Source organism: Pseudomonas sp. B21-041 (assembly GCF_024748675.1).
Taxonomy (GTDB): domain Bacteria; phylum Pseudomonadota; class Gammaproteobacteria; order Pseudomonadales; family Pseudomonadaceae; genus Aquipseudomonas; species Aquipseudomonas neuropathica.
Genome location: NZ_CP087175.1, coordinates 584,752 through 700,094 on the forward strand (window position 1 = coordinate 584,752; position 115,343 = coordinate 700,094).

General features: G+C 59.3%; 95 protein-coding genes and 2 tRNA genes (2 of these 97 only partly in view). 54 read left to right on the plus strand and 43 right to left on the minus strand.

The features are described 5' to 3' along the window. Nucleotides 1–414: the beginning of a molecular chaperone gene (locus LOY43_RS02505; RefSeq protein ID WP_258709151.1), read on the minus strand. 1,341 nt of this gene lie to the left of the window's left edge; 414 of the gene's 1,755 nt are visible here — the first part of the coding sequence; it begins with the start codon at nt 412–414; its stop codon lies beyond the left edge, outside the window. Between the two features lie 220 nt (nt 415–634). Between LOY43_RS02505 and LOY43_RS02510 the strand changes: the two genes are divergently transcribed. Beyond that, nucleotides 635–1,036, plus strand: a complete 402-nt coding sequence (locus LOY43_RS02510; protein ID WP_095126144.1) for a lectin OAA — start codon at nt 635–637, stop codon at nt 1,034–1,036. A 69-nt stretch (nt 1,037–1,105) separates the two neighbouring features. Here LOY43_RS02510 and asd read toward each other — a convergent pair whose 3' ends face one another. Genes asd through LOY43_RS02525 form a run of 3 tightly spaced genes read right to left on the minus strand, consistent with a single transcriptional unit; the run spans nt 1,106 to nt 4,381 of the window. Next, complete coding sequence (gene asd, locus LOY43_RS02515) at nt 1,106–1,966, minus strand: archaetidylserine decarboxylase (protein WP_095047284.1); 861 nt, start codon at nt 1,964–1,966, stop codon at nt 1,106–1,108. An 18-nt stretch (nt 1,967–1,984) separates the two neighbouring features. Next, entirely contained in the window at nt 1,985–2,800 is an 816-nt protein-coding gene (gene rhdA / locus LOY43_RS02520) for a thiosulfate sulfurtransferase (RefSeq protein ID WP_258709152.1), read from the minus strand. 42 nt (nt 2,801–2,842) lie between these two features. Continuing rightward, nucleotides 2,843–4,381, minus strand: a complete 1,539-nt coding sequence (locus LOY43_RS02525; protein WP_095047286.1) for an HDOD domain-containing protein — start codon at nt 4,379–4,381, stop codon at nt 2,843–2,845. A gap of 166 nt (nt 4,382–4,547) precedes the next feature. On the opposite strand from LOY43_RS02525, the gene motA reads away from it, so the two are divergent. The 3 genes from motA to LOY43_RS02540 all read left to right on the plus strand — a co-directional run bounded on the left by motA (nt 4,548) and on the right by LOY43_RS02540 (nt 7,733). Continuing rightward, nucleotides 4,548–5,399: a flagellar motor stator protein MotA gene (gene motA / locus LOY43_RS02530; RefSeq protein ID WP_007915795.1), complete on the plus strand. Its 852-nt coding sequence runs from the start codon at nt 4,548–4,550 to the stop codon at nt 5,397–5,399. Between the two features lie 3 nt (nt 5,400–5,402). After that, nucleotides 5,403–6,479 (plus strand): flagellar motor protein MotB, encoded by a 1,077-nt coding sequence (gene motB, locus LOY43_RS02535; protein WP_095047287.1) that lies wholly within the window; start codon nt 5,403–5,405, stop codon nt 6,477–6,479. A gap of 90 nt (nt 6,480–6,569) precedes the next feature. Next, the gene (locus LOY43_RS02540; protein ID WP_095047288.1) at nt 6,570–7,733 is read left to right on the plus strand and encodes a sterol desaturase family protein; all 1,164 of its coding nucleotides are present in this window, start codon (nt 6,570–6,572) and stop codon (nt 7,731–7,733) included. Nucleotides 7,734–7,776: 43 nt separating this feature from the next. Here LOY43_RS02540 and LOY43_RS02545 read toward each other — a convergent pair whose 3' ends face one another. The 4 genes from LOY43_RS02545 to rsgA form a co-directional block, all read right to left on the minus strand. Beyond that, nucleotides 7,777–8,262 carry a toll/interleukin-1 receptor domain-containing protein gene (locus LOY43_RS02545; RefSeq protein WP_093430168.1) on the minus strand — a complete coding sequence of 162 codons (486 nt, stop codon included), beginning with the start codon at nt 8,260–8,262 and terminating at the stop codon, nt 7,777–7,779. Continuing rightward, the gene (locus LOY43_RS02550) at nt 8,262–9,221 is read right to left on the minus strand and encodes a caspase family protein (protein WP_095047289.1); all 960 of its coding nucleotides are present in this window, start codon (nt 9,219–9,221) and stop codon (nt 8,262–8,264) included. The genes LOY43_RS02545 and LOY43_RS02550 overlap by 1 nt, the downstream gene beginning before the upstream one ends. Before the next feature lie 2 nt (nt 9,222–9,223). Further along, on the minus strand, nt 9,224–9,631 hold the full coding sequence (locus tag LOY43_RS02555) for a TIR domain-containing protein (protein WP_095047290.1): 408 nt from the start codon (nt 9,629–9,631) through the stop codon (nt 9,224–9,226). Nucleotides 9,632–9,843: 212 nt separating this feature from the next. Beyond that, nucleotides 9,844–10,875, minus strand: coding sequence for a small ribosomal subunit biogenesis GTPase RsgA (gene rsgA / locus LOY43_RS02560; protein ID WP_016985702.1), 1,032 nt, complete (start codon nt 10,873–10,875; stop codon nt 9,844–9,846). A 107-nt stretch (nt 10,876–10,982) separates the two neighbouring features. Here rsgA and orn point away from each other — a divergent pair, with 107 nt between their 5' ends. From orn to LOY43_RS02590, 6 genes are all read left to right on the plus strand, one after another. After that, nucleotides 10,983–11,525, plus strand: coding sequence for an oligoribonuclease (orn, locus tag LOY43_RS02565; RefSeq protein WP_064593092.1), 543 nt, complete (start codon nt 10,983–10,985; stop codon nt 11,523–11,525). A gap of 92 nt (nt 11,526–11,617) precedes the next feature. Continuing rightward, nucleotides 11,618–12,229: a trimeric intracellular cation channel family protein gene (locus tag LOY43_RS02570; protein WP_093430171.1), complete on the plus strand. Its 612-nt coding sequence runs from the start codon at nt 11,618–11,620 to the stop codon at nt 12,227–12,229. 175 nt (nt 12,230–12,404) lie between these two features. Then, nucleotides 12,405–13,436, plus strand: coding sequence for a hypothetical protein (locus LOY43_RS02575; RefSeq protein ID WP_220557465.1), 1,032 nt, complete (start codon nt 12,405–12,407; stop codon nt 13,434–13,436). 185 nt (nt 13,437–13,621) lie between these two features. Beyond that, a complete protein-coding gene (locus LOY43_RS02580; RefSeq protein WP_258709153.1) occupies nt 13,622–16,051 on the plus strand; it encodes a DUF6543 domain-containing protein in 2,430 nt (809 codons plus the stop codon). Nucleotides 16,052–16,390: 339 nt separating this feature from the next. Further along, the gene (locus tag LOY43_RS02585) at nt 16,391–17,377 is read left to right on the plus strand and encodes a hypothetical protein (protein ID WP_095047294.1); all 987 of its coding nucleotides are present in this window, start codon (nt 16,391–16,393) and stop codon (nt 17,375–17,377) included. A 23-nt stretch (nt 17,378–17,400) separates the two neighbouring features. Further along, complete coding sequence (locus LOY43_RS02590) at nt 17,401–22,224, plus strand: RHS repeat domain-containing protein (protein ID WP_258709154.1); 4,824 nt, start codon at nt 17,401–17,403, stop codon at nt 22,222–22,224. Between the two features lie 25 nt (nt 22,225–22,249). On the opposite strand, the gene queG is transcribed toward LOY43_RS02590, so the two are convergent. Beyond that, the gene (queG, locus tag LOY43_RS02595; protein ID WP_095047296.1) at nt 22,250–23,323 is read right to left on the minus strand and encodes a tRNA epoxyqueuosine(34) reductase QueG; all 1,074 of its coding nucleotides are present in this window, start codon (nt 23,321–23,323) and stop codon (nt 22,250–22,252) included. A gap of 63 nt (nt 23,324–23,386) precedes the next feature. Between queG and LOY43_RS02600 the strand changes: the two genes are divergently transcribed. From LOY43_RS02600 to LOY43_RS02655, 12 genes are all read left to right on the plus strand, one after another. Next, nucleotides 23,387–24,886: an NAD(P)H-hydrate dehydratase gene (locus LOY43_RS02600; protein ID WP_258709155.1), complete on the plus strand. Its 1,500-nt coding sequence runs from the start codon at nt 23,387–23,389 to the stop codon at nt 24,884–24,886. Next, entirely contained in the window at nt 24,874–25,344 is a 471-nt protein-coding gene (gene tsaE / locus LOY43_RS02605) for a tRNA (adenosine(37)-N6)-threonylcarbamoyltransferase complex ATPase subunit type 1 TsaE (RefSeq protein ID WP_016985707.1), read from the plus strand. Before LOY43_RS02600 ends, tsaE begins: the two co-directional genes overlap by 13 nt. 57 nt (nt 25,345–25,401) lie before the next feature. Beyond that, complete coding sequence (locus LOY43_RS02610) at nt 25,402–26,775, plus strand: N-acetylmuramoyl-L-alanine amidase (RefSeq protein ID WP_371748301.1); 1,374 nt, start codon at nt 25,402–25,404, stop codon at nt 26,773–26,775. A gap of 8 nt (nt 26,776–26,783) precedes the next feature. Further along, nucleotides 26,784–28,685: a DNA mismatch repair endonuclease MutL gene (gene mutL / locus LOY43_RS02615; RefSeq protein ID WP_175559558.1), complete on the plus strand. Its 1,902-nt coding sequence runs from the start codon at nt 26,784–26,786 to the stop codon at nt 28,683–28,685. Then, nucleotides 28,685–29,656, plus strand: coding sequence for a tRNA (adenosine(37)-N6)-dimethylallyltransferase MiaA (miaA, locus tag LOY43_RS02620; RefSeq protein ID WP_095047299.1), 972 nt, complete (start codon nt 28,685–28,687; stop codon nt 29,654–29,656). The genes mutL and miaA overlap by 1 nt, the downstream gene beginning before the upstream one ends. 95 nt (nt 29,657–29,751) lie before the next feature. After that, complete coding sequence (gene hfq, locus LOY43_RS02625; protein WP_007902656.1) at nt 29,752–30,012, plus strand: RNA chaperone Hfq; 261 nt, start codon at nt 29,752–29,754, stop codon at nt 30,010–30,012. A gap of 12 nt (nt 30,013–30,024) precedes the next feature. Continuing rightward, nucleotides 30,025–31,326, plus strand: a complete 1,302-nt coding sequence (gene hflX / locus LOY43_RS02630) for a ribosome rescue GTPase HflX (protein WP_093430181.1) — start codon at nt 30,025–30,027, stop codon at nt 31,324–31,326. A 96-nt stretch (nt 31,327–31,422) separates the two neighbouring features. Continuing rightward, a complete protein-coding gene (hflK, locus tag LOY43_RS02635; RefSeq protein WP_016984785.1) occupies nt 31,423–32,598 on the plus strand; it encodes an FtsH protease activity modulator HflK in 1,176 nt (391 codons plus the stop codon). After that, nucleotides 32,598–33,467, plus strand: a complete 870-nt coding sequence (gene hflC / locus LOY43_RS02640) for a protease modulator HflC (RefSeq protein WP_007915830.1) — start codon at nt 32,598–32,600, stop codon at nt 33,465–33,467. The genes hflK and hflC overlap by 1 nt, the downstream gene beginning before the upstream one ends. Nucleotides 33,468–33,780: 313 nt before the next feature. Then, a complete protein-coding gene (locus LOY43_RS02645; RefSeq protein ID WP_038360371.1) occupies nt 33,781–34,968 on the plus strand; it encodes an ATP phosphoribosyltransferase regulatory subunit in 1,188 nt (395 codons plus the stop codon). A 54-nt stretch (nt 34,969–35,022) separates the two neighbouring features. Then, entirely contained in the window at nt 35,023–36,312 is a 1,290-nt protein-coding gene (locus LOY43_RS02650; protein WP_007915835.1) for an adenylosuccinate synthase, read from the plus strand. Nucleotides 36,313–36,452: 140 nt separating this feature from the next. Continuing rightward, the gene (locus LOY43_RS02655; protein WP_095047412.1) at nt 36,453–38,387 is read left to right on the plus strand and encodes a methyl-accepting chemotaxis protein; all 1,935 of its coding nucleotides are present in this window, start codon (nt 36,453–36,455) and stop codon (nt 38,385–38,387) included. 109 nt (nt 38,388–38,496) lie between these two features. On the opposite strand, the gene LOY43_RS02660 is transcribed toward LOY43_RS02655, so the two are convergent. The 4 genes from LOY43_RS02660 to LOY43_RS02675 all read right to left on the minus strand — a co-directional run bounded on the left by LOY43_RS02660 (nt 38,497) and on the right by LOY43_RS02675 (nt 41,618). Beyond that, nucleotides 38,497–40,062: an iron ABC transporter permease gene (locus LOY43_RS02660; RefSeq protein ID WP_258709156.1), complete on the minus strand. Its 1,566-nt coding sequence runs from the start codon at nt 40,060–40,062 to the stop codon at nt 38,497–38,499. After that, nucleotides 40,062–41,072, minus strand: coding sequence for an extracellular solute-binding protein (locus LOY43_RS02665; protein ID WP_258709157.1), 1,011 nt, complete (start codon nt 41,070–41,072; stop codon nt 40,062–40,064). Before LOY43_RS02665 ends, LOY43_RS02660 begins: the two co-directional genes overlap by 1 nt. Nucleotides 41,073–41,264: 192 nt before the next feature. Beyond that, nucleotides 41,265–41,351, minus strand: a tRNA-Leu gene (locus tag LOY43_RS02670). Nucleotides 41,352–41,531: 180 nt separating this feature from the next. Further along, a tRNA-Leu gene (locus LOY43_RS02675) sits at nt 41,532–41,618 on the minus strand. A gap of 226 nt (nt 41,619–41,844) precedes the next feature. Between LOY43_RS02675 and rnr the strand changes: the two genes are divergently transcribed. From rnr to dnaB, 7 genes are all read left to right on the plus strand, one after another. Next, nucleotides 41,845–44,475, plus strand: a complete 2,631-nt coding sequence (rnr, locus tag LOY43_RS02680; protein ID WP_095047303.1) for a ribonuclease R — start codon at nt 41,845–41,847, stop codon at nt 44,473–44,475. Continuing rightward, nucleotides 44,472–45,239, plus strand: a complete 768-nt coding sequence (gene rlmB / locus LOY43_RS02685; protein WP_095126136.1) for a 23S rRNA (guanosine(2251)-2'-O)-methyltransferase RlmB — start codon at nt 44,472–44,474, stop codon at nt 45,237–45,239. The genes rnr and rlmB overlap by 4 nt, the downstream gene beginning before the upstream one ends. 306 nt (nt 45,240–45,545) lie before the next feature. After that, nucleotides 45,546–45,968, plus strand: a complete 423-nt coding sequence (gene rpsF / locus LOY43_RS02690) for a 30S ribosomal protein S6 (RefSeq protein ID WP_016771938.1) — start codon at nt 45,546–45,548, stop codon at nt 45,966–45,968. A gap of 29 nt (nt 45,969–45,997) precedes the next feature. Further along, a complete protein-coding gene (gene rpsR / locus LOY43_RS02695) occupies nt 45,998–46,228 on the plus strand; it encodes a 30S ribosomal protein S18 (RefSeq protein ID WP_002551829.1) in 231 nt (76 codons plus the stop codon). 36 nt (nt 46,229–46,264) lie between these two features. Beyond that, complete coding sequence (locus LOY43_RS02700) at nt 46,265–47,158, plus strand: hypothetical protein (RefSeq protein ID WP_016983782.1); 894 nt, start codon at nt 46,265–46,267, stop codon at nt 47,156–47,158. A gap of 19 nt (nt 47,159–47,177) precedes the next feature. Beyond that, nucleotides 47,178–47,624 carry a 50S ribosomal protein L9 gene (rplI, locus tag LOY43_RS02705; RefSeq protein ID WP_003186385.1) on the plus strand — a complete coding sequence of 149 codons (447 nt, stop codon included), beginning with the start codon at nt 47,178–47,180 and terminating at the stop codon, nt 47,622–47,624. Between the two features lie 120 nt (nt 47,625–47,744). Then, entirely contained in the window at nt 47,745–49,142 is a 1,398-nt protein-coding gene (dnaB, locus tag LOY43_RS02710) for a replicative DNA helicase (RefSeq protein ID WP_007915846.1), read from the plus strand. A 42-nt stretch (nt 49,143–49,184) separates the two neighbouring features. On the opposite strand, the gene LOY43_RS02715 is transcribed toward dnaB, so the two are convergent. Together LOY43_RS02715 and LOY43_RS02720 are read right to left on the minus strand one after the other, a co-directional pair. Continuing rightward, a complete protein-coding gene (locus tag LOY43_RS02715) occupies nt 49,185–53,852 on the minus strand; it encodes an NEL-type E3 ubiquitin ligase domain-containing protein (protein ID WP_258709158.1) in 4,668 nt (1,555 codons plus the stop codon). Between the two features lie 99 nt (nt 53,853–53,951). Continuing rightward, a complete protein-coding gene (locus tag LOY43_RS02720; RefSeq protein ID WP_258709159.1) occupies nt 53,952–56,558 on the minus strand; it encodes a hypothetical protein in 2,607 nt (868 codons plus the stop codon). Between the two features lie 209 nt (nt 56,559–56,767). On the opposite strand from LOY43_RS02720, the gene LOY43_RS02725 reads away from it, so the two are divergent. From LOY43_RS02725 to LOY43_RS02745, 5 genes are all read left to right on the plus strand, one after another. Further along, nucleotides 56,768–59,080 (plus strand): YgiQ family radical SAM protein, encoded by a 2,313-nt coding sequence (locus LOY43_RS02725; protein WP_095047306.1) that lies wholly within the window; start codon nt 56,768–56,770, stop codon nt 59,078–59,080. A 514-nt stretch (nt 59,081–59,594) separates the two neighbouring features. After that, entirely contained in the window at nt 59,595–62,870 is a 3,276-nt protein-coding gene (locus LOY43_RS02730) for a DUF2126 domain-containing protein (RefSeq protein ID WP_220557492.1), read from the plus strand. Nucleotides 62,871–62,958: 88 nt separating this feature from the next. Then, complete coding sequence (locus tag LOY43_RS02735; RefSeq protein WP_220557494.1) at nt 62,959–65,445, plus strand: circularly permuted type 2 ATP-grasp protein; 2,487 nt, start codon at nt 62,959–62,961, stop codon at nt 65,443–65,445. After that, nucleotides 65,445–66,335 carry a transglutaminase family protein gene (locus LOY43_RS02740; RefSeq protein WP_258709160.1) on the plus strand — a complete coding sequence of 297 codons (891 nt, stop codon included), beginning with the start codon at nt 65,445–65,447 and terminating at the stop codon, nt 66,333–66,335. The genes LOY43_RS02735 and LOY43_RS02740 overlap by 1 nt, the downstream gene beginning before the upstream one ends. A 303-nt stretch (nt 66,336–66,638) precedes the next feature. Next, complete coding sequence (locus LOY43_RS02745) at nt 66,639–67,580, plus strand: transposase (protein ID WP_220558825.1); 942 nt, start codon at nt 66,639–66,641, stop codon at nt 67,578–67,580. A gap of 140 nt (nt 67,581–67,720) precedes the next feature. On the opposite strand, the gene LOY43_RS02750 is transcribed toward LOY43_RS02745, so the two are convergent. Together LOY43_RS02750 and LOY43_RS02755 are read right to left on the minus strand one after the other, a co-directional pair. Then, nucleotides 67,721–67,918, minus strand: a complete 198-nt coding sequence (locus LOY43_RS02750) for a hypothetical protein (protein ID WP_095047310.1) — start codon at nt 67,916–67,918, stop codon at nt 67,721–67,723. A 68-nt stretch (nt 67,919–67,986) separates the two neighbouring features. Continuing rightward, on the minus strand, nt 67,987–68,574 hold the full coding sequence (locus tag LOY43_RS02755; protein ID WP_093430190.1) for a TIGR00730 family Rossman fold protein: 588 nt from the start codon (nt 68,572–68,574) through the stop codon (nt 67,987–67,989). Nucleotides 68,575–68,914: 340 nt separating this feature from the next. On the opposite strand from LOY43_RS02755, the gene azu reads away from it, so the two are divergent. Then, the gene (gene azu / locus LOY43_RS02760; protein WP_095047311.1) at nt 68,915–69,358 is read left to right on the plus strand and encodes an azurin; all 444 of its coding nucleotides are present in this window, start codon (nt 68,915–68,917) and stop codon (nt 69,356–69,358) included. 172 nt (nt 69,359–69,530) lie between these two features. Here the strand turns inward: azu and nadE are convergent, their stop codons facing one another. From nadE to LOY43_RS02775, 3 genes are all read right to left on the minus strand, one after another. Beyond that, nucleotides 69,531–70,358, minus strand: a complete 828-nt coding sequence (gene nadE, locus LOY43_RS02765) for an ammonia-dependent NAD(+) synthetase (RefSeq protein ID WP_093430191.1) — start codon at nt 70,356–70,358, stop codon at nt 69,531–69,533. A gap of 4 nt (nt 70,359–70,362) precedes the next feature. Then, nucleotides 70,363–71,586, minus strand: coding sequence for a nicotinate phosphoribosyltransferase (pncB, locus tag LOY43_RS02770; RefSeq protein WP_093430192.1), 1,224 nt, complete (start codon nt 71,584–71,586; stop codon nt 70,363–70,365). Between the two features lie 213 nt (nt 71,587–71,799). Continuing rightward, on the minus strand, nt 71,800–72,702 hold the full coding sequence (locus tag LOY43_RS02775) for a LysR family transcriptional regulator (protein ID WP_095047312.1): 903 nt from the start codon (nt 72,700–72,702) through the stop codon (nt 71,800–71,802). Between the two features lie 163 nt (nt 72,703–72,865). Between LOY43_RS02775 and LOY43_RS02780 the strand changes: the two genes are divergently transcribed. The 9 genes from LOY43_RS02780 (at nt 72,866) to LOY43_RS02820 (ending at nt 84,045) form a co-directional block, all read left to right on the plus strand. Further along, nucleotides 72,866–74,356: an aldehyde dehydrogenase family protein gene (locus tag LOY43_RS02780; RefSeq protein ID WP_007915887.1), complete on the plus strand. Its 1,491-nt coding sequence runs from the start codon at nt 72,866–72,868 to the stop codon at nt 74,354–74,356. 150 nt (nt 74,357–74,506) lie between these two features. After that, a complete protein-coding gene (locus tag LOY43_RS02785) occupies nt 74,507–75,790 on the plus strand; it encodes an FAD-binding oxidoreductase (RefSeq protein WP_095047313.1) in 1,284 nt (427 codons plus the stop codon). A gap of 368 nt (nt 75,791–76,158) precedes the next feature. After that, nucleotides 76,159–77,292 (plus strand): ABC transporter substrate-binding protein, encoded by a 1,134-nt coding sequence (locus tag LOY43_RS02790; protein WP_038360427.1) that lies wholly within the window; start codon nt 76,159–76,161, stop codon nt 77,290–77,292. A 241-nt stretch (nt 77,293–77,533) separates the two neighbouring features. Then, a complete protein-coding gene (locus tag LOY43_RS02795; protein WP_095047314.1) occupies nt 77,534–78,448 on the plus strand; it encodes an ABC transporter permease subunit in 915 nt (304 codons plus the stop codon). A 3-nt stretch (nt 78,449–78,451) separates the two neighbouring features. Further along, nucleotides 78,452–79,753 carry a high-affinity branched-chain amino acid ABC transporter permease LivM gene (livM, locus tag LOY43_RS02800; RefSeq protein ID WP_095047315.1) on the plus strand — a complete coding sequence of 434 codons (1,302 nt, stop codon included), beginning with the start codon at nt 78,452–78,454 and terminating at the stop codon, nt 79,751–79,753. Continuing rightward, the gene (locus LOY43_RS02805; protein ID WP_016985385.1) at nt 79,750–80,622 is read left to right on the plus strand and encodes an ABC transporter ATP-binding protein; all 873 of its coding nucleotides are present in this window, start codon (nt 79,750–79,752) and stop codon (nt 80,620–80,622) included. The genes livM and LOY43_RS02805 overlap by 4 nt, the downstream gene beginning before the upstream one ends. Further along, nucleotides 80,619–81,335: an ABC transporter ATP-binding protein gene (locus LOY43_RS02810; RefSeq protein WP_007915900.1), complete on the plus strand. Its 717-nt coding sequence runs from the start codon at nt 80,619–80,621 to the stop codon at nt 81,333–81,335. The genes LOY43_RS02805 and LOY43_RS02810 overlap by 4 nt, the downstream gene beginning before the upstream one ends. Nucleotides 81,336–82,174: 839 nt before the next feature. Next, a complete protein-coding gene (locus tag LOY43_RS02815; RefSeq protein WP_007915905.1) occupies nt 82,175–82,939 on the plus strand; it encodes an SDR family oxidoreductase in 765 nt (254 codons plus the stop codon). A gap of 200 nt (nt 82,940–83,139) precedes the next feature. Then, nucleotides 83,140–84,045, plus strand: coding sequence for a cation diffusion facilitator family transporter (locus tag LOY43_RS02820; protein WP_258709161.1), 906 nt, complete (start codon nt 83,140–83,142; stop codon nt 84,043–84,045). A 95-nt stretch (nt 84,046–84,140) separates the two neighbouring features. On the opposite strand, the gene LOY43_RS02825 is transcribed toward LOY43_RS02820, so the two are convergent. From LOY43_RS02825 to LOY43_RS02855, 7 genes are all read right to left on the minus strand, one after another. After that, nucleotides 84,141–85,274, minus strand: a complete 1,134-nt coding sequence (locus LOY43_RS02825; protein WP_095126132.1) for an AGE family epimerase/isomerase — start codon at nt 85,272–85,274, stop codon at nt 84,141–84,143. 199 nt (nt 85,275–85,473) lie between these two features. Further along, nucleotides 85,474–86,046 (minus strand): HupE/UreJ family protein, encoded by a 573-nt coding sequence (locus LOY43_RS02830; protein ID WP_258709162.1) that lies wholly within the window; start codon nt 86,044–86,046, stop codon nt 85,474–85,476. A gap of 27 nt (nt 86,047–86,073) precedes the next feature. After that, entirely contained in the window at nt 86,074–86,688 is a 615-nt protein-coding gene (ureG, locus tag LOY43_RS02835) for an urease accessory protein UreG (RefSeq protein ID WP_007915910.1), read from the minus strand. 11 nt (nt 86,689–86,699) lie between these two features. Beyond that, nucleotides 86,700–87,374, minus strand: coding sequence for an urease accessory protein UreF (locus LOY43_RS02840; protein ID WP_095047319.1), 675 nt, complete (start codon nt 87,372–87,374; stop codon nt 86,700–86,702). Continuing rightward, nucleotides 87,371–87,871, minus strand: coding sequence for an urease accessory protein UreE (gene ureE, locus LOY43_RS02845; protein WP_008087160.1), 501 nt, complete (start codon nt 87,869–87,871; stop codon nt 87,371–87,373). The genes LOY43_RS02840 and ureE overlap by 4 nt, the downstream gene beginning before the upstream one ends. 299 nt (nt 87,872–88,170) lie before the next feature. Continuing rightward, complete coding sequence (locus LOY43_RS02850; RefSeq protein ID WP_007915913.1) at nt 88,171–88,803, minus strand: TetR family transcriptional regulator; 633 nt, start codon at nt 88,801–88,803, stop codon at nt 88,171–88,173. A 154-nt stretch (nt 88,804–88,957) separates the two neighbouring features. Continuing rightward, on the minus strand, nt 88,958–89,467 hold the full coding sequence (locus tag LOY43_RS02855) for a hypothetical protein (RefSeq protein WP_095047320.1): 510 nt from the start codon (nt 89,465–89,467) through the stop codon (nt 88,958–88,960). A gap of 385 nt (nt 89,468–89,852) precedes the next feature. On the opposite strand from LOY43_RS02855, the gene LOY43_RS02860 reads away from it, so the two are divergent. After that, entirely contained in the window at nt 89,853–91,928 is a 2,076-nt protein-coding gene (locus LOY43_RS02860) for an AsmA family protein (RefSeq protein ID WP_095126130.1), read from the plus strand. Nucleotides 91,929–92,027: 99 nt separating this feature from the next. Here LOY43_RS02860 and LOY43_RS02865 read toward each other — a convergent pair whose 3' ends face one another. Continuing rightward, a complete protein-coding gene (locus tag LOY43_RS02865) occupies nt 92,028–92,561 on the minus strand; it encodes a bacterioferritin (RefSeq protein WP_093430205.1) in 534 nt (177 codons plus the stop codon). Between the two features lie 98 nt (nt 92,562–92,659). Continuing rightward, entirely contained in the window at nt 92,660–93,607 is a 948-nt protein-coding gene (locus LOY43_RS02870; RefSeq protein WP_258709163.1) for a LysR substrate-binding domain-containing protein, read from the minus strand. Between the two features lie 109 nt (nt 93,608–93,716). Between LOY43_RS02870 and LOY43_RS02875 the strand changes: the two genes are divergently transcribed. From LOY43_RS02875 to LOY43_RS02885, 3 genes are all read left to right on the plus strand, one after another. Next, nucleotides 93,717–94,355 carry an FMN-dependent NADH-azoreductase gene (locus tag LOY43_RS02875; RefSeq protein ID WP_258709164.1) on the plus strand — a complete coding sequence of 213 codons (639 nt, stop codon included), beginning with the start codon at nt 93,717–93,719 and terminating at the stop codon, nt 94,353–94,355. Further along, a complete protein-coding gene (locus tag LOY43_RS02880) occupies nt 94,356–94,661 on the plus strand; it encodes a multidrug efflux SMR transporter (protein ID WP_016985399.1) in 306 nt (101 codons plus the stop codon). Between the two features lie 91 nt (nt 94,662–94,752). Next, nucleotides 94,753–95,631 (plus strand): triacylglycerol lipase, encoded by an 879-nt coding sequence (locus tag LOY43_RS02885; protein ID WP_258709165.1) that lies wholly within the window; start codon nt 94,753–94,755, stop codon nt 95,629–95,631. Between the two features lie 109 nt (nt 95,632–95,740). Here the strand turns inward: LOY43_RS02885 and LOY43_RS02890 are convergent, their stop codons facing one another. Next, nucleotides 95,741–96,628: a DMT family transporter gene (locus tag LOY43_RS02890; protein ID WP_095047325.1), complete on the minus strand. Its 888-nt coding sequence runs from the start codon at nt 96,626–96,628 to the stop codon at nt 95,741–95,743. A 96-nt stretch (nt 96,629–96,724) separates the two neighbouring features. Here LOY43_RS02890 and LOY43_RS02895 point away from each other — a divergent pair, with 96 nt between their 5' ends. The 3 genes from LOY43_RS02895 (at nt 96,725) to LOY43_RS02905 (ending at nt 99,337) form a co-directional block, all read left to right on the plus strand. Beyond that, entirely contained in the window at nt 96,725–97,519 is a 795-nt protein-coding gene (locus tag LOY43_RS02895; RefSeq protein ID WP_095047326.1) for a helix-turn-helix transcriptional regulator, read from the plus strand. 63 nt (nt 97,520–97,582) lie between these two features. Then, nucleotides 97,583–97,888, plus strand: coding sequence for a PsiF family protein (locus LOY43_RS02900; protein ID WP_258709166.1), 306 nt, complete (start codon nt 97,583–97,585; stop codon nt 97,886–97,888). A 435-nt stretch (nt 97,889–98,323) separates the two neighbouring features. Then, nucleotides 98,324–99,337: an AI-2E family transporter gene (locus tag LOY43_RS02905; RefSeq protein WP_093430211.1), complete on the plus strand. Its 1,014-nt coding sequence runs from the start codon at nt 98,324–98,326 to the stop codon at nt 99,335–99,337. A gap of 123 nt (nt 99,338–99,460) precedes the next feature. Here LOY43_RS02905 and LOY43_RS02910 read toward each other — a convergent pair whose 3' ends face one another. Beyond that, nucleotides 99,461–100,735: an Hsp70 family protein gene (locus LOY43_RS02910; RefSeq protein ID WP_258709167.1), complete on the minus strand. Its 1,275-nt coding sequence runs from the start codon at nt 100,733–100,735 to the stop codon at nt 99,461–99,463. 291 nt (nt 100,736–101,026) lie between these two features. Here LOY43_RS02910 and LOY43_RS02915 point away from each other — a divergent pair, with 291 nt between their 5' ends. Both LOY43_RS02915 and LOY43_RS02920 read left to right on the plus strand, forming a co-directional pair. Further along, a complete protein-coding gene (locus LOY43_RS02915) occupies nt 101,027–101,977 on the plus strand; it encodes a DnaJ C-terminal domain-containing protein (RefSeq protein ID WP_095126127.1) in 951 nt (316 codons plus the stop codon). 23 nt (nt 101,978–102,000) lie between these two features. Beyond that, complete coding sequence (locus LOY43_RS02920; RefSeq protein WP_258709168.1) at nt 102,001–102,306, plus strand: chaperone modulator CbpM; 306 nt, start codon at nt 102,001–102,003, stop codon at nt 102,304–102,306. A gap of 148 nt (nt 102,307–102,454) precedes the next feature. Here LOY43_RS02920 and LOY43_RS02925 read toward each other — a convergent pair whose 3' ends face one another. The 12 genes from LOY43_RS02925 to urtA all read right to left on the minus strand — a co-directional run bounded on the left by LOY43_RS02925 (nt 102,455) and on the right by urtA (nt 114,061). Further along, nucleotides 102,455–103,582, minus strand: coding sequence for a sensor histidine kinase KdpD (locus LOY43_RS02925; RefSeq protein ID WP_220557523.1), 1,128 nt, complete (start codon nt 103,580–103,582; stop codon nt 102,455–102,457). A 157-nt stretch (nt 103,583–103,739) separates the two neighbouring features. After that, on the minus strand, nt 103,740–105,440 hold the full coding sequence (gene ureC / locus LOY43_RS02930; protein WP_258709169.1) for an urease subunit alpha: 1,701 nt from the start codon (nt 105,438–105,440) through the stop codon (nt 103,740–103,742). A gap of 126 nt (nt 105,441–105,566) precedes the next feature. Continuing rightward, nucleotides 105,567–105,875: an urease subunit beta gene (locus LOY43_RS02935; RefSeq protein WP_095047332.1), complete on the minus strand. Its 309-nt coding sequence runs from the start codon at nt 105,873–105,875 to the stop codon at nt 105,567–105,569. Further along, nucleotides 105,875–106,408 (minus strand): GNAT family N-acetyltransferase, encoded by a 534-nt coding sequence (locus LOY43_RS02940; protein ID WP_093430218.1) that lies wholly within the window; start codon nt 106,406–106,408, stop codon nt 105,875–105,877. Before LOY43_RS02940 ends, LOY43_RS02935 begins: the two co-directional genes overlap by 1 nt. A gap of 5 nt (nt 106,409–106,413) precedes the next feature. Then, nucleotides 106,414–106,947, minus strand: a complete 534-nt coding sequence (locus LOY43_RS02945; protein WP_095047333.1) for a GNAT family N-acetyltransferase — start codon at nt 106,945–106,947, stop codon at nt 106,414–106,416. A gap of 9 nt (nt 106,948–106,956) precedes the next feature. Then, a complete protein-coding gene (gene ureA / locus LOY43_RS02950; RefSeq protein WP_007915951.1) occupies nt 106,957–107,259 on the minus strand; it encodes an urease subunit gamma in 303 nt (100 codons plus the stop codon). Nucleotides 107,260–107,482: 223 nt separating this feature from the next. Continuing rightward, complete coding sequence (locus LOY43_RS02955; RefSeq protein ID WP_258709170.1) at nt 107,483–108,322, minus strand: urease accessory protein UreD; 840 nt, start codon at nt 108,320–108,322, stop codon at nt 107,483–107,485. 43 nt (nt 108,323–108,365) lie between these two features. Continuing rightward, nucleotides 108,366–109,064: an urea ABC transporter ATP-binding subunit UrtE gene (urtE, locus tag LOY43_RS02960; protein WP_095047335.1), complete on the minus strand. Its 699-nt coding sequence runs from the start codon at nt 109,062–109,064 to the stop codon at nt 108,366–108,368. A gap of 140 nt (nt 109,065–109,204) precedes the next feature. Further along, entirely contained in the window at nt 109,205–110,074 is an 870-nt protein-coding gene (gene urtD, locus LOY43_RS02965; RefSeq protein ID WP_408980823.1) for an urea ABC transporter ATP-binding protein UrtD, read from the minus strand. Next, nucleotides 110,071–111,150: an urea ABC transporter permease subunit UrtC gene (gene urtC, locus LOY43_RS02970; protein WP_095126125.1), complete on the minus strand. Its 1,080-nt coding sequence runs from the start codon at nt 111,148–111,150 to the stop codon at nt 110,071–110,073. The genes urtD and urtC overlap by 4 nt, the downstream gene beginning before the upstream one ends. Then, on the minus strand, nt 111,150–112,652 hold the full coding sequence (gene urtB / locus LOY43_RS02975; protein ID WP_220557527.1) for an urea ABC transporter permease subunit UrtB: 1,503 nt from the start codon (nt 112,650–112,652) through the stop codon (nt 111,150–111,152). Before urtB ends, urtC begins: the two co-directional genes overlap by 1 nt. Before the next feature lie 143 nt (nt 112,653–112,795). Next, complete coding sequence (urtA, locus tag LOY43_RS02980; RefSeq protein ID WP_095047339.1) at nt 112,796–114,061, minus strand: urea ABC transporter substrate-binding protein; 1,266 nt, start codon at nt 114,059–114,061, stop codon at nt 112,796–112,798. A 447-nt stretch (nt 114,062–114,508) separates the two neighbouring features. Here urtA and LOY43_RS02985 point away from each other — a divergent pair, with 447 nt between their 5' ends. Next, a protein-coding gene (locus tag LOY43_RS02985; protein ID WP_408980824.1) for a DUF4329 domain-containing protein crosses the window boundary here: on the plus strand, nt 114,509–115,343 show its 5' end (the start). Its footprint extends 3,839 nt past the window's final position; 835 of the gene's 4,674 nt are visible here — the first part of the coding sequence; its start codon is at nt 114,509–114,511; the stop codon falls past the right edge of the window.

The window sequence follows — 115,343 nt, forward strand, 5'->3', positions numbered from 1 at the left end:
CGTGCTGACCAATATCGCGCGATCCTTGCTGTACTTCGGCGCAATCCGCAACACGATCTGTTTGTAGCCGACGGCCAGATGGCTTTGCAGCGCCTGGCACAAATTGCTGATCTTGCGTGAACGCTCGTCGAGCATGATCGCCTGATGCAGGAAGTGCCGCTCCAGATGCTGGCAGACGAAATACACCTCGGGGCGCAGCAGCTCCAGCAGGTTGAGGCGATTGTCACTGGGGGTGAGCAATTGATTGAGTTCGCCCAGGCCTTGATACAGCAGGCGGGCGGTTTCACCGATGTTAGCCTTGGGCAGGTCGGCGATCCAGCGCTTGAGGTCGCGTGGCGTTGCTTCGCAAAACGACAGACGCGTTTGCGTCGGGGTCGGGGCGCTCAGGGAGGGGTGGGGACGAGACTCACTCATGCCTTGACGGGCTCCGGCGGCGGAAGGGGCAATGCCCAAAACTCTAGCAGCTGTGGTCTGTTTCGCTGGGTAGCGTCAGACTTTTTGACCGCTGGTCTGCTGGCCGGATGCCATTCCCCAAGCCCTACTAGTCTCTCAGGCGTGCGATCGGAAACGCACGGTTGCACGGCCTGCCGTCAACCTCGGGCAGGTCTCCCGAAACTTCAAGGAGATGAGGTTCATGTCTAAATATGCAGTGGCAAATCAATGGGGTGGCAGTTCGGCGCCGTGGCATCCGGGTGGAACCTGGTTACTCGGCGGGCGGGACAACCAGAATGTCGTCGCTATCGAGATCAAGTCGCGCGATGACGGTAAAACGTTCACCGGCACCATGACCTATGCCGGGGAAGGTCCCATTGGCTTCAAAGCGCAACGCACCGGTCAGAACCAGTACAACGTCGAGAATCAGTGGGGTGGCAATGATGCCCCATGGCATCCGGGCGGCAAGTGGGAGATTGGCGGCCGGGACAATCAGAACGTTATCGCGTTGAGCGTCACGTCCAGTGACGGAGGGAAAAACCTCAATGGCACCAATACCTATGCCAACGAAGGCCCGATCGGCTTTCGTGGGCAAATAGAGTAACGGCACCACTGAGTCGTATCCGCCTTTTCGCAGACGTGTGAAAAGGCGGATCAGTGGCTCACATCATGTTCAGGCTTTTGGCAGCGCCAGGCCTTGACCCATCTGCACTGGCGAACCCGCCGCCAGCTCTTGCGCCCATGTCACCTGATCCGGCCCGAACAGCACGATTGCGGTCGAACCCAGCTTGAAGCGCCCAAGTTCAGCACCTTTTTCCAGATGGATCGGCGCACGGGCGGCTTCGTCGTAGCGGAAGGTTTTCAGCTCGCGCTTCGGTGGGGTGACCAGGCCGGCCCACACGGTTTCGATCGAAGCGACGATCATCGCACCCACCAGCACCACGGCCATCGGCCCACGCTCGGTGTCGAAAATGCACGCCACGCGTTCGTTGCGGGCGAACAGTTCCGGAACGTTTTCTGCGGTGGTCTGGTTGACCGAGAAGATCCGGCCTGGGATGTAGACCATTTCGCGCAGGGTGCCGGCCAGCGGCATGTGCACGCGGTGGTAGTCCTTCGGCGACAGGTAAATGGTGGCAAAGTCGCCGCCCATGAACGGTGCAGCGTTAGCCGCATCACCGCCGAGCAGTTCCAGCACGCTGAAGCTGTGGCCCTTGGCCTGGAACACGCGACCGTGTTCGATCGGGCCAAGCTGGCTGACCGCACCGTCGGCCGGGCTGAGGATCGCGCCCGGGGTTTCGTCCAGTGGACGCGCGCCGTCTTTCAGAGCGCGGGTGAAGAAGGCGTTGAAGTGCTCGTAGGCAGTGAGGTCTTCGACCAGCGCTTGCGACATGTCCACCTGGTAGCGCTTGGCGAACCATTGGGTGAAGGCATTCTTGAACCAGCGCACGCGGCATTCGGCAATGCAGCCGGCCAGACGCGATAGCAGGTGATGAGGCAGCAGGTACTGGCTGAGGATAAACAGACGCTCTTTCATTAGTTGTCCTTAAAAACCTTAAATCTCGACTGGCGTGTCAGGGTGGTTGCCCCATTCGCCCCAGGAACCGGCGTAGCCCTTGACCCGCGGATAACCGAGGGATTTGGCCACCAGATAAGTGAAGCCCGACCGGTGATGGGTCTGGCAGTGGGTAATGATTTCTTTGTCCTTGGTGATCCCGAGGTCTTCGAGGATCTGCGGCATGTCTGTGCGAATGCGCAACTGGCGGGCCTTGTCCATGCCGGCAGTCCATTCGAAATTGACCGCGCCGGGGATGTGCCCAGCCTTGGCGGCCAGCACTTTCTCACCGGAATACTCCAGCGGCCCGCGCGCATCCCAGATCGCCAGATCGGCAGCACCGAGGCGGCTTTGCAGGTATTCACGGGTCGCGGTCGGTTCTTCATGCAGGGTCAATGGCACAGGGCCGCCCACTGCAGGCGGAACCTGGATCGACATCGGCATGCCGGCCGCCAGCCACGCCGGCAGACCGCCGTCGACGTAGTGATATTTGTCGTGACCGATCACGTCGAGCAGCCAGATGAAACGCCCGGCCCAACCGCCGCCTTCGTCGTCATAGACCACGTAGACCGCATCTTTGCGATGGCCCAGCTCACCGAATAACGCTTCGAGATCGGCTTTCGCCGGCAGCAGTCCCGGCGCCGGCGGCTGGCCGAGCTGGGTGCGCTTGGGATCGACAAAGCGTGCGCCGGGAAAGTGACCTTCGGCATAACGGGCAGGGCTGGTCAGGTCCACCAGAATCAGTTCAGGGGAATCGAGACGCGGGAGCAGGTCGCTCGCCTCGATGACGAGCGGCAAGCCAGAGAAGTCAGACATGTGAGGTCTCCAGAGCACAAAGGGGAGGATTGTAGCGCAGCCTCATCGGCCGCGGCTGCTAAAGCTGTGCAGGGCTTTTTCGATGCACTGTGCGGTTTTGCCAAAGGCTTGCACGGTGATATCGGCGAACGGCCCGCCGCCCTGATCGGCGACAACAATCATGATCACCCGGCCGTTATTGACCAGGGAACGCAGGAACAGATACTCGCCACGAAACAGGGTGCGCAGGCTCGCTGGCAGCAGAGCGGAGAACTGAGCGTTGTTCTCGGGATTGATCCGCACCTGCGCCTGTTGCGCGAGCAGCCGTTGCAAGACCTTGCTCTGGCTGACGACGAAATTCAGCGCCGCCGCTTCTTTCGGCAGCCCGGCGGTTTGATTCACGCGCAGATTGGACTGTGTGCGATCGGCCATCAGGATCATCACCCGGCGCATGCCGCTGGCGACCAGCGCATCGCGAGCGGCGACGGTCAGGCTCATGGCATTGGTGAAGCGGCTTGGCTCGGCCAATAGCTCGGCGCATTGCTGGCGCCATTGCGTCAGATCTTCCGAGGTTGGCGCAGCGGCGGGCAGCATGCCGGCTGGCAAACGATGAGTGCCCCACGGCCACAGCAACGAAACCGCCGGATGCCACAGGTCGGGCATCGCATGATGGCGCGCACTGTTGGCGGCTTGCTGGTGCAACTGTTGTTGCACTTCATCCATGGAAATCTGCAGATAAAGGCTGGTCAGGTACTGCCAGCGCTCACTGTGCGGACTGTCCCACGCCTGTTGCGCCGACAGTGCCAGGCCGTTGGCCAGCAGCACTGTATTGGCCGGCTGATTGAGCCAGCGGCGCAGGGTCGGGTCGTCATCAAGCCGGTTTTGCTGGCGCAACGGATGTTCGCTGTCGCGGGCGATGCGCAGCACTTTGACCAGTTCGCGCTGTTCACTCAGCAGCAGCTTATAACCCTGCTGCACCCAGATCGGCAGGTGCCAGACTTGCACCAGCGCCTCGGCGATTTTCAGCAGGCGTGCGCCGAACAATTGCTTTTCAACCACGCGCGCCGATTCGCCCTTGTGGATAACCCGCAGTTCCCATTCTTCGAGCAATTGCGGATAAGTCAGCGCCAATGGCCACAGCGGCGACAAAAACAACAGGCTGCCCCAATGAATGTCCTGCCACAGTCGCGCCAGGCGACTGGCGAAAAAACCGTTGGCCTGTTGCGTCGCGTGCTGGCTGATCATCTGTAACTGGCGCAAGGCTTTGGGAATCTGCATCTGCGGTTCGGCGGGCAGGCGCGCGAGCAATTCTTCGGTCCGCGCCAGGCCCAGACGATTGATCGCCACCTCAAGGTTTTCCGCTGGCGTGGCCATGGTGCCATGGGTGTGACGATTCGCCTCACGGATGATGCTCAAGGCCAGTGCCGGGCTGTCTTGCATCAGGTCGGCGATGTCGCGCAACGAGCTGCGGTTGTCGCGGATCGCCCGACAGACTTTGTCGTGAGCCTCTTGCGGCACGGGCAGCCGGACGCTGTCGAGCAGCTTGACCCAGCCGTCGAGTGTGGTCGGTTTTGCGTGTGGGACGTTCGTTTCATTAGCCATGTCTGGACGGAATCTTCACTGACTGTAGACGCGCCCGGCATGGGCTAAATTGGCTTTTCGCCTGAACTGGCTATAGTCTGGCGCAGTTTTGCCGATAAGTAGAAGAAGAGATTTTTTAACTTCCGAATATGACCTTGAACCCGACTTAAATAAGTACTTTCTACCTATGGCTAAAATTATCGGCATCATCGTCGTATTCGCGAGCGTGCTCGGCGGATACGTGCTTTCCCACGGCAAGATTGCCGCCCTGATCCAGCCCTTCGAGGTGTTGATCATCGGTGGTGCGGCACTCGGTGCATTCCTGCAGGCCAACCCCGGCTACATGACGATGCACGTGCTCAAGAAATCCCTGAGCATGTTCAGTTCGCGCTTCAGCCACACGTTCTATCTGGAAGTGCTCGGGCTGATCTACGAGATCCTCAACAAGAGCCGCCGCGAAGGCATGATGGCCATCGAAGGCGACATCGAAGATGCCGCTGCGAGCCCGATCTTCGCCAAGTACCCGGCAGTGCTCAAAGACGAACGCATGACCGCGTTCATCTGCGATTACCTGCGCATCATGTCGTCCGGCAACATGGCGCCGCACGAGCTGGAAGGCTTGTTCGACATGGAGCTGTACAGTCTGAAAGAAGACCTCGAGCATCCATCTCATGCGGTGAACGGCATCGCCGATGCCATGCCCGGTTTCGGTATCGTCGCGGCGGTACTCGGTATCGTGGTGACCATGGCCTCGCTGGGTGAAGGCGATCAGAAGTCCATCGGCCTGCACGTCGGTGCGGCACTGGTCGGTACCTTCTTCGGTATTCTCGCGGCGTACGGTTTCTTCGGCCCATTGGCGCATTCCCTGGCCCACGATGCCAAGGAAGAGCTGAACGTCTACGAAGCCATCAAGGCCTCGCTGGTGGCTTCGGCTTCCGGCATGCCGCCTTCGCTGGCGGTCGAGTTCGGTCGCAAGGTTTTGTATCCGGCGCACCGTCCAAGCTTCGCCGAGCTGGAACAAGCGGTTCGCGGTCGCTAAGTCATGGAAAATAATCAGCCGATTATCATCAAGCGCGTCAAGCGCATAGCCGGCGGGCATCACGGCGGGGCGTGGAAAATCGCCTTCGCCGACTTCGCCACGGCGATGATGGCGTTCTTCCTGGTGTTGTGGCTGCTGTCCACCGCGACGCCCGAGCAGAAGATCGCTATCGCCGGTTACTTCAAAGACCCGGTCGGCTTCTCCGAAAGCGGCACGCCGTACATCATCGACCTGGGCGGCACGCCGACCCTGGCCCCGGAAAACACCCTTAACCCGGAAGTGAAATCGCAGCCGCAGCCTGACAAGGTTACGGTCGATACTGAACAGGTTGAAGGCATGGCCGAGCAGGTCGAGAAGGAACGTCTGGAACTGCTGCTGCAAGAACTGCAGAACAAGGTCGACGAGAACCCGCAGTTGCAGAAGTTCAAGGATCAGATCCTGTTCGAGATCACTCCGAACGGTTTGCGCATCCAGATCATGGACGCCGAGAACCGGCCGATGTTCGACTCCGGTTCTGCACGCCTGAAACCGTACTTCGAAGACATCCTGCTGGCCATGGCCGACACCATCAAAGCGGTGCCGAACAAGATCAGTATCAGCGGCCACACCGATGCCAAGCCTTATATCGGTACCGGTGATTACGGTAACTGGGAGCTGTCGGCCAACCGTGCCAACGCTGCCCGGCGTGCCTTGGTTGCCGGTAGTTATCCGGATGCGCAAGTGGCGCGGGTAGTGGGTTACGCCTCGTCGGCATTGTTCGACAAGGAAAACCCATTCAATCCGGTCAACCGCCGCATCGATATTGTCGTGCTGACCAAGAAGGCCCAGGCGGCCATCGAAGGTGCGCAAGGTGCCGACGCGGCTAAACCGGCGGATCAGAGTCAGAACGGCAACGCGCCGGCGACACCGGTTGATCCGAACGCGCTGCCGGCGGATCAGCAACCGGTGCCGGCGCACGAGCTTCGCGAGCGGTTGAATCTGTTCGACGACGCCGCACCGAAACCGGCCGAGCCGGGGAGTGCGGCGCCTGCTCCCGCTACTCCGCCAGCCACTGCACCGGCTCCCACGCCCAAGCAGTGATTCACAAAAAGCCACGGTCACCGTGGCTTTTTTGTTACTGCCTGCGTCGCAATGAGCAGTCGCAGTATTCGCAATCACGGAAGATCAGTTATGGAAAGACTCAAAGCCTATTTTCAGCGGCACGGCAACGCACCCTTCAAGTTTGGTGAGGGGCGGGTCAGTGGCTATATATCAGCCACCCTCGGGCTGTTGAGCCTGTTGGCGGTACTCTGCTTTCTCTTCCCGGAATGGCTGACCACGGCTGAACTGCGCAAGGTCTATGACGAGCAATTTGCGCGCACCACGCTGTTGCTCGGTCTGGTGCTGTCGTTCAGCCTCGGCACCCTGAATATCCTGCTCAACAAGCGCAAACGTCTGGGGATTACCGGATTGGTGGCGTCGGGGCTTGCAGTGTTTCTGGGCGGTACCAATGTCCAGGTCAGCGCGATCGGGCAGACGCCGTACTCGCTCGGTCTGGACTGGTTTGTGCTGGCGCTGCTGGTGTCGGCCATCGTGTTCATTCCTCTGGAAAAGCTCTATTCCAAGGACCCCGAGCAAAACATCCTGCGCCCGCACTGGCGCACCGACCTGACCTACTTTTTCGTCAGCCACATGCTGGTGCAGTTCATCCTGATTTTCATCACCGCCTCTTCGAGCTACATCGCCGGTTGGGCGATGTCGCCGGGCTTGCAAGCGAGCGTGCAAAGCCTGCCGCTCGTTGTGCAGTTTCTGCTGGCGATACTGGTCGCCGATCTCGGTCAGTACTGGCTGCACCGGCTCTACCATGTAGTGCCATGGCTGTGGCGCATTCACGCGGTGCATCACTCCAGTACGCACATGGACTGGCTCGCCGGCTCCCGCGTGCACTTCATTGAAATCCTGCTGACCCGCACTGGCGTGCTGGTGCCATTGATGCTGCTGGGCTTCGCGCCGCAAGCGTTGAATGCCTATGTGATCCTGGTCGGTGTTCAAGCGGTACTGGCCCACGCCAACGTGCGAATCAACGGCGGCTGGCTGAACTACCTGATCGTGCTGCCGCGCTATCACCATTGGCACCACGCTCGGCACAAAGACTACATCTACAAAAACTACGCGATCCACACGCCGCTGGTGGACATGCTCTTCGGGACGTTCAAGCTGCCGCCAAAGGAATGGCCGGTGCGTTATGGCGTGTTTGGCAAGGAACTGCCGGGCGGGATTGTGCGTCAGCATCTGTATGCGTTTCGCAAGCCTGAGCCAAAGGTGGTTGTGCCAAAACCGCCGGCCAGCGTGTGAGGCAAAAAAAAGCCGCGAGATGATCGCGGCTTTTTTACGTCTGTCAGAACCCACGCCGAATCCGGTTCTTCAGTTGTTCGTGGAAAATCTCGGCGTTGCGCTTATAGGTGCCGCTAAAGGATTCATTGCTCGAATCCAGCGTCATCGAGCGTTTGTTGGACACTTCCTCGCGATACGCGTCGATAAAGAAATTCAGATCACTGTCCGTGCTCAGCTTCGGCCACTTATCCAGATACAACGGCAGCTCCGTCGGCCCGGTCTTGAACGAGCAGATCCGCCGGTTGCTGATGGTCGCTTCGCCAATTTCGAACGGCACCCACCACGATAACGCAGTCTTTTCCGAGACCACTGCCAGCAGGTGCGTGCATTCGGTGATGTTGCGGGTGATGACCCCAGTGATGTCGTCGGTGGTCTGCGACTCGGGGTCGAGCACGTCGAGGTAGGTTTTGATGTTGGCCTGGATCAGGCGGCTATTGATGGCGATGGCGTGGGCGCGATCCATGTGGCGGTAGCTGATGAATACGGGCATCAGAAGTGTCCTTTTATGGCGAGTTCGCGGTAGTAGGCGCCGAGGGCGGTGAGGCGGCAGCCGGTGGAGTTGATGGCGGCGTAATACATGTGTTCGGCGTCCACGGGCTCGATCAGGCTGTGGCGATTGCACATTTGCAGTTGCTTGAAGATGTCGCCGTGCTCGGGGTTGAACTGCGCTTCGGTGGGCTCGTAGCTGGGGTCGAGTCTGAAAACGAAGCTCGGTTCCGGGAACCAGTCCTTGAGTTTGCGCAGGGTTTCTTCGGCGATCAGCGGCGCGACCTCGCGTAGCGGCACAAACTGCGAAACATTGGTCTTGAATACCGGACGCTGTTCCCAGGCTCCCAGCGCATTGTCGACAAACGAATAGACGCTACCGGGGGTGACCTTGCCGAGTACGTTGGCGGCGCCACCATGCAGCGCTTGCAGCAACAGATCCGTAAATACCCCGTGACCGCGGCTTTCCAGGGCGTACTGTTCTTTTTTGCAGGCGGTGAGAATGGTCACGCCTTCGCCGATCACACTGCTGCCGCCGCGCAGGTTGCGCAGGGCGCCTGCTGCACCGGCCTGGCAGCAATCGAGAATGATGATTTTATTCTTGATGTGCGGGGCTTTGTCCGCCCATTCCAGAATGTCGCTGATGCGAATACCGTCTCCGCCAGGCTGATAGTCCTGGGGAATGAGTAGTCCTTCGTCGATGCTGGTGTCGAACTGCCCATGACCGGCGAAGTACAGCAGTGCCACGTCACAGTCGCCTGAGAACAGGCTCTGGATCTGCTGTTTCATGTGTTTGAGCGTTAGTTGTTCTTCGGCCGACGTCAGCACTTTGCTGCTGAAGTTCGGGCGCCCGTTGGCGTGACGCTCCAGTACCGAAGCCATGGCCATTGCGTCGTTGTTGCAACCGCTCAACGGCGAGACGTAGTCGTAGTGGTTGATGCCGATAAACAGTCCCTTGCGCATAATCACACCGCCGTATGCAGGCGAATCGCGCTGACGATGCTATTGGTGTTCCACGCGCATTCGGCGTGTGCCGCGTCACGTACCACGGCGGAAATGCGCTCGGCGCCGAATGGCTTGATCGCGATGATCACCTTGCCCATGCGTTTGGCGATCTCGATTTCCTTGTTGATCCACTTGCTGTAGGTCGAATACATCCCGGCCATGATTAGTACCGCCGAGCAGGGGCGAATCTTGTTTTCGATGGCTTCTTCGAGCTGCTTGTCGGTCTGCGCGCCCAGGATCGGGTTATGTGGCGGCACGGAAAAATTCTTGAAACTGAAATCCGGCTTGGCGCCGAGCAGGCGTACCAGATTGTCGTGAGTGTGGGCGTAGTTCCACGAATGGCTGATGAACAGGTGATAGGTCTGCATGGGGTTCCTCGAAGGTCGCGAAGGTGCGAAGGAGGACCCCAATCTAGGCATCTGGAGCTTGCCTACAAGGGTTGGGCGGTGAAAGAGAAATGTCCTGCAAGCAGGCGTGTGCGGGCCTGTAAGAAAAGTCTGGCGTTTAACGGAATCGGGGGGTTGTCAGGCTTAGTCCGACATCCGGCAGCCCTCGGGCGAGGTACTGCCGGTGCAGATGTTTAGTAGCCGTTTTCCGGCAGGCTGGCGATGATCGAGCGGTAGCTGTTCATCCGCTGCTGCTGCACGCGGCCATCTTCCAGCGCCTTGAGCAGTGCACAACCCGGTTCACGGTCGTGCTTGCAGTCGCGGAAGCGGCAGGTGCCGAGCAGGTCATTGAACTCGATGAAACCGGCTTCAACATCGGCGCGGCTGACGTGACCCAAGCCGAATTCGCGGATACCCGGGGAGTCGATCAACTCACCGCCGCCAGGGAAGTGGAACAGGCGCGCAGTGGTCGTCGTGTGCGTACCCTGACCGGACAACTCGGACAACGGCCCGACACGGGTTTCCACTTCAGGCAGCAAGCTGTTGACCAGCGACGACTTGCCGACACCGGACTGGCCGACGAACACGCTGATGCGCCCGTCGAGCTGCTGTTGCAGTTGTTCCATGCCGTTGCCGTGGTGTGCCGAGACTTCAAGCACCGGATAACCGAGTGTGCGGTACACCGCCAGCAGCGCATTCAGTGCTGGGGCGTTCTGCTCGTCGATCAAGTCGAATTTGTTCAACAGCAGCAGCGGCCGGATGCCAGCGTGTTCGGCGGCAACCAGATAGCGGTCGATCAGGTTGGCATGCGGCTCGGGCAGCGGCGCGAAGACGATGACGATCATGTCGACGTTGGCGGCTACCGGTTTGAGCTGGCCACGGCTGTCCGGGCGGCACAGTTCGGTGGTGCGCGGCAGTTGCGCGACAATCACCCCGATGCCCTGATTGCCGGCACGCCAGACGACTGTGTCGCCGGTTACCAGCGCAGGCAGGTTGGCGCGCAAGTGGCAGCGGAACACTTGGCCGGCCTGATCACCGTCAACGGCCTCGACCTCGACCTGTACACCGAAGTGGGCAATCACCAGGCCGGTCTGTTCCGGGCCCAGGTCGCCGCCCTCAAGGGCTTCGACAGCCGAGGACTCGCGTTTGGCGGCGCGTGCAGCGCGCTCGCCCTGAATCTTTTCGATGCGCCAGTTTTGACGACGATTGAGTTGGCGTTTGGCCATGGGTGTTCCGTCTGAAGAATGCAGCGATTAGGTAAAACGGCCGCGAGTTTAGCACGCCCGGCCACCGGCCTAGGCTAAACTGCGCAGCATTGCCTAGGAGCCGACATATGCAAAACCCGCAGAACCTGATCTGGATCGACCTGGAAATGACCGGTCTGGATCCGGAAAACGACGTCATCATCGAGATGGCCACCATCGTCACCGACAGTGATCTGAACACCTTGGCCGAAGGCCCGGTGATCGCTATCCACCACAGTGACGAAGTGCTCGCGCGTATGGACGAGTGGAACACCCGCACCCACGGCAACTCCGGCCTGACCCAGCGCGTGCGTGACAGCCGAATCAGCATGGCCGAAGCCGAAGCTGAAACCATCGCCTTCCTGGAAAAATGGGTACCGAAGGGCAAGTCGCCGATCTGTGGCAACAGCATCTGTCAGGATCGCCGCTTCCTTTATACCCACATGAAATCACTGGAAAGCTATTTCCACTATCGCAACCTCGACGTCTCCACGCTCAAGGAACTGGCCGCGCGCTGGGCACCGGACGTGCGTGATAGCTTCAAGAAGGGCAGCACACACCTGGCGCTGGACGACATCCGTGAGTCGATCGCCGAGTTGCAGCACTACCGCAAGCATTTCATCAAGTTCTGATGCCTGGCGATGGGGGCGGGCATTGCGATTGCCCCCTTTTGGTGCCGCACTGAAATGGCTAGACTGCGCGCCTTCCTGCCTGGATCGCCACCATGTTGCTGATGCTCTATCTGATCGCCATCACCGCTGAAGCCATGACTGGCGCCCTGTCTGCCGGGCGGCGCGGCATGGACTGGTTTGGCGTGGTACTGATCGCCTGCGTAACAGCCTTGGGCGGTGGCTCGGTGCGCGATGTGCTGCTCGGGCATTATCCGCTGACCTGGGTAAAACACCCGGAATACCTGGTGCTGACTTCGGTCGCGGCAATGTTCACTGTGTTCACCGCGCGCTGGATGCGCCACTTGCGTTCGCTGTTCCTGGTACTCGACGCCGTCGGTCTGGTGGCGTTCACCCTGATTGGCTGCATGACCGCACTGGAAATGGGCCACGGCATGCTGGTGGCGTCGGTCAGCGGCGTGATCACGGGGGTGTTCGGTGGCATCTTGCGCGATATTTTCTGCAACGACATTCCGCTGATCTTTCGCCGCGAACTGTATGCGAGCGTCTCCTTCGCCGCAGCGTGGTGCTACATGCTGTGTCTTTATCTGAATGTGCCCGGTGAACAAGCCATTCTGATTACGCTGTTCGGCGGGTTCTTGTTACGTCTGCTGGCCATCCGTTTTCATTGGGAAATGCCCAAGTTTGTTTATAACGACGAGCCTTGATGCTTGTCGCCGGAAAATAGTTGTTTGCCAGATAAAAGTCTGTAAGCCACTAGAGGTTTGCAAACGTATGTTTCTTACATTTTTCGCTTTGCTGTTTATTTGAAAGGTCTGTAATTTTTTTGTTGGCATATTTTCGATGTCGACATTTAAATATTACTCTTCGAAGGAACACATCATGAGCGAAAGCATGGATGCTACACACGATCAGCAAACCACTGCGCGCATACTCGCAGGCCTTGCCATTATGAAGGTCAAGTTTGATGCGAGCGACAATACTCGCACTAAGTCGCTGTTTGGTAATGGCCGGATGCAGGTGAAAGTACAAGTTCTGGTTTCCGGGGTAGACGCCAACGGCAATGCCATGCACGTGCCTGCAGATGTAATGGAAAGCATCGAACTGATTCATTACAGCACTGGCAAGACGTTGCGCGACGGCTGGGTCGCAAGCACCGATCAAGGGCGGTTTACGATTGAGGCACGACCTTCAACCACCGCCGGAGACGCTCCCGACAACGATCCGGAAAATGACAGCGTCCATCCTCAGGTCCGAACGTTTTGGGTATCCTCATCGAGCGCCGGGACGACCCAGATTGGTGCGTGTCTGTCGCTGAACGGTGAGAGGATTCTCAGTAATGGAACGACACTCTCCAGTGTTCATGACAGTAGTGTAACCATCGAAGCACAACCTCCATCGGCGTATTCCATCGAAGAATTTCGCTGGTATCAAACCCGGCGCGGCGATGAATTGCCCGGCAATCGAATCTGGAACCACCGTCTTGGGCTCTATCCGCGAGGGCAGCAGATCAAACTGGTCGATTGGGTTGTAGACGGAGTAGGAGAAGGCGTTGACCATAAATTTGCGGGGGGGAACAGACTTAATGAAATAAAAACCAATTATATGGAGGTCATTCTTGTTCGCCCTGAAAAACAAAGGGTGACTGTGATCTTGCCGGCTAACGGAGATCCTTTTGTATACACCTTTTTTCCTGACGCCCATACATGGGGTCGAGAGCATTATGATGTGAAGGTCCAGAGCGATGGAGAGCTAACCGTCGTGCAAGCCCTGTCCGAATACTCGGAAGCCGGTAAAAGTTCCAAGTACGGAGACAAGCTTCACTTTCTTGCCATTGATGAACACGGTACGGAGCATAGGCTGGCGATTCGCGTGAACTTTTACGAACGAAATTTATATCTGGAACGAGGCTAAGACTCACCTTCACTGATGCAATGCCAGTGGATGTAGTAGATATATATGCTTTTTGGCATGGCAACTACCGATAAGCTGTGGTGTTCAATTATCAGGTAATTGCATTCAAAGTGCTTTTGCTTATATCGAGTGTTGGCCCTTCTGTATGCGGGGCCAACGCAGCCATATCTCAAGGATGAGCAGCCATGACTGGCAAACCGCCAAAGGTCAAACCTGTACCTGCCCCAATCAAAACCCACGAATTCAGCGTAGACGGTGCTCGCCGGCCACCGTCCGGCTCTTCAGCAATGCCGCACCTGCCTATACCCCATCACCTCGAAGCGTTGCCCGTTTCCTTCGGGTCTGACTCGATCGCAGTGACGCCAGCGATCAGAGTGAGCGTGAACCCGAGGTCATCTGCGATCGATGAGTTCGCGATGCATGCCGCGAAGTACTCACTGGCAGATTACTGCATACCTGCACCCAAAACCTTCGATGAAACCGATGCGCAAGGCATCAGGATTGTGAAGCAGCGCCAGTACGTGGCCGTGGCCGATGACCATGTTGTGCAAGTGGTGCTGGACGCTAAGAGCGGGCTGTTTCGCGCCACGCTGGCCAGTGAACTCGACCCCTCCGGCCCGCTATTGAAGCCGGACAGCGAAGGCCGGTTCTGGGCTCCGCTGAACAGCGATGTCCCCCCCTTCACTGACTCAATCTCAGTACAAACCGCACAACTTTTTCGCCGGATGGGCCTTTCCGTGGGGCAATTTTCCGTCGCCATGGTTGCACGTGTGCTGGCCGTGAGCGGGGTCGATGAATCAGTGCTGCGCGATGTGCTCATTCATGACCGCCCTGCGCCTTTTTTACTGGAGGACACCATCAGGCGATTCGAACTTGATCAGACGATTCAGGCGCAGGGACGCGGGGCCGCCCCTGAGCAATTTAGGCGGTTCAAGGATCTGGAAGATGCCTTTGAATCCGATTGCGATGAAAACACTTTACGGATGCGCCGGGTGTTTCCACATCTACCGAAAACGGCTGCGCTGGCGATATGGCGCAATATGAGCGCTGCCGAGCGTTTACATATGCACAACCAGCCAGGCATGCCTCAGCGAGTGGCGAAAGAGGCTCTGGTGGCGCTGCGAGAGATTCGCTTGGCAAGGGCCGTGGAAGGCATTCACTTAGAGGCCGTAGCCAACCCGGACAGTGATCGGTTAGTGCTGCATATGCTCGGAAATCTGGCGAATTGGCCGCGGCAAACGCGTGTCGAGATTCGCCAAGGGACGATGGACGGGCATGTCCTGAGCGCTATCGGCGAGGCCCGATCGCCGTTTCGTCACATACTGATCCGTCAGGATGATGGCTATGTCCTCCAGAGCCGCGACGCCCAATCACCTCGGAAATCGAAGGACCTGTATTCAACCATCTGGTTTCTGTTGTCGCCCGGGCATCGTCAGTTGCTGGGTGTGACAGAAGTTGGTGGTGCGGCGTTGCAACAGTGGGTCCGTGCGCAGCCGTTGCCATCACGCCAAACCGTGAGTGAGTTGTTGGGGATGGCGCCGCTTGCGGTTACCGTTGATCCTGCCACTGCACAACACCGGCAAACGGGGCAGTTGCGAGGCGGCGGCGACAACAACCTGACATCGACCAAGTCCGTTGCCGACCGTGTGCGTGATCTTTATCCGCATCTTCCAGATCAGGAGGTGACGGCATTTATCACCGAGCGCTTGAAGAGTGATCCTTCCGGCGTATTGCTGCGCCTGGAAAAAGAATTTGTGACATTGCGTAATGAATTGGCGATATGGACTGCCGAAGGGGCATCACCTCATACGCGGACGTCGGAACCAGAGGGCGCGTCGACGCTTGCCGAACGACGCCTGGCTCGCGAGAAGTTCAGCGCAAAGCTGCAAGATATCTGGCAGCGCAAGTCGGTTTCGAGGTGGGGCGAGGGGGATTATTATTTTTCTCACTATGTTGATTTTTCGGGTGAGTTACCAACGTTGTCCGCCCGATTTGAATATGTAGCAGAGTTGATATTGACCGCAAATGAACCGGGTGCACGGATAGGTGCGTTTCTCGATAGCTTTCCGAATATTCAATATTTGGGAGTCGTTGGTATAAAAATGGAGGGATTCCCGTCAGGAATATTTCAAATGCGCCAGTTAAGCGAACTTACGCTGGACGGGTGCTCGCTAAAACTATCCGAGGTCACAGTTGAAGGATTGTCCAGAATCGAAACGCTGACCCGATTGAATCTGGCAAACAATCCTCTGACAGTTGTTCCGCATGTAGGCTACATGGCCGGTTTAACCGGATTAATGCTGAGCAACGCACATCTTTCCAGCGTTCCTTCAGGCATAGATTCGCTCAGGAAACTGGGGGTTGTGGCATTGCATGATAATAATATTTCTGACGTGGGATATGAATTGTTCGAGATTCCCGATACACAGGATCTGTTCATTGGTTTATTGAATAATCCGCTGAGTGACGCGTCAAGGCAACGGATTAGTCAGTATCTTGAAAACTCCAGTATGGATCGGAAGGTGGAAATCCAGACGGAGGAGGTGGTTTTCGAGTCTGACTCCGATAGCGAGTCCTCGGAAAGCGGATTCTCGACAGGTTCAGACAGTGACTGAATATTGGTGGAAGTAACCGCTCCTTTGTTTTTCTAACATAACCTGACAAGAATAAACTGCCCGTTGGCTCCTCTTTTGATTCTGTGCAGTTGAGGTCAGGAGGGGAGCAGATTGTTGAGTGCTGAAATCAAAGGGGCAGGCGGAGTGTGGTTGAAGTTCGCTTGATGTGGTCTGCGATTGTTGAATGTATTAGCATTTGTGAGAGCTGTTGGGGTTGATGTTGAAATATTACTTTCTCATAATTTGTCGAATGTCGCGGCTGTTCTTATTTAAAGCGAGCGTCAATAGTTTGCTGGGTCCTTAGAGGGCGAAGTGTATTAATCAGCAAGGTATTGATAAATGTTTGATGAGCAAATTGGTATTTCCCGTATCGAAGTTAAACTCGATGCCACAAGGTCGGGCCAGCATAAAGTGCTTTATGCCAACGGGCGCATGCAGGTGCGTGTTTTGGTGCTTCTGCACGGGATCGATAACAATGGCGATGGCGCATCTCTGTATGGGCATCCCGCCCTGCAATCACTGCGGTTGATCGCCTATAACGGCGCGCGCCCTCTGGAAGGCGACTGGAATGTATCGCTGCAGGAAAATCGTTATGCTCACGAAATGTCGGGCGGTGCACCGCGGATTACCGAAGTACCACGTGCCACGCACAATCGGATAAGTGACGACTCTGATCCCGTGCAGATTTTCCAGTTTTGGGTTTCGGCCACCAGGCCCGGAATCATGGAAGTGGCCGCCGAAATTCTCGTGGATGGCGTGTTATTGCGAAGTAACGGAATCGGCTTTGACAGCAGTGTTACGCTGGAGGCAATTCCGCCGAAAGAATATTCGCTGAAGAGCTTTACATTCAATGAATATGGTAGCAGACAGCAGAAAGCACAATATGACTGGGTTCAAAGTCATCACATTGGGCTGCACGCGGACGGCAGGCAGATTCACCTGTTTGACTGGTACAGCAGTGAGGTAAAACTTGATCCTTATGATTCCGAAGATGCGGTGCAAGTCTATGCCTCCGGAAACATTCCTGGTACTCGCGACGGGCGCAGAAACTTTTACGGTTACATGGCACCCATCTACGGCCTGAAAGCAAATTTCCGCAGTCCCCTCGGTATCATGAACGTGCCGATCAACAATGTGCCTGGGCAACTGACGCTTGTTCAATATATTTCCGCTGACCTGCAAGTGGGGCGGGAAAGCGAGGGTTCATTCGAGTTTGCAGTGATCGATGAGTTTGGCTCGGTACACAGGCTGTGTATCGAAGGTAATAAAGAGCAGCGCACTTTTATTCTGGGTGAGTCCAAGCGACCAATGAAACAGATTGTCTGATTTCATAATGTGGTCAGCGATGTTTGCTGGCCAAGTTTACGAGTCAATATCTGGATCTTGAAATAAAAGGACGTTTTTCAATGGAAAGTAATTTATCTGCCGCTGTTCATTCAAATGCTTTCAACTTCGGTGAATTTGTCTCCGGAGGTGTGGATCCCCGCACCGGCATGTATACGTGCTCGTTTTCGTTAGGAAAGTTGCACTCGGCGGATCTCAATGGTCCTGAGCTTGCACTTTCAATGGGTTTCAATCCGCTCAACCAGGCGGACTCTGGTTTTGGCATTGGCTGGTCTTTGACCCTGACCCATTACGACTTGCGCAGCAAAGTCATGACGCTGTCCAACGGTGAGCGTTACAAGGCTGTGGAAACGTCCACCGGTTTGAAGTTCAAGGAAATGAAACTGCAAACGGCAAAGGTGCTGGTGACCGGAGCAGGGCGCTATGAAGTTCGATACAAGGATGGTCGGCGTGAACTGCTCAAGGTCCTGGCTGGCACTCAGGTCGCCGTAGCGGAAAAAATAATCGCGGCGAACGGTGTAAGCATCGCGTTGAAGCACGAGATGTTCAACCAGTTCCCCAGGTTGGCCGAAGTTCGTGACGCCAAACAATGCCTGCTGAAAATCACCCGCAATGCAGGTCAGGTAACGTTGACCCGGTATCCCGATACCTCTTCCAGTTCCGACTACAAGTTGATCTTGAAAAACGCTCGGGTAACGGCAATCGAGCTTCCGGTAGGTAAAGGTTGGGAGCTGGAATATGAAGTCATCGACGAGGGCAGCTATTTGCACCGAGTCGTCAATCCGCTGCGCGGCGTAGAAATCATTCGCTACAAGCGGCAAGGTCATAGCTTCGTAAATGGCGCGGAACAGACACTGCCGTTTGTTATCGCGCACGATATCTACCCAGGGCGCGGCCAACCCAGACTCTGCAAGACATACACGTACTCCGACCATAACTTCCTTGGGCAGGGCCTCCTCCCCGCCAAGGATAATGACCTGGACCCGCTCTATCTGGCGCCCGGCCACTATGTCTATACCTCGGACGAGCAGTTGTTACTGAGCGGCAAAGTGCATACGCGCATTAAACGCACCTACAACAAGTTCCATCTGTTGGTGGCTGAGGTTACAACCTGCGGTGACGCCCAGATCGCCACCGCCACCGAGTATCACTGCTCCGTCACCAAGCCTTTCAATGAGCAGGCTGCTCAGTTTCGTATGCCGAAAGTCCATACGGTGACTCACCTCGATCGACGCACCCAACAGCAGCGTGTGGAAACCACCGTCACCGAGTTCGATGGCGAAGGCAACTTGCTCAAACACATTGAGCCAAGTGGGGTGACGACTTCGACGGAATTTTATCCGGTAGGTGGTGGAGACAATTGCCCAGAGGATCCGCTGGGTTTCTCAAGGTTCCCGAAAAAGAGAACGGTTACCGCTGCCGCGTCGGGTGGGGCTTCGACTGTCACGTACTACGACTATGCGCTGCATACTGCACTGGAGGGGGCGGAGCTGGCATTCGTGTTGCCGGTTGCGGAACGTTTTTACGAAGTTGTGGCAGATGTTGAAGTCTTACGCTCGAAAACCGAACGCAGCTATCTGGATACGCCCAAGGACCCACTCAAGCACGGTGCCACGAAACAGCAAAGTATCACCCTCAATGAGAAAAAAACCTCTACCGGGTTTTCCTATGAACTCGAGGGTGACAGGTTGCGAGTCAAGTCCAGCACATGTGGATTCGACGGTGCGCTACAGACCAGTGAGAAAGTGCTTTCGACGCTGACCGGATTACTGATGTCAGAGGTCGGTGTCGATGGCGAGCACGTCGAACATGAATACGACGCCATCGGCCGGGCAGTGCGCAAAACGGTTGCTTCCGGGAGCCCTTATGCGGCCGCTACCCAGTTTGCCTATCTGGCCGCCAGTAAACAGCAACCGGCGACCATGGTGACCACGGATCCCGTCGGTGGTGAGCAACGTGTGAATTATGACGGCCTGGAGCGGGTGATCACCGTTCAGGAAAAGGACTGCGACAATCCTGACAAGGACGGGCTTATTCAGGCTCGCACGATTTATTCTGCCCTGCATGATTCGGTCGGTCACACGGTGAAAGTGACGCTGACCGATTGGCGTGACGGCAAGCCTTATCCGCTCAGTACCCGCTACGAATTCGATTCCTGGGGCCAGGTCAGCAAGACGCTGCATGCCGACGGGCGTATCGAACACAGCGAGGCGAATCCGGTTCTTCGCCAGCAAACCCATTGGCTCCAGGGGATGGGCAAGACACTCACCCTCGTCAATGACTTCGGTAAACCGCTGAGTGTCGAGAGCTTCAATCTGAAGAGCAAGAGTCTCGGCAAAATCGTTTACACCTATGATGGGTTGGGGCGCACAACCAGCGAGACAGATCCTGTCGGCAATATCACTCGATATGAATACGACGTTTTTGACCGGATAGTCCGCATTGTCCTGCCTGATTCCAATACGGTGGTGACCGACTACGCCGAACATAGCGATGCCGGGCTACCGATCGGCATCAAGGTCGGTGACACGGTGTTGGGGCAGCAAACTTATGATGGTTTGGATCGTTTGATACAAAGTACCGTAGGCGGACGAAAGTCCGAGGCGGGTTATGAAGCGGGCTTCACTCAGCCGCAGTGGTACAAGAGTGCTGATGGCACAAAAACCGAATTCACTTATTTGCGCGATCTGGGCGGTGTGCTGACGGAGCGCAAGTCAGGTGCATTGCTCACGAACCTGACTTACGACCCCGCCAGTGGCAATCCCTTGGCCTGTACCGAAAACGGCAGGGAGCGCAGCTTTACCTATTACCCTTCCGGACGCCTCAAATCCGAAACGACGACCTTCGGCGCTATCACAAAATCAACGTCCAGTACCTGGTCCCTGCAGGGACGACCGATCACCCATGTCGATGTACTCGGAGCCGAAAGCCGATCCGAACACGACAAGCACGGCCGCCTGCTATCCACCTCACAGGGCTCGTTGAAAACCGAATTCCACTACGCCATCCAGACGGGGATGCTGGACTGGACGAAAACCGAAGAAACGTCGATCAAGCGGCAGATGATCACCCGGTTTGCCTATGACGATATCGGTCGTGAAACCCGTCGTACGTTCGAGATTCAGGGCCAGCCCGACCAGACGCTGGAATCGACTTACACGCTTGCTGGCAAACTGGCGCAGAAAGTCTCCAGGCGCGGCACGCAACTATTGCGCGACGAACAATTCACCTACGATGTGCGCGGGCGACTGATCCAGTACGACTGTTCTGGCACCCAAAAGCCCCGCGATCCGTATGGCAAGGAAATTGTCCGGCAGACGTTCACCTTCGATGCGCTGGATAACATTCTGACCGTGCAGACGAAGTTCCCGCTGGGCATGAATCTGACCACCTTCAGTTATGACAATCCTGATCCTGTACAGCTCAGTGCAGTCAAACATTCCCATGCCGACTATCCACCGGCAGTGACACTGGAATACGACGCCAACGGCAGGATGATCAAGGACGACCAGGCGCGAACCCTGGCCTATGACGCATTCGGACGTCTTGAGCAATTGTCCAGCGCAGGGGGATCAGTCATTCGTGGCTACCATTACGACGGCTTCGACGATCTGGTCGAACTGTCGCAACCCGACAAGGTGATTACGCAGCGTTACTACCATGCGGGCCGGGTCGCCAATGAGGTGAGTGGTGAAAATTCGTCCAGTGTTGTGCGTCACGGTGGAGCGCTTGTGGGGCAACGGCAGCTCGGTTCGAACGCCGGCGCGCAGCTGTTTTGTACCGACCAGCAGCAAAGCGTGCTGGCAACGCTGGGCAAGGAACAGCTCACCGATTGCGCCTACAGCCCTTACGGGCATCGCCCTGCCGAAGGTGGACTGTTCAGCCTGGCAGGGTTCAACGGCGAGCAGCTGGATCCGGTGACCGGGTTGTATCTGCTGGGTAACGGTTACAGAGCCTATAGTCCGACACTGATGCGTTTTCTCGCCCCCGACAGCATGAGCCCGTTCGGCGCGGGCGGATTGAATGCCTACAGTTATTGCCTGGGCGACCCTGTCAATCGTGTTGACCCTACCGGACATATATCCTGGCAAACGATCCTGGGCATCGGACTCAGTATTCTCGGGGTTGTGGCCAGCGTACTAACGATGGGCGCGGCGACGCCATGGGCAGTGGCGGCATTGGGGCTGGCGGTTGCTTCAGGTTTGGCGGGTATCGCCAGCGAGCTGGCCAATGAGCTGGCACCGGGTTCTCAAGCAGGCGAGATATTGGGCTGGATCAGTTTTGGTCTTGGGCTGGCTTCGCTGGGTGCAGGTATGGCGGCAGGTGCAAAAGCTGCTGTGAATGCTGGCAGGAAGATGGCTTCAGCCTTTAGCCAAGGGCTCAGTGGCAAGGGGGCAGGCAAAGCGGGGCAATATTTAAAGAAGGGTGGAAAAGGCGCCAAGGCTGCGGCCAAAAAAGCCAATGCGCCCGTGGAGACAGTGCCGGACGAACCTTGGCAATTGCATAGGGCCAAAAAAGACAATTTCGTGTCTGAAATTAATGAGGAGAGGGCTAAAGGTTTCTACAAGCTCGTGGAAGGCAATAAGTCCGCCAGCCAAGCAGCGGCGGAGTCCGAGATGCTGTACGAGGAGTTCGGCCCCGTCGGCGCTGGAAGAAAAGTAACGCATGTTTTTTTTGCGAAGACGAAAGGACGTGGGGAGCGTATTTACCTTCTAGAGGACAGTAAACAGCGAGTTTGCAAAGTCTTGCAGGCGGGCGGCCATTTGTCCGACGGGCAGACCAACACAATGATGAAAACGGCTAAAAGCATTGATACAACGCGCATGTGAGCGGCTTGAGTATTTTGCTTGCCCTTTATGCATTCGAAAGTCTGGAGTGCCGTTCCAGCGCCCACTCCACATGCTCCCTGACCAACTCTGACGGATAATCCCGTCGAGCCTTCAACGCTTCCAGCACCGGAATCGTTGAAGGCGCATTGCCCAATCCTACCGCCAGATTCCGCAACCAGCGCTCATACCCCGCCCGCCGCAACGGCGAACCTTCAGTGCTGCTCAAAAACTTCTCTTCGTCCCACAAAAACAGCTCAGCCAACTCGGCATTATCGAGGTTGTGCCGTGGCTTGAAATCGCTTTCCCCTGAGGGCTTGGCGAAGCGGTTCCACGGGCAGACGATCTGGCAGTCATCGCAGCCGAACACGCGATTGCCAATCAGCGGCCGCAGATCCTCGGGGATTGCGGTTTTCAGCTCGATGGTCAGATAGGAAATGCAGCGCCGCGCGTCCAGCACGTAGGGACCGACGAAAGCATTGGTCGGGCAAATGTCGAGGCACGCGGTGCAGCGGCCGCAATGTTCAGTGCTGTGTGGTTCATCCACCGGAAGGGGCAGATCGACAAACAACTCGCTCAGGAAGAAATAACTGCCGGCCTTGCGATTCAGCACCAGAGTGTTTTTGCCGATCCAGCCCAGCCCGGCCTGTTCGGCGATGGCTTTTTCCAACACCGGGGCGCTGTCGACAAACGCGCGGAAACCGAACGGGCCGATCTGCGCCTGAATCTTGTCGGCCAATTGCTGCACACGTTTACGGATCAATTTGTGGTAATCGCGGCCCAAGGCATAACGCGACACGTAGGCTTTTTCCGGTTGCGCGAGCATTTGCGCCATTTGCGTGTCGCCGGGCAGGTAGTCCATGCGCAGCGAGACCACGCGCAACGTGCCCGGCACCAGTTCTTCGGGGTGCGAGCGTTTGCTGCCATGGGCGCCCATGTAGTCCATTTCGCCGTGGTAGCCGGCCTCGAGCCAGCGCGCGAGGTGCTGCTCATGCTCGGCTAGATCCAGGCCGCTGATGCCGACTTGCTGGAAGCCCAGCTCGCGGCCCCAATCCTTGATCGATTGGGCGAGGGCGGGCAGGTCTGTGGTGATGGCGGACATGAGGCGAGAGAAACCGGAGCTGAGGTGCGTATAATTCTGCCAGACATCGGAGCCCGAAGACGCATGCCGCATACGAAAGATGAATTACCCGACGCGCTGTATGGCGCCGCACAGGTGCGCGAACTCGATGCACGGCTGATTGCTGCCGGTACGCCGGGCTTCGAATTGATGCAGCGCGCGGCCCATGCGACGTGGCGCGCATTGGTGCGACAGTGGCCTTCGGCGACTGAACTGACGGTGCTGGCCGGGCATGGCAACAATGCGGGAGACGGTTATCTGGTCGCGGCCATGGCCCAGCGAGCCGGGTTGCTTGTGCGGGTGTTGGCGGTCGGTGATCCCCGGCAATTGCAGGGCGACGCGGCGTCAGCCCATGCCGAGGCCTCGACGCACGGTGTGGCGATTCAGGGCTGGAGCGCTGACAGTGAGTTGCGCGGGGTCATCCTCGATGCCCTGCTCGGCACCGGCCTGAGCGGCGACGTGCGTGAGCCGTATGCCACCGCGATCAATGCGATCAACGTCAGTGGTTTGCCGGTTGCTGCGGTCGATATCCCTTCCGGATTGTGTGCCGACACTGGGCGAGCGCTGGGTGTCGCGGTCTGTGCCGATCTCACGGTGACCTTTATTGGTCTGAAGCTTGGGCTTTTCACCGGTGACGCGGCGGATCATGTCGGCGCGCTGCTGTTCAACGATTTGCAGGCGCCAGCGGAAACTTACCGTGACATTCCTGTCCGCGCCCAGCGACTCAATGCCGCTAATCTTCCTCGATTGGCGCCGCGCGCGCCGGCGTCGCACAAGGGGCGTTTTGGCCATGTGTTGCTGATCGGTGGCGATCACGGATTTGGCGGGGCGATCCTGCTCAGTACCGAAACGGCGTTGCGCAGCGGCGCGGGCATGGTTTCGCTGGCGACCCGTCCCGAGCATGTGCCAGCAGCCCTGACCCGTGTGCCGGAAGCTATGGTTCTTGGCACCTCATCGGCCAATCAGTTGATGGGTTTGCTGGAAAAAGTCTCGACGCTGGTCGTCGGTCCTGGCCTCGGCCAGGCCAGTTGGGGCCACGCATTACTGTCGGCGGCGGCCAACGCGGCATTGCCGCAAGTGTGGGATGCCGACGCACTGAACTTGCTGGCGAGTGATTTCGTTCAATTGCCCAAGGATTGCGTGATCACCCCGCATCCGGGCGAAGCAGCGCGTTTGCTGGGCATCAGCACCGCCGACGTGCAGGCGGATCGTCCCGCGGCAGCGTTGGCGCTGAGCAAAAAATATACAGCAGTGGTGGTGTTGAAAGGCGCAGGCAGCCTGATTGCGCATCCCGATGGCCGTTTGGCGCTTTGTCACCAAGGTCATCCGGCCATGGCCACTGCAGGACTCGGCGACGTACTGGCCGGTTTGACCGGTGCGCTGCTGGCGCAGGGCATGGCCGGTTTTGATGCGGCGTGTCTGGCGGTCTGGCTGCACGCCAATGCCGGTCAGCAACAAGGAAAATTCGGCCGTGGGCTGGCGGCCAGTGATCTGATTCCAGCCATTCGTCAGTTGTTGGAGGAGCAAGCACCGTGTCTGAAGTAACCCTGTACCTGGCCGATGAACAGGCCATGAGCGACTTTGGCGCACGGATCGCCCGCGTGACCCAGGGCCATGGCCTGATTTTTCTCGAAGGCAACCTGGGCATGGGCAAAACCACCCTGTCGCGGGGCATCATTCGCGGCTTGGGCCATGTCGGCGCGGTAAAAAGTCCGACCTTCACCTTGGTCGAACCCTACGAGATCGGTGACATCCGCGCCTTCCACTTTGACCTGTATCGCCTGGTCGATCCGGAAGAGCTGGAGTTTCTCGGCATCCGCGACTACTTCGAAGACGATGCCCTGTGCCTGATCGAATGGCCCGATAAAGGTGCAGGCTTTTTGCCAAAGCCTGACCTGACCATTACCATTAGCCCGCAAGACAGCGGGCGTTCGCTGAAAATTTTATCCCAGGGCTCGCGTGGCGAGGCCTGGTGTGCCGCTTTGGCATTGGAATCCAATTAAATGATGGGGTTAGGTATGCGCTTTCGCGCGTTGGTGGCTGCCGCTGGACTGTTGTTGATGGCAGTAACCGTCAACGCTGTGGCCGATTCAAAGGTCAACAGCGTGCGCCTGTGGCGGGCGCCGGACAATACGCGACTGGTCTTCGACCTGAGCGGCCCGGTGCAGCACAGCGTGTTTACCCTGACCGCACCGGACCGGCTGGTGATCGACATCAACGGTGCCACCCTCGGTGCACCGCTGAATGTGCAGACCGCGAACACGCCGATCACCGCAATGCGTTCGGCCCAGCGCACGCCGACCGACCTGCGCGTGGTCATCGACCTGAAAAAAGCCGTCACCCCGAAAAGCTTCTCGCTGGCGCCGAACGCGCAGTACGGCAACCGCCTGGTGGTCGACCTGTTCGATAACCCGGCCGACGCCGCACCGCCGCCTGCGCCGACGCCGCAGGTCGCGACTGTGCCAGCGGTGCCGGTAACCCCGACCGAACCGGCAATCAAGTTGCCGCCAGCCCCGGCCGGCAAGCGCGACATTATTGTGGTGATCGACGCCGGCCACGGTGGCGAAGACCCGGGCGCATCCGGTTCGCGCGGTCAGCGTGAGAAAGACGTAGTGCTGCAGATCGCTCGCGAACTGCAGCGTCAGGTCAACGGCATGAAAGGCTTCCGCGCCGAACTGACCCGAACCGGCGACTATTTCATCCCGTTGCGCGGTCGTACCGAGATTGCCCGCAAGAAGGGCGCCGACCTGTTTGTGTCGATCCACGCCGATGCGGCGCCATCTGCCGCCGCTTTCGGTGCATCGGTGTTTGCCCTGTCCGACCGCGGCGCAACCTCGGAAACCGCCCGTTGGCTGGCCGACAGTGAAAACCGTTCCGACTTGATCGGTGGTGCTGGCAACGTCAGCCTGGATGACAAGGACCGCATGCTCGCCGGCGTGTTGCTCGACCTGTCGATGACTGCCTCGCTGACTTCCAGCCTCAACGTCGGTCAGAAAGTCCTGACCAACATCGGCCGCGTCACGCCGCTGCACAAACAGCGTGTGGAACAGGCCGGGTTCATGGTGTTGAAGTCGCCGGACATCCCGTCGATTCTGGTCGAAACCGGGTTTATCTCCAATGCCAACGAAGCCAACAAGCTCTCGGCATCGAGCCATCAGCAAGCGTTGGCCCGCTCGATCAGCAGCGGCGTGCGCCAGTTCTTCCAGCAGAACCCGCCACCGGGCACTTACATCGCCTGGCTGCGTGATTCCGGCAAGATCGCTCAAGGCCCGCGCGATCATCGCGTCGGTCCGGGTGAAACGCTGGCGATGATCGGCGTGCGCTATCAGGTGTCGCCGGCCACGCTGCGCGCTGCCAACAATCTGAAAAGCGATGAACTGAAAGTCGGTCAGCACTTGACCATTCCTGGCACCGAACTGGCGTCCAAAGAATGAACGAAGTGCTGAACGCTGCTGCCCGTATCGAACTGCTCAGCCCACGGCTGGCGAACCAGATCGCCGCCGGTGAGGTGGTTGAACGTCCGGCCTCGGTGATCAAGGAACTGCTGGAAAACAGCCTCGACTCCGGCGCCAAGCGCATCGATGTTGATGTCGAGCAGGGCGGGGTCAAGTTGCTGCGGGTGCGTGACGATGGCAGCGGCATCTCTGCCGATGACCTGCCGCTGGCGCTGGCCCGTCACGCCACCAGCAAGATTCGCAACCTGGAAGACCTTGAACAGGTGATGAGCCTCGGTTTCCGGGGTGAGGCGCTGGCGTCGATCAGTTCCGTGGCGCGCCTGACGCTGACCTCGCGTACTCGCGATGCCGATCAAGCCTGGCAAGTCGAAACCGAAGGCCGCGACATGGCGCCTCGGGTGCAACCGGCGGCGCATCCGGTCGGCACTTCCGTGGAAGTTCGCGACCTGTTTTTCAACACCCCGGCGCGACGCAAATTCCTCAAGACCGAAAAAACCGAGTTCGATCACCTGCAAGAAGTGATCAAGCGTCTGGCGCTGGCGCGTTTCGACGTGGCTTTCCATCTGCGGCATAACGGCAAGACCATTCTCAGCCTGCACGAAGCCCACGATGACGCGGCCCGCGCCCGGCGTGTGGCGGCGATCTGTGGTTCGGGTTTCCTCGAGCAGGCGCTGCCGATCGAGATCGAGCGCAACGGCTTGCACCTTTGGGGCTGGGTTGGTTTGCCGACCTTTAACCGCAGTCAGGCGGATCTGCAATATTTCTTTGTGAATGGCCGGGCGGTGCGCGACAAGCTTGTGGCCCACGCAGTGCGTCAGGCCTATCGCGACGTGCTGTTCAACGGTCGTCACCCGACGTTTGCGCTGTTTTTTGAAGTCGATCCGGCGGCGGTCGACGTCAACGTGCACCCGACCAAACACGAAGTGCGCTTCCGTGACGGGCGCATGGTGCATGACTTCCTTTATGGCACGTTGCACCGCGCTTTGGGCGACGTGCGTCCGGAAGACCAGCTTGCCGGTTCCGTGACCACAGCTGTCGTGCGGCCAACGGGCCTCGATGCCGGTGAGTTCGGCCCGCAGGGCGAAATGCGTCTGGCGGCCAATGCGCTGCTGGAGCAACCGCAGGCGCAGCCGGCGTTCAATACCTCGTCCGGTGCCAGCGCTGGCGGGGCTTACCAGTATCAATACACGCCACGCCCACAATCAGCGGTACCGCCGGCGGCCGAGGCTCAGGCTGCGTATCGCGAGTTTTTCGCGCCGCTGCCTGAGGCTAATGCCAACGCACTGCCGGCCGGGCAGGAAGATATTCCTCCGCTTGGTTATGCCTTGGCGCAGTTGAAAGGTATCTACATTCTTTCCGAAAACGCCCAAGGGCTGGTGCTGGTGGACATGCACGCTGCTCACGAGCGGATCATGTACGAACGCCTGAAAATCGCCATGGCCAGCGAGGGTCTCAGTGGGCAGCCATTGTTGGTGCCGGAATCCTTGGCCGTTAGCCAGCGCGAGGCCGATTGCGCTGAAGAGCACGCGGCATGGTTCCAGCGTCTGGGGTTCGAGCTGCAGCGTCTGGGCCCGGAAACCCTGGCGATTCGGCAGATCCCGGCCTTGCTGAAGCAGGCTGAAGCCAATCGCCTGGTCGGCGATGTCCTGTCGGACTTGATGGAGTACGGCACCAGCGACCGGATTCAGGCGCACCTCAACGAACTCCTCGGCACCATGGCCTGCCACGGCGCGATCCGCGCCAATCGGCGCCTGGCCCTGCCGGAAATGAACGGCCTGCTGCGTGACATGGAAAACACCGAGCGCAGCGGTCAATGCAACCATGGCCGACCGACCTGGACCCAATTGGGCCTGGACGATCTGGACAAACTGTTCCTGCGCGGTCGTTGATGAGCCAGCTTCCTCCAGCGATTTTCCTGATGGGCCCGACCGCTGCGGGCAAGACCGATCTAGCCATCGAGCTGACCAAGGTGCTGCCGTGCGAGTTGATCAGTGTCGATTCAGCGCTGGTCTATCGCGGCATGGACATTGGCACTGCCAAGCCTTCGAAAGAACTGCTGGCCGAATATCCGCACCGCTTGATCGATATTCTCGACCCGGCTGAGGCTTATTCGGCTGCGGATTTCCGTCGCGATGCCTTGCAAGCCATGGCCGAGATCACCGCGCGCGGAAAAATTCCGCTGCTGGTCGGCGGTACGATGCTCTATTACAAGGCTTTGGTCGAAGGTCTGGCGGATATGCCAGCGGCCGATGCCGATGTCCGCGCGCAGATCGAAGAAGAGGCTGCACGCCTCGGTTGGCAAGCCTTGCACGATCAATTGGCGCTCATTGACCCGGTGTCAGCGGCGCGGATTCACCCGAACGATCCGCAGCGCTTGAGTCGCGCGCTGGAAGTTTATCGAGTCAGTGGTCAGAGCATGACCGAGCTGCGTCAGCAACAATCTGCGCAAAGTACTGAAGCAGCCGCTTCGGGACTGCAACAATTGCCCTATACTGTCGCGAACTTGGCCATTGCCCCGGCGAATCGTCAGGTACTGCACGAGCGCATTAAACAAAGATTCACAAATATGTTGGAACAGGGGTTCCTCGACGAGGTCGTAGCCCTGCGTAAAAGAAGTGACCTGCATTCGGGGTTGCCGTCTATACGTGCGGTAGGCTACCGCCAAGTCTGGGACTACCTGGATGGCAAGCTGACGTTGGCCGAAATGCAGGAGCGCGGCATCATCGCCACGCGCCAATTGGCCAAACGCCAGTTCACCTGGCTGCGCAGCTGGGAAGATATACACTGGCTGGACAGTCTTGATTGCGACAATCTGCCACGCGCCTTGAAATACCTTGGGACCATCTCCATATTGAGCTGAGTCCTTGCAATTGCCGTCTATCCTTGGGGGTGTGACGGCCAAAGCCATCTGAATTACCTATTTTTTATTATTGAATCCTTAAAGGAGTGCGGCACATGTCAAAAGGGCATTCGCTACAAGACCCTTACTTGAATACTTTACGTAAAGAGAAAGTTGGGGTTTCCATCTACCTGGTCAACGGTATCAAACTGCAAGGCACGATCGAGTCGTTCGACCAGTTCGTGATCCTGCTGAAAAACACCGTAAGCCAGATGGTTTACAAACACGCTATCTCGACAGTAGTGCCGGTTCGTCCAATTCGTCTGCCTAGCGCAACCGAATCCGAAGCAGGTGACGCTGAGCCAGGTAACGCCTGATAGGAGTCTCCTTTGTTCTTTGAGCGCCACGGTGGTGGTGAGCGAGTGATCCTCGTTCACTTGGATGGACAGGACCCTGAGGCGCGCGAAGATCCGCAGGAGTTTCAGGAATTGGCTAATTCGGCGGGCGCCGAGACCGTTGCGTTTTTTAACGTACCGCGTCATCGGCCAACCGCCAAATTTCTGATCGGCAGCGGCAAGGTCGAGGAACTGCGCGACCTGGTCAAGGCTGAAGAAGCCGATCTGGTGATTTTCAATCACATCCTCACGCCCAGTCAGGAACGTAACCTCGAACGTGTTTTCGAGTGTCGCGTGATCGACCGTACCGGTCTGATTCTCGATATTTTCGCCCAACGCGCCCGTACCCATGAAGGCAAGCTCCAGGTCGAACTGGCCCAGCTTGACCACATGAGCACGCGCCTGGTTCGCGGCTGGACTCACCTTGAGCGTCAGGGTGGCGGCATCGGCATGCGCGGCCCAGGTGAGACCCAACTGGAAACCGACCGGCGTTTGCTGCGGGTCCGCCTGCGCCAGATCAAGGGCCGGTTGGAGAAGGTGCGCAGCCAGCGCGAGCAGTCGCGACGTGGCCGTTCCCGTGCCGATATTCCGACCGTGTCTCTGGTGGGGTATACCAACGCCGGCAAATCGACACTCTTCAACAATGTGACGAAATCCGACGTTTACGCGGCCGACCAGTTGTTCGCCACGCTGGACCCGACCCTGCGCCGTCTGGATCTGGACGACTTGGGGCCGATTGTTCTGGCGGACACGGTAGGCTTCATTCGTCACCTGCCGCACAAGCTGGTCGAAGCATTTCGGTCTACCCTCGAAGAGTCGGCCAACTCCGACCTGTTGTTGCACGTGATCGATGCGGCCGAGCCGGATCGCATGTTGCAGATCGAGCAGGTGATGGTGGTGCTGGGCGAGATTGGTGCCCAGGACTTGCCGATACTCGAGGTCTATAACAAACTCGATTTGCTTGAAGGCGTTGAGCCACAAATCCAGCGCGACGAAAACGGCAAGCCCCAGCGGGTCTGGCTTTCGGCACGTGATGGCAGTGGTCTGGAATTGCTTGAACAAGCCATTGCCGAATTACTCGGCAGTGATTTGTTCATCGGCACATTGCGCTTGCCGCAACGATTCGCCCGACTGCGTGCGCAGTTTTTCGAACTCGGTGCGGTGCAGAAAGAAGAGCATGACGAAGAAGGCATCAGCCTGCTGGCCGTTCGTTTGCCCCGGGTCGAGCTGAATCGACTGGTAAGCCGCGAAGGATTGCAGCCGATGGAATTCATCGAGCAACACACTTTGCAATAAAAGCCTGAAGAAGCGGTTGTGCCGTAACGGCAGGCATTCTGTAGCATTGGTCGGCGCGCCGTGGGTGCGTCTTTGCTTTATCAGATGGAGAGCGCTATGGCTTGGAATGAGCCGGGTGGCAACTCGAATAATCAGGATCCTTGGGGTGGCAAACGCCGCAATAACGGCGACCGCAAGGGGCCACCGGATCTCGACGAGGCCTTCCGAAAGCTGCAGGAAAGCCTGAACGGGTTGTTCGGTGGTGGTAAGAAACGCGGTGGTGATGACGGCGGTGGTTCGGGCAGGAGCGGTGGCGGCTTCGGCGGTCTGCTCGGCATCGGCCTCGTCGTGCTGGCGGCTGTCTGGCTGTACAGCGCGGTCTACGTGGTGGACGAGCAGGAGCAAGCCGTGGTGCTGCGCTTCGGCAAGTACTACGAGACTGTTGGCCCGGGCCTGAATATCTACTTCCCGCCGATCGATAAAAAGTACATGGAAAACGTCACGCGTGAGCGTGCGTACACCAAGCAAGGCCAGATGCTGACCGAAGACGAGAACATCGTCGAAGTGCCGCTGACCGTGCAGTACAAGATCAGCAACCTGCAGGACTTCGTGCTGAACGTCGATCAGCCGGAAATCAGTCTGCAGCATGCGACTGACAGTGCCCTGCGCCACGTGGTGGGTTCCACCGCCATGGACCAGGTGCTGACCGAAGGTCGTGAATTGATGGCCAGCGAAATCAAGGAGCGTCTGCAACGCTTCCTCGATACCTATCGCACCGGTATCACCGTCACTCAGGTCAACGTACAGAGCGCAGCGGCACCGCGTGAAGTGCAGGAAGCCTTCGATGACGTGATCCGCGCCCGTGAAGACGAGCAGCGTTCGCGCAACCAGGCTGAAACCTACGCCAACGGCGTCGTGCCGGAAGCCCGTGGTCAGGCCCAGCGCATCCTCGAGGATGCCAACGGTTACCGTGACGAAACGGTCTCGCGCGCCAAGGGTGAAGCCGATCGCTTTACCAAGCTGGTCGCCGAGTACCGCAAGGCACCTGAGGTTACCCGCCAGCGTCTGTACCTGGACACCATGCAGGAAGTCTTCAGCAATACCAGCAAGGTACTCGTGACCGGCAACAAGAACGGCCAGAGCAACCTGCTTTACCTGCCGTTGGACAAAATGATTCAGAACAGTTCGGGCAGCAATGCACCGGTCACCGGTTCGGCTGCCGCCAGCAACAACACGGACGTCACGCCGCATGTCACTGACCTGCCGCAGTCGCGCACAAGGGAGACCCGCTGATGAGCAATAAATCGCTGATCGCCCTGATCGTTGGCGTTGTTGTGGTACTGGTGGGCTGGAACTGCTTCTACATCGTCGCTCAGACCGAGCGTGCGGTGCTGCTGCAATTCGGCCGCGTGGTTCAGGCCGATGTTCAGCCAGGCCTGCATGTGAAAGTGCCTTACGTTAACCAGGTGCGTAAATTCGACGCACGTCTGATGACGCTGGATGCACCGACACAGCGTTTCCTGACCCTGGAAAAGAAAGCCGTGATGGTCGATGCCTACGCCAAGTGGCGCGTGAAAGATGCCGAGCGCTTCTACACCGCAACTTCCGGCCTCAAGCAAATCGCCGACGAGCGTCTTTCCCGTCGTCTTGAATCCGGTCTGCGTGACCAGTTCGGTAAGCGCACTCTGCACGAAGTAGTGTCGGGTGAGCGTGACGCGTTGATGGCTGACATCACCGCATCGCTGAACAAAATGGCGGAAAAGGAGCTGGGTATCGAAGTTGTCGATGTCCGGGTCAAGACCATCGACCTGCCGAAAGAAGTGAACCGCAGTGTGTTCGAGCGTATGAGCACCGAGCGCGAGCGTGAAGCTCGCGAGCACCGCGCCAAGGGTAACGAGCTAGCGGAAGGTATCCGTGCCGACGCCGATCGTCAACGCCGCGTGCTGCTGGCTGAAGCCTATCGTGAATCCGAAGAGGTTCGCGGTGATGGTGATGCCCAGGCCGCTGCGATCTACTCCAAGGCCTACGGTCAGGATCAGGAGTTCTACAGTTTCTATCGTAGCCTGCGCGCCTACCGTGAAAGCTTCGCGAACAAATCCGACGTATTGGTCCTTGACCCAAGCAGCGACTTTTTCCACTACCTGGAAAAGGCCAAGCCTTGATACGCCGTTGACCTGAATCATTCCGCCCGGCGGCTAAAACCTCGGGCGGGGTGATCCTTTGGGAAAACGTGTGTATGATGCGGCAGCCGGGAAATTCCCGGCTTTTTTGCGTCTGCACGTTTGATTGCTGTTTTTTGTTGCAGGCATCGGGTTGAATGGCCCGAGAGTATTTCGAGGAAAGTGATGGGCGAAGCCGCTAACAGGCCTTTCGCCGCGTCGTTCATGCGCGTGCGTTTTGAACGGTTCGGTCATTTTCTGCTTCACTCAAGGCTCGCCCGCAGGCTGGCCGCCCGGATCAAAGGGGAATGGCGTAATGGCAACGGTAGACCGCTGGCTGCTGCCAGATGGCATCGAAGAAGTACTGCCACCGGAAGCGGCGCGCATTGAAGTCGCGCGTCGTCAGGTGTTGGATCTGTTCCAGAGCTGGGGTTACGAGTTTGTCGTGACTCCCCATATCGAGTACCTGGAATCCCTGCTGACCGGCGCGGGCCAGGACCTGGATCTGCGTACCTTCAAGGTCATTGACCCGCAATCGGGCCGGCAGATGGGTTTCCGTGCCGACATCACGCCGCAAGTGGCGCGTATCGATGCGCACACCCTGCGTCGCGAAGGTCCGAGCCGTCTGTGCTACGCCGGCAGCGTGCTGCATGCTCAGCCGCGTGCATTGTCGTCCTCGCGCAGCCCGATCCAGTTGGGCGCCGAGCTGTACGGCGACGCCAGCCCGAGCAGCGACGTTGAAGTGATCAGCCTGATGCTGGCCATGCTGCAACTGGCCGATGTGCCGGATGTGCACATGGACCTTGGTCATGTTGGCATCTACCGTGGTCTGGCGCGTGCCGCCGGTCTGTCCGGTGAAGTCGAACAGCAGTTGTTCGATGCGCTGCAACGCAAGGCAATCGACGAGGTCATTACCTTGACCGAAGGCTTGCCGGCCGACTTGTCCGGCATGCTGCGGGCGCTGGTCGACCTGTGTGGCGGGCGTGAAGTGTTGAGCGCTGCCCGCGAACGACTGGCCAATGCACCGGCGCCGGTTTTGGCAGCACTCGAAGATTTGCTGGCAATCGCCGAGCGCCTATCGGCGCGTTTCCCGGACCTGCCGTTGTACTTCGATCTGGGCGAGCTGCGTGGCTACCACTACCACACCGGTGTGGTGTTCGCGGTGTTCGTTCCGGGCGTTGGCCAGTCCATCGCTCAGGGCGGTCGCTACGACGACATCGGCGCGGATTTTGGTCGCGCGCGTCCGGCGACTGGTTTTTCCACCGATTTGAAAACCCTGGTGACCCTGGGGCGTGCTGAGATCGAGCTACCGTCTGGCGGTATCTGGATGCCTGACAGTACGGATGCGGCACTCTGGCAGCAGGTTTGCCAGTTGCGCAGTGAGGGTCAGCGTGTCGTTCAGGCTTTGCCTGGGCAACCTTTGGCCGCCGCCCGTGATGCGGACTGCGACCGGCAATTGATTCAGCAGAACGGGCTTTGGCAAGTATCGCCACTGGCTTCTTGAGTTTTCCTGCCGGCCATCGCCGGCACCAAGTTTGCGCGAATGAGGACAAGTGTTATGGGTAAGAATGTCGTAGTCCTGGGCACCCAATGGGGTGATGAGGGCAAAGGCAAGATCGTTGATCTGCTGACCGAACATGCTGCAGCCGTAGTGCGCTACCAAGGTGGCCACAACGCTGGCCACACACTGGTGATCGACGGCGAGAAAACCGTCCTGCACCTGATCCCGTCGGGCGTGCTGCGCGAAGGCGTGCAGTGCCTGATCGGCAACGGCGTGGTGGTTGCACCTGACGCCCTGCTGCGCGAGATCACCAAGCTGGAAGAGAAAGGCGTACCGGTGCGTGAGCGTCTGCGTATCAGCCCGTCCTGCCCGCTGATCCTGTCCTTCCACGTGGCGCTGGACCAGGCCCGTGAAAAGGCCCGTGGCGAGCTGAAGATCGGTACTACCGGTCGCGGCATCGGCCCGGCTTACGAAGACAAGGTTGCTCGTCGTGGCCTGCGTGTTGGCGACCTGCTGAACATGCCGCGCTTCGAAGACAAGCTGCGTGAACTGGTGGATTACCACAACTTCATGCTGGTCGGTTACTACAAAGAGCCGGCCATCGAGTTCGAGAAAACCCTGGCCGAGTGCAAGGAGTACGCTGAGCTGCTCAAGCCGCTGATGCTCGACGTCACCGCTGAGCTGCACGACCTGCGTCGCGCCGGCAAAGACATCATGTTCGAAGGCGCTCAGGGTTCGTTGCTCGACATCGACCACGGTACCTACCCGTACGTGACCAGTTCCAACACCACTGCCGGTGGCGTAGCGACCGGTTCCGGCGTTGGCCCGATGTTCCTCGACTACATCCTGGGCATCACCAAGGCTTACACCACTCGCGTCGGTTCGGGTCCATTCCCGACTGAGCTGTTCGACGACGTCGGCGCGCATCTGGCTAAACAAGGTCACGAGTTCGGTGCGACCACCGGCCGTGCCCGTCGTTGTGGCTGGTTCGACGCCGTTATCCTGCGTCGCGCTATCGATGTGAACAGCATTTCGGGCATCTGCCTGACCAAGCTGGACGTACTCGACGGTCTGGAAACCATCAACATCTGCGTTGGCTACAAAGACGCCGAAGGCAACGCCGTTGCTCCGACCGACGCTGACAGCTACGTAGGCCTGCAGCCTGTGTACGAAGAAGTGCCGGGCTGGACCGAATCGACCGTGGGTGCAAAAACCCTGGAAGAGCTGCCGGCTAACGCTCGCGCCTATATCAAACGCGTTGAAGAGCTGATCGGGGCGCCGATCGACATTATTTCGACGGGCCCGGACCGCAACGAAACCATCGTTCTGCGTCATCCGTTTGCTTGATAAGTCGTTGATGTAAAAACACAAAGGCCCCTTCTTCGGGGCCTTTGTCGTTTATGCCTGTTGGACGGCATGACCTTTGCTGTGAATCTGTCTACAAGAGTGCCATCAAATTAATGGCGTCAGAAGTAGAGGTATTCACAGTGTCGGCCGTTCTCTCACTGTTACAAAGCCGTTTGTTGCGCCCCGTGTTCGTTACCCTTGGTATCGCCCTTTTGGTGCAGGTGTTGGTGGCCGTTGCCCTGACGCGGAGCACCGTCACGGCGCTGGAAGCTGACTTGGCGGTGCGCCTCGGCGCCGACAGCCAGAAGCTCTCCGGTGAACTGGAGCAGGCCGGGCGTGAAGTCACCTCGAGCCTCGATGCCTTGTCCGCCAGTACTCGTCAGCGGCTTACCGCCGGCCTGTCCTCGCGCCTGAAAGAAGAGCAGGCGCAACTGCGTGCGACGCTGGAAAAGGATCTGAAAGATTCGGCCAATGACATGGCGCAGTTACTGGCCTCCGTAGCCCCGCGTGCCATGTGGGACAGCGACGTACCGACCCTGTCCGAGTTCGCCCGCCGTGCCCAGCGCAATCCCAACGTTCTATTCGTGGTCTACGACGACGCCACCGGCCAGCACCTGACCCGCTATCTCAATCGCGAAAACCCGATCAACAAGGCCTTGCTGGAAAAGGGCCAGGGCGAGCGTGCATTGGATAAAGTGCTGGATGCGGCGAAAAACGATTCATCGGTTTACTACCTTGAAGCCTCGATCAATCCCAATGGTGTGGAAATCGGCAAGGTGTTGATGGGTGTTTCCACGGCCTCGGTGGAAACCGATCTGGCGGCACTGGACAAGCGCTTCTCGGCGTTGATCGCGAGCAGTGATCAACTGGTCGGCGACAGCCTCAAGGGCGCTGCAGCGGACAGTGCCAAAGCCATGCAGGCGCGCCTGCAATCGGCGCAGTCAACCGCCGTCGAGATGAAAGCCAACACCGCCAATACTGTTCAAGAGGCGGCAGCTACCCTGCGCTGGAGGATCGGCATGGGCCTGGCGTTGGTCGGTTTTGGCGTGCTTCTGTTATTGGCCGTCGTGCTCGGCCATCGCGTGGTCAATCGCCTGAAGATGCTCAACGCTGCGATGGATGACCTGGCTGCGGGCGAGGGCGACCTGACCAAGCGTGTACAGATCAACAGCAAAGACGAAATCGGCGACATGGCCTCGGCGGTCAACCGCTTTGTGGATAAGTTGCAGCCAATCGTGCGCGAAGCGGGCGATGTCGCGCAGCGTACTGGCGTCGAGATTGGCGCGATGACCCTGCGCAATGCCGGTGCCGATGCGGCTGCCGGCATGCAGCGTGATGAGGTAGCGGAAAGCCTGCGCGCACTGTCGCAAATGGCTGATGAGGCGCAGTCGGAAAGCCATGCGATGCAAGCGGCTTTGAAGCAGGTTGTGGATATTCGCCAGGCCACCGACGAAAACACCCGGACGTCCGCCAAGGTCGGCAGCCTGATCGAGGCGCTGGCGGGGCAGGTCGATACCGGAGCGAAAGTCATCGAGCGGCTGGCTCAGCAGAGTGAGCAGATTGAGGTGGTGCTGACGGTGATTCACGGGATTGCCGAGCAGACCAATCTGCTGGCGCTCAACGCGGCGATTGAAGCGGCACGTGCTGGCGAGACCGGGCGTGGGTTTGCCGTTGTTGCCGACGAAGTGCGTGCGTTGGCGAGCAAGACACAAAGCTCTACCGGCGATATTCAGGCGCACATCGTCGCGTTGCAGCAGGGCGCGCGTGAGGCGGTCGAGGCGATCGGCCAGGCCGGGCGTCAGGCCAGCGAAGGTTTACTGGTGCTGCGTGACAGTGCGCGCTTGCAGCAGTCGGTACAGGTCTCGGTCGAGCAGGTGCATGCGGCGATTGGCTTGGCAACGCAGGCGGCTGCGCATCAGGCGCAGGGAGCGCAGGCTGTACGTGGCCGCGTCGAGACAATTCATGCGCAAGCCGAGAAAGCGGCGCAGGCGGTGGTGGAGACCACCGCGAGTGGCAAGGTGCTGGATGGTTTGGCAGCGCAGCTCAAGGCTAGTCTGGGGCAGTTCAGAGCTTGAGGTTGTCTGGGCGGGCCTCTTCGCGAGCAGGCTCGCTCCCACATTAAATCGCGTTCCTCTGATGGAGCTCGGTCAACATGTGGGAGCGAGCCTGCTCGCGAAAGCGCTATCAGCGGCTCAGATACATCCGGGTCGTCAGTAAATAAACCGGCAGCCCCGACACCAAAATCAACAACGCCGCATAAGGCGCCGCCGCCGCAAACTCGACATTCGCAGTATGCGCCCAGACCTCGGTCGCCAAAGTGTTCAGTCCGGTCGGACTCAGCAGCAACGTCGCCGTCAATTCCTTCATCGCATCCAGAAACACCAGCGCAAACGCTGCGCCCAATGCCGGGAAGATAATCGGCAGCGTCACCCGACAAAACGCCGTGAACGACGAAGCGCCCAGTGTGCGCGCAGCCTCTTCCAGTTGCGGTGCCGCCTTGTTCAGTGCCGTGCGAATCGGCGCCTGCGCCAATGGCAGAAACAGCAGCGCATAAGCGATCAGCAGCAACCCCGAAGTCTGGTACAGCGCCGGCACGTAGTGCAGGGCGAAATACACCAGCGTCAGCGCAATCACCAGGCCCGGCAGCGCATGCAGCAGATACGGCAAGCGCTCGGCCCAGATTGCCAGTTGGCCTTTGTAACGCACCACCAACAAGCCGACCGGCACGGCCAGCACTAGACACAGCGCAGCTCCGCCAAGAGAAAGTGCCAGAGAAGAAAGCAGGGCTTCAGTGATCGCTGCCACCGGGAATGCTGCGGATGAACCGACCGCCAGCCAATACGCCAACATCCCCAACGGAATCCCGCTGCCGACAATTGCCAGCATCAGGCAATACAGCTGACCGACCGTGGCCCATGATCCTAGCCGAACCTGTTCAGCTTGGCGCGCGGCACCTTGTCCGGTGCGCACATGCCGGCCTTTGCCGCGTACGCGCAGCTCCAGCCACAACAACACCAGACACAGCGCCAGCAGCACGGCGGAAAGCATCGCCGCGTTGGCGTTACTGAACTCCAGTTCGAATTGCTGATAGATCGCCGTGGTGAAGGTTTGCAGGCCGATGATCGACAGTGCGCCGAACTCCACCAGCATGTGCAAGGCAATCAATAGCGAGCCGGCCAATAGCGAAGGCCAGAGCAGCGGCAGGGTCACGCGGAAAAATACGCCCCAGCGATTCTGCCCAAGGGTGCGTGCCGACTCTTCAAGGGAGGGATCGAGATTGCGCAGAGTTGCCGCCACCGGCAGGAAGATAAGCGGATACTTCGACAGGCTCATCACCAGAATCGCCCCGCCAAGCCCTTCGAACTGCGCGCTCAGCGAAACCCAGGTGAAGCTGCTGACAAACGCCGGCACCGCGAACGGCAGGCACAGGATCACGCCCCATAGGCGACGCCCTGGCAAATTGCTGCGTTCCAGCAGCCAGGCCAGCGACAGACCAATCACGCCGCAGGTGAGGGTTACGCCAACCATCAACGCCAACGTGTTGCGCAACAGGCCGAACACATACGGGCGCCACAACAAGTGCAACGCCTCGGCCCAGCCGGCCTGCCAGGCCTTGAGCCCGACATAGGCCAGCGGCAACAGGCTCATCACTACCAGTAACAACACCGGCAGCACCAGCCAGATTGATGGCCGCTTGCGCTTTGGTGCGTAACCCCCGCGCGCGGCGGGGGCGGATAACGATGCGGTCATCAGTTCAAGCCAACTTCACGTTCCAGTTCCAACGCTTCTTCGGCATTGCCCAGATCGGCAGGAGTGACGTTTGGCGCTTCCAGTTCGCTGAACGGCTTGAGCCCGCGATCCGATTCCATGCCTTTATGCAGCGGATACTCGGCGGTGGTCTGAGTGATCACGCGCTGACCTTCTTCGCTGGCCATATAGGCGAGGAATTGCTGGGCTTCTTTTGGATGTTTGCTGGATTTCAGCACGGCAGCGCTGGACACGGTGATCAAGCCGCCGACGTCGCCACCGGTGAAGTAATGCAGTTTCGAATCCAGTTTGCCTTTCTCGCGTTGCAGGGCGAACCAGTAGTAGTTGTTCACCAGCACGGTGGCGACTTCGCCGTTTTCCACGGCTTTGAGGGCGACCATGTTGTTGCTGTAGATCTTGCCGAACGCGCGCAGGCCGGTCAGCCACTCTTCGGCGGCGTCACGACCGTGCATCTTGATGATGGCCACGGCTTGTTCCTGAAACGCGCCGCTGGTCGGTACGAAGCCGACTTTGCCTTGCCACTTCGGATCGGAGAATTCCATTACCGATTTCGGCAGGTCTTTTTCGTCGACCAGTTTCGGGTTGTAGGCAACCACGCGAACCCGCGCTGTCACGCCGATCCAGGTGCCGTTACCGGCGACATATTTTTCTGGTAGTACGGCCAGAGTGGCGTCATCGGTTTTGGCCAGCAAGCCCAGTTCGCCGAGATTGTTCAGTGGTGGTGACTCTTCGGTGTAGATCACGTCGGCAGGGGAGCGGTCGCCTTCTTCGATGATCTGGCTGGCGAGCTGATTGCTGCTGCCTTTGCGCACGTTGACGTGAATGCCGGTCTTGGCTTCGAAGGCTTTGGCGATCGCGTCGCCGACTTCCTTGTGCTGGCCGTTATAGAGAGTCAGGGAAACCGCATCGGCAGCCTGGGTGAGGGGAGTGGCGAGCGCCAGGCCGAGGAGGGTGAAGGTCAGGCCTCGGCGCAGGGTATTTCGAAACGTCATTCGCGGGGTTCCTCACTGTCGCATTGCAAAAACTTGCAACAATGATAAACGATATTGTTTCTCAAGTGCGCCTTGCGGTGGGACTAGCGTTTTGATAGGTGCGATGGTGATGGGGTTTCGGGAAGCCAGAAACGCAAAAACCCGCTTTCGCGGGTTTTTGTGAAATCCAAGGTCGTAACCTTGAATTTGAATTGGTGCCCAGAAGAAGACTCGAACTTCCACGACCGTAAGGTCACCAGCACCTGAAGCTGGCGTGTCTACCAATTTCACCATCTGGGCAATCATCGCTAGCGTTGCCGCTGTTGATGTGGCGCACTATACGGAGCGCGTTTTGATCTGTAAACCCCTGATTTAATTTTAATAAATCAGTTTTAAGAAAAGCCGGGCTTAGAATGCAAAAAACCCGCTTTCGCGGGTTTTGTGTGAGCCTTGAAACTGATCTAGTCTCAAACTCGAAATTGGTGCCCAGAAGAAGACTCGAACTTCCACGACCGTAAGGTCACCAGCACCTGAAGCTGGCGTGTCTACCAATTTCACCATCTGGGCAGTATCGTTAACGCTTGTGCGTTGTCGATGGCGCGCACTATACGGAGCGTCTTTTTAACTGTAAACCCCTGTCAGCAAAAAATATGATTTTTTTTACCGGCGGTGTTCAAAACGGCTTTCAAGCGACGATACAGACCCTCATAAGGGCCTTATATAGTCGGAAATTTCCCGTTTCATGGCGCCTATGCCAAACTAACCCGCATATAGACAAGGTGAAAACTCTCTAATGGCCGATTGGCAGTCCCTCGATCCCGAGGCCGCTCGTGAAGCGGAAAAATATGAAAACCCTATTCCTAGCCGCGAACTGATCCTGGCGCACCTCGCCGATCGGGGTTCGCCTGCTGCCCGCGAGCAACTGGTCGAAGAGTTTGGTCTGACCACAGAAGACCAGATCGAAGCCCTGCGCCGCCGCCTTCGCGCCATGGAGCGCGACGCCCAACTGATCTACACCCGCCGTGGCACTTACGCGCCGGTCGACAAGCTCGACCTGATCCTCGGCCGCATCAGCGGTCACCGTGACGGTTTTGGCTTCCTGGTGCCGGATGACGGCAGCGACGACCTGTTCATGAGCCCCGCGCAAATGCGTCTGGTGTTCGATGGCGACCGTGCGCTGGCGCGTGTGTCCGGTCTCGACCGTCGCGGTCGCCGTGAAGGCGTGATCGTTGAAGTGGTGTCCCGTGCTCACGAAACCATCGTCGGCCGCTACTTCGAAGAGGGCGGCATCGGCTTCGTCGTCGCGGACAACCCGAAGATCCAGCAGGAAGTGCTGGTCACCCCGGGCCGCAACGCCAACGCGCAGATCGGTCAGTTCGTCGAGGTGAAAATCACCCACTGGCCGACGCCGCGCTTCCAGCCGCAAGGCGATGTGGTCGAAGTGGTCGGCAACTACATGGCGCCGGGCATGGAAATCGATGTCGCCCTGCGCACCTACGACATTCCGCACGTCTGGCCCGAAGCCGTTCTGAAAGAAGCGGCCAAGCTCAAGCCGGAAGTCGAAGAAAAAGACAAAGAGAAACGCGTCGACCTGCGCCATTTGCCGTTCGTCACCATTGACGGCGAAGACGCCCGCGACTTCGACGATGCTGTTTATTGCGAAGCCAAGCCGGGCAAGCTGCGCCTGTTCTCCGGCGGCTGGAAGTTGTACGTGGCGATTGCTGACGTTTCCAGCTACGTGAAGATCGGCTCGGCGCTGGACAACGAAGCCCAGGTACGCGGCAACTCGGTGTACTTCCCTGAGCGCGTGGTGCCAATGCTGCCTGAGCAGCTGTCCAACGGCCTGTGCTCGCTGAATCCGCATGTTGATCGTCTGGCCATGGTTTGCGAGATGACCATCTCCAAGTCCGGCGAAATGACCGACTACTGCTTCTATGAAGCGGTGATCCATTCCCACGCGCGTCTGACCTACAACAAAGTCAGTGCGATGCTGGAAACACCGAAAATCACCGAAGCGCGTCAGCTTCGCGGTGAGTACAACGACGTTCTGCCGCACCTCAAACAGCTTTATGCGCTGTACAAGGTGCTGCTGGCTGCTCGTCACGTACGTGGCGCGATCGATTTCGAAACGCAGGAAACCCGAATCATCTTCGGTACCGAGCGCAAGATTGCCGAAATCCGTCCGACCACCCGTAACGACGCGCACAAGCTGATCGAGGAATGCATGCTGGCGGCCAACGTGGCCACCGCCGAATTCCTCAAGAAGCACGAAATTCCTGCGCTGTACCGCGTCCACGATGGTCCGCCACCGGAGCGTCTGGAAAAACTCCGTGCCTTCCTTGGCGAACTCGGCCTGTCCCTGCACAAAGGCAAGGACGGTCCGTCGCCGAAGGATTATCAGGCGTTGCTGGCAAGCATCAAGGATCGTCCGGATTTCCACCTGATCCAGACCGTGATGCTGCGCTCGCTGAGTCAGGCGGTGTACAGCGCTGATAATCAGGGCCACTTCGGCCTGAATTATGAAGCCTATACCCACTTCACTTCGCCGATCCGTCGTTACCCGGACCTGCTGACGCACCGCGCGATCCGCAGCGTGATCCATTCGAAACAGGACACTCCGCACGTTCGCCGTGCCGGGGCGATGACCATTCCGAAGGCGCGCATCTATCCGTACGACGAGGCGGCGCTGGAGCAGCTCGGCGAGCAGTGCTCGATGAGCGAGCGCCGTGCCGATGAAGCCACCCGCGATGTGGTGAACTGGCTCAAGTGCGAGTTCATGAAAGACCGCGTGGGCGAGTCGTTCCCGGGTGTGATCACAGCGGTCACCGGTTTTGGCCTGTTCGTTGAGCTGACCGATATCTACGTCGAAGGTCTGGTCCACGTCACGGCGCTGCCGGGCGATTACTACCACTTCGATCCTGTGCATCACCGCCTGGCGGGCGAGCGCACCGGTCGCAGCTTCCGTCTTGGCGATACCGTTGAAGTGCGCGTGATGCGCGTTGACCTCGACGAGCGCAAGATTGACTTCGAGATGGCTGAAAAAACCATCAGCGCGCCGATCGGTCGCAAAAAGCGTGGTGCTGAAACCGCTGCGCCTGCTGCCAAGGCTTCGGAAGAAAAGGCTCCGGCTAAATCCGCCAGCCGTCGTCCGGCCAAGGAAAAAGCGGCAGAAGCCTATCGCCCAAGCGACGCCGTGGCGAAAAACGCCGAGCTGCGCAAAAGCCGTGAAATGAAGAAGGCTCTGCTTTCCGACGCTAAAAACGGTGGTAAAGCGGCGTCCGGGGGAAAGACCGGACGGTCGGCGCCTGAAAAGGCCTCCGGCGGCAAGCCAGCGAAACCGAGCAAACACCGTAAGGGGCCGCCAAAAGCGGGCTCCGCTCCAGCCAAAAGTGGCGGGGCACGTAAACCGAAGGCGAAGTCATGAGTCAGTTGGAAAAAATCTACGGCGTTCACGCGGTAGAAGCGTTGCTGCGTCACCACCCGAAACGCGTCAAGCAGATCTGGCTGGCGGAAAGCCGCAACGATCCGCGCGTGCAGACCCTGGTTGAGCTGGCCAACGAAAACCGTGTTCAGGTCGGCCAGGCCGAGCGTCGCGAAATGGACGCCTGGGTTGAAGGCGTGCACCAGGGTGTGGTCGCGGAAGTAAGCCCGAGCCAGGTCTGGGGCGAAGCCATGCTCGACGAGCTGCTCGATCGCACTGAAGGCGCGCCGCTGTTACTGGTGCTCGACGGCGTGACCGATCCGCACAACCTTGGTGCTTGCCTGCGTTCGGCGGATGCGGCCGGTGCGCTCGCGGTGATCGTGCCGAAAGACAAGTCGGCGACCCTGACGCCGGTCGTGCGTAAAGTCGCTTGCGGCGCGGCGGAAGTGATTCCATTGGTTGCCGTGACCAACCTCGCTCGCACCCTGGAAAAACTTCAGCAGCGCGGTCTGTGGATTGTCGGTACTGCGGGGGAGGCTGAGGTCAGCATTTATGACCAGGACCTGACTGGCCCGACCATTCTGATCATGGGCGCTGAAGGCAAAGGCATGCGTCGCCTGACCCGCGAGCACTGCGACTATCTGGTGAAGCTGCCGATGGCCGGTAGCGTCAGCAGCCTCAACGTTTCGGTTGCGACGGGCGTGTGCCTGTTCGAAGCGCAGCGTCAGCGCGGTGCAAAAGCCAAGACTACTGCCAAGAAATCCTGATCTGCTGCAAATCCCTTGTAGGAGTGAGCCTGCTCGCGATAGCGGTGCAACATTCAGCATCAAAGTTGAATGTTGCCCCATCATCGCGAGCAGGCTCACTCCTACATTGTTTTGTGGGAAGGCGAAGATCGGTGATTGTTCAAATAATCACCAATTGCCTTGCACCTCTTCTGTCCCTTCTCTACAATTGCGCCCCTTGCTGTGACGGCAGGCACGCATGTGCCCCGCGCCAGCAAGTCCATAAGTGTCATTCACTCCTTGTCTGACCGTTTTTGAGCGGCAGGCTACAACCCGTAAGGAGCATTCATGCGTCATTACGAAATCATCTTTTTGGTCCACCCGGATCAAAGCGAGCAAGTCGGCGGCATGGTTGAGCGTTACACCAAGCTGATCGAAGAAGACGGCGGCAAAATCCACCGTCTGGAAGATTGGGGCCGTCGTCAACTGGCCTACGCAATCAACAATGTTCACAAGGCTCACTACGTGATGCTGAACGTTGAGTGCACTGGCAAGGCCCTGGCCGAGCTGGAAGACAACTTCCGCTACAACGATGCAGTGATCCGTAACCTGGTCATCCGTCGCGACGAAGCCGTTACCGGCCAGTCCGAGATGCTCAAGGCTGAAGAAAACCGCAGTGAGCGCCGTGAGCGTCGCGACCGTCCTGAGCACGAAGGCGCCGAAGGCACCGATAGTGATGACAGCGACAACAGCGATAACGCTGACGAGTAATCCACGGACCTTATTAAGGAGCCTATCAAATGGCACGTTTCTTCCGTCGTCGTAAATTCTGCCGCTTCACCGCTGAAGACGTGAAAGAGATCGATTACAAAGATCTCAACACTCTGAAAGCCTACGTATCCGAGACCGGCAAAATCGTTCCAAGCCGCATCACCGGTACCAAAGCTCGTTATCAGCGTCAGCTGGCCACCGCTATCAAGCGCGCCCGCTTCCTGGCCCTGCTGGCCTACACCGACAGCCACGGCCGCTGAGACCGGGCAGTCGACAAGTAGCAAAGGATTGAATGCATGCGTGCCTTAGCTGAGTTCATCATGCGAGGCCGTATGCAGGCCACTCTCGTGGTGGCCGGATGTGCAACATTGCCGTTGTTGTATTGGTTGGGTGCTGCCGCGGGGAGCCTTGTGCTGCTGCGGCGCGGACTGACGGACGCCCTGGGTGTTCTGTCTCTGGGGCTGCTGCCGGCGTTGATCTGGTGGCTGTATGCCGATGACCCACGGGCACTTCTGGTGCTGCTGGGGTCTTCGGGGCTTGCGTTGGTTTTGCGCGCAAGTGAATCCTGGGTCCGCACGCTGCTGGTCAGCGTAGTGATTGGAGTGGTGTTTTCGGTGGTGCTCGGGGCAGCGTTTGCGGCCCAGATCGAGATGCTCGCGCAGGCCTTGATAAAGGTCATGCCGGCGCTTCTTGGTGAAACCTACAAGCAATTGTCGGTCGATGAGCAAGCGCGTTTCGCGTCCCTGATTGCACCGGTCCTGACCGGACTGATTGCGGCGCTGTTGCAGATCGTCAGCGTGCTGAGCCTGATTGTCGGGCGGCATTGGCAGGCGTTGTTGTACAACCCGGGTGGTTTTGGTCGCGAGTTTCGCGCCATCCGGATCCCGCTGGGGCCGGCGATGTTGCTGCTGGCGTTGATGCTTCTGGGCCCGAATCTCGGTGCACAGATGGCCATGTTGACGCCGTTGTGCAGTGTACCGCTGGTGTTCGCCGGACTCGCCCTGATTCACGGGCTGGTCGGGCAGAAGCGACTGGCCGGTTTCTGGCTGGTGGGGTTGTACGTCACGCTGCTGTTGTTCATGCAGCTGATCTATCCGTTGCTCGTGGTCCTGGCCATTGTCGACAGCCTGATTGATTTTCGCGGTCGTCACGTGTCGAAAGACACCGATAACGCGAACGGTGAAGGTTAAAAGTTAAGAGGATTTCCACATGCAACTGATCCTTCTGGAAAAAATCGCCAACCTGGGCAACCTGGGCGACAAAGTAAACGTTAAGGCCGGTTACGGCCGTAACTACCTGCTGCCTTTCGGCAAAGCTACCGCTGCAACTGCTGCCAACCTGGCTGCGTTTGAAGAGCGTCGTGCTGAGCTGGAAAAAGCTGCCGCAGACCGTAAAGCATCGGCTGAAAGCCGTGCTGCCCAACTGGCCGAGCTGGAAGTGACCATCACTGCCACCGCTGGCGACGAAGGCAAGCTGTTCGGTTCGATCGGTACTCACGACATCGCTGACGCACTGACCGCCTCCGGCGTTGAAGTTGCGAAAAGCGAAGTTCGTCTGCCGAACGGCACCATCCGCAACGTGGGTGAATTCGACGTGGCTGTGCACCTGCACGCCGAAGTTGAAGCCACCGTACGCGTTGTCGTGGTAGCAGCTTAAGTAACACCTGATCGGCTGGCGGCTTGTCCGTCAGACGGTTAACATCGGGCACGATCCTGTTTACAGGTCGTGCCCTTTGTCTTTCTGAACTCCCTGTTTTTCCAAATTACACAAGTGGCCATGAACGATATCTCCGCTCCCGAGCAATACGATCTGCAAACCGCTGCCCTGAAGGTGCCGCCGCATTCCATCGAGGCCGAACAGGCTGTACTCGGTGGTCTGATGCTGGACAACAACGCCTGGGAACGCGTGCTCGATCAAGTCTCCGACGGCGATTTCTATCGACATGACCACCGTCTGATTTTCCGTGCGATCGCCAAGCTGGCCGATCAGAACATGCCGATCGACGTGGTGACCCTGTCTGAACAACTGGACAAGGAAGGCCAGACCTCGCAGGTCGGTGGCCTCGGTTACCTCGGTGAACTGGCGAAAAACACGCCGTCCGTCGCCAACATCAAGGCCTATGCGCAGATCGTTCGTGAGCGAGCGACGTTGCGCCAGTTGATCGGCATCAGCACCGAAATCGCCGACAGCGCCTTCAACCCCGAAGGCCGCACCGCCGCCGAGATTCTCGACGAAGCCGAACGCCAGATCTTCCAGATTGCCGAGGCCCGGCCAAAAACCGGCGGCCCGGTAGGTGTGAATGACTTGCTTACCAAGGCCATTGATCGCATCGACACCCTGTTCAACACCGACAACGCCATCACAGGCCTGTCCACCGGCTACACCGACCTCGACGAGAAGACCAGTGGCCTGCAACCGTCCGACTTGATCATCGTCGCCGGCCGTCCGTCGATGGGTAAAACCACCTTCGCGATGAACCTGGTGGAAAACGCCGTGTTGCGCAGCGAGAAGGCGGTTCTGGTGTACTCCCTCGAGATGCCAGGCGAATCGCTGATCATGCGTATGCTCTCCTCGCTTGGGCGCATCGACCAGACCAAAGTGCGTTCCGGCCAATTGGAAGACGATGACTGGCCGCGCCTGACTTCGGCGGTCAACCTGCTCAACGACCGCAAGCTGTTCATCGATGACACTGCCGGCATCAGTCCGTCGGAAATGCGTGCGCGGACCCGACGTCTGGTGCGTGAACACGGTGATGTCGGCCTGATCATGATCGACTACCTGCAACTGATGCAGATTCCCGGTTCCAGCGGTGACAACCGCACCAACGAAATTTCCGAAATCTCGCGATCCCTGAAAGCGCTGGCCAAGGAATTCAACTGCCCGGTGGTGGCGCTGTCGCAGCTCAACCGCTCCCTCGAACAGCGTCCCAACAAGCGCCCGGTGAACTCCGACTTGCGCGAATCCGGAGCGATCGAGCAGGACGCCGACGTGATCATGTTCGTGTACCGCGACGAGGTCTATCACCCGGAAACCGAACACAAAGGCATCGCCGAAATCATCATCGGCAAGCAGCGTAACGGCCCGATCGGTTTTATCCGCCTGGCCTTTATCGGCAAATACACGCGCTTCGAAAACCTCGCGCCGGGCAGTTACAACTTCGACGACGACGAGTGACAGCAGGCCGAAGTTCATCGGCCTGCTGCGACGCTGTATCGATTACAACGTCGCGCCAGTCGCGACCGGGGTTTCCTGCGCGGGCGTGACGTTGGCAGAAGCCGCCTCGATTGTTGTTCGAGGCTGCAATTCCTGCCGCGTCAGCGTTTGGATCAATGTCGCTTCGACGATCGCCAACTGCGCCGTCACATCATCGGTTTGCGATTTGTATTGAGCTTCGCTCAGCAGTCTTTGTGATGACTGGCTGTCGAGAATTTCCTGCCGATCCTGAAACGGCTGGCGACTCGCATCGAATTGCGCCTGGTATTTGTGAATGATGAAGTCCTGCCAGAAATTCATCGACACCAACGCCTGAAACTCTTCAGGCGAGCCATTCAGCGTCGAAATTTTGCGATACGCCGCATCCAGCATTGCCGGGGTAACGCCGGCCATGCCGATAAACGTGAGTGCCTGTGGCTGAAACGGCAATTGCAGCCGATCCCTGAGACCAAAGCGGTAGGCCATGGTCATTTCATGGGGATCGCGTATGCGCAGGTTGTGGCTGTTTCGCAGCTCCCGGGAGGTTGCCGGATCGTCAATGATCGCCCTGCTTGAAGCGATCTCTGCCGCTGCGATGTCGTCGACCTGTTTGAGCCGGAACAATCCTTTGGACAGCGCCACCAAGGGGGCGCCATTCATATCGAGCCTGGCCTGTATGCGCGCCTTGTGAGTCATGGCCAGGACCTGCAGATCGGTGAAGGTGGCTGCGGCAAGGTCAGTGCAGCCGGCTTCGCACGCGCGATCGAACAGTTCTCGACGCAAGGTTCGCGACTGTGGATTGTCTTGACTGATGACATCGATCACGTCCCAGACCTGGCGCCGGAAGTCGGCATGGTGCGCACGGCTCGCGAGGATGTTGAAGAAGCCGTCTGAGCCTTGCTGCTCGCGCAACGTGCGCCATTGAGTGTTTCTGGCGATCGCTTGATCAGCGGGTAGTCCACTGGTCCAGATCGGAGCGGGGTCTGCGGCTGCCCTTGCAATGGGGCGTTGTGCCAAGGGGAATGACGTTGTGAACAGGTTGAATCTGTTGTGAAGCCCGGTTTGGGCTTCGTCCAGTTGTCTGCGATAAACGCCCATTTGTATCCGCGTCTCATCGGTAATCGGATTATTCGTCAGTAACGTGCCACTGTTCACCTGGACCGAATGCGCCAAGCGCTCCGGGGGCGGAGCAGTGACAAAGTCAGGAATCGTGGTGATCTGATTGTTGCTCAGATCGATCCGGGTCAGCAGGGGTTGATCAAACAGCCCGGTTGGCCACTGCGTGATGCCGGTGTTCGCCAGGGTGACCTCGCGCATATCGGTGATCAGGCTGAAATCTGGCATCACACCGAGTTGGGGATTGTTGTCGATCCAGAGTGCTCTGAGCGTTGTGCGTCCGGCCAGTATCCGCGCCGTTTCTGCATTGAGTTCAAGTTGGTTGTGCTGCAGGAACAGGCGCGTCATCCCGTGCATTTCTCCTACTGCCGGGGGCAAGTCCCTGAGGCGATTGTTCGACATGTCCAGCCAGCGCACATGACGAAAACGGGTGAGGAAGCCTTCCGGTGACTCCGTCAGGTTCATGCCGCTCAATCTGAGTGAACCCACATGGCTGAAGTCGATGCTCAGATCCGGCAGGGTCGGCAAGGTCAGGCCGCTCAAGTCCAGTTCCAGACCGATCGGTGTGCCGTCGAAAGCATGTTTTTGCGCCGTCTCGCGGCGCCAGCAACTGATGATCCGATCCCGCGCTGCAGTGCGGTCATTACGGGTGGTGGCGTTGATTTGCAGCTGATTGGCACGCACGTAACGCAGGCGGTTGCCGCCCCCGGAAAAGACCCAGTCGTCGAGCTGGGTTTTCAGAAGATCGAATTCTTGTTCCAGCGCGAGCAAGCGTGGTGCCACGGTGCCTTTGTCATGATTCCAGATGAACTCCCTGCACTCCTTGATGGTTTTGCTCGGGAACAGGTTTCGATAACGCTGCGCCCTGGAGTCTTCGCTATCGAATACGGCGGGATGGGCCGGCTCCATCAGCTCGGGGTGAGACTCTTTAAGGCGTCGCCAGTAGCCGTCGAATTTTCGCCAGTACACGGAGGGGAAGTCGTTGCCTTCAAGGCGCGTGACATTGTTGATCCGCGCGACGACAGCCAGCGTCTCGGGTGTCGGGTTGAAATTGGCCTGGGGAACCTCGCTCAAGCGATTGTCGCGCAGGTCCAGGTGGTTCAAAGCGGTTTTGTCGAGCAGCCCGGCAGGCCACTGACTGAGGCCCGTGTTTTTCAGGTTCAATGCCTGCAACCCGGACATGGCGCTAAAGTCGGGCACTGCCCGCAGTTGATTGTTGGACAGATCGATCTGTTTCAACTGGTGCAATGCACCGAGTGCCAAAGCGCTTTGCTCATCCAGTTTTATCTGGTTTGAACTCAGATCCAGATAGTTGAGTTTGTCCATCTCGGTGATTTTTTGCGGCAGTTTATCGATGCCGGAGTTAACGATGGTCAGGCTTTCCAGATTGGGGCAATTGGACAGAAGCGTATTGGCGGTGTCCGACCAGGTTACCGAGTCGAGACTGAGGGATTTGATGTGACTGAAATCCACGGTTAGCAGGGGTAATGGACCGTACAGCGGTGGCAGTTTCAGTACGCCGTCCGATTCGCCCAGCCAGCAGCCTCTGATGATTCTTGCCAGGCGGGTAGCGTTGACTCTTTCCGGGCCCATGGCTTGGGCCGGGCCGGGTTGGCTGTCGGCGATGTAGGCCTGCAGTTGCGTTTCCAGTAACTCGAAACCGGCAATGCGTCGCGCGATCTGCTCTTCGGCGCCATCACCCAGGGCGAGCAAATATTCCCTGGCGGCTTGCGGATTCTTGTCTGGATACATACGCCGCACCATCGCCACTTCGGGAATATCGCCATCCAGTCTGAACGCGTCTGCGCGGGAGCCCGTGCGCATCGCCGGATAGTCGGTCACTACGCGGCGCCAATAAACCTCAAGCGTTCGCCAGTAACCGGCCGGGAAGGGGTTGCCTTCAATCAGGGTGACCGAGTTGATACGGGCGATCGCCAGCAGTTCATTGTTTGACGGGTCAAGGATCGGCTGTGGAATTTCGCGCAGTTGGTTATGGCGCAAGTCGACCACGTCCAGTGCCACCTGATCGCGTAAACCGCTGGGCCAGTGATCCAGTCCGGTGTTGCTCAGGTTCAATGACCGAAGTTGCGACATGCCGCGAAAGTCCGGGACTCTGCCAAGCGGGTTGCTCGACAGGTCGAGGTGTTCAAGCTGCTTGAGTGCGCCCAGTTTTACTGCTGCCTGCTCATTGAGCTGGATTCGGTTCGAGCTCAGCTCCAGAGCCTTGAGAACGGTCATCGGCGCGATATCGGACGGCAATTTATCCAGGGTGGAGTGAGTCACCGACAGTTTCTCAAGGTTGGGAAAACTGCCAAGGAAGGTATCGGCGGTGTCCGACCAGGCGACCGCTTTCAGCTCCAGAGTTCTTACATGGCTGAAATCAGCCGTCAGCGGCGCAAGGATTGCCTCTCCCAAATCAAGTTTCAGCGTCGTCCCCGTCTGCCGTTTCCAGCAACGTTTTATTTCTTCTACAGCACGCTCCACCGCGGGATGTGCAGCTTCGTTGGGGGCCTGTGAGGATGTCTTCCTGATCCAGGAAGCGAGATCCGCCTTGAGCGCCCTGTAACTGGCCTCGCGTTGGGACAGATAGCCGCGGACGTCATCTCCGTGCGAATGCAGAAGCCGGGTGATCTCATCGCTGTCGAGGGCCGGGAAGAGCTTTCGAGCGCGGGACTCTGGCGTGCGCAAATGATTGATCGCGCTGGCAAACCGTTGCAGCAGGCCAGGATGCGCGGGGCTGCCTGGCTCGCTGCGGAACATGCCGCCGGCACCCCCGACCGCCGTTCCCAGCCAGCCTTCGCGAGCATCGTAAATGATCGGCTCCGAGCGCCCGGGGCGTGTAGCGATGTAGGTATTGGTGCTGTCGCTGGCCACCGGGTCTTGCGCACGGACGATACGCATCACCGCTGTTGACGGGGTCGAGGCATCGGTGTCGTGCAGAACCTGATAACTGTGGTTGTCGATCACCGCATAGAGTTTACCGTTGAGCCGGTGAAGGCCATCGCTGCCCTTTTGAATGCCGCTGAAATCCAGTGGCGTGCGGAAAGCTTCCAGGCGGCTGCTCGACAATGGCACACCGATCGGCTCGAAGTGTTCCAGCTCATGCCAGAGTCCCGCGCTGGAGTCACGCAGCAGCACGGGCCCCGAGGGGCTGGATTCGCTGGGCAGCCGGGCCCGATACAGCCCTGTTTGCGCATCTTTGCCGAGCAGCACGATGCCGCCGGGTACATCGGCATATTGGCGGCCCTTGTGCGTTCTCAAGCCGTCAGCGTTGCGATCCGACAAACCGCTGGCCGTAGGCACCCAGTAGTGTTCCAGGGACTGGCTAGCCGCACGCGGATTTTCAATCGGCAACGCGGGTCGATGAATGGTGATGCTCGGAGCCGGCTCGATCGCGTCGATATCGGCTGGCGTTGGTAAGCGGCCCGGTCGTGGTGTTTGCCCACCGGGTATCGAGACCTCTAAATCTGTGCGCGGTGGCAGGTCGAGGCGCGGGGTGTCCACGTCTGGCACAGCGTTTTGGCGAACCGGGGGATTGCCGGAATTGTTGCCTCTGGGGGGCGATTTAACGGGCATGTCTTTCTATCCTTGCAGGTTTGCGCATCAGTTCGCCTGAACGGGAGCTGATGGCAGGGGCGGCGTCATTGCCTGATTGATCGTGTGGCCCTGAGTCCTTTACTCAGGCCTGGAAGGCACGCCAGCCGGGCTGGCCAGTGCAAATATTTTGCTCGCGGTCTTGCCATCGAAGGTCTGGCGCCAGATGGCCACGTGCGGCAAGCCAGCCTGTTCATCGCGGCGCTGAGACTCGATGCCGCGTCGGCTCTGTTCGAGGGTTTTGAGGTGACCGCCTCTTGTGGTGAAACTCAGCGGCGCGGCGTTGTGTTGGTCATAGTGGAAGTGTGCCTCCCATAACGGTGCGTCGTCGGCGCGATCAGTGATCGAATAAACGTCGAGAAACGACTTGCCCTTGCCTTTGCCCGATGGCTTGCGATCAACGGTTTTGCTCACGCTGACTTCGTCGGCATCCATCAGATAGTTCAAACGCATGATGTCGAGCACGTCCCTGTTCTTGTACATGCGCACCAGAACACTTTGGCCATGCGCGTCCAGTGACTCGGCAGCGCTTCGCAAGCGCGTAGCCAGGTCGAGGATTTCGGTGTCCGCGTCTTCATGGCTTTCCAGGCGCCTTGCCTGCTCGTTCAGTCGTTCAGTCTCTTTACTCAGGTCTTCGACAATATCGGTCGGATTGGTTTTTCTCGCCTCGTCCACCCTGGCCTTGGCAACGTGTTGTTCGACGTCGGCCAGTAACCGGTTGGCCTCGGCGACCAGCTGTGGTCTGGGTGTACTGGTGATGGGCAGGCGCACTGGCAACCATTCGCCTTGTCTTTTTTCGTAGCGAGCGGATGGAGAGCCGGGGCGCAACGGGTCCGGAACCCTGACGATGACATTGCCGTCCTGAGCCGTTTCCGTTTCACCGACCAGAACCCGGTAAGTACCGTGTTGGCGGACCCGGAAAACTTTCCTGGGCGTTAACGGGCGGGAGCTTTCGGAAGGGTCGGGGAGCGTTGGAAGGAAGTCAAAATCGATATCGTGGTCGATGTTGGGCAGTTCGCGGTCGCGCCCGATCGACTCCAGAATGTCGCTGAGCCTGTTATCGATTCGCCTCTCGAGTGGGTCGATCAAACTGAGGATTTCCTTGAGGTACCCGGCCCGAGAGGCATCGCTGTCAGCGTGGGTGGCCAGTTGCATTTCAAATCGTGATTTGTCCGCCCTGATCTGATCCAGGCTCAAAAGCAGTGCCATGGGGTGCTCGTGTTGCGGAATGTTTTTCAGGTCTCCGGTGACCAGATCGACGCAGGAAAGCGACGGCATGGTGGTATTGGGCGAATGGTCGGGCGTGCCCGCATACAGGTGCACGTAGAGGGTCAGCTTGTTGAAGTTGATGCGCTCGGGCGACGGCACTTGCTGCCTGATTTCTTCGAGTATCGGTGCCGCTCCCGGGTCGGCTTTTCTGATTTCTGCCAACACCACTTCACGTTCTTCGATAAACCTCAGCTTCTTGTTCAGGTGAGGGATGATCCGCTTGCAACTGTCGGCATCCAGACTGGAGACGGTAGGCTTGACCCGCAGGTCCATGGCCGCCATGAGGCGGTTCAGAAATTCGGCGCGTTCTATGCGGAAAGTCTGCAGTTCCTGCTTGAATAGCCCGCTGGCTTTCGCAAGGGTCAGCCATTTTCTGTTGAGCACCAGCGACTCTACGAAATCCGCCTGTTTTTGCACATGCTTGAGCAAATGCACTTCCAGGCTCAGCAGTTTTGCGTTTTGCTCTGCACTGCCCTGCGGCAGTTTCTGGGTTTCTGCCCAGAGCGTGTTGTGGCGCTCCGACGAATTCGTCAATTCCGTGTGGGCCTTTTGAAAAGGCTCATGCATCTGCAACAACGTGTCTTTACTCAGGCGGGCAATCTCCGCGTCCTGAATACCTCCCTTCAGCTCTGGCAAATGATAAACCCAGCGATTGCCCTCATCGCGCCGCACAGTCCGCGTTTCGCCGCTGCGGCTGGCGCGGTAGATATTTGCGATATCGGTTGCCACGGGGTCTTTCGGGTTGACGATACGCCACGCTTTTTGTGTCGCCGTGGAGGCACTCACATCGTGCATGACCTGATAAACGTGGTTGTGCAGGGACAGGTACAGTCGGCCCTCGTGGCGCAATAACCCGTCGCTGTCGGCCTTGGCGCGTGTGATTTCGAGATCCGTGCGCAACGTCTGCAGGTGAGGGTCAATCAAGGTCACGGCGTCACCGTCCTTGAGCGAATGCCACAGACCGCTGTCGGTGTCGCGCAGCAGTAGCGGACCCGTGGCAACCCGCTCGGCTGCGAGTTGGGCGCGGTAGAGGCCGGTCTGCGGATCGATGCCGACCATCACGATGCTGCCGTGCGCGACATCGACGTATTCGCGGCCCTTGTACATCCTCAAGCCCTCGGTATTGGCCTGGGGCAAACGGTCAGGTGCGGGGATACGGTAACTCTCCAGCGATTTTGCTCCCGTTGCGCCCGTTTTCACCGAGGCGGTTGCTGTGTGCGTGATGACGACGGGAGACGGTCTTGTTACCTCAGGGCTGGCAGTGCCGTGAGTGCCGCCCGGACGCGTCGCAGAGGAGACAGGCAGGGACGGTTCAGGCCCCGTCCGTGGCGCTCGCCCGGTATTGCCTTGCTGCGGCGCATCCGGGCTGGTTGGGGTCTTGACTTTGATGCTGCCCTTGGCGGGCTGTTTGGGTGACATTGCTTCATCCTTGAAGGGTTGCCACATCAGTCGGCGCAGGCACCGGACTGATGAATGTTAAGTTTGAACGATGATTTTTTTGCCTGTTACGGGGTATCGGGCAGGCTCGACGCGGGTTGTAAGAGAAACCGACCATTGCCGTCGGAATTGGTTATTTTTTGTGCTATATTCCGCGCCCGCGAATTTTCACTTCAACACCGGTCGTCGACATGCAAGCAGCCAAGCCGTTATTTGACTATCCAAAATATTGGGCCGAATGTTTCGGGCCAGCGCCATTCCTGCCGATGAGCAGGGAGGAGATGGATCAGCTTGGCTGGGATTCGTGCGACATCATCATTGTTACCGGTGATGCCTACGTCGATCACCCGTCGTTTGGCATGGCGATCATTGGCCGGCTGCTGGAGTCCCAGGGCTTCCGTGTCGGGATCATTGCCCAGCCGAACTGGCAGTCCAAAGACGATTTCATGAAGCTCGGCGAGCCGAACCTGTTCTTCGGGGTTGCGGCGGGCAACATGGACTCGATGATCAATCGCTACACCGCGGACAAGAAAATCCGTTCCGACGACGCCTATACGCCCGGCGGCATGGCCGGCAAGCGTCCGGACCGCGCGAGCCTGGTCTACAGCCAGCGCTGCAAAGAAGCCTACAAGCACGTGCCGATCGTGCTCGGCGGCATCGAAGCGTCCCTGCGCCGCATTGCCCACTACGACTACTGGCAGGATCGCGTGCGTAACTCGATCCTGATCGACGCCAGCGCCGACATTCTGCTGTACGGCAACGCCGAGCGCGCGATCGTCGAAGTCGCCCAGCGCCTGTCCTACGGGCACAAGATCGAAGACATCACCGATGTGCGCGGCACCGCGTTCATCCGTCGCGATACGCCGAAAGACTGGTACGAAGTCGACTCGACGCGTATCGACCGTCCGGGCAAGGTCGACAAGATCATCAACCCGTACGTGAACACTCAGGACACCCAGGCCTGTGCCATCGAGCAGGAAAAAGGTCCGGTCGACGATCCGCAGGAAGCCAAGGTCGTACAGATCCTGGCCAGCCCGCGCATGACCCGTGACAAGACCGTGATTCGCCTGCCATCGGTAGAAAAGGTGCGCGGCGACGCCGTTCTGTATGCCCACGCCAACCGCGTGCTGCACCTCGAAACCAACCCGGGCAACGCCCGTGCGCTGGTGCAGAAGCACGGTGAAGTCGACGTCTGGTTCAACCCGCCGCCGATTCCGATGACCACTGAAGAAATGGACTACGTGTTCGGCATGCCTTACGCCCGTGTCCCGCACCCGGCGTACGGCAAGGAGAAGATCCCGGCCTACGACATGATCCGTTTTTCGGTGAACATCATGCGTGGCTGCTTCGGTGGCTGCACCTTCTGCTCGATCACCGAACACGAAGGCCGGATCATCCAGAACCGTTCCGAAGAGTCGATCATTCGCGAAATCGAAGAGATCCGCGACAAGGTGCCAGGTTTCACCGGCGTCATTTCCGACCTCGGCGGCCCGACCGCGAACATGTACCGCATCGCCTGCAAGACACCGGAAATCGAATCCGCGTGCCGCAAGCCGTCCTGCGTGTTCCCGGGCATCTGCCCGAACTTGAACACCGACCACTCGTCGTTGATTCAGCTGTACCGCAGTGCTCGTGCTTTGCCGGGTGTGAAGAAAATCCTGATCGCCTCCGGCCTGCGTTACGACCTCGCGGTCGAATCGCCGGAGTACGTCAAAGAGCTGGTGACCCACCACGTCGGTGGCTACCTGAAGATCGCCCCGGAACACACCGAGGAAGGTCCGCTCAATCAGATGATGAAACCGGGCATCGGCAGCTATGACAAGTTCAAGCGCATGTTCGAGAAGTACACCAAGGAAGCGGGCAAAGAGCAGTACCTGATTCCGTACTTCATCGCCGCCCACCCAGGCACCACCGACGAAGACATGATGAACCTGGCCCTGTGGCTCAAGGGCAACGGCTTCCGCGCCGACCAGGTGCAGGCGTTCTACCCGTCGCCGATGGCCACCGCCACCGCGATGTACCACTCGGGCAAGAACCCGCTGCGCAAGGTCACCTACAAGAGCGACGGCGTGACCATCGTCAAGAGCGAAGAGCAGCGTCGTCTGCACAAGGCGTTCTTGCGTTATCACGACCCGAAAGGCTGGCCGATGCTGCGTGAAGCGCTGATCCGCATGGGCCGCGCTGATCTGATCGGTTCGGGCAAGGATCAGTTGATCCCGACCCATCAACCGGCGACCGACAGCTACCAGAGCGCCCGTCGCAAGAACTCGACGCCAGCCGGCAGCCATAAAGTGGCGAAGGACGCTAAAGAGAAGACCACCAAGATTCTCACCCAGCACACTGGCTTGCCGCCACGTGCCAGTGATGGTGGTAACCCTTGGGACAAGCGGGAGCAGGCCAAGGCGGCGGCGTTTGCCCGTAACCAGCAGGCTGCGAAAGAGCGTAAAGACGCCGCGAAAGGCAAAGGGCCGAAGCCGACCCGTAAGCCGGTCGTACCGCGCTAAAGAAAACGCCAACCTTCGGGTTGGCGTTTTGCGTTTCTGCCGTTGGATTTATGCAGGTCGCAAGATCCATCCCCCTCACCCCAACCCTCCCGAAACGTCGGACCGCCCCCAAGGGGGCGAGGGGGAAGGGAGCAGATCTCCATGCTTTTCAAAACTTGAGTTCGACTCAGGACTTTCAGGTCGGCGTATCTCCAACAGCCACCCCTCCCTACCCCCCCCGGGAGAGGGGTAGGGAGGGGAGCAGATCGCTGTGCTTTTCAAAATCGAAGTTCGACTCGAAGTTTCAGGTCGGTGTAGCTCGCTTAGTCAACTCGGTCAGTCCCCTCTCCCTCTGGGAGAGGGTTAGGGTGAGGGGCTCTTCGCAACATTTACGTGCAATCAGCCCAAACCATTTCCCCGCATCGCCCGATTTTGGTGCTGTACTGCCCTAAGCATTCCGGGAAAGCGCCCAAGCCTCTGCATGGCATAAGTTTTGCGCGCTTTCGAATACGCTTAGGCTCGCAGGAGGCACGCCGTGTCGATTCATGTCGCATTGCATCACGTCACGCATTACCGCTATGACCGCGCTGTCGAACTCGGCCCGCAGATCGTACGTCTGCGCCCGGCCGCCCACAGCCGCACGCGGATTCTGTCGTATGCCCTGAAAGTCTCGCCCGAGCAGCATTTCATCAACTGGCAGCAAGACCCGCAGGGCAACTACCTCGCGCGATTGGTGTTTCCCGAGAAAACCAATGAGTTGCGCATCGAAGTCGATCTGCTCGCCGAAATGGCGGTGTTCAACCCGTTCGACTTCTTCCTCGAACCCTACGCCGAGAAAATCCCTTTCTCCTACGCCGCCGATGAGCGCAAGGAACTGGCGCCGTACCTCGAAACCCTGCCGCTGACGCCGAAATTCAAAGCCTATCTGGACGCCATCGACCGCACGCCGCTGCCGGCGGTGGACTTCCTTGTGGCGCTCAACCAGCGCTTGAGCGAAGACATCGGCTACCTGATTCGCATGGAGCCGGGCGTGCAGACCCCGGAACACACCCTTGAACACGCCTCCGGTTCCTGCCGCGATTCGGCGTGGTTGCTGGTGCAACTGCTGCGCAACCTCGGGTTGGCCGCGCGGTTTGTCTCCGGTTATCTGATTCAACTGACCGCCGACGTGAAAAGCCTCGATGGCCCGTCCGGCACTGAAGTCGATTTCACTGACCTGCACGCCTGGTGCGAGGTGTATCTGCCTGGCGCTGGCTGGATCGGCCTGGACGCCACGTCCGGGCTGTTCGCCGGCGAAGGGCATATCCCCTTGGCGTGTAGTCCCGATCCGTCCTCGGCGGCACCGATCAGTGGCTTGGTCGAGCCGTGCGAATGTGAATTCAGCCATGAAATGTCGGTGGAGCGGATATGGGAGGCGCCGCGCGTCACCAAGCCCTACACCGACGAGCAGTGGCTGGCGATTCAGGCACTGGGACGGCAGATCGATGCCGATCTGCTGGCGGATGACGTGCGCCTGACCATGGGCGGCGAGCCGACCTTCGTTTCCATCGATGACCCGGATGGCGCCGAGTGGAACACCGCCGCGCTGGGGCCGGCCAAGCGGCGACTTTCCGCTGAACTGTTCCAGCGCATGCGCAAGCATTACGCTCCGCAGGGTCTGGTGCATTTCGGCCAGGGCAAGTGGTATCCCGGCGAGCAACTGCCGCGCTGGTCGCTCAATTGCTATTGGCGTCGCGACGGTGTGCCAATCTGGCACAACAACGCACTGATCGCCGATGAGCAGCAGGACTACGGAGCGGATGGCGAGTTGGCCGGACGCTTCCTCGCCAGTGTCGCCGAGCGCCTGAAATTGCCTACACGTTTTGTCTTCCCGGCCTACGAAGACAATTTCTACTACCTCTGGCGCGAGGGCACGTTGCCGAGCAATGTCAGCGCCGAAGATTCACGTCTTGAGGAACCGCTTGAGCGCGCACGCTTGCGCAAGGTGTTCAGTCAGGGCCTGAACAAGGTGATCGGCCAGGTATTGCCGCTGGCGCGCACCGCCAAGGGTGATCAATGGCAGAGCGGGCGCTGGTACCTGCGTGACGAGCATTGCCGACTGGTGCCGGGGGATTCGCCGTTGGGCTATCGCCTGCCGTTGGGGTCGCAGCCGTGGGTGAAGGCCGCCGAGTATCCGTTCATTCATCCTCAGGATCCGAATCAAGACTTGCCTGAGTTGCCGGAAACCGCGCAGCTCAACAGTCATGGCGAACCTGCCACGACAGACGAACGCGTGCCGAAAATCGACGAATCCGCCGACTGGCTGACCCGCACCGCGTTTTGCGCCGAGGCCCGCGAGGGGCGTTTGTACCTGTTCATGCCGCCGCTGGAGCGGGTTGAGGATTATCTGGAACTGGTGGCCGCCATCGAAGCCACCGCCGAAGAGCTGCATTGCCCGGTGCTGCTGGAAGGCTATGAGCCGCCGAGCGATCCGCGTCTGAGCAATTTCCGCATCACCCCGGACCCGGGTGTGATCGAGGTCAATGTGCAGCCGTCGGCGACTTGGGACGAGTTGGTCGAACGCACCGAATTTCTCTATGAAGAGGCGCGCCAGACCCGCCTGACCACCGAGAAATTCATGATCGACGGTCGTCACACCGGCACCGGCGGTGGTAACCATTTCGTTCTCGGTGGGGCGACGCCGGCGGACTCACCGTTTCTGCGCCGCCCGGATCTGCTGCGCAGCCTGATCAGTTACTGGCACAACCATCCATCGTTGTCGTATCTGTTTTCCGGCTTGTTCATTGGCCCGACGTCTCAGGCGCCGCGTGTCGATGAGGCGCGTAATGATGCTTTATATGAACTGGAAATCGCTTTTGCGCAGATGCCGGAGCCGGGCGAGGAATGCGCGCCGTGGCTGGTTGATCGACTGCTGCGCAACCTGCTGATCGACGTCACCGGCAATACGCACCGTGCCGAGTTCTGCATCGACAAACTGTATTCACCGGACGGCGCCACCGGGCGTCTCGGCTTGCTTGAGCTGCGTGCCTTTGAAATGCCGCCCCATGCGCGCATGAGCCTGGCCCAGCAGTTGTTGCTGCGGGCGCTGGTCGCGCGTTTCTGGCGCGAACCTTATGCGCCGCCGAAACTGGCGCGCTGGGGCACTGAACTGCACGACCGTTTCCTGCTGCCGCACTTTATCGAACAGGATTTCGCCGATGTCATCGTCGAACTGAACAACGCCGGTTATCCGCTGCGCGCGGAATGGTTCGCAGCGCATCTGGAGTTTCGTTTTCCCAAGGTCGGCGATTACGCCGTCAACGGCATCGAACTGGAGCTGCGTCAGGCGCTGGAACCGTGGCATGTCCTGGGCGAGGAGGGCGCGGCTGGCGGCACGGTGCGTTATGTCGACTCATCGCTGGAGCGTTTGCAGGTCAAGCTCAAAGGCCTGCCGCCGCAGCGCTATATGCTGACCTGTAACGGCATCGCCGTGCCGTTGCATCCGACCGGACGGGTTGGCGAGTTTGTCGCGGGTGTGCGTTACCGCGCATGGCAGCCGGCCAACTGCTTGCAACCGACCATACCCGTGCACGCACCGCTGGTGTTCGACCTGCTCGACACCTGGATGGGCCGCTCGCTGGGCGGTTGTCAGTACCACGTCGCGCATCCGGGCGGGCGCAATTACGAGACGTTGCCGGTCAATGCCAACGAAGCCGAGAGCCGGCGGATGGCGCGATTCTTCCGCGTCGGACACACGCCGGGGAAACTTCCTGTACCGAATATAGAAATCAGTGACGAGCTACCGATGACAATCGATTTGCGACGTTTCTAAGGCCTACGCGACACGCGGATTTTTCGTATATCCGCGCGTCATGTGGCTGCGTTAGTCTGACCGTTCCTTGCTGTCTGCCGAGCTTTCCATGCCTGACCTGCTAGACCGCTACCCGCTTACGGCGGGCACTTATCACGAACTGCTCGACGGCAGTGGCGCGGTGCGCCCGCACTGGCGGCGTTTGTTCGATCAGTTGCAGCGCAGCACGCCGGCGCAACTGGTGCAGCGTCAGGCACTGCTGGCGCGGCAGATTCAGGAAAACGGCGTCACCTATAACGTCTATGCCGATCCCAAGGGCGCTGATCGGCCGTGGGAGCTGGATCTGCTGCCCCACGTGATTGCTGCGGATGAATGGCAGCAACTGTCGGCAGGTATCGCCCAGCGTGCGCGACTGCTCAATGCGGTGCTGGCCGATTTGTATGGGCCGCAGCGGCTGATCAGCGAAGGCTTGTTGCCGGCAGAGCTGGTGTTCGGCCACAACAATTTTCTCTGGCCGTGTCAGCATGTCGCGCTGCCGGAAGAGACGTTTCTGCACCTGTACGCCGTGGATCTGGCGCGTACACCGGACGGGCGCTGGTGGGTCACCGCCGATCGTACGCAAGCGCCATCCGGCGCCGGCTATGCCTTGGAAAACCGCACCATCGTGTCGCGCGCCTTTCCCGAGTTGTACCGGGATCTGAAGGTGCAGCATCTGGCCGGCTTCTTCCGCACATTGCAGGAAACCCTCGCGCGACAAGCGCCCAGTGACGATGACGCGCCGCTGGTGGTGTTGCTCACGCCGGGGCGCTTCAATGAAAGCTATTTCGAACATTTGTATCTGGCTCGGCAACTTGGTTATCCGCTGGTCGAGGGCGGTGACCTGACGGTGCGCGACGCCACGGTCTACCTGAAAACCCTCAGTGGTTTGCGTCGGGTGCATGCGATCATGCGCCGGCTCGATGATGATTTCTGCGATCCGCTGGAGTTGCGCACGGACTCGGCACTCGGCGTTCCCGGGTTGCTTGAGGCAGTACGCCAAGGGCGCGTTCTGGTCGCCAATGCGCTGGGTAGCGGCGTGCTGGAGTCGCCGGGATTGCTGGGCTTTCTGCCGAAGATCAACCAATACCTGTTTGGCGAAGAACTGATTTTGCCGTCGATCGCGACGTGGTGGTGCGGTGAGGCGCCGGTGTTGGCCCAAGCCCTGGAAAAACTGCCCGAACTGCTGATCAAACCAGCATTTCCTTCGCAGAGCTTCGCGCCGGTCTTTGGCCGTGATCTGAGTGAAAAACAGCGTCAGGCGCTTGCCGAGCGCATGCAGGCGCGTCCTTATGCTTATGTGGCGCAAGAATTGGCTCAACTGTCCCAGGCACCGATCTGGCAGGCGGAAAATGGTCAACTGCAACCACGGGCGATCGGCATGCGCATGTACGCCGTGGCGGGTGCTGACGGTTATCGCGTGCTGCCCGGTGGTCTGACCCGGGTGGCCGCCGAGGCTGATGCCGAAGTAGTGTCGATGCAGCGCGGTGGGGCGAGCAAAGACACTTGGATACTCGGTGATCGTCCGCCCAGTGGCGAGCAGTGGAAGAGTCAGCGCAGCGTTGGGGTCCATGATCTGGTACGGCGCGACCCGTATCTGCCCTCACGGGTGGTGGAGAACCTGTTCTGGTTCGGCCGATACTGCGAGCGCTGTGATGACAGTGCGCGGTTGCTGCGCATCATGCTCGCGCGGTATGTCGACGGCGACGACCCGCAAGCGTTGCAGGCGGCGGTCGATCTCGGTGAGCGGTTGACGTTGTTGCCGGATGAAGGAGAACTTCCCGAGCGCTTGCTCGCTGCATTGCTCGGTGAAGACTGGTCGTTCAGCCTGCGCGCCAACCTGCAGCGTTTGCAGTGGGCGGCCTCGCAGGTGCGTGGCAAGCTTTCGCGGGAGAACTGGCAGGCGCTGGTGGAGTTGCAGCGCGAAGCGATGGAACTGGATACCGACGAACCCGACTTTGGCGAACTGCTGGACTTCCTCAACCGGCTGGTGATGTCGCTGGCGGCGCTTTCCGGGTTTGCCCTCGACGACATGACCCGCGACGAAGGCTGGCGCTTTCTGATGATCGGCCGGCGCATTGAGCGTCTGCAGTTTCTCAGCAGCAGTCTGGCGGCATTTCTGCGCGGCGCCGGGGCGTTCGATCAAGCGGGCCTCGAATGGCTGCTGGAACTGGGCAACAGCAGTATCACCTACCGTTCGCGTTATCTGGCCGTGGCGCAATTGATTCCGGTGCTCGACCTGTTGTTGCTCGACGAGCAGAACCCGCACGCGGTGTTGTTTCAGTTGAAACTGGTGACCCGCACCTTGAAACGTTTGAACGATGATTTCGCGGCGCCGCGGGAAGCGGCATTGTCGCAACTGGTCGAGCGTCTGGCGCGGTTTGATCTGGGATGTCTGGAGAATCCGCTGTTCGGGGAATCCAGCGTACGAGCCGCTCTGAATGGTCTGGCGGATCTGCTGCAGGACATTGCCGAGGCCAGCGGGCAGGTGTCGGATCGTCTGGCCCTGCGCCATTTCGCCCATGTCGATGATGTCAGCCAGCGCACGGTGTCCGTTTGATGAATGCTCGCTACCTGATCCTCCACGACACCTGTTACCACTACGACAGTCCGGTGTCCCTGGCGCAGCAACTGGCGCACTTGTGGCCGCGTGAATGTGCCTGGCAGCGTTGCACCGAACAGCAATTGCTGATCAGCCCGGACCCGACAGCCCGCCGTGATGAACTCGACGTGTTTGGCAATCCGCTGACCCGGCTGGCCTTCGAACGGCCTCACGATGAATTGCAGGTCAATGCTCGGCTGACTGTTGAGGTGCTGGCGCGGCCGGTGCTGGACTTCAGTCAGTCGCCCGCCTGGGAGCTGACCCGCGATGCGCTGACCTACAGCAGTCAACCGCTTTCCGCTGAGTTGCTCGAAGCTTGTCGCTACCGGTTCCAGTCCCCTTACGTGCACTTGAAAAGCAGCTTCGTCGAGTTTTCGCAAAGTTGTTTTCCGCCGGGCAGGCCGTTGCTGCTGGGTGTGCAGGACTTGATGCAGAAGATCTTCAGTGAATTCACCTTTGATGCCGAGGCGACCCAGGTGGCGACACCGCTGGTGGAAGTGCTGGAACGGCGGCGCGGGGTCTGTCAGGACTTCGCTCACCTGATGCTGGCGTGCGTGCGCTCGCGAGGGCTGGCAGCGCGTTATATCAGCGGCTATCTGCTGACCCAGCCACCGCCGGGGCAACCACGCCTGATCGGCGCTGATGCGTCGCACGCCTGGGTGTCGGTGTTTTGTCCGGTGCTGGGCTGGGTGGATTTCGATCCGACCAACAATGTGCAGCCGGCGCAGGAACACATCACGCTGGCGTGGGGGAGGGATTTTTCCGATGTGTCACCGTTGCGCGGGGTGATTCTGGGCGGCGGCAATCATGACCCGGAAGTGCGCGTCACCGTGATGCCCCTGGATTAACGACGATGAAACTGTAGGAGTGAGCCTGCTCGCGATAGCGGTGTGTCAGCAGCAAATATTTACACTGATACACCGCTTTCGCGAGCAGGCTCGCTTGTATGGTAGGACTTGAAGGGAGGAGGAGGGACAAGGCTCGATTCTGACTGTTGACGCAGCACAGACCGTGGGAGATTTCGCCCCTCCTCCTTTCACCCAAGCGCCGATAAAGAATGCATCTGGCTAGACCGACGATAGGAACAAGCCTGCGCCTCTGGGTGAGCCCTTCAAGTGCTCAAACCTTATCCCGGAGGAAATCCTGTGGCAATGCCAGTCGCTCTATCAAATCCGATCGTTGGCGTGGATGTCGCCAAAAATGAACTGGTGATTTATCAGGCCGATAGCGATCTGCTTGAAGCGATTCCCAACACCAAAACATCCATTAAGCAGTGGCTGAAGGCCTTGCTCGGCCCCGTGTCTATTGCCATTGAGGCTACAAACATCTACCACTTGGAATTCGCTGATTTGGCTTATGCGGCCGGTTGCACGATTTACATGGTGGGCGGCTATGAACTCAAACATTACCGCGAAGGCGTGAAGATCCGCGCCAAAACCGACGCCTTGGACGCCAAGTTGCTGGCCCGTTACCTGAAGAACGAAGCCGAGGAGTTGCGCCCCTGGACCCCGCCATCACCGCTGTACCGCCAGCTCCTGAGCCTTTTCCGCCGCCGCGCGGCTTTGGTCCAGGCAAGGGTCGGCCTGGTGCAGAGCTGGTCGAATGAGCCGCTATTGAAGGCAGCTTTTGCTGAACAAATAAAATCCATGCAGCGGCTTGAAACGATGATCGAAAAGACGATCAACGATCAGCTCAAACAAGCCGGTTTGCTCGGCCAATTGAAGCGTTGCCTGAAAGTTGAGGGCATTGGATTTCTGACCGGAGCGCGCCTGCTCACGGCGTTTCAGCGGGGGGAATTTAGCAACGCGGATGCGTTTATCGCCTTCCTGGGCATGGATTTAAGGGTATCGAAATCAGGGCAAAAGGACGGTCGCCGCAGCTTGACCAAGCGCGGAGACCCCGAGGCCCGCCGACTTTTGCACAACGCTGCGATGTCGGCTAGCCGTACGAAAGCCTGGAAAGGGTTTTACGAGGCCCAAAGAGCACGGGGTTTCAGCACCACGCAGGCGTTGGTGATGCTGGCTCGCAAACTTGCTCGGGTGGTATTCGCCTTGCTGAAAGGGCAAAGCGAATACCAGACAAAAGTCAGTTGAGGGCTTCCCCTCAACCATAGAATCTCCCACAGGGGATTTTGGTGTATTGGGGAGGGGAAGGGCTGTGAGGGCCGGCAGTGGAACCGCCAGCCCCGTCACAAATCCGCAGGGTCTGATTCGATGATCAAACCCGGTGGGGTTCAGGCGTCGGGCGCCTGATCTTTCGGTGTTTCAGTCGCTTCGGTTGCATCAACATCATCTTGCGTCGCCACTTCACCGTCAGGGTTCAGTGCCGCTTCCTCAGCGGTTTGTTTCTTGCGCTGAAGCTTTTCCTCTTTCTTCTGTTCCTTTGCCAGGTCTCGTTGACGTTTGGCGAAGGAGTAATTGGGTTTGGCCATGGGCGATCCTCTTGGGTCGAAGGTGAGGTTGAGCGGCGCATATTCTGCCTTGTATCGGTGCCTCGTGGTTAGCCGGGTTTTTGGTCGACCCATTTTGGCGTGACGGTCGGCTTCCAGTTATCCAGGGCATCGAGCAGCGTTTGCGCTGATTCACTCACTTGCAGCATGTCACGGTGTGGCGCGCGAACGAAGCCTTCGCCGACGATATGGTCAAGAAATGCGGTGAGTTTGCTGTAGAAACCGTTCACTTCCAGCAAACCCAACGGCTTGCCGTGGTAGCCGAGCTGGCCCCAGGTCCAGACTTCGAATAGTTCTTCCAGCGTGCCGAGGCCGCCGGGCAGGGCGATGAAGGCGTCGCTCAGCTCGGCCATGCGTGCCTTGCGCGCGTGCATGCCGTCGACCACTTCCAGGCGCGTCAGGCTTTTATGGCCGATTTCCTTGTCCATCAGGCTCTGCGGGATGATCCCGATGACTTCACCGCCAGCAGCCAGCGCGGCATCGGCGACAATTCCCATCAAACCCACGGCGCCACCGCCGTAGACCAGGGTCAATTTACGTTCGGCCAAGGCCCGGCCAAGGGCGACGGCGGCTTCGGTGTAGGCCGGAACAGTGCCGGCGTTGGCACCGCAAAATACACACACGGATTTCAGAGACATGCCTTCCTCCTGGGTCAATCCGTCACAGGGTAATGGCTGGCAAGCCTCGATCCAAGGCCTAAACTTCGCGTTCAGGCGATTCAAAGGTACCGCTGGCGCCACAGGCGTAGGCGGCGAGCAAACTGCACAAAAGACCGTTAAAGAACATGATAGGCACTCCGTCTCAGTAGATGCGCCGATCATACGGCCGGCCGTTGCATCTGGCCGTTAGATTGTTTCGATGAATGTCATAGCCTGAAAGTTGTATACAATTTTTGACTCAAGTCATAGGAACTTGCGAAGATTTCAGGCAGTCTTTCCATCATTCGTGTTTTTGTTAACCCTGCCTTGGAGATTCACCATGTTTTCCAAAGTTGTTGCGGTATCCCTGCTGGCGTTGGCCAGCAGCCAATTGATGGCTGCTGAGTGCAAAACCACCGTTGACTCCACCGATCAGATGTCCTTCAGCACCAAAGCCATCGAAATCGACAAGAGCTGCAAGACTTTCACTATCGAACTGACTCACTCCGGCAACCTGCCGAAGAACGTCATGGGCCATAACCTGGTGATCAGCAAAGAAGCTGACATGCAGCCGATCGCCACCGCTGGCCTGGCCGCCGGTATCGACAAGAACTACCTGCCGGAAGGTGACGCACGCATCATCGCTCACACCAAGATCATCGGCGCCAAGGAAACCGATTCGCTGACCTTTGACGTAGCGAAGATTGCTGATGGCGGCTACGGCTTCTTCTGCTCGTTCCCTGGCCACATCTCGATGATGAAAGGCACGATTACTGTCAAGTAATCAGGACCACCGCGTTATCGTTCTTCGCCAGCAGGCTCGCTCCCACAGGTTTGCGCCGTCAATGTGGGAGCGAGCCTACTCGCGAAGGGGCCATCTGCATCAACTGATGTCTGGGCCAAAGAAAAGCCCGCTGAGGATCACTCCTCAGCGGGCTTTTTCATTCCATCAGCGCTTACGGCGCAAACGGCATCACGCGCTTGTGATGGGTCTTGTTGTAGGTCGCAACGATGATGTCGAACGCTTCCTGACGCACCGGTTCGCCGTGCAGGAACGCATCGATCTCGGCATACGTCACGCCATGCGAAGCCTCATCAGGTTTGCCCGGCGACAAATCCTCAAGGTCCGCCGTGGGCACTTTCTCGACCAGCGACTCCGGCGCACCAAAGCTGCGCGCAATCGCACGAACCTGATTTTTCACCAGACCACTGAGCGGTGCTAGATCACAGGCACCGTCACCGAACTTGGTGAAGAAACCCATCACCGCTTCCGCCGCATGATCGGTACCGATCACCAGACCGTGCGCCGCGCCGGCGATGGTGTACTGAGCAACCATGCGCATCCGCGCCTTGGTGTTGCCCAGTACGAAATCCACCGACACCGCGTGCTTGCCTTCAAACGCCGCCACTTCACTGGCCAGCGACTTCACAGCCGGGCCGATATTTACGGTATGGCGCTCGTCCGGCGCGATGAAATCCACCGAGGCCTGGGCGTCGTGTTCGTCAAACTGGGTTTCGTAAGGCAGACGCACGGCGATGAATTTGTAGCTGTTGTCGCCTGTCTGGTCACGCAACTCGCGCATCGCCCGCTGGGCCAGCAGGCCGGCGGTCAGTGAGTCGACGCCGCCACTGATGCCCAGCACCAGCGTCTTGAGCCCGGAATTGACCAGGCAATCCTGAATAAAGGTGATGCGCCGGGCGACTTCGGCCTGCAGGGCCTTGTGGTCGGCGAACGGCGGTTGCACCTTGAGCTGTTCAGCAATCTCACGCTGTACGGCTTGCATGAATTCACTCCTTGCTAGATAGACTGGAATCGGCAGGAACCTGGAAAACGTGCCGCAAATAGGCGACAAAATTCGGGTCTTTACAGTGGGTCTTGCCTGGCTCGTCGGAGATCTTTGCCACCGGTTGGCCGTTGCAGGCGGTCATTTTAAGCACGATGCTCATCGGTTCGACACCCGGAATGTCACAGGTGAGGTTGGTACCGATGCCGAAGCTGACGTTGATCCGCCCGTGCAGCGCACGGAAGATCTCCAGCGACTTGGGCAGGGTCAGGCTGTCGGAGAACACCAGGGTCTTGCTCATCGGATCGATGCCGAGTTTGTGATAGTGCGCGATGCATTTTTCGCCCCACGCCACAGGATCGCCGGAGTCATGGCGCAGGCCGTCAAACAGCTTGGCGAAGAACAGGTCGAAGTCGCCGAGGAACGCATCGGTGGTGATGCAATCGGTGAGCGCGATCCCGAGCAGGCCACGGTATTCGCGAACCCAGCAATCAAGCGCGGCGATCTGGCTGTCGATCAGCCGTGGACCGAGTTGCTGGTGCGCCATGATCCACTCGTGGGCCATGGTGCCCAGCGGTTTCATGTCCAGCTCGCGGGACAGGTGTACGTTGCTGGTGCCGACGAAACGCCCGGGGAAGTCGTGTTTGAGTACATTCACCACTTCAGCCTGCACGCCATACGAAAAGCGGCGGCGGGTGCCGAAATCGGCGACCTGCAGTTGCGACAACTCGTCGGCCGAGGCGTTGGCGGTCAGCCAGTCGAACTTGCGATAGAGCTGTTCGCGCGCTTGTTCCAGCACGGTTTCGCGGTAGCGATAGCGGTTGCGCACTTCGCTGACGATCGCCAGCAGCGGCACTTCGTAGAGAATCACATGCAGCCACGGCCCGCGCAGACGGATGAACAGCTCGCCGTTTTCGATGCCGGTGTGCAGATACCGCAGGTTAAAGCGGAACAGCCCGAGAAAGCGCAGGAAGTCCGGCTTGAGGAAACTGATGCGCTCGAGAAAGCTCAGTTGATCGGCGCTCAGGCTCAGTTCGGCCAGACGCTCGATCTGAAAACGGATCTCGGCCAGATACGGGCGCAGATCTTCGCTATTACGGCAACGAAACTCCCATTCGACTTCGACGTTGGGATAGTTGTGCAGCACCGCCTGCATCATCGTCAGCTTGTAGAAGTCGGTGTCGAGCAGGTTCTGCACGATGCGATCGGCAAACACGCTCTCGCTCATAACGGGGTCTCCAGGTGCGCCGCGCCTGTGCGCGGTCTCATTCGATGGCGCTAGTGGCGCATATCAGGGACGAAGATTGCCAGCAATTTTTTAGATCACCGCAGAACCCTTGTGGGAGCGAGCCTGCTCGCGAAGGCGTCATTTCAGTCGAAATGGGTATTGAATGTGCCGGCCTCTTCGCGAGCAGGCTCGCTCCCACATTTTTCAATCGGATCAGTCATTCGGGCTATCGATCTGCTCCAGCATCCATTTCACGAAATCCCGTACCTTCGGCACTTCTGCCGCATGCTCCGGGTATGCCAGGTAATAGGCATCGGTGCTGGGCATGGCATGCTCAAAAGGAATGACCAGTTTGCCGTCGGCTAATTCCTCTTCCACCAGAAATCGCGGCAACAACGCCACACCGCAGCCAACCTGCGCGGCACGGATGCACATATAAAAGGTTTCGAAACGCGGCCCGTGATAGCTGTGTTCGGTCTGGTAACCCTGACTGTCGAACCAGTCGTGCCAGGCCTGCGGGCGCGAGGCATTTTGCAACAGGACCAGATCGGTGAGTTGCGTCGGATCAGTAAACGGCTTATCAGGCAGGCTACCCGGCGCGCACACCGGCACCAACTCTTCGCCGAACAACTTCAGGCATTCAGTGCCGGGCCGTGAACCTTGGCCGAAGTAGAACGCCAGATCGCTGCGCCCTTGCAGCAGATCATCCGCTTCCTGCTCGTTGCACAAATCCAGATGAATCGACGGATGGCGTAGCCGCCAGCCTTTCAGGCGCGGCACCAGCCAGCGCGCGCCGAAGGTCGAGGGCGTCGAGACGCGCAGGACTTCGGTCTCGCCGCCGTAGGAACGCAGGTAATGCGTCGACATCTCCACTTGTGTGAGGATTTTTCGTACTTCAACCAAGTACAAATCCCCTGCCGGGGTCATCTGCAAACGTCGACGCACGCGGCGAAACAATAAATGCTGCAACAGCTCTTCAAGCTGCGCGACCTGTTTGCTCACCGCACTCTGGGTCAGATTCAGTTCCTCAGCGGCGCGAGTGAAACTGAGGTGCCGGGTCACGGCCTCGAAACACTGCAGCGCGGTGATCGAGGGCAAGTGGCGTTTGTTCAGCATGGCCGATCCTTTTCTTGTCTTTCTGTGCGCAGCATGAATAAACGGAATGATATCTCGCGTAAAGGTCGTTTGTTGCCTTGCCATTGTGACGCTACAACTAAAGGCCTGCCCGGTCGCGAAAAAGCGTCCGCACACATTCAGTTTTTTGCTTGAGGAGTGACCCATGGTTGCCGCATTGCTTGATCGTCTTGGTGTGAACCCGGCCCTTTATCAGAACGGCAAAGTGCCGGTGCATTCGCCGATCGACGGCAGCCGCATTGCCGCCGTGAACTGGGAAGGCCCGGCCGAAGTCGAGCAGCACATCAGTCGCGCAGATCATGCGTTCGAGCAGTGGCGCAAGGTGCCGGCTCCGCGTCGTGGCGAGCTGGTGCGTCAATTCGGTGAAGTACTGCGCGAATACAAGGCTGATCTCGGCGAACTGGTTTCCTGGGAGGCGGGCAAGATCACTCAGGAAGGCTTGGGTGAAGTGCAGGAGATGATCGACATCTGCGATTTTGCCGTCGGCCTGTCCCGCCAGCTGTACGGTTTGACCATTGCCTCTGAGCGTCCGGGCCACCATATGCGTGAAACCTGGCATCCGCTGGGCGTGGTCGGGGTGATCAGCGCGTTCAACTTCCCGGTTGCGGTGTGGGCATGGAACACCACGCTGGCACTGGTTTGCGGCAACCCGGTGGTGTGGAAACCATCGGAGAAAACCCCGCTGACCGCACTGGCCTGCCAGGCATTGTTCGACCGCGTGGTGAAGAATTTTACCGATGCGCCAGCGAACCTTTGCCAAGTGATCATCGGTGGTCGCGATGCCGGCGAAGCGCTGGTCGATGACCCGCGTGTCGCACTGATCAGCGCCACCGGCAGCACGCGCATGGGCCGTGAAGTCGCGCCGAAAGTCGCCGCGCGTTTCGCCCGCAGCATTCTGGAACTGGGCGGTAACAACGCGATGATCCTCGGCCCGAGCGCCGATCTGGACATGGCGGTACGGGCGATTCTGTTCAGCGCCGTCGGTACTGCCGGGCAGCGTTGCACCACCCTGCGTCGACTGATTGCCCACGAATCTGTGAAAGAAGAAATCGTTACTCGCCTCAAAGCTGCGTACTCGAAAGTGCGCATCGGCAATCCGCTGGAAGGCAATCTGGTCGGCCCGCTGATCGACAAGCACAGCTTCGAAAACATGCAGGACGCGCTGGAGCAGGCGTTGAGCGAGGGCGGTCGTGTGTTCGGCGGCAAGCGTCAGCTTGAGGATCAATTCCCCAACGCCTACTACGTTTCGCCGGCGATCGTTGAAATGCCCGAGCAAAGTGATGTGGTTTGCAGTGAGACCTTCGCACCGATTCTTTATGTAGTCGGCTACAGCGATTTCCAGGAAGCGCTGCGCCTGAACAACGCGGTGCCACAAGGTTTGTCGTCGTGCATCTTCACCACCGATGTGCGCGAGGCCGAGCAGTTCATGTCGGCAGTCGGTAGCGACTGCGGCATCGCCAACGTCAACATCGGCCCGAGCGGTGCCGAAATTGGCGGCGCGTTTGGTGGCGAGAAAGAGACCGGTGGCGGGCGTGAGTCCGGCTCGGACGCGTGGCGCGCCTATATGCGCCGGCAGACCAACACCGTGAACTACTCGCTGGAGTTGCCGCTGGCGCAGGGCATCACATTCGACTGACAGGTGGAGATCCCTCCTTGTGGGAGCGAGCCTGCTCGCGAATACGGTGGGTCAGTCGACATTGATGTTGGCTGATACGCCCCTTTCGCGAGCAGGCTCGCTCCCACAGGATCAGCACTGTGTTTGGCAGGTTTCTGTTGGAGTCTGGCAATGCCGTTACGCGAAGAATGTCTGTGGGAAAAGCTCACGCCACAAAGGCCGGATAAAACCGCGCTCAAAGGCGAAGTCAAAGTCGATGTCTGCGTGATCGGCGCCGGGTTCACCGGGTTGTCGGCGGCGCTGCATCTGTTGGAAAAAGGCAAAAGCGTCTGCGTGCTGGAGGCTCATCGCGCGGGGCACGGTGGTTCCGGGCGTAACGTCGGACTGGTCAACGCCGGCATGTGGATCCCGCCGGACGAGATCGAAGCCGGTTTCGGCGAAGCGGTGGGCAGCCAGCTCAATCGCATGCTCGGGGGCGCACCGGCGCTGGTGTTCAGCCTTGTGGACAAGTACAACATCGATTGCCAGTTGCGCCGCGAAGGCACGTTGCACATGGCGCACAACGCCAAGGGCGAGGCGGATTTGCGCAGCCGCGAGCAACAATGGAAACGTCGCGGCGCACCGGTTGAACTGCTGACCGGCAAGGCCTGCGAGCAAGCCACCGGCACGCAAAAGATTGCCGCGGCTTTGCTCGATCGCCGCGCCGGCACGCTCAACCCGATGGCTTATGTCACCGGGCTGGCCAACGCGGTGAGCGGTCTCGGCGGGCAAATGTTTGATCATTCGCCGGTCACTCGCCTTGAGCGTCAGGGCGCGAAGTGGTCGGTGCAGACCGAACACGGTTCAGTGCTGGCCGAGCAAGTGGTCATCGCCTCCAACGCCTACACCGAGGGCGACTGGACCGAACTCAAGCGCAACTTCTTCCCCGGTTACTACTATCAGGTCGCTTCGGTGCCGCTGACCGAGGACGCCGCGCAGGAAATTCTCCCGGGCGGGCAGGGTTCATGGGATACGCGGCAGGTGCTGAGCAGCATCCGCCGTGACAAAGAAGGGCGGTTGTTGCTCGGCAGCCTGGGCAACGGCAATCAAAAACCGACCTGGTTTCTCAAGGCCTGGGCCGATCGCGTGCAGCAGCATTATTTCCCCAATCTGAAACCGGTCGAGTGGGAATGCACCTGGACCGGGCGTATAGCTTTTACGCCAGATCACCTCATGCGCCTGTTCGAGCCGGCGCCGGGGCTGGTGGCCGTCACCGGTTACAACGGCCGTGGCGTCACCACCGGCACCGTGGTCGGCAAGGCTTTCGCTGATTACCTGTGTAACGGAAATCCTCAAGCGCTGCCGATTCCCTTCGCACCGATGCAGCCCCTGACCGGTGTGGGCTTGCGCAGTTGCCTGTACGAGGCCGGGTTCTCGCTGTATCACGCGGGCCAGTGCCTGCGCATTGTGATTTGAGTGTTGAAATATGTTGCCGGACGCGGCGCTTTTTCACGTAGCGACTAGCCTGTAATGGTGCGGGTTGTAGCAGTCCCGCACCAGCAGTGTGCAGTTCGGTGACGCGGGTTGTTACAGGCTGGTTGCACGTCGTTTGGCGCCGCGGTTGCAATGATGGCGCGTGCGGGTTGCGCCTGAAAAAATAAATGGTTTCACCTTCCGCGGTTTAGACGGTTGCACGCCCAATGAAAATGGGAACGAAACAGTCGAAATAACAAGAAAGCAGCGACTTTTTGAAGAATAAAAAACCGATGGCACGGCCCTTGCTCAGAGCAATCAGTGAAGTGAAGTCGCAGTGCCAACTAAAAAAAACCTTGGAGCACCACCTCATGTCCCAGACGTTTTACAAGAAAGGCTTTCTGGCCCTCGCAGTGGCTACTGCGTTGGGTGTTTCTGCGTTTGCTCAAGCTGATGTGAAAATCGGTGTAGCGGGTCCAATGACGGGCGCCAACGCGGCATTTGGCGAGCAGTACATGAAGGGTGCACAGGCAGCGGCTGACGCAGTCAACGCGGCAGGCGGCGTCAACGGGGAGAAAATCGTACTGGTCAAAGGCGATGACGCCTGCGAACCGAAGCAGGCCGTGACGGTCGCCAAGGACCTCACCAACCAGAAAGTCGCCGGCGTGGTCGGTCATTTCTGCTCCTCTTCGACCATTCCAGCGTCGGAAATCTACGACGAAGCCGGGATCATCGCGATCACCCCGGGTTCGACCAACCCACAAGTCACCGAGCGTGGCCTCAGCGCCATGTTCCGTATGTGCGGGCGTGACGACCAGCAAGGCATTGTGGCCGGCGACTACATCGTCGACGTGCTCAAGGGCAAGAAAGTCGTCGTACTGCACGACAAAGACACCTACGGCCAAGGCCTGGCGGATGCCACCAAAGCCCAACTGGTCAAGCGCGGCGTGACGCCTGTGTTGTACGAAGGCCTGACCCGTGGCGAAAAAGACTTCAGCACTATCGTTACCAAGATCCGTGGCGCTGGCGCCGACGTCGTCTACTTCGGCGGTCTGCACCCGGAAGCCGGCCCGCTGGTTCGCCAACTGCGTGAACAAGGCCTGAAAGACGTCAAGTTCATGTCCGATGACGGCATCGTGACTGACGAGCTGGTGACCACCGCCGGTGGCCCGCAATTCACCGATGGCGTGCTGATGACCTTCGGCGCCGACCCGCGTCTGTTGCCAGAGAGCAAGACCGTAGTGGACGCTTTCCGCAAGGCCGGTACCGAGCCTGAAGGCTACACCCTGTACGCCTACGCTTCGGTGCAAACCCTGGCTGCCGCGTTCAACGGCGCGAAGTCCAACAAGGGCGAAGAGGCTGCGGCCTGGCTGAAGAAAAATCCGGTGAAAACCGTGATGGGCGAAAAAACCTGGGATTCCAAGGGTGACCTGAAAGTCTCTGACTACGTGGTTTACCAGTGGGACAAGGACGGCAAATATCACCAGCTGGAAAAACAGAAGTAAGGGCTGACGCGACCCTTTGAACTCCGCAAAGCCCTGTGGGAGCGGGCTTGCCCGCGATGACGGCCTGACAGTCGACAACTGTGTTGAATGTTCTACCGCTATCGCTGGCAAGCCAGCTCCCACAAGGTCCTGTGGTGATCGAACCGTTCGCGCTCTGACATTGCTCCGACGTAAATCTGTATTTTTCCTAGAAGAACCGCACTCCACAGGTGTGCAGGTTCTCACTGCGTGAGATTGCGTTATGGATGGTATTTTCCTGCAGCAACTGGTCAACGGCCTGACCCTCGGGTCGGTCTATGGCCTGATCGCCATCGGCTACACAATGGTCTACGGCATCATCGGCATGATCAACTTCGCCCACGGCGAGGTTTACATGATTTCTGCTTACCTGGCGGCAATCAGTCTGGCTCTGCTGGCGTACTTCGGTATCGAATCTTTCCCACTGCTGATGCTCGGCACGCTGATCTTCACCATCGTCGTCACGGCGGTGTATGGCTGGGTCATCGAGCGTGTCGCTTACAAACCCCTGCGCAACTCCACCCGCCTGGCACCGTTGATCAGCGCCATCGGTATCTCGCTGATCCTGCAAAACTATGCACAGATCGCCCAGGGCGCCAAACAACAGGGCGTACCTACCCTGCTGAGCGGTGCGTGGCGTGTTGAAATCGGTACCGGCTTCGTGCAACTCACCTACACCAAAGTCTTCATTCTGGTGGCCGCATTCGTCGGCATGGGCCTGCTGACCTACGTCATCAAGTACACCAAGCTCGGACGCATGTGCCGTGCGACCCAGCAAGACCGCAAGATGGCTTCGATCCTCGGCATCAATACCGATCGGGTCATTTCCTATGTGTTCATCATCGGTGCAGCCATGGCGGCGCTGGCCGGCGTACTGATCACCATGAACTACGGCACTTTCGACTTCTATGCCGGCTTCATTATCGGCATCAAGGCGTTCACCGCTGCGGTGCTTGGCGGGATCGGTTCACTGCCTGGGGCAATGCTCGGCGGGATCATCCTCGGCATCTCCGAGTCGCTGTTCTCCGGCCTGGTCAACTCCGACTACAAAGACGTGTTCAGCTTCTCGCTGCTCGTACTTGTTCTGGTCTTCCGGCCGCAGGGCCTGTTGGGCCGTCCTCTTGTGTCGAAGGTGTAAGCGATGTCTTCAACCACTCAAAAATCCATCGATATCAAAAAAAGCCTGGTTGAGGCGATTCTTGCCGGCCTGATTGCCCTGATCGTTTTCGGTCCGATTGTCGGCGTCGTGCTCGAGGGTTACAGCTTCAACCTTGAACCGACCCGGGTGGCCTGGATCATCGGCATTGTCATGATCGGCCGCTTTGCCCTCAGCCTGTTCCTGCAAACGCCCAAGGGCCTGAAAATTCTCGACGGATTCGAGAGTACTGGCTCTGGGGTGCACGTGCTGCCTGCCGATCACAAATCCTCGCTGCGCTGGATCATCCCGCTGCTGATTGTGCTGGCCGTCATCGTGCCGTTTGTCTCCAACTCCTATCTGCTCGGCGTGGTCATCCTCGGCTTGATCTACGTGCTGCTGGGGCTGGGGCTGAACATCGTGGTCGGTCTGGCCGGTCTGCTCGACCTCGGTTACGTGGCGTTCTACGCCATCGGCGCCTACGGTCTGGCGCTCGGTTATCAGTACCTCGGCCTGGGCTTCTGGACGGTGTTGCCATTGGCGGCGATCACGGCCGGGCTGGCCGGTTGCATCCTCGGTTTCCCGGTGCTGCGCCTGCACGGCGACTACCTGGCAATCGTGACCCTGGGCTTCGGTGAAATCATTCGCCTGGTCCTCAACAACTGGTTGTCACTGACCGGCGGCCCGAACGGCATGCCGGCGCCATTGCCGACGTTCTTCGGTCTGGAGTTCGGTAAGCGGGCGAAGGATGGCGGGGTGCCGTTTCACGAGTTCTTCGGCATCGCCTACAACCCGGATGTGAAGTATTACTTCATCTACGCGGTTTTGTTCCTCGTGGTGCTGGCCGTGCTGTACATCAAGCATCGTCTGGTGAAAATGCCGGTCGGTCGCGCCTGGGAAGCCTTGCGTGAAGATGAAATCGCCTGCCGCTCGATGGGCCTCAACCACGTGTTGGTCAAGCTCTCGGCGTTCACCATCGGTGCATCGACCGCCGGTCTTGCCGGTGTGTTCTTCGCGACCTATCAAGGCTTCGTCAACCCGACCTCGTTCACCTTCTTCGAATCGGCGCTGATCCTCGCTATCGTCGTGCTCGGCGGTATGGGCTCGACCATCGGTGTGGTGATCGCCGCGTTCGTGCTGACGGTTGCTCCGGAATTGCTGCGCGGCTTCGCTGAATACCGCGTGCTGCTGTTCGGCATCCTGATGGTGTTGATGATGATCTGGCGACCACGCGGGCTGATCCGCATCAGCCGGACCGGGGTCACTCCACGCAAAGGTGCCATTCACTATGAGAGGACTGCGCCATGAGTGAAGTCGTACTCTCTGTTGAAAAACTGATGATGCATTTCGGTGGCATCAAGGCCTTGAGCGATGTCAGCCTGAAGGTCAAACGCAACTCGATCTTCGCCCTGATCGGCCCCAACGGTGCTGGCAAGACCACGGTGTTCAACTGCCTGACCGGGTTCTACAAGGCCTCGGGTGGCAAGATCGAACTCAACGTGCGCGGCCAGCAGACCAACGTCATCCAGTTGCTCGGCGAGTCGTTCAAACCGACCGACTTCGTTTCGCCGAAATCTTTCCTCAGCCGCATGTACTACAAAATGTTCGGCGGTACGCACTTGGTGAACCGGGCAGGCCTGGCGCGGACGTTCCAGAACATTCGCCTGTTCAAGGAAATGTCGGTACTGGAAAACCTGCTGGTGGCCCAGCACATGTGGGTCAACCGCAACATGCTGGCCGGCATCCTCAACACCAAGGGCTACCGCAAGGCCGAAAGTGACGCGCTGGATTGCGCGTTCTATTGGCTGGAAGTGGTCGATCTGGTGGACTGCGCGAACCGGCTCGCCGGTGAGCTTTCCTACGGCCAACAGCGTCGTCTGGAAATTGCCCGGGCCATGTGCACGCGGCCGCAGATCATCTGCCTCGACGAACCGGCCGCCGGCCTCAACCCTCAGGAAACCGAAGCGCTCAGCGCGATGATCCGGCTGCTGCGCGACGAGCACGATCTGACCGTGGTGCTGATCGAACACGACATGGGCATGGTTATGAGCATTTCCGACCACATCGTGGTGCTGGACCACGGCATCGTCATCGCCGAAGGCGGGCCTGAAGCGATCCGCAACGACCCGAAGGTGATCGCAGCCTATTTGGGCGCCGACGAAGAGGAGCTGGTATGACGCAACCGATCCTCGAACTCAAAGACCTCGACGTCTTCTATGGCCCGATCCAGGCCCTCAAAGGTGTTTCTCTGCAGATCAACGAAGGGGAAACCGTCAGCCTGATCGGCTCCAACGGTGCCGGCAAATCGACGTTGCTGATGTCGATCTTCGGCCAGCCACGGGCGGCAGGCGGGCAGATCCTTTATCAAGGCGTCGACATTACCCACAAGTCCTCGCACTACATCGCCTCCAACGGCATCGCGCAATCGCCGGAAGGGCGGCGAGTGTTCCCCGACATGACCGTCGAGGAAAACCTGCTGATGGGCACCATCCCGATTGGCGACAAGTACGCCAAAGAGGACATGCAGCGTATGTTTACGCTGTTTCCACGGCTGGAAGAGCGACGTAACCAACGGGCGATGACCATGTCTGGTGGTGAACAGCAAATGCTCGCCATTGCCCGTGCCTTGATGAGCCGACCAAAGTTGTTGCTGCTCGATGAGCCGAGCCTGGGCCTGGCGCCGATTGTGGTGAAGCAGATTTTCGCGACCCTGCGGGAATTGGCGAAAACCGGCATGACCATTTTCCTGGTTGAGCAGAACGCCAACCATGCGCTGAAGCTTTCGGACCGCGCATATGTGATGGTCAACGGCGAGATTCGCCTGACGGGCACGGGTAAAGAGTTGCTGGTGAATGAGGAAGTGCGTAACGCCTATCTGGGCGGGCACTGATTCCTCGACGTTATGCACAGCCCCGGCGACGCAAGTCCCGGGGCTTTTTCATTCCTCAAACATACCGCACGCCTGTGTAGGAGCTGCCGAAGGCTGCGATCTTTTGATGTTGTCTTTAAAGATCAAAAGATCGCAGCCTTCGGCAGCTCCTACAGGGAATTGATCAGTGATTTCAAGTGTTGCGTGGAATTGTGGAAAACAAATTCCCCAAGCTGCCAAAGCGCGACATATAGACGCTGCAAATGGCTGTTTTTCCACAGTTTTGACTTGTCCCCGGTTACTGTGGAGCTGGCTGTGAATAACGTGGGTGTATCTGGCTGGACGCCTTGTAAACCGTGGCTTGCAAGTGTGTGGTTGTTTTTTGATCAGGCGTTTTTGAGAGGGCTGAAGACGTCGTTGTCAATCTTTTTCTAGACATTGCCAATCGGCCGGTTCCAGGTGAACAAGGCTGTGGATAAGTCTGTGATTAAACTCTGGAAAGACCGCGCTGAGCGCCGTAATTACTGGCCTCGCGCAATCACTGTGCTAAACGTCCGTTCGTGCAAAATGCCATCTCCCGCACATCCGCCACTTCAGGGTCAAGCAAAAAACTTTCTATTTCGCCCGCAAAGCCTTGTGTGGCGCGGCTTTGCGCGTTTCCAGTTGCCCCCGGAAACTGTGGAAGGGACTGTGGATAACATGCGTGCACATGGCTACAGGCCACGGTCGCTATGGCGTTGGCATGTCTGGTTGTTTTTTGTACAGCTTGTGGGTGTTGCCCGTGAATGCGCGGGCGGGCATGCTGCCTGCTGATTTTCTATTCCAAGGGCTGCCCCGGCGGCCGAAGCAAGGAGAACACGATGTCCAACACCCTGTTTATCACCGGCGCGACGTCCGGATTTGGTGAAGCCTGTGCCCGCCGTTTTGCCGAGGCTGGCTGGAAACTGGTGCTGACCGGCCGTCGTGAAGAACGCCTCAATGCGTTGTGCGCCGAATTGTCGAAACAGACCGAAGTGCACGGTCTGGTGCTTGATGTGCGTGACCGCAAGGCCATGGAGGAGGCGATTGCCAATCTACCGCCGTCGTTCGCAAAGCTTCGCGGGTTGATCAACAACGCAGGTTTGGCGCTGGGCGTGGATCCGGCGCCGAAGTGCGATCTCGACGATTGGGACACCATGGTCGACACCAACGTCAAAGGCCTGATGTACGCCACCCGCTTGCTGCTGCCGCGCCTGATCGCCCATGGCCGTGGCGCCGGCATCGTCAACCTTGGCTCCATTGCTGGCAACTATCCGTATCCGGGCAGCCACGTGTATGGCGCGACCAAGGCGTTCGTTAAACAGTTCTCGCTGAACCTGCGTTGCGACTTGCAAGGCACGGGCGTGCGGGTCAGTAACATTGAGCCGGGGCTGTGCGAGAGCGAGTTCTCGCTGGTGCGTTTTGCCGGCGATCAGGAGCGTTACAACGCGACCTACGCTGGTGCCGAGCCGATCCAGCCGCAGGACATTGCCGAGACGATTTTCTGGGTGATGAACGCGCCGGCGCACATCAACATCAACAGTCTGGAATTGATGCCGGTGAGCCAGACCTGGGCGGGTTTTGCCATTGAGCGTAACAAGGCCTGACACCGCGTCACGGCCAATCGCTGGCAAGCCAGCTCCCACAGGGTTATCGGTGCACACGAATCTTGTGAGCGACTCGGTACTTGTGGGAGCTGGCTTGCCAGCGATGAGGCCAGCACAGGCAATAAATCCCGATAAGGTAAACTCCCCTCGCAACAACCCAACCGCACCCCGCGGTTTTCAAGGTTTTTCGAGGAGTCAAAGTGAGTAACCGAGGTGAGCAGGCACTGCTCAAACAATCGACCATTCTGATGTTGGCTGTGGCGATTGCCGGGATCGTCACCGGTTTTGTTTCAGGTTCCCAATCCATCCTGTTTGATGGTTTTTTCTCGCTGATCGCAACCTTCATCAAAGTCCTGATGCTGATCACTGCCAAGCTGATCGCCAAGCAAAGCAACCACCGTTTCCAGTTCGGTTTCTGGCATCTGGAGCCGATGGTGCTGCTGATCGAAGGCAGTTTCCTGATGCTGATCGCGATCTACGCGTTTCTCAACGGCGTGTTCGGCATCATCAACGGTGGCCGCGATATCGAGTTAGGACTGGTGATCATTTATGCTGCGGTGTTTACCGTGGTCGAGTTCGCCTACTTTTTCTACGTCCGGCACCGTAACCGCAAGCTCAAATCCAGCCTGATCCAGTTCGATAACATCAGTTGGCTGGTGGACGCGATGCTGTCCGTGGGCCTTTTGATCAGTTTCCTCGCGGCGCTGCTGCTCAAGTCCCAAGGCTATGGGCAGTGGGCGGTGTATGTCGACCCGCTGATCCTGATCGTGCTGGCCCTGACCATGTTGCCGCCGGCGTTCAAGATCCTTGGCCCGGCCTTACGCGATGTGCTGGGGATCGCGCCGGACACGCTGGATGATCAGGTGCGCCAAGTGATGGACGCGGCGAAAACCGAACACGGTTTCGACGATTACGTGTCGTACGTGCAGAAGCACGGGCGGGCACGTTTTATCGAAATTCATGTGGTGTTGCCGGCGGATTATGCGTTGAGCAATGTCGGACAGCTGGACGCGTTACGCGAAGAGATATCGGCGAAGCTGGGCAAGCCGGATGCGGCGCGCTGGTTGACCATCAGCTTTACCGGTGACAAGAAGTGGATCGCATAGCGACCTTATAACGGCCATTCGCGAACAGGCTCGCTCCTACATTTGGAATGCGTTCCCCTGTAGGAGTGAGCCTGCTCGCGATAGCCATTTATCCGTCAGCGCAGATATTCAGCCAGGCCGCTATAGCAAGTCGCCAAGTGATACGGCGTAGTTGAAGGCATGTCCTTACGGCTCACCTCGCCCAACTCATCCCGGCACTCATGCCAGCCACCGGCATGCAGAAACCGCTGTTGCAACGCCTGTAACTGGCGCAGCACCACCGCTTCACTGCCCTGACGCAAGGTCAGTGCGCGCAGATATTCCGCCTGCGCCCAGATCCGCTGGGTCGAGTCTCGCGGGCGTCCGTCCGTTTCCAGATCGAGCATCGCCCGTACTGCGCCGGATGGCTGCACCACACCGTATTGCTCGGTGAAGGCAAACGCCCGGTCAAGCGCCGCATGCAGTTTCGAACCACGCAATAACGGCGACGATTCGAGCAGGAAATACCATTCGAACTGATGCCCCGGCTCATACCAGTTATCCACAGCCCCGAGCGGTTTTTCCATCAACACGCCATATTGCGGATCGACGAACTGCTTGTGCATGGCTGTGCATAACTCCAGCAACGCTTTCTGCGTCTGGGCATCTTCGCGCACGGCAAGGGTGGCGAGGAATGCTTCGGCCAGGTGCATCAACGGGTTTTGCAGTGGACCGGTTTGCAGGGTGATCCAGTCGCGTTCCAGGCAGGCTTCGTACAGGCCATCGCCGGTGGCAAAGCGTCGACCGATGATTTCCAGCGCAGCATTGAGCGTCGACTCGACCAGCGGATCGCCGGATTTTGCCCAGTAATGCGCGCAGGCAAACAGGATAAAGGCGTGGGTGTAGAGATCCTTGCGCTGGTCCAGCGGTTTGCCTTGGGCGTCGATGCTGTAGAACCAGCCGCCATGCTCGGCATCATGAAAGTGCCGTTGCAAGGAGCGGAACAGTGCCGCTGCACGCACTTCAGCGTTATCCACAACCCCGATCAGACTGGAAAACAGATACAGCTGCCGTGCACAGGCCATCGCCCGATAGCGCTGCGGTGGCAGCGGCTGATGCGCGGCGTCCAGCGCCTCGTAGGGCAACGCCATGTCGGCGTTCCAGCCCGGGCCTTGCCAGAGCGGCACGATCACGTTGACGAAATGCTGCTGCACAGCGCCGAACAGGGCGGTCAATTCGGGCAGGGAGGTGGAGCAAGAAGCGTGGGGCATGGGCGGACGTCGTCACGGCTGGGGCGATTGCGCGACATGGTAGCAGAGCGGCGGCCGTTAGAGTCTTGGTGTCTGATCGGCCGTCATCGCTGGCAAGCCAGCTCCCACAGGTGATTGGGTAAGTCCACAATTGTGTGAACACCAAATATCCTTGTGGGAGCTGGCTTGCCAGCGATGAGGCCGGTACAGGCGATGGAGATTAGCCTGCCAGCAGCCAGGCGCCTGTTATTGCCGAGGCAGCACCTGCAAGGCGCACCAACGGTGCCGCAGCCTTAGGCAGGAAACGCACTACTGCATAACCCGTCGCATGCAGTGCAGCTGTCGCGGCCACAAAACCCGCCGCATACGCCCAAGGACTGCTCATGTCCGGCAGTTCCAAACCATGCGCCACGCCATGGAACAACGCAAACACCGCCGTCGCCACCACCGCCATGACCAACGGCGGACGCACCGCCAAGGCTACTGCCAGACCCAGCGCCAGCACCGACGCGGCAATCCCGCTTTCCAACGCTGGCAATTCCAGCCCTTCAAAACCGAGCATGCCGCCGATCAGCATGGTGCCGACAAACGTGCACGGCAGCGCCCAGCGCGCGGCGCCCCGCTGCTGCGCGGCCCACAAACCGACAGCCAGCATCGCCAGCAAATGGTCGAGGCCGCCAATCGGGTGACTGATGCCGGCGACCAGACCGCTGTCGCCATGCCCCGGGTGAGCGAAGGCTAATGCCGGAGTCAGCAGCAGCGCCACAGCGCCAAGAATGCGTTTGAGTGTCATGAATAAGCTTCCTTGTTGATAAGTGAATCAGGCTGCAGTCAGCAGGCCCTGGCGTTCGATGAAGGCGATGATTTGCTCAAGGCCCTGACCGGTTTTCTGGTTGCTGAAGACGAACGGCTTGCCGTTGCGCATGCGTTTTGTGTCGCTGTCCATCATCTCCAGCGAGGCGCCCACCAGCGGTGCGAGGTCGATCTTGTTGATGACCAGCAGATCGGATTTGCAGATCCCCGGCCCGCCCTTGCGCGGCAATTTGTCGCCCGCTGAGACGTCGATCACGTAGATGGTCAGGTCGGACAGTTCCGGGCTGAAGGTCGCCGACAGGTTGTCGCCGCCGGATTCCACCAGAATCAGATCCAGTCCCGGAAAGCGCCGGTTCAGTTGATCCACCGCTTCCAGGTTGATCGAGGCGTCTTCGCGGATCGCGGTGTGCGGACAGCCACCGGTTTCCACGCCGATGATCCGCTCCGGTGCGAGGGCTTCGTTGCGCACGAGAAAATCGGCGTCTTCGCGGGTGTAGATATCGTTGGTGACCACGGCGAGGTTGTAGCGCTCGCGCAGGGCCAGGCACAGAGCCAGGGTCAACGCGGTTTTACCGGAACCGACCGGGCCGCCGATGCCGACGCGCAGGGGTTGTGTGTTCATGGTTGTTTCTCCTAAGAGCGGAAGAGGCGGCTGTACTGGCGCTCGTGGGCCATGCACGCCAAGGACAGGCCGAACGCGGCGCTGCCCATGTGGTCGGGATTGATTCGGCTCGCGTCCTGCTGCGCTTGTTGCAGCAGTGGCAGCAGTTCGCTGGTCAGGCGCTGGGCGGCTTGCTGGCCCAGCGGCAGGGTTTTCATCAGGACGGCGAGCTGGTTTTCCAGCCAGCTCCACAGCCACGCGGCGAGGGCGTCTTGCGGGCTGATGCCCCAGGCGCGCGCGGCCAGCGCCCAGCACAGGGCCAGATGCGGTTCGGGGCATTGATCGAGAAAGTCGCGGGCGTGCGTGTCGAGTTCCGGCAAACCATTGAGCAGTTGCTGTAACGAATAGCCCATCTGCCGGCTCTCCAGATGCAACTCGCGTGTCTCGCGGCTGGCCCGATGGCTTTCGCAGAGGCCCAGCAACTCCGCCCATTGTTCATCGGCGGCTGCCTGGCAATGGGCGAGCAGCAGTGGCGCCTCGAACCGGGCGAGGTTGAGCAGTAACTGATCGCTGATCCAGCGCCGGGCACTGTCCGGGTTGTTCACGCGGCCGTTATCCACGGCCATTTCCAGGCCTTGCGAGTAGCTGTAGCCGCCAATCGGCAATTGCGGACTGGCCAGGCGCAGCAGCGCCCAGGCCGGATTCACAGGCGTACGCCGAACTGATGGAGTTTCGGCGCGTAGTTGAAGTCTTCGTCGCCGTGTCGAGAATGGTGATGGCCGCCGCCATAAGCGCCGTGCTCGGGCTGGAATGGCGCTTCGATTGCTTCTACCTGCGCACCAAGCTGTTCGAGCATCGCCTTGAGCACGTAATCGTCGAGCAGACGCAGCCAGCCATCGCCGACTTGCAGGGCGACGTGGCGGTTACCCAGGTGATAGGCGGCGCGGGTCAGTTCGAAGGCGTTGGCGCAGGTGACGTGCAGCAATTGCTCGGGGCGGGCGCAGACGCGGACGATGCGGCCGTCTTCAGCTTGTAGGCATTCGCCGTCATATAGCGGCGGCTGACCGCGCTCCAAAAACAACCCGACGTCTTCGCCCTCGGCACTGAAACAGCGCAAACGGCTTTTGCTCCGCGCTTCGAAGGTCAGGTGCAACTCGGCGGCCCAGACGGGTTGAGGGTCGATTCTGCGGTGAATCACCAGCATCGGAAAGCTTCCAACTATGGACAATACTCAGGCTAGAGCAAGGGCCTTGCCAATCGGACGAGATGTAGGAAATCCCTGTCGGAGCGTAGTGGATGTTTCAAGATGTTGCGGGAATATGGAAGGTTTTGGTGCGTGAAGATTTTTTTATGCACCAAATGGAGGCCGATGCGGCGCACCTTTGTAGGAGTGAGCCTGCTCGCGATAGCAGTGTGTCAGTCAGCAACTATTTGACTGGTAGACCGCTATCGCGAGCAGGCTCACTCCTACAGGGGATTTGTGGTGTGGCGGGAAGAGGGGAGTTATTCGGTACTGCCCAGCCCTTGCCAGTGCTTGAGCCCAATAAAGATAAAGCGCAGTTGCTGGGTGATCTTCGCCTGCGGCGTCAGATGCTCCGGCAGGGCTTCGGCCGGCGGATCGATGATGTCGGGGAGGGTAGCGAAGACCGATTTGACGATCAGGTCAGCCATCACGCTCAAACCGGCGGCGTCCAGGTGCTGAAGCTTGGGCATCATCGTCAGGTCGGCCGCCAGGTCGGAGCTGATGTTCTCGCGCAACCGGCCGATTGCCTGACGCACCGGCAGCGAACCGCCGTACTGTTCACGGGCGAGAAACAGGAATTGCGAGCGATTGGCGCTGACCACGTCGAGGAAGATCCGCACCGAGGCATCGATGATGCCGCCCATGACGAATTCGTTGTGGCGCACCAGACGGATGGTTTCGCGGAAGGTCTGGCCGACTTCACTGACCAGCACCAGGCCGAGCTCATCCATATCGGCAAAATGCCGGTAGAAACCGGTGGGCACAATCCCGGCGGTTTTGGTCACTTCGCGCAGGCTCAGGCTGCCGAATCCTCGGCCGCTTTCCATGAGGTGGCGGGCAGCGTCCATCAAGGCGTTGCGGGTCTGTTGTTTCTGTTCGGCGCGGGGCAGCATCGCAGGGTGTGTTCTTTGGCAGGACAAGCGCCGCACTCTAGCAAATCGGCTTTGTCGGCGTCGAACGAGAGGACATGGAGCAGAAGATTTCACCGGCCAGAAAAGTCAAAAGCCCAATCCGGTGATTGGGCTTTTTTTCGAGGCCGCCATGGGCTTAGCTCAAGGCACTGTTGCGTTCGATCACACGGTCACCACCACCTTCGGCGAGTGCTTGACCCAGTGGGGTTTTATCGAAACCGTCGTCAGCCAGGGTCTGACCTTGTGGGGTGCGGTCGCTACCGTCGGAAGCCAGAGTCTGGCCTTGTGGGGTGCGGTCGCTGCCGTCGGAAGCCAGAGTTTGGCCTTGTGGGGTGCGGTCGCTGCCGTCGGAAGCCAGAGTTTGGCCTTGTGGAGTGCGGTCGCTGCCGTCGGAAGCCAGGGTCTGGCCTTGTGGGGTCTTGTCGTAGCCGTCCTGAACCAGGCCTTTCTCTTCCAGGCGATCACGGCCGCCTTCAGCCAGGGTCTGGCCTTGTGGGGTACGGTCCGAACCATCAGCTGCTACGGTCTGGCTGAATACCGAGTGGCTGGATTTCACTTGCGGGGTAGCCTGATCGGCAGCGGGCAGGGCGAAAGCAGTGCTGGCTAGCATCGACAGGGTAAGGCTGAGCAGTAATTGGCGTTTCATGATGGGTTGCTCCTTGGGAGGGCGATAAAGTGGGTACGAGGGCAATGCTACTCTCGATAAGTCGATATAAAAGTTCATAAACGCAATGGTAATAATCAACAGAATTGATTGTTCTGCCGGGAGGCTCTAGATCGCGGCTTTCCGGGCGACGGTTTTGCACCGAGGTGGGTATTTCCGACTCACTCGCGCCTCGCAAACGTGCGGGTCGCGGTAACACTGTTCGACTGATTGGTCAGATTTCGCGCGACTTTTTACGCGCCAATCGGCCTTTCGATTAAACCTGCGGCTGGTTTGCCAGTCGTAGACTTCATGAGGGCCGCTTTGGCCCGCCGTTTCAGCCGTACGCCGCAGTCTTTGCGTGCGGTCGTGATCAGGAGCTTTGTGCATGACGCGCACTGGAAAAATCTTCAGTTGGACCTTCGCCATCCTCGTGCTGTTACTGGCCGTGCTGGTGTTGATCATCGTGTTCTTCGACTGGAACCGGATCAAACCGCCGCTCAACGCCAAAGTCTCGGAAGAACTGCACCGACCGTTTGCTATTAATGGCAACCTCGCGGTGATCTGGCAGCGCGAGCCGGACGAGGGTGGCTGGCGCGCCTGGGTGCCGTGGCCGCACGTGGTCGCTGAGGATTTGAGCCTGGGCAACCCGGACTGGTCGAAAAAGCAGCAGATGGTCACGCTCAAACGCGTTGAGCTGCGTATCTCGCCGCTGGCATTGCTGGCGCAACGCGTGGTGATTCCGCGCATCGACCTGACCGAACCCAATGCCGAGTTGCAGCGTCTGGCCGATGGCCGCGCCAACTGGACGTTCAAGTTTGACCCGAAAGATCCGAACGCTGAACCCTCGAGCTGGGTGGTCGACATCGGCGCCATCGGTTTTGACAAGGGCCATGTCACCCTCGACGATCAAACGCTCAAAACCAATCTTGATGTGCTGATCGATCCGCTGGGCAAACCCATCCCCTACAGCGACATCGTCGGAGCCAAAGCGGCGAAGACTGCGCAGGACAAGGGCGGTGCGCCGCAGGATTATGCATTTGCCTTGAAGGTCAAAGGCCAATACCACGGTCAGAACCTCTCCGGCCAAGGCAAGATCGGCGGGCTGCTCGCCTTGCAGGATGCGCGCAAGCCATTCCCGCTGCAGGCCCAAGCGAAGATCGGCGACACTCGCATCGACCTGGCCGGCACGCTGACTGATCCGCTCAACCTCGGCGCCCTCGATCTGCGCTTGAAACTGGCCGGCGCGAGCCTCGGCAATCTTTATCCGCTGACTGGCGTGACCCTGCCGGACACCCCACCGTATTCCACCGACGGTCACTTGATCGCCAAACTGCACGATGAGGCCGGGGCGAAATTTACCTACGAGCAGTTCAACGGCAAGATCGGCAGCAGCGACATCCATGGCGACCTTACCTACGTCGCCAGCCAGCCACGGCCGAAACTCAGCGGCTCGTTGCTTTCCAATCAACTGTTGTTCGCTGACCTCGCACCGCTGATCGGCGCTGACTCCAATGACAAGCAGAAGGCGCGCGGCGGCGAAAGCAAACAGCCAGCCGATAAAGTGCTGCCGGTGGAAGAGTTCAAGACTGATCGCTGGCGCGCGATGGATGCCGACGTCGAGTTCACCGGCAAGCGCATCGTCCACAGCGAGAAACTGCCGTTCAACGACCTCTATACCCACCTGAAACTCAATGACGGTGAACTCAGCCTGGAGCCACTGCGCTTCGGCGTCGCTGGCGGTAATCTCGATGCACAGATCCGCCTCAACGGCCGCACCGAACCGCTGGAAGGTCGCGCCAAATTGACCGCTCGCAGGTTCAAACTCAAGGAACTGTTCCCGACGTTCGAGCCAATGAAGACCAGTTTCGGTGAACTCAACGGCGACGCCGATATCACTGGTCGCGGCAACTCGGTGGCCAAGCTACTGGGCGGCGCCAACGGCAAATTGAAGATGGTGATCAACGACGGCGCGATCAGCCGTGAGCTGATGGAACTGGCCGGGCTCAACGTCGGCAACTATGTGGTCGGCAAGATCTTTGGCGACAAGGAAGTGAAGATCAACTGCGCGGCGGCAGACTTCGACATCAAGACCGGTCTGGCGACCACGCAGCTGTTTGTCTTCGATACCGAGAACGCGATCATCTATATCGACGGCACGGCGAACATGGCCACCGAGCAACTCGACCTGACGGTGACCCCGGAATCCAAGGGCTGGAGGTTGATTTCCCTGCGTTCGCCGCTGTATGTACGCGGCAAATTCATCAAGCCGGATGCCGGCGTGAAGGCCGTGCCGCTGATGTTGCGCGGGGCGGGGATGGTTGCGCTGGGTGTGATCGCCGCGCCGGCGGCGGGGCTGTTGGCGCTGGTGGCACCGAGTGGCGGTGAGCCGAATCAGTGTGCGCCGTTGTTGGAGCAGATGAAGGCGGGCAAGGCGCCGGTTACCGTCAAACCCACTAAATAGTCGGTGCCCAAAAGGGCCCCTTCGCGAGCAGGCTCGCTCCCACTTTGAAATGCATTCCAATGTGGGAGCGAGCCTGCTCGCGAAGGCGGTTTTGAAGGGTTACAGGTCGTTCAGGATGTCAGCCATGTCATCGGCATGCTCTTCTTCCTGCGCCAGGATATCTTCGAAGATACGCCGCGTAGTCGGGTCTTTTTCGCCGATGTACTGGATGATTTCGCGATAGCTGTCGATGGCGATCCGCTCGGCAACGAGGTCTTCGTAGACCATCTCTTTGAGGGTGTTGCCGGCCACGTATTGCGCGTGGGACATCTTCGACAGCATGTCGGGGTTGAACTCGGGCTCGCCACCCAATTGCACAATGCGCTCGGCCAGACGGTCAGCGTGCTGGGCTTCCTGGGTGGCGTGTTCGAGAAACTCTTCGGCGGCCACATGGGCTTTCACACCATTGGCCATGAAGTAGTGGCGCTTGTAGCGCAACACGCAGACCAGTTCGGTGGCCAGCGATTCATTGAGCAAGCGCAGCACCTCTTCACGGTCGGCGCTGTAGCCCTCGGTGACGGCGCCGTTCTCGACGTGTTGGCGCGCACGTTCGCGCAAGGTTTGAACATCTGACAGATGCAGGTCGTCGCTCATTTCGATCTCCTGGAGGCTAATCCGATTGTCGCCACGTTCTGCGGACGCGGTCGCTACCTAAGCTGTGAGTCGTGAGCGTTGCAAAAAGTTTTATCGGTTTACGCAACCCCAGTAGGAGCTGCCGAAGGCTGCGATCTTGGCGCCAGCCCGGACAAAACTGCCTCCTCGCGCAACCAGGCAAAAAACGCCCGCACCGGCGGATGCCGCTCGCGCCCTGGCACACACAACGCACTGTACCCGGCGCCATCGACATGAACCTGGCCCATGAACGGCACCAGTAAACCGCTGGCGACACTCTCCGACACCAGAATATTGCTCGCCAGCACCAGTCCTTGCCCGGCAATCGCCGCTTGCAGGGCGTAATGCTCTTCATCGTATTCGCGGATGGCCGGCTGCGGGTTCAACCAGTTTTCGCCGGCCTTCGCACACCACGCTTCCCAGCCATGGGCGTAAAGCTTGGAGTTGTGCCAGCGCACGCTGATCAACGTCGGTGTGCGCCGCGCGGCCAGCGCCACTTGCTCGGGCGAGCCGTAAACACCGAATGATTCATCGAACAGGCACAGGCCATAAAGGTTCGGGTAGTCGTCGAGGCTGTAGCGCAACACCAGATCGACGCTGGCGTCCTGATGCAGATCGATGACTTCACAGTGAGTATCGAGGCGCACGTTGATGTTCGGATGCTGGGCATAAAAGCGCCCGAGGCGCGGCACCAGCCACAGCGCAGCAAACGCGGCGGTGGTCGACAGCGTCAGCGTGCTGGCGTTGCGTTGCGGGCGCAGGGTGTCGACGCTTTGCGCCACCTCCAGCAATGCGCCGTGCAGGCTGCGAAACAGGCGTTCACCGCCCTCGGTCAGACGTACCTGGCGCGGCAGACGCTCGAACAACGCGACGCCGAGCCAGTCTTCCAGCGAGCGAATCTGATGCGAAATCGCCGTGGGCGTGACCGACAGTTCTTCGGCGGCAGCCTTGAAGCTCAGCAGGCGTGATGCCGATTCAAAGGCGCGCAGAGCGGTGAGAGGCAACGAGGCAAACATTGAAAGCTCCACGGATGAAATCAATTCATCCCGAGTGATTTTTGCTCATTTGAGAAGAAGCAGTGGCGAGCTTCAAGCTGCAAGCCACAAGCAGTTTGATTCTAGTCCGGAGGATTTACAGATGAGTAGAATTCTTGCGATTCATGCCAGCCCACGCGGCGACCGTTCCCACTCGCGGCGTCTGGCGGAAAGTTTTCTCAGTGCCTGGCAGGTGCGTCATCCGCAGGCGCAAGTGACTCGCCGGGAGGTCGGTCGGGCGTTGATTCCGGCGGTTAACGAAGCCTTTGTCGCCGCCGCGTTTTATCCACAGCCTGAAGCACGCCCACTGTCGATGCAGGCCGATCTGGCCCTGAGTGATCAATTGGTCGACGAGTTGTTCGATCACGACCTGCTGTTGATTTCTACGCCGATGTACAACTTCAGCGTACCCAGCGGCCTTAAGGCCTGGGTCGATCAGATCGTGCGGCTGGGCCTGACCTTCGACCACACACTGGACAACGGTGTCGCCCAATACACCTCGCTGTTGCAGGGCAAGAAGGCGCTGATCGTCACCAGTCGCGGCGGTTTCGGTTTCGGCCCGGGTGGTGAACTGGAAGCCTTGAACCACGCTGATCCATGGTTGCGCACGGCGCTGGGTTTCATCGGCATCAACGACGTCAGCGTTGTCGCGGCCGAGGGCGAAGAGTCCGCCGAACGCACCTTCGCGGTGTCGTTGGCCGAGGCCGAGCAGCGTTTGCTCAGCCTTGCCCGGGAGTTCTAAATGGCCTGGCTGTTCCTGCTGATCGCCGCCGGATTTGAAGTGACGTTCGCCATGGGCATGAAATACGCCGAAGGCTTCACCCGGCTCTGGCCGTCGTTGATCACGGTGATTGCGGCGGTCGGCGGGATCTACTTCCTGACACTGGCAATGCGCGAGTTGCCGGTGAGCATCGCCTACCCGATCTGGACCGCGATTGGCTCACTCGGCACGGTGTTCCTCGGTTTCGCCCTGTTGGGCGAGAGCCTGACGCTGGTCAAACTGCTGTCAGTCGGGCTGATTGTGGCGGGGGTGGTGGGCCTGAAGTAGGCTGGTCGTCGAGTTGTCATCATCAAGGAGGATGCTTGGCGGGCGTTTTGCACGCTTGGCATCCACTCACCGACCACAAGGATGTTTGCCCATGTCGACGCGTTATCCACTGGTGCTGGTGCCCGGCATGCTCGGGTTTATCCGGCTGGTTCTCTATCCGTACTGGTACGGCATCATCAAGGCGCTGCGCCGTGGTGGGGCGACGGTGATTGCGGTGCAGGTGTCGCCGCTGCATTCGACGGAGGTGCGCGGCGAGCAGTTGCTGGCGCGGATTGACGAGATCTTGCGCGAGACCGGGGCGCACAAGGTCAACCTGTTCGGCCACAGTCAGGGTTCGCTGACGGCGCGCTATGCGGCGGCGAAACGGCCGGATCTGGTGGCCTCGGTGACGTCGGTGGCCGGGCCGAATCATGGCTCGGAACTGGCCGACTATCTGCAAAAACACTACCCGGCGGACAGCGCCAAGGGCTGTCTGCTTGAAGCATTGCTGCGTTTTGTCGGCTGGCTGATGGCGCTGCTGGAGACCGGTTACCACGGGCCGAAACTGCCGGTGGATATTCATGCCTCGCACCAATCGCTGACGACTGAGGGTGTTGCGCTGTTCAATCAGCGTTATCCACAGGGCTTGCCTGAAACTTGGGGTGGGCACGGGCCGGAGGAGGTCAATGGTGTGCGTTATTACTCATGGTCAGGGACGTTGCAACCGGGCAAGACTGATCGTTGCGGTAATCTGTTCGACGGCACCAATCGCAGCTGTCGCTTGTTTGCGAAAACCTTCGTGCGTGAGCCGGGGCAGTGTGACGGGATGGTCGGGCGCTACAGCTCGCATCTGGGCACGGTGATTGGCGATGACTATCCGCTGGATCACTTCGACATCGTCAATCAGTCGCTGGGGCTGGTCGGCAAGGGCGCGGATCCGGTGCGGCTGTTTGTCGAGCATGCGGCGCGGCTAAAGGCTGCCGGCCTTTAGGATCAAAAGATCGCAGCCTGCGGCAGCTCCTACAGGTTCGGTGTCGCACACAAATTTTGTGAACGCCTCGAGCTCATGTAGGAGCTGCCGCAGGCTGCGATCTTTTCCATCAGGCAACGCTGGCCCGGCGGCCCAACACGGTGGTCCAACGCTCGGACAGAATCACCCCGCCCAAGGTCAACAAGCCACCCACCAGGTGATACATCGCCAACTGCTCCTTCAACACCCCTGCTGCAATCAGCGCGGTAATCAACGGCAGCAAGTTAAAAAACAACGTCGTGCGACTCGGCCCCAGGCGCTGCACCGCCTGCATCCACGCCAGTGGCGCGAGCATTGACGCGAGCAGGCACGCATATAGCACCAGCGGTATGTTCTGCAGGGTCAAACCAGTCTTCGGCGAAGCGGCATACAGCGGAAACAACACGACAATCGCCACCAGCACCTGCAAATACAGCAACACCAGCGGCGGCAGGCGCAGCTGCCATTTTTTCAGCAAAGTGCTGTAGATCGCATAGGCCAGTGTGGCGATCAGCATCATCGCATCACCCATGTTCACGCCGTGCTGCAGCAACGCGCCGAGGCTGCCGGACGAGACCACGACCAATACGCCGGCAAACGACAGAACCGCACCGACCAGCGCACCGGCGGTCAGGCGTTGGCCGAGACTGATGATCGCCATGGCCAGCGACATCAACGGCATCAGCGAGAGAATGATACCCATGTTGGTCGCCGTGGTCAGGGTTGCGGCGAAGTAGGCGAGGCTCTGATAGACCGCCATGCCGAGTACGCCAAGAACGAAAATCCTGCTCAGATTCGGACGGATCTGCGGCCAGTGCGCGATTACGGCTTTGAGCATGAACGGGGTGAACAGCAAACCGGCGAGCAGCCAGCGGTAGAAACCGATCTCGGCGGGGAAAATCGCCCCGACCGCCAGTTTGTTGATCACGGTATTGCCGGCCCAGATAAAAATCGCCAGCAGCGGAAACGCGTATTGCATGAGTCGAAACCAGTACGTTGATGAAGGGCGATTATCCCTTGTCTGGATGCAGGCCTATACTGCGAACCGGACAACCTGCCTCTGAAACCGGACAGCATGAACAGCAAACACATCGATCTGCTGGATTTCAGCGAACTGCCGTCAGCGGTGTACTTCCGCTACGCCGACTTCAATGCCCATGAATTCGCCGCGCCGCATCGGCATCCGTGGGGCACGCTGGAGTACGCCGCTCATGGCGTGCTGCACATGGACGTCGACGGCAGCCGTTTCATGTCGCCGCCGCAGTACGCGGTGTGGGTGCCACCGCAGGTCGAGCACAGTTTCTACAGCCATCAACCGGTCAACTATCGCGCGGTGTGCCTCGACCCCAAGGTCTGCGCCGAACTGCCCAAGCGCGCCTGTACCCTGGCGATCAGCGACATTCTCAAGGCGATTCTCAAAGACTTCGCCGCCCGTGACGTGAAGATTCCTGAACTCGATGCCGATCAGCGTCTGGCTCAGGTTCTCGTCGATCAACTGCAACAGGCGCCAGTGCATGAATGCTATCTGCCGTACGCGAGCAGTCCGGGGCTGCTGGCGATTCTCGAAACCTTGCAGGCCGAGCCGGGCAACAATCAGCCGCTGGCGCATTGGGCGCTGCAGGTGCATGTCAGCGAACGCACGCTGGCCCGGCAATTCGTTCGGGAGCTGGGGATGAGTTTTGGCGAGTGGCGTCAGCGCTTGCGCTATCTCGCCGCGATCGAGGCGCTGGAAACTAACCGCAGCGTGCAGGAAATCGCCTTCGATCTCGGTTATAGCAGTGGCTCGGCGTTCATCGCCATGTTCGCGCGGCAGGCCGGGTGTACGCCAGAGCAGTATCGCCGTAGCCATCTGGAAGGCAGGAAGGTGTAACAAGATTTGGCTACACTCCAGCAGAGGCCGTTCCCATCGGTGCGGCGACAAGGAGAAAACTCCATGAAGATGTTGCGTGTCCCTTTGTTGATGATTGGTTTGCTCCTGTGTTCCCACGGTTTTGCCGCCACGGCGCAACAGAACAAGATGACCACCTGCAATGCCGATGCGACCGCCAAGAGTCTGAAAGGCGATGAGCGCAAAACATTCATGAGCACTTGCCTCAAGGCAGCGCCAGCGGCCAACGATGCCAAGGCCCTGACGCCGCAGCAGCAGAAAATGAAAACCTGCAACGCCGATGCCGCCACCAAAGCCCTGACCGGCGATGCGCGCAAGACGTTCATGAGTGATTGCCTGAAGAAAAAATAACCCGGTTCTGTGGGGGGGCGCCCTCACCCTGACCCTCTCCCAGAGGGAGAGGGGGCTGACCGTGTTGTTTTCAGATATCCATCGACCTGAACTATCTGGCCGATTCTGGATTCAATACAGGACTGGCAGGTCGCCGGATTTCTTCGCCATTCCTCGATCCCTTCCCTCTCCCGGAGGGCGAGGGGACTGACCGCGGTGTTTCAAGACATTCGTCGACCTGAAAAAAACGGGCGATTATGGATTCCATGGCGCTGTCTCAGGTCACTGGATATCCAGAGCATCCCCCAATCGGTTCCCTCTCCTTCTGGGAGAGGGCTAGGGTGAGGGCTGGATCTGAAGCCGGGCACCAAAAGCTGAAGCTCCGCATATTTCTAGTGCTCACCCCGGAACGCTGGCAGACTGCCAATCCTTTTACGCCGTTCGTTTTGAGGCTGTATGCCAACGTTTTCTGAGCGTCATGTAGTGTTCTGGGTCAGTTGCATCATCATTTTCGGCGGTTTGCTGCTGGTGCTGCCGCTGCGCTTGTTGCCGAGCCTGCTGGCCGGGCTGCTGGTATTTGAACTGGTCAACATGCTCACCCCGCAACTGCAACGGCTGATCGAAGGTCGCCGCGCGCGTTGGCTGGCGGTGGCGTTGCTGGGCACGTTGGTGGTGAGTGTGCTGGCGTTGATCTTCGCCGGCGCCATCAGCTTCTTATTGCATGAAGCGGAAAACCCCGGCGCCTCACTGGACAAGTTCATGGGCGTGGTCGACCGCGCGCGGGGGCAATTGCCGCCGTTCATCGACGCCTATCTGCCGGCCAGTGCTGCGGAATTTCGCGTAGCGATTGGCGAGTGGATGGGCAAGCACCTGTCCGACCTGCAACTGGTCGGCAAAGACGCCGCGCACATGTTCGTGACGCTGCTGATCGGCATGGTGCTCGGCGCGATCATTGCCTTGCAGCGCATCCCCGACGTGACCAAACGCAAACCGCTGGCGGCGGCCCTGTTTGATCGCTTGCACTTGCTGGTGCAGGCCTTCCGCAACATCGTCTTCGCGCAAATCAAGATTTCCCTGCTCAACACTTTCTTCACCGGGATCTTCCTCGCGGTGATCCTGCCGATGTTCGGCATCAAGTTGCCGCTGACCAAAACCCTGATCGTGCTGACCTTCCTGCTCGGCCTGCTGCCGGTGATCGGCAACCTGATGTCGAACACCCTGATCACCATCGTCGGCCTGTCGCTATCGATCTGGGTGGCGATTGCCGCGCTGGGCTATCTGATTTTTATCCACAAGCTCGAGTACTTCCTCAACGCGCGGATTGTCGGCGGGCAGATCAGTGCCAAGTCGTGGGAGTTGCTGCTGGCGATGCTGGTGTTCGAGGCCGCGTTCGGCCTGCCGGGGGTGGTGGCGGGGCCGATTTATTATGCGTACCTGAAGAGTGAGTTGAAGCTGGGCGGGATGGTGTAACCACCCGGTGATCGTTCCCACGCTCTGCGTGGGAAAGCATCCCGTGACGCTCCGCGTCACAGCCTCAACAGCGGACGCAGAGCGTCCATGGCGGCATTCCCACGCGGAGCGTGGGAACGATCATCAGGCCATCGAACCGTAGCGTTTCATCGCGTCAATCGCCAAACCGCTACCAATGCTGCCAAAGATATTCCCTTCGACATGCCGCGCATTCGGCAGCATCGCCGAGACGCTATTGCGCAGTGCCGGAATGCCGCTCGAACCACCGGTGAAGAACACCGTGTCGACCTGTTCCACTGCCACACCGGCATCGTTCAACAGTTGCGTAACGCTGCCGCGTACCCGCTCCAGCAAGGCGTCGATCGCCGACTCGAACAGCGCGCGCGTCAGTTCCACGCTCAGCCCGGCCTCGATGCGGTCCAGCGGCACATGGCGGCTGTCGGTATGAGTCAGCTGAATCTTGGTTTCTTCGACTTCCATCGCCAGCCAGTGCCCGGCGCGTTGTTCGATCAGCTTGAACAGGCGATCAATGCCGCCAGTGTCTTCGATGTCGTAACGCATGCTGCCCAGCGCCAGGCTGGATTTCTGCGAGTACACCGAGTTGATGGTGTGCCAGGTCGCCAGGTTCATGTGGTGGCTGGTCGGCATGTAGGCGCCGCTCTTCATGCGGCTGCCGTAGCCGAACAACGGCATCAGGCCTTGCAGGCTCAGCTGTTTGTCGAAGTCGGTCCCGCCGATGTGCACGCCGCCGGTGGCGAGGATGTCATCGTGGCGGTTATCCAGGCCACGACGCTCGGGCGACAGGCGCACCAGCGAGAAGTCGGAGGTACCACCGCCGATGTCGACGATCAGTACCAGCTCTTCTTTCGCGATGGTCGACTCGTAGTCGAAGGCCGCCGCAATCGGTTCGTACTGGAACGAGACCTCTTTGAAGCCGATCTTGCGCGCCACTTCGACCAGGGTGTCTTCGGCTTCCTGGTCAGCCAGCGGATCGTCATCGACGAAGAACACCGGACGGCCAAGTACCACTTGCTCGAATTCCCGACCAGCGGCGGTTTCCGCACGGCTCTTCAACTGGCCGATGAACAGGCCGAGCAAGTCCTTGAACGGCATCGCCGTGCCGAGCACGCTGGTGTCGTGCTTGATCAGCTTGGAACCGAGCAGGCTTTTCAGCGAGCGCATCAGGCGGCCTTCGTAGCCTTCCAGGTACTCGTGCAGGGCCAGACGACCGTAAACCGGGCGGCGTTCCTCGATGTTGAAGAAGACCACCGACGGCAGGGTGATCTTGTCGTCTTCCAGCGCGATCATCGTTTCCATGCCGGGGCGCAGCCAGCCGACGGTGGAGTTGGACGTGCCGAAGTCGATGCCGCAGGCACGGGCTGGAGAGGCGTCTTTCATGTCTTTCGGTTCCGGTCAAAAAACGGCCGCGCAGTGTATGTCAGTGCGCGCCAGATTCGAAGGCCGGTCATCTGCTATTTCACGACTAAACTGCCTTGAAACCTCAAGCTTTGCCCCAAACTTGCTGGCATGGGCCGGCAGAACCACCGGCGGTCGCAAGAACCGCCGTCCACTGCCGATAAACTTCTGCTGCGCCACCCGGTCACAACCTTGAGATCGGTCAACCCGGCACGCGCGAATCGGCGCATGCTGGCATCGGCGCGAAATCGATAACGGACGGTGACTCCTTCGATGGACTTCAAAGACTATTACAAGATACTCGGCGTGGAGCCGACAGCAGACGACAAGGCAATCAAGGCTGCCTATCGCAAGCTGGCGCGCAAATACCACCCCGATGTCAGCAAGGAAAAAGACGCCGAGGCCAAATTCAAAGACGCCTCGGAAGCCTATGAAGCGCTGAAAAGCGCCGACAAACGCGCTGAATACGACGAGCTGCGCCGTTATGGTCAGCACGGTCAACCGTTCCAGGGCCCACCGGGCTGGCAGAGCCGCGGCGGCTTTGGCGGTGGCGGTGGTGACACCGGTGACTTCTCGGACTTCTTCAGTTCGATTTTCGGCAATCGCGGCCCCGGTTTCGGTGGCGGCGAAGGTCGGCAACAACGCAGTGCAGGACGCCGGGGACAAGACGTGGAAATGGAACTGCCAATCTTCCTCGAAGAAACGCTTTCGAACGAATCGAAGAAGGTCACCTTCCAGGTGCCGCAATACAACGCCAACGGCCAGCACGTCAGCAACACCAGCAAGAGCCTGAACGTGAAGATCCCGGCAGGCGTGACCGACGGCGAGCGCATCCGCCTCAAGGGGCAGGGCGCACCGGGCGTCGGTGGCGGGGCGAATGGCGACCTGTACCTGACCATTCGTTTTGCGCCGCACCCGAAATTCGATGTTGAAGGCGAAAACCTCATCATCACCTTGCCGCTGGCACCGTGGGAATTGGCGCTGGGTGCCGAAGTGGCGGTGCCGACGCTGACCGGCAAGATCAACTTGAAGGTGCCGGCCGGCAGCCAGAACGGCCAACGCATGCGCGCCAAAGGTCATGGCCTGAAAAACAAGGCAGGCGAACGTGGTTACCTGTTCGTCCAGCTCAAGGCCGTGATGCCGAAAGCTGCTGACGACGAGGTCAAGGCGCTGTGGCAGGAACTGGCGAAGAAAGCCGCCTTCAATCCGCGAGAGAACTTCTGAACCCGACGACGGAGTAGCCCATCATGAGCAGCCCCCTGATCGTTCAACTGGACCTGGCAGAATTCTGTGAGGCGGCCGATCTGTCGGACGTCTACGTGTTCGAAATCGTCGAACACGGCATCCTCGAACCTCAGGGCGCGCAGCCCCGGGAATGGCGTTTCACCGATTACGAGCTGGCCCTGGCCAAGCGCGCCGCCAAGCTGCGGCGTGATCTTGAGCTGGAGTGGGAAGGCGTCGCCCTGGCGTTGAATCTGCTCGAAGAAGTGCAGGAACTGCGGGCGGAGAACCGGATGCTGCGCCAGCGATTGGGTCGACTGGTGGTCGAATAGTTTTACCGTTGTTTACAGGTCGCACTGAAGGGCCTCTTCGCTGGCAAGCCAGCTCCCACAAGTAGCGCGTCGAATGCATATTTTGCGAACGACGCACAACCCTGTGGGAGCTGGCTTGCCAGCGATGAATTCCCCTCGGTTCATCTGCTTAAACCTTTCTGGGCAGGACCACGCTGAACAGTGTCCCGTCAGCCTTGCTCGAGCTGACTTCGATCGTCCCGCCATGGGCGGTGACCACCTCCTTGACGATAAACAACCCCAACCCAAGGCTGGTGGAGGGCTGCCCGAGTTCTTCGTCGGCGCTGCGTACCAATGGGTCGAAGATCGTGCCAATCGCCTCTTCGGGAATCGGTGTGCCGTAGTTATGCACCGCGATGCATACGCTATCGACCTCGCCGCTGAGGATGACGGTCACGTCGTGCTGGTTCGAACCATGCTGCAAGGCATTGCCGATCAGGTTTTGCAGCAGTTGATCGATGCGCCCGGCATCCCACGTGCCCTTGGTATCGCCTTCTACCGTCAGCGACGGATCGCATTCCGGATTGCCCGCGCAAGCCTCGGCAATCGCTGCCCGCGCCGCATCGGCCATGTCCATCGATGCCGGCTCGATCGGCAGGCTTCTGCCCAGACGACTGCGAACCAGTTCCAGCAAATCGCTGACCATGGCCGCCATGTGTCGCGCTCCACGTTTGATATTCAGGGCGCACGTCAGAGCATCGCCTTCCAGACGGGTTTTGCGCAGCAGCAGTTCGGTGGACATGCTCACCGCTTGCAGCGGCGCGCGAAGGTCATGGCCAAGAATGGCGAGGAAAATATCGCGCGAACGGTTGACCTGTTCGGCATAGGCGGCGGTCGATTCGGCCAGGGCTTCGTCGATGGCTTCGTTGAAGCGGATCATGTCCTGGAAATAGGCGACGTCAGGGGATTGCAGGCTGTTGACCCACAGGCGAATCACGCAGGCTCGCAGATGGCGGAATTCACTGGTCATCTGCACCAGATCAAAACCCACGGTGTGGCGCAACTCGCCATGACTGGCGCCGGCCTCGTCCAGACTCGGGGTCTTTTCCGGGCCTTCGCCCTTGGCTTTGGCGGCCTGTTCGGCAGGGCTCTGCGGCTTGCTCATGTCGCGGGCCGCGGCCCGCAGAATGGCGCTGGCGTGATCGCGCAGAGCCGTGGAATCAAGGTAGTCGGCGGCCGGCGTGATAGTTGCGGCGAACTGTTCCCACTCATCGACGATAGGCTCGATATTCGCCTGGATGAACTCGGATAGACGCATGGGCAGTTCCTGAAAAGAGGTGGAGCGAATCGAATAGTAGTTCCTTTGGCGAGAATTACACGACTGTTTGCGTGGTGGTTTCATACCAGCACGAAAAAGGCCCCGAGACTGTGCGCAAGGCGCGGTCCCGAGGCCTTTCTACAGCGTGGCGGCTGCGTCAGAACAGGAAATACCGCTGGGCCATTGGCAGGGTTTCTGCCGGTTCACACCACAGCAGAACGCCATCCGCCTTGACCTGATAGGTCTGCGGATCGACATCGATATTCGGCAGATAGTCGTTGTGGATCAGGTCGGTTTTCTGCACATCACGGCAGCCTTTGACTACGCCGATTTTCTTCTTCAAACCCAGTGCTTCAGGCAGCCCGGCTTCCTGCGCCGCCTGACTGATAAAGGTCAGGCTGGTGGCATGCAGCGAGCCGCCATAGCTGGCGAACATCGGGCGGTAGTGCACCGGTTGCGGCGTCGGGATCGAGGCGTTGGCATCGCCCATCAGGCTCGCGGCAATCGCGCCGCCCTTGAGGATCAACGTCGGTTTTACGCCGAAGAATGCAGGACGCCACAGCACCAGATCCGCCCACTTGCCGACTTCGATCGAGCCGACTTCATGGCTGATGCCATGAGTGATCGCCGGGTTGATCGTGTACTTGGCGATGTAGCGTTTGGCGCGGAAGTTGTCGTTGCCTGCGCCATCCTGCGGCAGCGGGCCGCGCTGCTTTTTCATCTTGTCGGCGGTCTGCCAGGTGCGCGTGATGACTTCGCCGACACGGCCCATGGCCTGGCTGTCGGAGCTGATCATCGAGAACGCGCCGAGATCGTGAAGGATGTCTTCGGCGGCAATCGTTTCGCGGCGGATCCGGCTTTCGGCGAAGGCAACGTCTTCGGCAATGCTCGGGTCGAGGTGGTGGCAGACCATCAGCATGTCGAGATGTTCATCGATGGTGTTGCGGGTGAACGGCCGGGTCGGGTTGGTCGAGCTCGGCAGCACGTTAGGGAAGCCGCAAGCTTTGATGATGTCCGGTGCGTGACCGCCACCGGCACCTTCGGTGTGATAGGTGTGAATGGTGCGGCCCTTGAACGCGCCGAGGGTGGTTTCGACGAAACCGGACTCGTTGAGGGTGTCGGTGTGGATCGCCACCTGCACGTCGAATTGATCGGCGACGCTCAGGCAGTTGTCGATGCTCGCCGGCGTGGTGCCCCAGTCTTCGTGCAGCTTGAGCCCGATGGCGCCGGCCTTGACCTGCTCGATCAGCGGCTCCGGCAGGCTGGCGTTGCCTTTGCCGGTGAGGCCGATGTTCATCGGGAACGCGTCAGCGGCCTGAAGCATGCGCGCCAAGTGCCACGGGCCGGAGGTGCAAGTGGTGGCGTTGGTGCCAGTGGCTGGGCCGGTGCCGCCGCCGATCATGGTGGTGACGCCGCTCATCAGCGCTTCTTCGATCTGCTGCGGGCAGATGAAATGGATGTGTGTGTCGATGCCACCAGCGGTGAGGATCATGCCTTCGCCGGCGATTACTTCGGTGCCTGCGCCAATGGCGATGGTCACGTTGGGCTGCACGTCGGGGTTGCCGGCCTTGCCGATTGCGGCGATGCGCCCGTCCTTGAGGCCGACGTCGGCTTTGACGATGCCCCAGTGGTCGATGATCAGCGCGTTGGTGATCAGCGTGTCGACCACTTCGGCAGCCAGCAACTGGCTTTGGCCCTGGCCGTCGCGGATGACTTTGCCGCCACCGAATTTCACTTCTTCGCCGTAGGTGGTGAAGTCGTGTTCGACTTCGATCCACAGCTCGGTGTCGGCCAGGCGCACCTTGTCGCCGATGGTGGGGCCGAACATGTCGGCGTAGGCTTGTCTGGAGATTTTCATGTGTCTGCCTTAGTTGATCGTTCCCACGCTCTGCGTGGGAATGCCGCCATGGACGCTCTGCGTCCGCCGTTATGTGACGCGGAGCGTCACGGGATGCATTCCCACGCAGAGCGTGGGAACGATCAGTCAGTCGAGGTTGCCCATGATCCGTCCGGCAAATCCGAACACCCGCCGATGCCCGGCGTAATCGACCAGCTCAACCTCACGGCTCTGCCCCGGCTCAAAGCGCACCGCCGTGCCCGCCGGAATATTCAGGCGCATGCCACGGCTGGCGGCGCGATCGAAGGTCAGCGCGTCGTTGGTTTCAAAAAAGTGATAGTGCGAACCGACCTGAATTGGCCGGTCGCCGCTGTTGGCGACTTTCAGGCTGATAGTGCGGCGGCCGACGTTGAGTTCGATGTCGCCGGGCTGGATCTGGTACTCGCCAGGAATCATCACTGGGCTCCTTGCAGAATCTTGTAATAGAGGGCGGTCGGCCGATAGGTGCCGTTCGGATCGCAAGCGTAATCAGGGATTTCGCCTGCGCGGCTGTAGCCTAACGCCTTGTAGAAATCTTCGGCGGGCGAGCCGGCCTCGGTGTCGAGGTAAAGCATGCCGCGCTTGTGCTTGGGCGCTTCGAGTTCCAGCGCACTCATCAGTTGCTGGCCGAGGCCGCGACGTCGTGCGTGTTCGCGCACCAGCAGTTTCTGCACCTCGGCACGATTGAGGCCGTTGGCCTTCTGGCACAGGCCCAGTTGCACACTGGCCAGTACCTGCTCGTCCTTGACCACCACCCAGAGCAGCACGCTGCCCTTGTTGACGTTGTCCTGCACCTCATCGAAATACGCGCGCGCCTGAGCCGCATCGAGGTCGGCCATGAAACCGACGCTGGCGCCGTAACCCACGGCATCGAGCAGCAGATCAATCAGACCCTGACGGTAATGCGCAAAACTTTCAGCATTGACGCGGCGCAGTTGGGCGGCGTTCATCGGTGTCACTCCTTGTTGGCGTCAGGCGGCTCCGCGCCAGGGTTGAGGGTCAGTTGCATGAAGGTCAGGTCGAGCCAGCGGCCGAATTTGGTGCCGACTTGCGGCATCTGCCCGGTAATTTTGAAACCGGCGCGCTCATGCAAACGAATCGAGGCAGCGTTGCCGCTTTCTATGGCGGCGACCATGACGTGTTTGCCGCAGGTTCTGGCGCGCTCGATCAGCGCTGCCATCAATTGTGGGCCGAGGCCATTGCCGCGCTGGTCGCTGCGCACATAAACCGAGTGCTCGACGGTGTGGCGAAAGCCGTCGAACGGTCGCCAGTCACCGAAGGAAGCGTAGCCGAGCACGCTGTTGTCGGCGTCGACGATCAGCAGAATCGGATAAGCCTGGGCCTGGCGCGCGCTGAACCATGCCTGGCGGTTGCCGAGATCGACGGCTTGTTCATTCCAGATCGCCGTGGTGTTGAGCACGGCGTCGTTGTAGATGTCACGGATCGCCGGCAGGTCGGCGTGCAGCGCATCGCGAATGGTGTAAGTCATGGCGCGGCCTCAGACGATCGGCTGGTGGACGGTGACCAGTTTGGTGCCGTCGGGAAACGTCGCTTCAACCTGGATCTCCGGGATCATTTCCGGGATGCCTTCCATCACTTGTTCGCGGCTGAGCAGGGTGGTGCCGAAGTGCATCAGCTCGGCCACGGTCTGGCCGTCACGCGCGCCTTCGAGCAGCGCGGCGGAGATGTAGGCCATGGCTTCCGGGTAATTGAGTTTCACGCCGCGGGCCAGACGCCGCTCGGCGACGAGGCCGGCGGTGAAGATCAGCAGCTTGTCTTTTTCGCGTGGGGTCAGGTCCATTGTGGGGTTCCATCAGGGCAGATTTGTGAGGTTCTTGCGGGCGCGGGGTGCCCGTTGGAGCAACCCCTCACCCTAGCCCTCTCCCAAGGGAGAGGGGACTGATCTCGGTTGTTTTCAATGGCCGGTTCAGTCAGCAGTATTCGTTCAGGCAGTAAATTCATTTCAAACGACCCGGTCAGGCTCCCTCTCCCTCCGGGAGAGGGCGGGGGGTGAGGGTCGCTTTTCAGGTGCTCCATATTCTGGGGGATACCGCGTCGCGACCCAGCAGGGCGGGTCTGAGCAAACGCCATAAATCGATGAGCCAGGCGCGGGCGAGCAACGCTTCACTGGCCAGACAACGAGCCACCAAAAGCCCCGGCAACTGCGTCAAATCCCCACGCACTTCGTGGCCCAGCGAGCGGCAGCGCTCAAGCAATTCAGCCTCAATCTCGCCAGTGACCAACAACGTCGCAAACACCGGATTGCCATCCAGCCCGATCGGCGAATCAAGCAAACCATCACCGCCGACAACGCGCTGGCGCTCGTGCCAGAGCAATCGACCATCACGGCGAATATCCAGATGCGCCTGAAAATGCCCACGGTCAAAACGCTCGCCACTGGCGGGGCGACCCAGTGCGACCACGTCCCAGTAGAACAGCCGCGCATCGCCTTCAAGATCAATCGAAGTGCTCAGCTCAGCCTGCGCGGCGCTGTAGACGATGGTTTCCTGCTGCAGCCATTCCAGCGTCCCGCCGGCTGCCACTTTCAAATCCAGTTTTTGATACGCCGGCCCACCCGCGCGATACCACTTCGCCGCGCCGGGGCTGGTGATCTGCGCCCAGGCGTGTTGTTCGACGCGCGCGCTGATGTCCAGTCGGTCGCCGCCGGCAATCCCGCCCGGAGGATGGACGATGATGTGCTGGCAGACCTCGGGGCCTTCTGCGTAAAGGTGCTTTTGCACACGCAGCGGGCCGAGGTGCCGGCGCATGACCGGACGCGTGCAGTCACCGAAACGGGCGTAAGCGAGTTCCAGCTCGGCGTGCCAGCTCGGGGTAAACAGGGCAGGTGAAACAGTCGAATTCATGGTTTGTAATTATCGTTAGGAAGCTACAGATTAGTTCGTTGTACTAGATCGTTACCAGCCCGCGTACACCTTCGGCCTCCATATTTTCGCCGCGACCTTGCTGGACGATCTCGCCCCGGGACATCACCAGGTACTGATCGGCCAGTTCTGCGGCGAAATCGTAGAACTGCTCCACCAGCAAAATCGCCATGTCACCGCGCGCCGCAAGTTTCTTGATGACCGCGCCGATCTCTTTGATCACCGAGGGTTGAATGCCTTCGGTGGGTTCGTCGAGGATCAGTAAACGTGGGCGGCTGGCCAATGCTCGCCCGATCGCTAACTGCTGTTGCTGACCGCCAGAGAGGTCACCGCCGCGACGCTGCTTCATTTGTAGCAGCACCGGGAACAGTTCGTAGATGAAACCTGGGACTTCTTTGGCTTCACTGCCGGGAAACCGCGACAGGCCCATCAACAGATTCTCTTCCACGGTCAGGCGTCCGAAGATCTCGCGGCCCTGTGGTACGTAGGCGATGCCGGCGTGGACACGCTGGTGCGGCTTGAACGCGGTGATCGGTTTGCCTTCCCAGTTCACCGCACCTTCCTTGGCCGGCAGCAAGCCCATCAGGCATTTGAGCAGGGTGGTCTTGCCCACGCCGTTACGGCCAAGCAGGCAGGTGACTTCGCCGACCTTCACGTCGAAAGACAGGCCCCGGAGGATGTGGCTACCGCCGTAGTACTGGTGCAGCTTGTCGACTTGCAGCATGTTCAAAATCTCCCTGTTGCACACAGAACCCTGTGGGAGCGAGCCTGCTCGCGAATGCGTTGTGACATTCAGCATGTTCATCGCCTGATGCGCCGCTTTCGCGAGCAGGCTCGCTCCCACAGGTTTTGTATTCGCAATGTTCAGCGGCCGAGGTAGACCTCGATGACGCGCTCGTTTTCCTGCACCTGCTCCAGTGACCCTTCGGCCAGCACGCTGCCCTGATGCAACACGGTGACGTGGTCGGCAATCGAGCCGACAAAGCCCATGTCATGCTCCACCACCATCAGCGAATGCTTTCCCGCCAGCGACTTGAACAGTTCAGCGGTGAACTCGGTTTCTGCATCGGTCATGCCCGCCACCGGCTCATCGAGCAGGAGCAATTGCGGGTCCTGCATCAGCAACATGCCGATCTCGAGAAACTGCTTCTGACCATGAGAGAGCAACCCGGCCTGACGATTGACCGAGGTGGTCAGGCGAATCGTCTCCAGCACTTCGCTGATCCGGTCCTTCTGCTCGCCACTGAGGCGCGCACGCAGACTGGCCCACACCGACTTGTCGGTTTTCTGCGCCAGTTCCATGTTTTCAAACACGCTCAGCGCTTCGAAAACGGTCGGCTTCTGAAACTTGCGACCGATGCCGGCCTGAGCGATTTGCACTTCGCTCATCTGCGTCAGGTCGAGGGTTTCACCGAACCAGGCCTTGCCGTGACTGGGGCGAGTCTTGCCGGTGATCACGTCCATCAGCGTGGTCTTGCCCGCGCCGTTGGGGCCGATGATGCAGCGCAACTCACCGACGCCGATGTACAAGTTGAGATTGTTCAGTGCGCGAAAGCCATCGAAGCTGACGCTGATGTCTTCCAGAGTGAGGATCGTGCCGTGGCGGGTATCCAGACCCGGGCCGACGCGCTGGCCGAGGCCGATCGAGTCGCGACTGGTGCCCTCGTCCTTGTTCGGTTCGACGGGGAAAAAGGCCGGTTCCAACATGAATTCAGCGCTCGCCGTGACTCTCATTGTTCACCTCGTTTCTTCAGCAGACCGATCACGCCTTTGGGCAAGTACAGCGTCACGACGATGAACAGCGCGCCGAGGAAGAACAGCCAGTATTCCGGGAACGCCACGGTGAACCAACTCTTCATGCCATTGACCACACCGGCGCCGAGCAGCGGCCCGATCAGCGTGCCGCGACCACCAAGGGCGACCCATACCGCCGCCTCAATGGAGTTGGTCGGCGACATTTCGCTCGGATTGATGATCCCGACTTGCGGCACATATAACGCCCCGGCCAGGCCACACAACACCGCACTCAACACCCACACGAACAACTTGAAACCGCGTGGGTCGTAGCCGCAGAACATCAAGCGGTTTTCTGCATCGCGCAACGCTGTCAACACCCGGCCGAACTTGCTCTGCGCCAGGCGCCAGCCGATGAACAGACTTGCCACCAGCAGCAACACCGTGGCCAGAAACAGCACCGCGCGGGTGCCCGGTTCGGTGATGCCGAAACCGAGAATCGTGCGGAAATTGGTGAAGCCGTTGTTGCCGCCAAACCCGGTCTCGTTGCGGAAAAACAGGAGCATGCCGGCGAACGTCAGGGCCTGGGTCATGATCGAGAAATACACACCTTTGATTCGCGAACGGAAGGCGAAGAAACCGAACACCAGCGCCAGCAATCCCGGCGCCAGCACCACCAGACACATCGCCCAGAGGAAACTGCTGGTTCCGGTCCAGTACCACGGTAATTCGCTCCACGACAGGAAGGTCATGAACGCCGGCAAGCCATCACCGGCGGCCTGACGCATCAGGTACATGCCCATCGCATAACCGCCGAGGGCGAAGAACAGACCGTGGCCCAGTGACAGCAATCCGGCATAGCCCCAGACCAGATCCAGCGCTAACGCGACGATGGCGTAGCAGAGAATTTTGCCGACCAGCGTCAGCGTGTATGCCGAGACCGACAGGGCATTTTCCGCCGGCAACAACGACAGCAGCGGCAAGGCAATCAGCAGCGCGAGGATCACCGCGCCGACCGCGATCGTGATTTTCGGTCCGGCCTTTTGTGTGGCCGTGACTAACAGAGGCTGGTTCATCAGTCGATCACCCGTCCTTTCAGTGCGAAGAGGCCTTGCGGACGTTTCTGGATAAACAGAATGATCAGCGCGAGGATCAGGATCTTGCCAAGCACCGCACCGATCTGCGGTTCAAGAATCTTGTTGGCGATGCCCAGGCCGAACGCCGCGAACACGCTACCGGCCAACTGGCCGACGCCGCCGAGCACCACCACCAGGAACGAGTCGATGATGTAGCTCTGGCCGAGGTCCGGGCCGACGTTGCCGATCTGGCTCAGCGCCACGCCGCCGAGGCCGGCGATGCCCGAGCCGAGGCCGAAGGCGAGCATATCGACGCGCCCGGTCGGCACGCCGCAGCAGGCGGCCATGTTGCGGTTCTGAGTGACGGCGCGAACGTTGAGGCCGAGGCGGGTCTTGTTCAGCAGCAGCCAAGTCAGCACGACGACGAACAAGGCGAAGGCGATGATGACGATGCGGTTGTATGGCAGAACCAGATTCGGCAAAACCTGAATCCCGCCCGACAGCCATGCCGGGTTGGCGACTTCAACGTTCTGCGCGCCGAACAACAAACGCACAAGCTGAATCAGCATCAGGCTGATGCCCCAGGTGGCGAGCAGGGTTTCCAGTGGCCGGCCGTAGAGGTGGCGAATTACCGTGCGCTCCAGGGCCATGCCGATTGCCGCCGTGACAAAAAACGCCACCGGCAGGGCGATCAGCGGGTAGAACTCGATGGCTTGCGGTGCGTAGCGCTGGAACATCAACTGCACTACGTACGTCGAGTAGGCGCCGAGCATCAGCATTTCGCCGTGGGCCATGTTGATCACGCCGAGCAGGCCGAACGTGATCGCCAGACCGAGCGCGGCCAACAGCAGGATCGAGCCGAGCGACATGCCGCTGAACGCCTGGCCGAGGATCTCGCCGATCAGCAGTTTGCGTTTGACTTGCGCGAGGCTGGTTTCGGCGGCGGTGCGTACGCCGGCATCGCTCTCGACGCCGGGTTCAAGCAAGCCTTCAAGACGCGTACGCGCCAGTGGGTCGCCGGTTTCGCCGAGCAGGCGTACGGCGGCGAGGCGCACCGCCGGGTCGCTATCGACCAGTTGCAGATTGGCCAGCGCCAGGCTCAGAGCGGCATGGACGCTTTCGTCTTTTTCGCCAGCGAGTTGCTGGTCGAGGAATTTCAGCTGCGCGGGTTTCGCGCTTTTCTGCAATTGCTGCGCGGCAGTCAGACGGATTTTGGCGTCGGCGGCGAGCAATTGGTGGCTGGCCATGGCGGTATCGATCAGACCCCGCAGGCGATTGTTCAGGCGCAGAGTTTTGGGTTGGCCGTCGATGGTCAACTCGCCTTGTTGCAGGGCGTTGATCAGTTCGATACGCGCCGGATCGGGCTGCGCGGCCCAGGTTTCCAGCAGTTTGGCTTGTTGCACGGGATTGGCCGCGACGAAGTCTTCGGCATCGCCGGCATGGGCCACCATCGGCAGCAATAGTGCGATGGCTAGAAGCAAGCGGTAGAGGGCAGTGCGCATATGCGTGGCCTTGCGTAGTGATCGTTCCCACGCTCCGCGTGGGAATGCAGCCCGGGACGCTCCGCGTCCCCAAAGCGGACGCAGAGCGTCCGTTGAGGCATTCCCACGCAGAGCGTGGGAACGATCAGGTTGAGCGGGATAACTCAGTTGCTCTTCACCGCATAATCCGGCTTCTTGTCGTTGCCCTGAATGAACGGGCTCCACGGTTGTGCGCGAATCGGCCCTTCGGTCTGCCACACGACGTTGAACTGACCGTCGCTCTGGATCTCGCCGATCATCACCGGCTTGTGCAGGTGGTGGTTGGTCTTGTCCATGGTCAGCGTGTAACCCGACGGCGCGGCAAAGGTCTGGCCGGCGAGGGCTTCGCGGACTTTGTCGACGTCAGTGGATTTGGCTTTCTCGACCGCCTGCGCCCACATGTGGATACCGACGTAAGTGGCTTCCATCGGGTCGTTGGTCACGGCTTTGTCGGCACCCGGCAAGTTGTGTTTCTTCGCGTAAGCCTTCCAGTCATCGACGAACTTCTTGTTCACCGGATTCTCCACGGACTCGAAGTAGTTCCAGGCCGCGAGGTTGCCCACCAGTGGTTTGGTATCGATGCCGCGCAGTTCTTCTTCACCGACCGAGAACGCTACCACCGGCACGTCGGTGGCTTTCAGACCCTGGTTGGCCAGCTCTTTATAGAACGGCACGTTGGAGTCGCCGTTGACCGTCGAGATGACCGCAGTCTTGCCACCGGCGGAGAATTTTTTGATGTTGGCGACGATGGTTTGATAGTCGCTGTGACCGAACGGCGTGTAGACCTCTTCGATGTCCTTGTCGGCCACGCCTTTGGAGTGCAGGAACGAACGCAGGATCTTGTTGGTGGTGCGCGGGTAGACATAGTCGGTGCCGAGCAGGAAGTAGCGCTTGGCGCTGCCGCCTTCTTCACTCATCAGATATTCAACCGCCGGGATCGCTTGCTGGTTCGGCGCAGCGCCGGTGTAGAAGACGTTCGGTGACATTTCTTCGCCTTCGTATTGCACCGGGTAGAACAGCAGACCGTTGAGCTCTTCGAACACCGGCAACACCGATTTACGCGACACCGAAGTCCAGCAGCCGAACACCACGGCGACCTTGTCCTGGGTCAGCAACTGTCGGCCCTTTTCGGCGAACAGCGGCCAGTTGGATGCAGGGTCAACCACCACTGGCTCAAGCATCTTGCCGTTCACACCGCCCTTGGCGTTGATTTCGTCGATGGTCATCAGCGCCATGTCTTTGAGCGACGTTTCGGAGATCGCCATGGTGCCGGACAACGAATGCAGAATCCCGACCTTGATGGTCTCGGCAGCCTGGACAGTCCAGGTCATGCCCATCGCGGCAATGGATGCCGTGAGTGTGAAAGCCTTGATCAAACTGCGACGCTTCATTGTGCGATCTCCATGAACATTTAATTTTTCTGGTTGGCAGATGCGGACGACTGAAGGTGTGTTTTGCAAGGGCTGTGCCCGGTCGGGATCGGGCAGGAAAATGTCGTGTTAGAGCGGTTGTAAGGTGGGGGCGCGCACCAGTAGAGGACATCTGACGGGCGCTGGTGCGTCCGGGCGCGCCAGATTGGGGCGCACTACTGAGCGGGAAGATGAAGATACATAAACGATAAACATGTACCTCGGCTCACGGCGCGTGCAGCAACACACTCATTTGATCGTTATCCCGATTGTTCTTCGCAGGTTTCTATCATGAGTAATAGTTCAGTCCGATCCAGACGTGCCGCAACCGAGTCCCGAAAATCCAGGCTACCTCCCCTGAGTCCGCCGTTTCTGTCAGAGGAGGATGCTGCGTATTGGGTTCATACGCGCATACCGCCCAAGCCGGAAATGGAATATGGCAGCGTGATTTTGCTGCGGCCGGATGGGAAATTCGTGGCCACTTCACCGATACCCGGAGAGGCCACCACCTTTGATTTGAGCACCATCATCGACTTTGATGCGCTGGGAGAGCTGGAGCCGCCCAAGGGGTATCGGTTTGCTGCAAACATTCACAGCCATGCCGCTCTTCACGATGTCGTAGGTGAGGCCTATCCAGAACTGGATGAAATGAACCTGCGACTCTTCATCAACTTCTTCTCCAGTAGCGATTTCATGGGGGATGTGGATGGGCGCGCCTATTTTCGTAGTTCATACCTCTCCGGCCCCGATGGAACATTGCTCAAGTATTCGCCCAGTGGTTCGAAAGCGGAACTCGATTACTACCGTTGGCACGAGGCAGGTGCACGACCAGGGCGTGAGCCGTGGACTCGTGACGTGATGAGCATCATCAATAAGCTTGCATCTGTCGGTGAACTGAAAGTCCTCGTTTCAAGTGCAGACTGGGGGCATTCGGTGGGTGTCGTACCGCCGGACTGGCAACCAGGCCAGGGTTTTTCAACGGGCAGGGTGACCGAATTACCTTTGATGACCCGCATTTGCTCCACTGTCGAGCGGGCGGTACTCGCTGCACTGAAATCAAGAGGTGCACAGGACTCGGGGTTACTGCTGAAGAAGACTGCTGGCAATGAGTATGTCGCGACCCATGCACGCCCGTTCGGGCTCGCGTCATGGGATCCAGCGAAGAACTTTGCGGCGGGTGATGACGGTCAATTACGGTTGCCTGAAGGCTATAGGCTGGAAGGTTTTTACTACGCCTCCCGTCCTGACCCTTCGCGGCTCACTC

Coding starts and splice junctions, on each gene's coding strand:
- LOY43_RS02510 (WP_095126144.1), top strand. CDS start 635: ATGTCTAAATATGCAGTGGCAAATCAATGGGGTGGCAGTTCGGCGCCG.
- asd (WP_095047284.1), bottom strand. CDS start 1,966: ATGAAAGAGCGTCTGTTTATCCTCAGCCAGTACCTGCTGCCTCATCAC.
- rhdA (WP_258709152.1), bottom strand. CDS start 2,800: ATGTCTGACTTCTCTGGCTTGCCGCTCGTCATCGAGGCGAGCGACCTG.
- LOY43_RS02525 (WP_095047286.1), bottom strand. CDS start 4,381: ATGGCTAATGAAACGAACGTCCCACACGCAAAACCGACCACACTCGAC.
- motA (WP_007915795.1), top strand. CDS start 4,548: ATGGCTAAAATTATCGGCATCATCGTCGTATTCGCGAGCGTGCTCGGC.
- motB (WP_095047287.1), top strand. CDS start 5,403: ATGGAAAATAATCAGCCGATTATCATCAAGCGCGTCAAGCGCATAGCC.
- LOY43_RS02540 (WP_095047288.1), top strand. CDS start 6,570: ATGGAAAGACTCAAAGCCTATTTTCAGCGGCACGGCAACGCACCCTTC.
- LOY43_RS02545 (WP_093430168.1), bottom strand. CDS start 8,262: ATGCCCGTATTCATCAGCTACCGCCACATGGATCGCGCCCACGCCATC.
- LOY43_RS02550 (WP_095047289.1), bottom strand. CDS start 9,221: ATGCGCAAGGGACTGTTTATCGGCATCAACCACTACGACTACGTCTCG.
- LOY43_RS02555 (WP_095047290.1), bottom strand. CDS start 9,631: ATGCAGACCTATCACCTGTTCATCAGCCATTCGTGGAACTACGCCCAC.
- rsgA (WP_016985702.1), bottom strand. CDS start 10,875: ATGGCCAAACGCCAACTCAATCGTCGTCAAAACTGGCGCATCGAAAAG.
- orn (WP_064593092.1), top strand. CDS start 10,983: ATGCAAAACCCGCAGAACCTGATCTGGATCGACCTGGAAATGACCGGT.
- LOY43_RS02570 (WP_093430171.1), top strand. CDS start 11,618: ATGTTGCTGATGCTCTATCTGATCGCCATCACCGCTGAAGCCATGACT.
- LOY43_RS02575 (WP_220557465.1), top strand. CDS start 12,405: ATGAGCGAAAGCATGGATGCTACACACGATCAGCAAACCACTGCGCGC.
- LOY43_RS02580 (WP_258709153.1), top strand. CDS start 13,622: ATGACTGGCAAACCGCCAAAGGTCAAACCTGTACCTGCCCCAATCAAA.
- LOY43_RS02585 (WP_095047294.1), top strand. CDS start 16,391: ATGTTTGATGAGCAAATTGGTATTTCCCGTATCGAAGTTAAACTCGAT.
- queG (WP_095047296.1), bottom strand. CDS start 23,323: ATGTCCGCCATCACCACAGACCTGCCCGCCCTCGCCCAATCGATCAAG.
- LOY43_RS02600 (WP_258709155.1), top strand. CDS start 23,387: ATGCCGCATACGAAAGATGAATTACCCGACGCGCTGTATGGCGCCGCA.
- LOY43_RS02610 (WP_371748301.1), top strand. CDS start 25,402: ATGGCAGTAACCGTCAACGCTGTGGCCGATTCAAAGGTCAACAGCGTG.
- miaA (WP_095047299.1), top strand. CDS start 28,685: ATGAGCCAGCTTCCTCCAGCGATTTTCCTGATGGGCCCGACCGCTGCG.
- hfq (WP_007902656.1), top strand. CDS start 29,752: ATGTCAAAAGGGCATTCGCTACAAGACCCTTACTTGAATACTTTACGT.
- hflK (WP_016984785.1), top strand. CDS start 31,423: ATGGCTTGGAATGAGCCGGGTGGCAACTCGAATAATCAGGATCCTTGG.
- hflC (WP_007915830.1), top strand. CDS start 32,598: ATGAGCAATAAATCGCTGATCGCCCTGATCGTTGGCGTTGTTGTGGTA.
- LOY43_RS02645 (WP_038360371.1), top strand. CDS start 33,781: ATGGCAACGGTAGACCGCTGGCTGCTGCCAGATGGCATCGAAGAAGTA.
- LOY43_RS02650 (WP_007915835.1), top strand. CDS start 35,023: ATGGGTAAGAATGTCGTAGTCCTGGGCACCCAATGGGGTGATGAGGGC.
- LOY43_RS02660 (WP_258709156.1), bottom strand. CDS start 40,062: ATGACCGCATCGTTATCCGCCCCCGCCGCGCGCGGGGGTTACGCACCA.
- LOY43_RS02665 (WP_258709157.1), bottom strand. CDS start 41,072: ATGACGTTTCGAAATACCCTGCGCCGAGGCCTGACCTTCACCCTCCTC.
- rnr (WP_095047303.1), top strand. CDS start 41,845: ATGGCCGATTGGCAGTCCCTCGATCCCGAGGCCGCTCGTGAAGCGGAA.
- rlmB (WP_095126136.1), top strand. CDS start 44,472: ATGAGTCAGTTGGAAAAAATCTACGGCGTTCACGCGGTAGAAGCGTTG.
- rpsF (WP_016771938.1), top strand. CDS start 45,546: ATGCGTCATTACGAAATCATCTTTTTGGTCCACCCGGATCAAAGCGAG.
- rpsR (WP_002551829.1), top strand. CDS start 45,998: ATGGCACGTTTCTTCCGTCGTCGTAAATTCTGCCGCTTCACCGCTGAA.
- LOY43_RS02700 (WP_016983782.1), top strand. CDS start 46,265: ATGCGTGCCTTAGCTGAGTTCATCATGCGAGGCCGTATGCAGGCCACT.
- rplI (WP_003186385.1), top strand. CDS start 47,178: ATGCAACTGATCCTTCTGGAAAAAATCGCCAACCTGGGCAACCTGGGC.
- dnaB (WP_007915846.1), top strand. CDS start 47,745: ATGAACGATATCTCCGCTCCCGAGCAATACGATCTGCAAACCGCTGCC.
- LOY43_RS02715 (WP_258709158.1), bottom strand. CDS start 53,852: ATGCCCGTTAAATCGCCCCCCAGAGGCAACAATTCCGGCAATCCCCCG.
- LOY43_RS02720 (WP_258709159.1), bottom strand. CDS start 56,558: ATGTCACCCAAACAGCCCGCCAAGGGCAGCATCAAAGTCAAGACCCCA.
- LOY43_RS02725 (WP_095047306.1), top strand. CDS start 56,768: ATGCAAGCAGCCAAGCCGTTATTTGACTATCCAAAATATTGGGCCGAA.
- LOY43_RS02735 (WP_220557494.1), top strand. CDS start 62,959: ATGCCTGACCTGCTAGACCGCTACCCGCTTACGGCGGGCACTTATCAC.
- LOY43_RS02740 (WP_258709160.1), top strand. CDS start 65,445: ATGAATGCTCGCTACCTGATCCTCCACGACACCTGTTACCACTACGAC.
- LOY43_RS02745 (WP_220558825.1), top strand. CDS start 66,639: ATGCCAGTCGCTCTATCAAATCCGATCGTTGGCGTGGATGTCGCCAAA.
- LOY43_RS02750 (WP_095047310.1), bottom strand. CDS start 67,918: ATGGCCAAACCCAATTACTCCTTCGCCAAACGTCAACGAGACCTGGCA.
- LOY43_RS02755 (WP_093430190.1), bottom strand. CDS start 68,574: ATGTCTCTGAAATCCGTGTGTGTATTTTGCGGTGCCAACGCCGGCACT.
- azu (WP_095047311.1), top strand. CDS start 68,915: ATGTTTTCCAAAGTTGTTGCGGTATCCCTGCTGGCGTTGGCCAGCAGC.
- nadE (WP_093430191.1), bottom strand. CDS start 70,358: ATGCAAGCCGTACAGCGTGAGATTGCTGAACAGCTCAAGGTGCAACCG.
- pncB (WP_093430192.1), bottom strand. CDS start 71,586: ATGAGCGAGAGCGTGTTTGCCGATCGCATCGTGCAGAACCTGCTCGAC.
- LOY43_RS02775 (WP_095047312.1), bottom strand. CDS start 72,702: ATGCTGAACAAACGCCACTTGCCCTCGATCACCGCGCTGCAGTGTTTC.
- LOY43_RS02780 (WP_007915887.1), top strand. CDS start 72,866: ATGGTTGCCGCATTGCTTGATCGTCTTGGTGTGAACCCGGCCCTTTAT.
- LOY43_RS02785 (WP_095047313.1), top strand. CDS start 74,507: ATGCCGTTACGCGAAGAATGTCTGTGGGAAAAGCTCACGCCACAAAGG.
- LOY43_RS02790 (WP_038360427.1), top strand. CDS start 76,159: ATGTCCCAGACGTTTTACAAGAAAGGCTTTCTGGCCCTCGCAGTGGCT.
- LOY43_RS02795 (WP_095047314.1), top strand. CDS start 77,534: ATGGATGGTATTTTCCTGCAGCAACTGGTCAACGGCCTGACCCTCGGG.
- livM (WP_095047315.1), top strand. CDS start 78,452: ATGTCTTCAACCACTCAAAAATCCATCGATATCAAAAAAAGCCTGGTT.
- LOY43_RS02805 (WP_016985385.1), top strand. CDS start 79,750: ATGAGTGAAGTCGTACTCTCTGTTGAAAAACTGATGATGCATTTCGGT.
- LOY43_RS02810 (WP_007915900.1), top strand. CDS start 80,619: ATGACGCAACCGATCCTCGAACTCAAAGACCTCGACGTCTTCTATGGC.
- LOY43_RS02815 (WP_007915905.1), top strand. CDS start 82,175: ATGTCCAACACCCTGTTTATCACCGGCGCGACGTCCGGATTTGGTGAA.
- LOY43_RS02825 (WP_095126132.1), bottom strand. CDS start 85,274: ATGCCCCACGCTTCTTGCTCCACCTCCCTGCCCGAATTGACCGCCCTG.
- LOY43_RS02830 (WP_258709162.1), bottom strand. CDS start 86,046: ATGACACTCAAACGCATTCTTGGCGCTGTGGCGCTGCTGCTGACTCCG.
- ureG (WP_007915910.1), bottom strand. CDS start 86,688: ATGAACACACAACCCCTGCGCGTCGGCATCGGCGGCCCGGTCGGTTCC.
- ureE (WP_008087160.1), bottom strand. CDS start 87,871: ATGCTGGTGATTCACCGCAGAATCGACCCTCAACCCGTCTGGGCCGCC.
- LOY43_RS02850 (WP_007915913.1), bottom strand. CDS start 88,803: ATGCTGCCCCGCGCCGAACAGAAACAACAGACCCGCAACGCCTTGATG.
- LOY43_RS02855 (WP_095047320.1), bottom strand. CDS start 89,467: ATGAAACGCCAATTACTGCTCAGCCTTACCCTGTCGATGCTAGCCAGC.
- LOY43_RS02860 (WP_095126130.1), top strand. CDS start 89,853: ATGACGCGCACTGGAAAAATCTTCAGTTGGACCTTCGCCATCCTCGTG.
- LOY43_RS02865 (WP_093430205.1), bottom strand. CDS start 92,561: ATGAGCGACGACCTGCATCTGTCAGATGTTCAAACCTTGCGCGAACGT.
- LOY43_RS02875 (WP_258709164.1), top strand. CDS start 93,717: ATGAGTAGAATTCTTGCGATTCATGCCAGCCCACGCGGCGACCGTTCC.
- LOY43_RS02880 (WP_016985399.1), top strand. CDS start 94,356: ATGGCCTGGCTGTTCCTGCTGATCGCCGCCGGATTTGAAGTGACGTTC.
- LOY43_RS02885 (WP_258709165.1), top strand. CDS start 94,753: ATGTCGACGCGTTATCCACTGGTGCTGGTGCCCGGCATGCTCGGGTTT.
- LOY43_RS02890 (WP_095047325.1), bottom strand. CDS start 96,628: ATGCAATACGCGTTTCCGCTGCTGGCGATTTTTATCTGGGCCGGCAAT.
- LOY43_RS02895 (WP_095047326.1), top strand. CDS start 96,725: ATGAACAGCAAACACATCGATCTGCTGGATTTCAGCGAACTGCCGTCA.
- LOY43_RS02900 (WP_258709166.1), top strand. CDS start 97,583: ATGAAGATGTTGCGTGTCCCTTTGTTGATGATTGGTTTGCTCCTGTGT.
- LOY43_RS02905 (WP_093430211.1), top strand. CDS start 98,324: ATGCCAACGTTTTCTGAGCGTCATGTAGTGTTCTGGGTCAGTTGCATC.
- LOY43_RS02910 (WP_258709167.1), bottom strand. CDS start 100,735: ATGAAAGACGCCTCTCCAGCCCGTGCCTGCGGCATCGACTTCGGCACG.
- LOY43_RS02915 (WP_095126127.1), top strand. CDS start 101,027: ATGGACTTCAAAGACTATTACAAGATACTCGGCGTGGAGCCGACAGCA.
- LOY43_RS02920 (WP_258709168.1), top strand. CDS start 102,001: ATGAGCAGCCCCCTGATCGTTCAACTGGACCTGGCAGAATTCTGTGAG.
- LOY43_RS02925 (WP_220557523.1), bottom strand. CDS start 103,582: ATGCGTCTATCCGAGTTCATCCAGGCGAATATCGAGCCTATCGTCGAT.
- ureC (WP_258709169.1), bottom strand. CDS start 105,440: ATGAAAATCTCCAGACAAGCCTACGCCGACATGTTCGGCCCCACCATC.
- LOY43_RS02935 (WP_095047332.1), bottom strand. CDS start 105,875: ATGATTCCTGGCGAGTACCAGATCCAGCCCGGCGACATCGAACTCAAC.
- LOY43_RS02940 (WP_093430218.1), bottom strand. CDS start 106,408: ATGAACGCCGCCCAACTGCGCCGCGTCAATGCTGAAAGTTTTGCGCAT.
- LOY43_RS02945 (WP_095047333.1), bottom strand. CDS start 106,947: ATGACTTACACCATTCGCGATGCGCTGCACGCCGACCTGCCGGCGATC.
- ureA (WP_007915951.1), bottom strand. CDS start 107,259: ATGGACCTGACCCCACGCGAAAAAGACAAGCTGCTGATCTTCACCGCC.
- LOY43_RS02955 (WP_258709170.1), bottom strand. CDS start 108,322: ATGAATTCGACTGTTTCACCTGCCCTGTTTACCCCGAGCTGGCACGCC.
- urtE (WP_095047335.1), bottom strand. CDS start 109,064: ATGCTGCAAGTCGACAAGCTGCACCAGTACTACGGCGGTAGCCACATC.
- urtD (WP_408980823.1), bottom strand. CDS start 110,074: ATGAGAGTCACGGCGAGCGCTGAATTCATGTTGGAACCGGCCTTTTTC.
- urtC (WP_095126125.1), bottom strand. CDS start 111,150: ATGAACCAGCCTCTGTTAGTCACGGCCACACAAAAGGCCGGACCGAAA.
- urtB (WP_220557527.1), bottom strand. CDS start 112,652: ATGCGCACTGCCCTCTACCGCTTGCTTCTAGCCATCGCACTATTGCTG.
- urtA (WP_095047339.1), bottom strand. CDS start 114,061: ATGAAGCGTCGCAGTTTGATCAAGGCTTTCACACTCACGGCATCCATT.